The following is a 111,335-nucleotide window of genomic DNA, read 5'->3' as shown; positions in this document are numbered from 1 at the left end:
AGCGAGTCGGTACCAACCACCTTGGCCCCGGTTACCGGCAGACCTATGGGCCTGCCACACATCCAGCAGATGCCCTCGACCAGTACTTGTCCGCCTCCACCTTCTCCAAGTTCTCCACGACGACCTTCGAGCAGCCCCTGGAATTCACGGTGGACGACCTGGTAGGCATGCAATTCTCCTTCTCCTACACCAGCCCTGCCGTCCTCGGCGCCCGGAGGGGCGCGTACGAGAAGGATTTGCGGGCGGCCCTGGCCGAGTTCGAACCGTCCGGGGTCTTCCGCGAGGTCCGGCACATCGAGTGCACCACCGCCATCCGGGCGTGACCTCCACGGCCTTGGCCGTCAGCTGATGCCCGAGGGAACCTTCTGGGTGGGTCAGGGTGGGGGTGTGGCGGGTCGGCACCGACAACCCCGGACATCCGCGGGAGCTGACCGAGGCCCTCGCGTACGAAGTCGGCGACCAGGTGGTCCGGGAATACCGCGACGTCCTGCGGACGCGTCAGGCCGCCTGAAGCTCGGCCACCAGCCGCGCGGCTTCCTTCCTCGCCGGCACCAGCAGGGGATCGTCCTCGTAGGCGTGAGGGCCGACGATCTTCGACAGGAAGAACAGCGCCATCAGCTTGCCGTCCCGGCTCTCCAGATCCGCCCGCCGCTCGCGGTGGACCCGGTCCGCGAGTTCCGGGACGGCAAGGGCGTTGCCCCACAACGTTGCTGCGTCCAGACCGCACGGGGCCATGCCCCAGTCCTCCCAGTCGATGATGGAGAACTCCGGGCCCATCACGTTCGCCCACGTCAGATCCGCGTGCGCCGCAGCCCACTGCCCGACCAGGGTGTCCTCGACCTCGGGGAAGACCTCGCCCAGCTTCGCCGTCACCAGTCCCTGCGTCATCAGCTCGGTATCCGGGGTGGCGACGCGCGGGGTGCGGTGGGCGGCGAGCGCGTCGAGGGAGGTGTTCAGCGCGGCCCACCACCTCTCGGGCAACTCAGGGTCCCTGGGGACGAGGGCACCCTTCCCGATAGGCGGGGCGCTGATCAGCTCCAGCTCATCCGCCCGCCACATCGCCGGCTCACTCTCGTCCCGCCAGGCCAGCCCCCGGTACCACTGCGGCATCACCACACCGTCAAGGACAGCGGCGGCCTCAGCCCCGTTCCACCCCTGGACGCCGATCCGCTCGAACCCCCGCCGCTCGATCCGCACCCACGTACCCCGATCGGTCCGGCCGCCCAGCGACCGGCGTTTACGGATCACCGTGGCCCGGTCCAGGCGCAGCCCCAGCCCCTGCTCCACCCGGTCCAGCACCACATCGACCGGTTCCATACGCAGATCCACTACGCGAGCCGCAGCCAGAGTCATAGAGGCGAGGGTAGCGAGCCATCCCTGTCTCAGGCAGACGATCCGGACACACCCCACCGTTCGACCCGCCAGGAGGGCGGGGCGGTATCGCTCCCCGGTTCGGGTGACGACCCGGGGTACGCAACCCGGACCGGCCAGTCGCGTTGAGCAGGCCATGAAGATCCGAAGCCTTGCCCACGGTGGCATGGCTGGAAGCCAAGCACCACCCCGACAACGCTGCTTCCGGCCGCGTCCTCGCCAAAGTGGGCTTCACCCGCATCGGCGTTGTCGACCTCCACGCTGGCGACGTGGCTGGCGGGCTGCCGCCGTCTGCACCGCCGCTATGAGCGCAAAGCCCCGCACTTCCTGGCTTTCGCCGGCATCGCCGCCGCTCTCATCTGCTACCGCCGTCTTGCCAGGTAGGCGGTTGTGAGCGATCACGAAATTCGGTTCTGTCGCTGATCTTGTGACGGGGCGGGTGGTGTCAGTGGCGGCTGTGATCATGAGCCAGGTGTACTTCACGGAGTTTCGGGGTGTTGTTCCCTCATCTGGCCGGTGTTGTGGTCGAGGTGGTCGAGCGGTCGTTGTCCGGTGTGGTCTCGATGCATGCGCGTGCTCGGTCGTCGGGCGGGGTGTGTCCGCACTGCGGTAGCGCGTCGGGCCGGGTGCACGGACGGTACGTACGGCGGCTCGCGGACGCGGCGGCCAGCGGCGCCGGGGTGGTGATCGAGTTGCTGGTGCGGCGGTTCAAGTGCCTGAACCCCGGGTGCCGGGCGGTGACGTTCGCTGAGCAGATCGCGGGGCTGACCAGCCCGCATGCCCGCTATACGCCGCTGCTGCGCGGCCAGTTGACCTCGATCGCTCTCGCGCTGGCCGGCCGCGCGGGGGCCCGCCTGGCCGGGGTATTGGGCTTGGACGTCGCCAAGGACACTCTGTTACGTCTGGTCCGTGCGGTGCCGGAAGAGCCTGTCGGAGAGATCCGTGTGCTCGGTGTCGACGATTTCGCGCTCCGCAGGGGTGCGACGTACGCCACGATCTTGGTGGACCTGGAGACCCGGCGCCCGGTCGACGTGCTGCCCGGCCGTGAGGCCGAGCCACTGGCCGCATGGCTGAGCAACCACCCGGAAATAGAGATCGTGTGCCGGGACAGGGCCGGAGCGTATGCCGAGGGCACCCGCAGCGGCGCCCCGCAGGCGGTCCAGGTCGCAGACGCCTGGCATTTGTGGCACAACCTCGGCGAGGCGGTGGAGAAGACCGTATCCGCCCACCACGCCTGCGCCCGGGCCGCGTTCGAGAACACCGTACCGGCCAAGCCGCCGCCCAGCGACGACATCTGGCAGACGCCGCCCCCGGTTGACGCGATGCTCGATGTCTGCGGACGCGAACGCCGTCTGGTGACCCGGACCAGGGAACGCTACACCGCAGTGCGGGAACTCCTGGACGGCGGCAGCACGCTGGAGGGGATCTGCCGGACACTGCGGCTGAGCCGCAAAACCGTGCGCCGCTTCGCCCGGGCCACCAGCATCGACGAACTGCTGGTCAAGGCGACAAACCGGTCCACCCTCCTGGACGAGCACACGCCCTACCTCCACCAGCGATGGAACGAGGGCTGTCGCGACAGTGCCCAGCTCCACCAGGAAATCGTCGCCCGGGGGTTCACCGGAAGCATCCAGACCGTCCGCCGCTACCTCCGCCCGTTCAAGACCTCCACCACCGCGCCGCCAGTGCCCCGTCCAGCTCCGCGGCCCCGCCGCATCGTCCGCTGGATCATGACCGCCCCCGGAAACCTGGCAGCCGTGGACGCCGCCGACCTCAAAGAGATCCGGGCCGACTGCCCCGAACTCGACGCCGTCACCGACCATGTCCGCGACTTCGCCGCCATGATGAGCGACTTGCGCGGCGACCAGCTGCCAGCCTGGATGGAACGCGTCCTCGCCGACAACCTGCCCGCCCTGCACTCCCTGGTCAACGGCCTGCGCCGGGACCAGGACGCCGTCACCGCCGGCCTGTCCACCCCCTGGAGCTCAGGCCAGGTCGAAGGCCAGGTCACACGAGTGAAATTCCTCAAAAGGCAAGGATACGGACGAGCCAACCTCGACTTCCTCCGCAAGCGGGTGCTCCTCACACCCTGACCCACCCCGTCACAAGATCAGCGACAGAGCCGAATTACGTGATCGTCCACAGCGGTATACCGGTGCTCCGATATCTCATTGCGGTGCATCGCTCCGCGAGACAATAATGGCCGCTATGGAGCGGCCGAGGCAGACCATCGAGTGCGGAGACTTCACCCTGCGGCGCTGGAGGGGACAGAGCGACTTCGATCCGGCGTTCAAGCTGATCGAGGAGTCTCTGGACCACCTGCGACCGTGGATGCCGTGGGTCGCCCGTCACAGCGAGGAGAGCACTCGCAACTTCCTCGCGATGTCCGACTCGAAGTGGGAAAGCGGTGACGCGTACAACTACGCCATCACCAGGGGCGGCACGCTGATCGGCATGTGCTCGACCTACCGCGGCGCCGAACCGCAGGGCCGGATCATGGGGTACTGGCTGCACCCCGACGCCACCGGCCAGGGCATCGCCACAAGAGCGGCGGCGGCGATGGTGACCGAGGCATTCGCCCTGCCGGACGTGGAGTACCTGGAAATCACGCACGACCTGGCCAACATCTCCAGCGGCGCCATACCGCCCCGGCTGGGCTTCACCGAAGTCCGACGTGAGCAGGTAACACCGCCCGCAGCCCCCTCAGACAGCGGGACCGACGTGGTCTGGCGGTTGAACCGCCCACAGCGTCACTGAACGGCGCTGTCCGCCCCTGAATACCTGAAACCGACCGAGCTCATCTCCAGTCGCTTCAGCACCAACGAGACGACTTCTAAGGCCGAGGGCAGCTCAGCCCCGGGAGCACCACTGGCATCGCGCCTACCGTGCACCTGACCTTTCATAACTCCCGACGGCCAGGGACAAGCGCAACGCAGCCCGGATCCGCTCGGCTGCCTGCCACCAGCCGCGGGACTCCCCCCCGATCGTCCTGCCGCGCTCCCAGTACGGGCCGTCAGCTCGAGCGTCGGGATGGCGGGTTCCAGTGTGCCGCGCATGAGTACGTCTTGCGACGCTGTCCACAACGTCGAGGGCAGCCGTTCGGACCCGGTCCCACAGCAGTCGGTCATCGGGGTGAGACGAGAGAGCGTGTCGGATCAGCAGCGCGCGCGAGGAACCCCCTTGGTCTTCAAGTTCAGGGCTGAGATCGAGCGCGTTGTACGCCGAGCGGCGCAGCGTGCCGGTTACGCCTTCTTCCTGCGGAGCGGCAAGCGGCACGAACATCGCATCGGTGAACGACAATTCCAGCCGCACGATCCGCTTGTGTAGGGCCGCCGCGATCACGAAGGACACCAGGGGTCGGTCCAGGCCGACGGACAGGGCGGTCTCCTCCTCGGAGAACTTGAAGAGTTGGCCCTGGCGGGACTGCTCTAGCGCCTCCACATGAAGGCCGATCAGCAGGTCCGCCCAGACCAGGCAGCATTCCACACGGCCTGGGGCGACGTCTCCGCCGTCGGAGACTCAGGGGGTGTCATGGGGGCAACCTCTCTCGCGTCCAGGACGTGGACAAGGCGTCGTCCACGGGCTGGTCCAGCCTATGAAGCCGCCCACGAAGGCGGAGAAGGAACAGGAAGATCCAGCGGGCGACCTGTGCGGCCGGTGCCGGTCCGCCGGCATCGGCGCCCGCCGCGTTCAGCCGCCCACCTTCGGCTCGGGGGACGCCCCGTCGTGATCAGACGCCCGGACGAAGCTGGCGATGTCCGGCAACTCTGGCTGGTATCCGTCCGAAGTGTCGACGGTCAGGGTGGGAACGTCCAAGGAGATCGGCACGAAGGATGCGAGGGAGTGCTCTCCGGCGGCGATGGCTTCGAGCAGGTCCTGGTCGCCGTGGGCGGCTCGGTGTGCGTTGTCTTTGGCGCGCTGGACGATGCGGTCGTGGGCGACGTCGGCCGCGGTGGTGCAGCGGATGACATGGAGGTGTGCGAGGCCGGTGAGCGGCTCCAGGTTCGGCCGCCAGAGCCGGTCCTGGAAGGCGGCTTCGGCGACCACCGTGACTCCGGCCTGCAGGAGCACCTTCAGCACGCCGAAGAAGGCGTCGAGGATCGGGTAGTTGAGGGGGTCGTCGCCGCCGCTCTGATAGCCCGGATGGGACATGACCATGCCCTGCTTGATCTCGTCGCGGATGATCGCGGGACATCCGAGCGCGCCGGCGAGCTCGTGCGCGAGAGTGGTCTTGCCCGTTCCGGGACCGCCGCTCACGACCACCAGGGTCGGCGTACTCATCGCGTGTTCTCACAGGTCAGCATGGAGTTCCCCTTCGTGGCGTCGTCCCATGAGGACGGGGACGGATCGGGCACGGCGTTCTTCGCGAGCCGGAGGGCGATGAATCCGGGCTCGCGGGACAGTTTGGCGTATTCGCGGGGGTGGTGTTGGGCCATTGCCGGGGTGGGTCGGTGTTCCATCAGGCGTTCGATGATGAACCCTGCCTCGGTGATCTCTCCTACCCATCGTTCCAGGGGCCGGCGCCAGTAGCGGTGCAGCATCCCGCCGGTCCAGGTCTCTTCGACATGGCGGGCGTCGAAGTAGCTGCCGCCGTCGGCGAGCCAGTCGGCAGTCGGGTGGCTGGTGGACAACACGAGGCGCCCCTCGGGACGCAGGATCCGGTGGAGCTCGCGCAGAGCGGTGACGCGGTCGCGGACATAGTGGATGACCAGGGTGGCGAGGACGAGGTCCACTGCCTCGTCGGGAATCCAGTCGAGCGGGTCGTCGAGGTCGTGCTGACGCACGTCGATGCCGGAGCCGAGACGAGTACGGGCGTGGCGGACCATGTCCGCGCTCTGGTCGAACCCGCTCACCTGGGCGCCGTGTGCGATCAGCTCGGCCAGGTAGAGGCCTGGCCCGCAGCCGGCGTCCAGGACGCGCTGGTCGCGCACGTCGCCGAGGAGGCTGAGGATGGTGGGCCGGTCGTAGTGGGCGTTGTAGGCGCTGTCGGCCGCTTCGGCGGCGAAGGTGTCCGCGAAGCCGTCGTAGGCCGCCGGGCGGTCATCCGGCCGCATGGGCCGCCTCCAGGAGCGGTCCGCCGGATGCGCCGGTGGTGTGCAGAAGGCTGTCGAGAAGCGCGGGGGCAGGCCGAGCGGCCGCTATGAAGCCGGGGTGGAGACCGCGCACCGCGTGCTCGTAGATGTGCGCCGGGATCGGTCGGCCGTGCCGGATGCGGGCGTCGAGCCGGGCGTCGAAGCGCCGGAACCAGTCCCGGTAGGTACGCACGAGCGGATCGGAGGACGGCCACGTCTCGTACAGACAGGCGCGGGCCCGGGTGAAGGGGGTGGGGCTGGCCAGGTACGCCGAGGAGACGGCGCTGGGGTGCGGAACCTGGTGGTAGACGGAGGTGATCTCGCCAAGGAAGGCGAACCGGTACCCGAGGGTGTGGCGGAGTGCCAGCCACAGGGCCCAGTCCTCGCAGTGGTTCATCTGCTCGTCGAACCGCACGGTCGTGGCCGCGAAGTTGCGGGCGACGACGGATCCGGTGTGGATGTAGTTGGCGGCCAGGAGGAACGCGTCGTCGAAGGGGTAGTCCTTGCGCGGGAGGTCGTGCGGGGTGCGGGGGACGGCCTCGATCCAGCGGGAGCTGACGAGCGCTCCGCCGTACACCACGTCGGCGTGCCCGGCCTCCAGGGCGCGGTGGGCTGTGGCCAGGTGCTCGGGGAGGTACACGTCGTCATCGTCGAGGAAGGCGACGTACTCGCCGCGGGCGGCGGCCAGAGCGGTGTTGCGGGCGTGGCTGACGCCGCGTCGCGGGTCGGTGTCGATCAGGGTGATGGGCAGATGGTTCTTCCAGCTGTCGACGACCGTTCGTACCGGTGGGCCGCCGTCGCGGACGACGATGACCTCGAAGTCGCGGAACGTCTGGCGCGCCAGGCTGCGCAGGGCCCGGTGCAGTGGCCCGGGGCGGTCGGCGGTGGGGATGATCACGCTGATCACAGGGTGCTCCGAAGGGTGAGCGGGAGATCTTTGCGCAGTTCGCACCGCACCCGGGAGCAGGCCATGTCCCGGGCCGCGCTGTCGCCGTCGCCCAGGAGCGCGGCGGTGGCGGCCGGGACGGGGGCCATGCGGTAGAACTCGGCGCGGGAGGTGCGTGCGGTGGGCGACTTCAGCGTGCTGATGCGCACGGCCCAGGTGGTGCGGCCGTCGCGGGTGATCTCGATGCCGCGCCCGCCCTGGGCGTCGCTGATCAGGATGGTGCCGCCGGGCAGTTCCTCGCAGCCGCCGGCCATCGCGCAGAACAGGCTCTGGGGCGGGTTCGCCGTGTACTGCCAGACGACCTGGTCGGTGGTCGGGTCGATCTCCAGGAGGCGGGAGCGTCCGTGGGCCTGGCCGTTGTCGAAGACGAGCACGGTGCCATCGGGTCGGGCGGAGGGCTGGTGCTGGCCGGACAGCTCACCCGGCCCCCAGAACCAGCGCACAGCGTGTGCGGTCAGGTCCAGCACCGCGATCAGGTCGAGGTTGCGCAGGGAGACCAGGACGTCGCCCTCGCCCCACAGGCCCTTCGGGTGGGCGCGGAGGATCTCGACGGTGTTGGCGTGCAGGACGTCGCAGGGCGAACCCGGCAGATCCCGCAGCAGCCGCGAGACCTTGCGTCCGCGCCGGCCGTCCAGGCGGTATGCGGCGGGGTCGGGCGGGTCGGCCTCGGCGGCGCGGCGGTCGGCTTCATTGCTGATCAGGGTGTTCAGGGCCGGGTGGGTGGTGAGGAGGGCGTAGAGCGAGTGCGTGGCGCGGATGTCGCCGTGGCTGCTGAGGATGGTGATGGTGTTGTCCAGCAGGACGCGGGGGCCGCCCGGCCCAGGGAAGGTGCGGGGTTCTTCGGTGAGGACGTAGATATCGCCGCTGGGGTGGATGTCGAGGTCGTGGTGGACGGGCAGCTCGGCCCGCCATTCGAGGCTGGAGTCCGGGCGGAGCTTGAGCAACGCATGCAGCGGCACCGTGGCGTAGAGGCTGCCGTCCGGGCCGAGTTCGACGTGGTTCCAGCCGCGCAGGTAGGTCGGCGGTTCGGTCTCCGGCGCGGGCTGGTCGATCGCGCTGGACCAGGCGTGGGTGACGTGGCCGCGGCGGTCGATCAGGCAGGCGAAGGGCTGGGGGTAGGAGGCCGACGGGGAGAGCAGGAAGTACGTGTCTGACTCCCCGATCCTGTCGACGTGGGGCGCTTGTGCCACTTACTGACTCCTTGTCCGCTTGCGGGGCGCGTGCCGGACGGCGTCGGGCACGGTGCTGCTGGTGGTGTGGGAGGCGGTGCTACTGGCCGCGGGGGTCGTTGAACTCCAGGCGGATCGCGTCCTCGAGTTGGCGGGCAACTTGGTCGGCGACCCGCTCGCCCAGGTGGGCGCTGGCCTGCTCGGCGGTGTAGACGATGCCCGTCTCGGTCGTGGCCTCCGGCGGCAGCGGGTAGACGTGGTAGCGCATCCGGCGCGGCTGGCTGGCGGCCCCGGTCTCGCCAGCGAGTTTGTCGGGCTGGACGGCGCCGGGGGCGATGTGCATGACCAGGCTGGACTCGACCATGGCCGCGTGGTGGTCGTCCCGGCGGGCGACGCCGGTCTCGGTGGCGAGGTCATCGCGGAACTGCTCGCCGACGACGTCCCACCAGGCCACGATCACGACGCGGGCGTCCGGAACACGCTCGGTGAGCATGCGGGCCGCCTCGCACAGGAAGCCGGTGTTGTCGATGGCGGAGTTGACGACGACGAATCTGCGTACGCCGTGGTCGGCGAGCGAGGTGAGGACGTCACCGACGAGGTTCATGAACGTGGTGCCGGACACGCTTATGACGCCAGGGAAGGTGCCGCCGAGGCGGTAGGGCTCGGTCGCGATCCCGTAGCCGATGGACGGGGTGATGAAGCCGCCGATGTCGTGGGCGAGACGGGCGGCGAAGTGCTCGCTGATCATCGTGTCCGAGGCGAGCGGCAGGTGCGGGCCGTGCGGCTCCACCGCGCCGATGGGCACGATGGCGTAGTCGGTGTGCGCTCGGCGCTGGAAGTCGGGCCAGGTCATGTCGCCCAGCAGCATCAAAGCCTCCGTGGGTGGTGTCGGGTGGGCGGTCACGCGTTCGTCCAGCCGAGGCTGGGCACGTCCCGGGGGCGCAGGGGCGCGGCGAGTTGCAGGTTGAGGAAGTCCTCCTTGTTGCAGCAGCCGCTTGCCGCCTCGCACGGCGCCCAGGGCTCGGGCCGCAGCGGCACTTCGAAGCCGGTGTCGAGGATGCTGCCGAGCAGGGCGCGCTCGAGGGCCGCGTAGCGCGAGCACCGGTAGACCTGGCCGTGGATGTCGATGAACAGGTAGTCGTGCCCGGCCCGGCAGGCCCGCCCCAGGGGCGCGGACAGCGCGGTCAGGGCGGCCTGGGTGAGCGCGGCGTCTCCGCCGCACTCGGTCACTGTGCTCAGCACGTCCCCGTCGCGCATGGCCGGCACCGCGCGGGCCGGGTCGCCGGTGTGGTCGAAGGACTCCGACGGGGCGGTGGGGTCGTAGCCGAGGTCGACGTTGAAGCGCAGGCCGGCCGCCGCGGCAGCAGCGCGGGCGCGCTGGATGCCGGTGGTGTCGTGGCTGTCGAACAGCAGCGCGTTGACGACGACGAAGCAGCCGTACTCCTCCTGTGCGAGCACAGCGCCCTCGATGAACTTCTCCAACGGGAGCTGGCCCTCGTGCCAGGTCAGCCACAACGACAGCTTGCCCAGGTTCGTCTGGGGCGCCATCCGTGGCAGCCGCTGCTTGAGCAGGGAGCCGTTGGACAGCAGCTCCACGTACCGCACGCCGGGCTGCTGGGTGAGCCAGCCGGCCTTCTGGAGGAAGAACGGCGAGGCAAAGGGCTCGCCCAGGCTGCCCAGGCGCACCTCGACCGGGCGGGGCGTGGAGGCGATCCAGTCCACGACGGCGGCGAAGGTGTTCCGGTCGGCGGGGTTCTTCCAGTCGTACCGGTTGCTCTTGGCCCACTCCCCGGTGGACACGCAGTACGGGCACTTCAGGTTGCACAGCCGCTGCCCGGCGACGTACCAGATCTTGAGCGGATCCTGCAGCATGATCCCTCCCTATCCGAAGGTCGCGATCGGCCTAAAGTCCCGGCCGGGGAAGTCGAGCGTCTGGTTGTGGCAGCGCCGGCACACGAAGTCCTCCGGCGCATCGGTCACGCCGAACACGCGCCGGCGCAGGCTCACCGCGGCGTCGCTGGTCATGAGCTCGTCGATGGAGCCGTCGCGGATGCTGCCGAACACCTCGCGCTGGTAGTAGTCGTTGCAGCACAGGAACAGGTCCCCGGCGACGCTGATATTGGCGTGCTGGACGGGCCAGCCGCAGCCGGTCAGCCGTCCTTCGATCCGCACGTCCTGCGCGTACGCACCGCCCACGTCGCCGGCCCGGTCGCAGGTCAGGCTGGGGAAGACTTCGACGCCCAGCGGCTGGTAGCGGCGGGTGATGCCGTTCAGGTTGCGGGCCAGGTCCTCGCCGGTGCCGTTGACGACGATCTGGACGCGCAGCTCGGCGTCGATGGCCGCCTTGAGGTTGCGCACCGTGTGCGGGTAACTGCGTGACCCGGTGAGCCGGGCGAACTCGGCCGGGTCTGTGCTGGGCATGTTGACGATCAGGTGCCGCAGGACGCCGTACCGCTGCAGCGCGGCGATCTTGTCCTGGGTCAGTGCCGAGGCGTTGCTGTAGAGGGCTAGCTGCATGTCGTGCTCGGCCAGCACCTTCACGCGATCGGTGAAGTGCCTGTCCAACGTTGGCTCGTTGAAGAACTGGAACGTGACGTAGTCGATCGTCCCGACGGCTTTCAGCTTGCCGATGATCTCCTCGAACAGGTCCATCGGCATGGTCCGGCGCGGCTTCGGATCGGTGGCCACGGGGCAGAACGGGCAGCCCCAGTTGCAGTGAGCGGTGACCTCGATCTCCCCGGACACCAGCCGGTAGGCCCGGCATAACTCCTCCGGTGCCTGCAGCCAGTCCTGCGCCACCGCCGCGGCGACCCTGCCGGCCCCGAAGTGTGCCGCGAGTTCGTCCACGGCCCGGGGCTCACCCGCGCAGGCTCGGAGCAGTTCGAGGACCTGGGTGTCGGTCTGCCAGACGATCTGCCGGTCCAGACCGACGATCCCGAACGCCGCGCCGGCCGACGGCGGCTCGCCCTGGGGGTAGGCGGGACCGAAGGTGTCAGTCAGGTAGACGACCGGCGGATCAGCGCCCGGGGTAACGCGGGTGAGGTAGGGCGAGGTCTGGAGCAGGTCCGTCGCCGAGGTGCTCGCGGAGCGGAGCATCAGGGCCTCCTTCGATCGGTGGCGCGGGATGGGCGGGCATGTTCAGGGCTCGGGTGTGGTGCCCGCCCAGGAGACAGAGGGGTCCTCCCGGGCGGGCAGGAGCTCGTGACCGCGGGGGTCAGCCGGACGCCGTCGGCCGGCCCGCCGGGCCGGGCGGTGAGCCGTGCAGCAGCGTGCCGAGCGGCACGTTGCTCGTGGGATCGGACAGCGCCCGCACCGCGGTCTCCAGCCGGGTGGGGTCCGCACCCAGGTGCGTCACAGCAGCCTGGGCGAGCGCACTCGCCAGACGGCTCTGCAGGAACGCCTCGTGGCGGTTCAGGCGACCGCGATGGCCAGGGCCTCCAGGGAGGCGATCGTCTTGCGCCGGGCGGTCTGCTTGGGCCCGCTGCCGTAGGTCATCCACACCACCAGCTCGCGGGCCCTCTCGTCGTACTCGACCCGGAAGGGCAGCTGCTGCGCGGGGGTGTCAGGCACGCTCTTCTCCTTCGCCGCAGGGCAGGCGGCAGACGATCTGCTTGCCGACCGGCGTCGTACACACCCACCAGCCGGGAGCGAGGAGGTCCACCAGGCCCAGCCCCCGCCCGTCTTCGGCATCCGCGTCGTCGAGCGCGACCAGGCGGCGACGGGGCAGCCGGTCCGGCTCGGGATCGTGCACTTTGACCGACACGCCGCTGACCCCGGCGTCCACCTCGACCACCACGGGCACGTGGGCCCCGCAGGCCCGCACCGCGTTCCCGGTCAGCTCGGACGCCACCAACTGGGCCGACTCGGCAACCTCCTCGCCTATCCCCGCCCCGACCACCGTCTTGAACACCTCCTGCCGCATCTCGAACAGATGCTCCTGACTCGCGCTCATGTACAAGGTGAACCCGGCGTCCCGGCGCACCAGGTAGAAGCCGCAGGACGCCTGCGGCGATACGGGCGGCAGGCCCGTCAGGACTTCGGCTGCGTGCAACCGAACTCCCTGAATGATCCTCGGCCGCATCTGGCGGGCCGTCTGCTGCTGGGCCATATCATGCCCCCCGGCCGGGAAGCTGGAAGAAGCCCGCCGGCGTCCGGCGCAGTGCCGTCACCTGCGGCGGGAGCGAGGGCCGGAACATGTCCAGCCCGTCCGCCGACGGCGGCTCCGTCCCGTACACGCCCGGTCTGGCGCCCGGGTCCCGCTGCGGCGGGCTCACCGGCCCGCCGACGCGGCCACCACCGGCACCACGCCCGCCACCGTGACCGTGACCATCAGCGCCTGAAACACCCACTGCCTCCACCCCCACCCCTGCCCGTCCATCCAGACGGCCGCCTTGGCCGCCCGGGCCCGTAACTTCACGCCTGCGTCTCCGGCCGGGCCAGCAGTACCAGCGCGCACCTCTCGCCCAGGTCGCGGATCTCCCGCTCGTACTCGTCGGGCTCGGCGCTGATGTCACACATCGCCCGCACGACCAGGCCTTCCGCGTATCCCCCCATCACCAAGCGGCGCGCTTCCAGGTAGCCCGGCCGCCGGCACGGGTCCAGCGGGCCCGTCGCGTCGGCGACCTCCCGCACCATCTGGTGGCCTTCCCGCTCGGCGTACCGGCGCGCGGACGCCAGCGCCACCACCGGGGACTCCCCCGGGGCGACGAGCGCGTACGCCACCAGGCGCCGTGAGACCTCCCCGAGCCGCACCCGGGCCGTCGCCTCCGCGTTGAAGTCCTCACGGAGCTCCCCGAGGACCTGCTCACGCTGCCGCACCAGGTCCTCGGCTGCCGGCTGCTCCTGGGGCCGTTCGCGCTCTGTGCGGCGCGTGGGCCGGGACCTGCTGATCGTTTCCATCGATGCCCTCTCCGTTCGGTCGGGGGCGGTGTGGGGCCGGGAGACGGCGGAGTCAAGGACTCACATCCCGGCCCCACACCCAGGGGGGCCGCCGCGGAGCAGCCGACATCTACGTTGCTCCTCATCCAAGTTGAATTTCAATCCGGATCCACGAACGATTGCGCCTTGAATGCGAAGTGGTATATGACAGACCCGAACCGCCGCCAACTCGCCGCGAACCGCGGAGTGTTCGAGGGAAACCGAGAGCGTTCACAGCGCACCCGGCGCCCCGGAGACGAACCGGCACGATGCGGCGGCGAACCGAACGGGGGGTGACCAGGTGGCAGCGAACGTTGGCAAGACGTTCCTCCGGATCGTGCTGGGACAGGAACTCACACGCCTACGGGACCAAGCCGGACTGACGCTCGCGCAGGCCGCGAAAGACGCCGGCTGCGCGACGTCGACCGTGCACAATGTCGAGAGTGGAACCAGCGGCTTCCGGCGCGTAGAGCAGCTCGCCGCGCTCCTGGGCGCCTACAAGCTGAACAAGGCGGACCAGGCAATGCTCATGGCCTGGCACCGCCAGGCCAAAGGCGATGACTGGTGGACCACCAGCGTCGCCCACCTCCCCTCCGGCATGAACCTCTACCTCGCCATGGAGTCAGGGGCGAGCGCCGCGGAGTGGTGGTGCCACGGCGTCATCAACGGCCTGTTCCAGACCCAGGAGTACGCACACGAGCTGATCCTGTCCGCGAAGGCGGCCAACGACACGACGGACGAGTTCATCGAACAAGCCGTCGACGTCCGCATCAAACGGCAGAAGCGGATCACGGAAGAAGGGATGAAGCTCACCTGCATCATGGACGAGGCCGCGCTCACCAACATGGTCGGCAGCTCCGCACTAATGCGCCGGCAACTCCAGGGCCTCATCGAGCTCACCGACCTGCCCAACGTGATCATCCTGATCATCCCGAGACGGGCCCCCACCTATCGGGCCGTCGGGGGCGACTTCGGGATCTTCAGCTTCGACCCCGCGCAGCGTCTGGAGCCCGCGGTCGCCAGCGCAACGGTCGACGGCACCACGCGGGTCTCCTCGAAGGAGCGACAGACCAAGCAGTTCAAACGGCGCTTCGAAGTCCTGACCCAGGGCGCACTGCCCCGCTACGACACAGTCAAGTTCCTCGAACAACTCTCACGAGAGGTCTGATCAACATGAGCACCACCCCCAACGACGGCTGGTTCAAGTCCTCGTACAGCGGAGACCCCAACGGCAACTGCGTGGAAGCCCACCCGCAGCCCGGCGCGGTCCACATCCGCGACTCCAAGCGCGTGGGCGAGCCCCAGCACGACGTTCTCGGCTTCTCCACGAAGGCCTGGGCGGCGTTCACCGGCACGCTCTGACCACAAGGTCCGCGGAGGGCCGTACCGGACGAGTGCAGACCGATGTTGGACAACGGAGAGGCGGACTCGATGCCCCCTCGTTCCCACCGGCCGTGCCGCCGGCCCCCGCCGCGCACACCAACAGCTGCTGGTATCTGGCCGTGCCCTCCCCGCAGGCATCGGGGAGGACACGCCAGACGACCAGCCTGCCCCACGGCACCGACATCCAGCAGTCTCGGCCCGCACCGGCGCCCCGCAGGCCCGCAGCTCGACCGCACGGGATCATCCCCCGACTGGTCCCCGCCATGCACTGCTACACACGGGCCCCGGCCTCTCCTCCACGCGCCAGGCAGCCAGAACATCCGTCTCCAGGGATGCACTTGAGGGGCGGCCAGGAATCGTGCTCCGTATCCGGTGCAATCGACCGCTCGCGGTTTCGTGGACCGCATCAGCGATAGAGCCGATTGCTCGGCCAAGTAGCCCTAGAAACTAGAAGTTCCGCAGATCACTCTCACAGTCGCACCCCACCACAGAGCCTGAAGTCCCGTCGCGCGACGGGAGAGTCCGCAAAATCCCCGCTAGGGGATGTGAGCATGTCGCCTTCACCTCAGGCGACAGTCCGGGCAACTTCACGAACGGGTTGGAATCTCCAACATACCCATGGCACGCACAGGGGTTATCTCGACCAGCACGCGCTCAGGGTCTGGGGCGGGGCGGCGACCGTACCGATCCGCATATCGGTCGACAGCGTTCGAGACTTCATCGCCCGCGGTTCGAACTTCTGCAACACCTTCGATGGTCAGCCACCTTGGGCCCGCCACCTGCGATACCGCGACTCGCGCCTCGCCCGGGAGAGCGGCAAGGATGTTGGCAATTTTCACGCTGCCTTTTCGCGTGATGACACGCGCGACGCCCGCCTCATGGTCGTAGGTCACGCCAACAGGCACCACATGCGGAGTTCCATCGGGACGCAACGTGGTCAGCGTCGCCAAGTGGTATTCGGACCAGAAGCCCACGAAGGCTTCAGTTTCGGTGATCGCGGTAGCCATGGCGCCAGGTTAATTCACTTCTTCATTTACTTGGATGCGACCTATGTCACGCAAATCAAGATCACCAAGAGATGATTCCGATATGCCCGAAACGCACCACTCCGACAACTAGCACTCAGCGCGCCTCATTTCAGATTGATAACAGATCTACCCGCGAGTACTTTCCGCGAACCTGTCAACTATGCCACCGCATAACGGCAGGTCAGATGGTATCCATGGCAATGCATGCCGCGACGGGTGTTGATCGAATAGAAGATTTCGATCTTGAATTGCTTTTCACGCCCTATTGCCGCGTCCGAGACTGGTGATCAATCCGTCCCAGGGATGACGTACGGTTCGATCAAGCAGGCGGAATCGTTGGTTCAGCAGGGCCAGCCTTCACAACCCTTCCGCCCGCTAGGCCATGCGGGGGATGCGTCCCCTGCAGAGCCCCGAGCGTTAGCCCTGCGGAGTCGCCGGGCGAAGAGCGCTCGCACGGTGCAGGGGCGCAGTTAGACCGACCGCGAACCCCGCCCGTCAAGCAATAGGAGCAAAGCCGAGCCGCATCCCCACTGTTGTGGCATCCGCCTCGGATATCGAACATACGAACGATGGCGCCAGTGTCTTCGTCGCCTCCCACGGGGCGTGGCGGAGGGACACAGGCTGACGAGGGACCTATGTGGTGGCGAACCGGGGACACGCGTCCCCACAGCAACACCGAGCGCCGGGTACGTCCCTGGCCTCTCCGCCGACCGGGAGCCTTCACCCCTGCAGGGCGGGCGGACCGAGTGGCGGACCGGCAGCTACGTAGGCGTATACGCCTGGAGCTCCAAGAGCTGGGCGTCCAGCCGCCGCTGCGCATCGACGAGCTTCGGCTCGCGTTGGCGGCCCAGCGCGGTCGGCCCATTCTGATTCGACGCGCGCCGCTACCCATGCCGGGACCGGTGGGACTCTGGCTCGACCTCCCGGACGCCGACGTCATCGTCGTCCAGGAGCGCACGACCCAGCTCCACCAGGACCACATCATCCTGCACGAGCTATGCCACCTGAAGGCCGACGGGCCGCAGGGCCACCGCTGGGAAGACCTCGCGTCGGGAGTTGGAACGGAGGGCGGGCAGCGATGCTCGTACCTCGACAAGGAGGAGTGTCAGGTGGAGAAGGCCGCCACGATCATCATGGAGTGGGCGTCCGTCCTGGAGCAGGTCGGCCCTCCGCCGGCCACCGATCCGGCCGTGCGCAGCGTGAATCTGGCCCTGGGCGACCGGCAGGGGTGGCTGTGATGACGATCCTGTTCCTCCTCATCCTGGCTGCCGCCGTAGCGTGGAAGGTCTACCAGCTCACGAAGGCGCCCAGGGACGGCGCCCTGCGCTCCGTCACCCTGTGCCTCGTGTGTGCGGCCCTGTCCTATCCGGTAGCCATGCCGGGCGGCGCCAGCGGCGTGGACACGGTTGCCGGCCACGGCGCGGCCAAGCTCATACAGAACATCCTGTTGCTCGGCACGGTGTACTTCCTGATGTGCTTCTACCTCTATTCATCTGCCGACCGGGCAACGAGTAGGCGGCGAGCACGTCGCGAGGCCATCCTCGTGCTCGGCATCGCAGCCGTTCTCGTCGTCTCGGCCACGACGGTGCCGCACGAGGTGTTCGCCGGATCCTTCTCGTCGGCGGACATGACGATCACGCAGCTCGCCGCGTTCTACGGCGTCGCCGGCCTGTATCTGACCTACACCCTGGGTGCCGCTGGCATCTGGACGGTCCGCTACGCCCGGCTTTCGCCGCGCCCGCACTCCACCGGTCTCTGGATCACGGCGGTCGGGCTGCTGGCCATGGCCGCTGCCTGTGCGGTCCGGGCAGTCTTCGTGGCCACGCGTTGGCAGGGCGGCACCGTTCCGAAGGGCCTGATGGCCTCCGTCGCGATGCTGCTGGTCCTCTCCATCCTCCTCTTCGTCGTCGGCGTCTCCTACTCCGGCGCCCGCAGCCGCCTGTCGGCTCTGCGGGTGTGGCGGCAGCACCGCCGCGGATACCGCCGCCTCGAGCCCCTCTGGGGTCTGCTGTCCGACCGGTTCCCCGAGACCGTTCTCGCTTCTCGGCCGACGGTGCTCGAAGCATGGGGTGTGCGTGGCGTGCACCGTCTCTACCACCGCCGCGTGGTCGAGTGTCGGGACGGGCTGGTCCGCATCAGCCCGCTCATGGGCGACCTGACCACGGAGGAACTGCTGTCCATGGACACGGCCATCCTGGCCAACCGACTCCGTTCAGCAGCCGCCGCAGACGTGCACGCGCCCGAGGAGGCCCAGCCGGTCATTCCCCTGGCCGTACCCAAGATCGACACCGCGGGCGCTGACGCCGCCCACCTGATTGCCCTCTCCGACGCCCTCCGCGCCGCCTGACCACCCTTCACGGAAAGAGAACCCTGATGCTGATCACAGCTGGCCGCATCCTCACCGGAGACGCCGACGTAACCGACGGCGCCGTACTCGTACGGGACGGCATCATCACGGCCGTCGGCCCGCGCGCCGACATCGAAGCCCAGGCAGGCAGCGGCGAACCCCGCCAGGACTTCCCGGACTCCACCCTGCTGCCCGGCCTGATCGACGCCCACGTCCACCTTGTCTTCGACGCTGGCGCCGACCCCGTGGCCACCATGCAGGAAGCCAGCGACGAGGACCTGCTGGAGGGGATGCGCAAGCGTGCCGACCAGCTGCTGGCCACCGGCGTCACCACCGCCCGCGACCTCGGCGACCGAGGCGGCCTCGCGCTGCGCCTCGCCCAGGAAATCGCCGCCGGCTCCGCGACGGGCCCGCGCATCATCGGAGCCGGGGCCCCCGTCACTCCGCCGGGCGGACACTGCTGGTTCCTCGGGGGCGAGGTCTCCAATGCCGACGAGGCCCGCGCCCTCGTACGCCGCAACACGGCCGACGGCGCCAAGGTCGTCAAGGTCATGGCCGGCGGCGGCGGGCTCACCAAGGGCGGAGCACCCAGCTGGAAGAGCCAGTTCGGCGCGGAGGAGCTCACCGTCGTCGTCGAGGAGGCTCACCGGGCCGGCCTGAAGGTGGCCGCGCACGCGCACGGCACCGACGCCATCACCGACGCCGTGGCCGCCGGGGTCGACACCATCGAGCACTGCACGTGGATGACCGAGGACGGCTTCGATCTCCGCGAGGACGTCCTGGCGCAGATCGTCGAGAAGGGCATCTACGTCTGCCCGGCCGTCAGCCCGCACTGGCGGATGCTCCCCCGCTTCTTCGGCGAGGAGAAGGCCGCCGCCATGTTCGCACTCGTGCAGCGGATGGCCGAGTCCGGAGCCCGCCTGATCGCCGGCACCGACGCCGGTGTCCAGCGCGCCGGGTTCGACGGGATCGTCGGCGCCCTCGGCTTCTACGAGCACCTGGGGATCTCCCGAGACCGGATCCTGGCCATGGCCACCATCGAAGCGGCATCAGCCCTCGGCGTAGGCGACCAGACCGGCCGCATCGCCCCCGGCTACAGCGCCGACCTGCTCCTGGTCGACGGCAACCCGCTCGAAGACCTGTCCGCCCTGAGCGCGGTACGCGCCGTCTTCACCAACGGCCGCCAGCACCAGGCCGCGTAGACACCGGAACGACCAAGCGGGGCTTCGCCCGGCGCCGTCAGGCGCTGGGCAGGCCCCGCTCTTCGATTTCCGCGACGATGTTGTTGATCAGGGCCATGACCTCGGTGGGCAGCCCCTCGGGTCCCATCTGCCGGCCCTTCAGTCCGCGGATCTTGCCGGCCTGCACGTTCGCGAGCAGAGTCAGCCCCTCGGCGACCTGCCTCTTGACCACGTCGCGGCTCCGGAAGAAGAGGGCGCTGACGCCCAAGGCAGCCGACAACCCCTCCAGTACCGGTGGGGACGCCTCGGTCACCTCGCCGTTCCGCAGGTCCGCGACACCGGCCGCAGAGATCACCTGGGCGCCGACGTAGGCGTTCACCGCACGGGCGATCTCCGCATCCGAGGGTGGCACGCTGTCGTCGTCCGGGTTCTCCAGGAGATACCGCATCTTGTCGGCGAGGCTCGTGGGCACCTCGGGGTGGGGCTCGGGAACCTCTACTCCGAAGGACCGTTCCTGTGCTGCCATCAGCTGCTCGACGCTCACGCCGTACGCCTTGGCCAGCGGCTCGACGTAGACGCCCGAGAGCCGCCGCTTGGCCCGCTCCGCGTTCGCCACCGGCCCGGCAGACTTGGTGCCCAGGAGCCCCGGGACCTCGTTCTGGAAGAACCCGGCATCGGCCCGTAGGTCTGCCAGAGTGGGCAAACCATCACGCGGGAACATGCCATCGAGGGGCTGCCCCAGCGCACGGGCGAGAGCGGGAAGCCGCTCCGGATCCGGGTGACTGCTGCCCTTCTCCCACGCGGTCACGCTGGTCGCGTGGACTCCCACGGCGGTAGCCACGGCCTCCTGCGTCAGCTCGGCGGAGCGACGGAGCGCGCGTACACGCTGTCCATCGAAGATACGTGCCGGCATGCCCCTCCTCCCTTCCGCCCCGTCCCAGGTTCACTGTATTCAGGAAACCTAGTTTTAGCCACTTGTGCGGTTCGCCGAACGCAGATAACTTCGACTCGACGAACGGTACCGGCCGCCGACCAGGTCGCCTAGCCCTCGTGACTGTCTTGTCACCCGAGGGATCGGCACAGGTCAGGATGCATGTCGTGACCTGTGAGGAGTTCTAGAGCGAAGTCTAGGTATTCCAGCAGGTTCTACGTATGTTCGTCGTCGCCCGCCGGTCACCAGGCCCGGCGGAGGCCTCGGAGGGGGGACTGGATGCGCAGCGGATGGACCTTACGGACTGGCTGAGCCAGGAAACAGCGACGGCGCCCGAGAGCGGGAACTCTCAGACGCCGGACGCTTCTGGCAGCACGACCGCCCACGAATGAGCGGACAGCCACCCAACATCGCCGAACCGGACCTTCTCACGGGCACACCGGTACGGCGGGTCACACCAGAGGAGAGTGTCGCATGGCGACCGCCCCGCGCAAAAGACCGGAGCATACGGCCGACCCCGCAACCCGCGATCAGGGGGGTGTCGCCTGATGGCCCGCATCCGCACGATCAAGCCCGAGATGTTCTGGTCGGAGGACCTCGCTGCGTGCGACGTCACCGCGATGGTGACCTTCCAGGGACTGCTCACGCAGGCCGATGACAGCGGACGGTTCCTCGCCCACCCCGCGATCATCGCCGGACTCGTGTGGCCGCTGCGTATCGAGCACACTCCTGCCCATGTGGCCAGGGACCTCGACCAACTGGCCGCCGTCGGCATCATCTGCCGCTACACCGGGTGCGACGACAAGGACTACTTGCACGTCGTGAAGTGGGAGAAGCACCAGAAGATCGACCGGCCCTCCGCGTCGCGCATGCCGCGGTGCCCCGTACACCAGGCTCAGCGCATGTGCAGCGAGTGCGGTAGCGCGGCCTGCCCCGCCTCCCCCGCCCCCGCCAAGGCGTCGGCGCCGACCACCGCAGCCAGGCTTGCCGGTAGCGCCTCGAAGGATTCGACGAATACTCGTCGAGTACTCGATCAGCCGGTTTCGCCCGATTCCGCGCCGGCGCCGAAGCCGGACCCCGCACCCGTCGGCTTCGGTACGGCCCCGCGATCCTCTCCGAAGGCCCTCCAGGAACCACTTTCCGACCTGCCTGGAGAAACCGCAGGTCAGAAGGCATTCGATGAGGGCTCGACACAAATGCGCGAGGGCTCGTCGTCTGGATCTAGGATCTTGGATCCTGGATCAGTACCTACGGGGCGCGAGGCGCCAGCGTCTGGCAGCGTCTCGGAGAAGGTGTCCGCCAAGGACCTGGTGGCCGAGTACGTGAAGGGCTGCAGGCAGAAGCCTCCGAGCGACACGCGTGGGCTGCTGGGCCGGAAGATCAAGATGCTCCTCGACGAGGACTTCGCGCCCAGCGACATCCGCGCCGCCATGGATCTGCTGCGGGACAAGGGCCTGCATCCGAGCGTCCTGCCCAGCCTGGTGAACCAGGTCGTCAACGCCTCACCGCAGCACGCAGGCGGTCCGCCGTCCTCCGCCTCCGGCGCGGGGCCATGGGCCAGCACTGGATCTGCCTACACGCCCTACTTCAACCCGGCGCCCGCGCCCACCACGTTCGGAGGAAGCCTGTGACCCGCGCCCGTCTCGCCGACCCGCAGCCCGCCGTCTCCGACCGCCTGCAGGCCCGCCTCGCCGCCCGCCTCGCCGCCCGCGGCATCAACCCGGCCGCCCCGGTCCTGGCGGACACTCCGGAGCCAATCCCGGCCCTGGAGGCAGCCCAGCGGCGCATCCCGTACGACTACCGGGACGCGTTCGCCGACCATCCGGCGGTCATGGCCTGGGTGCGGACCATCGCCGAGGCGGCGACCGCGCCGCACACCGATGACCACAACCCCCAATGGGGCAGCGGCGGGCGCCGGGTGATCGCCCGCGGGCCCTCGCTCCTGCTGTGGGGCAACACCGGAGCGGGCAAGACCCGCCAGGCGTACGGGGCGATCCGCTCGCTCACCGCCGCCGGGTGCGCGGTCCGCTGGCACGCCATCAAGGCCGTCGACCTCTTCGGGCAGATGCGCCAGCGCAGCGGCGTGGACGTCGAGTGGCTGCTGCGCGATATCGCCCGGGTGCCGCTGCTGCTCCTGGACGACCTCGGCGCCGGCAAGTCCAGCGAGTGGAACGAGGAGATCACCTTCCGGCTGCTGGCCTGGCGCGGTGAGCACCACCTCCCGACGCTGGTCACCACCAACCTGGCACCGGTGCGCACCGAAGGCATGGACTCGCGCCAGCCGGTGCTGCGCGACAAGGTGGGCGACCGGATCCTCTCCCGGCTGTCCGGGATGTGCACCGGGGTCGAGTTCGACGGCCCGGACCGCCGCTTCCTGCGCGACTGACCGGCCCTCCCTTCCCTCTCCCCTTCGGGGCGGCCCCGTCGCCGCTCCCCCTGCCCTGCCTCGCCGCCGGGACGCACCCACACCGCCTTACCGCCGGTGTGCCGCGCTGCCCGCCCCGCCGGCCCATGAGGCGTACCCGGAGAAACATCCCCATGCGCTACATCACCGCCAACGTCCCTCCCACCGGCCTCCACGGCGTCGCCGATATCAGCTGGCACGCCCGGGCCGCCTGCAACGGGGTCGACCCGTCCACCGCGGACGAGCTGTACTTCCACACGCCCAACGATGACTACGCCATCGCGGAGGCGAAGGAGATCTGCAGCTGGTGCCCGGTCCGCCGCGAATGCTTCAACTACGCGCTGGACAACGAGGTCAAGGAGGGCGTCTGGGGCGGCCTGACCGAGTCCGAGCGCCTGACCTGGCACGACCAGGTCGAGAACCGGCTGGACTACAGCCGGGTGAAGGCGGTGATCGAGGGCCGGGACGTCCAGCTGAGCCGACTGGAGCGCAGGACCCTCACCCGCTACGCAAGCGCCCAGGGCTGGAGCCCGACCCGCCTGGCCCACACCCTCCAAATCGGTGTCGAGTGGGCCCGTGACCTGCTCCGGGTGGAGGCCCGCGCCATCGAGAACCGCGACAACCACAACCTCGCCTCGGATCCCAATCCGGTCGAGACCGCCCGGCAGGCTGCCCTCGACGGGCAGCAGCCGCCGCTCTCCGGCCAGGCTCAGGACGGTGACGGACCCGAACGCGACCGCAGCATTCCCCGTAAGGACAGGCGAGGCAAGGTCGTGGCGCGGAAGTCGAGGCCGGTGGCTCGTCACGTGCAGACCCAGGCCCTGATCAACAATCTCCGGGAGGCGGTATGAGCACCCCGGGAACGGGCCCCAGGGCCACGGGGAGCACTGCGTCCGCCGAGCGGTTCACGCTCGCCGCCGCCGGAGCCGTCATCGCGGCGCTCACCGCCGCCGCGTTCTGGCTGTCCTACGCGCACCTGGCCGAGGTCGCCGGGCAGCACGGCCTGGCCAAGTCGCCCGCGCGGCAGTGGGCCTGGCCGGGCACCTTGGATGCCTTCATCGTCATCGGCGAACTGCTGATGCTGCGGGCGGGGCTGCGCAAGGTCACCGACTGGTGGGCTGTGGCCCTCACCGCCATCGGATCGGTCGGCTCGATTGCGCTCAACGTCGCCGGCGTCGGAGGGGCCGGCACCGACCCGGTCCCCGTGCTGGACTACGTGGTCGCCGCCGTCCCTCCCACCGCTGCCCTGTTGGCCTTCGGGGTGCTGATGCGTCAGATTCACCAGCACGTCGCCGCGCCCGCCGGCCCAGCTCCGCTCTCCACGGAAGGCGTCCCCGTGGGCGAGATGGCCGTCCGGACAACCAGTGGGGACCGGCCCTCCGCGCAGTCAGGGGACGGCAACGGGACCGTGGTCCCCGCCTGCGGGGACCACCATGCGGGAGCAGGTCCGCTCGGGGACCGGGCGAGCACGGTTCCCGAGCGGACATACGGTCCCCAACCGGTCCCCGACCCGCCGGTCCCCACCGGCACCGACATACCGACGACATCGGGGACCGTCCCCGCCCTGGGGACCGGGGACCGCCACAACGGGGACCGTCCCAACACGGTCCCCGCGCCGATTCCCGGTCCCCACACGGTCCCCAACCCGCCCGGGGACCGTCCCGAGGGGACCGACGGTCCCGAACACGGGGACCGTCCCAAGGGGACCGACGGTCCCCAGCACGGGGACCGTCCGGGGACCGCCACTCCTTCGGGGACCGGCAACGAGTCCCGCACGGTCCCCAACTCGGTCCCCCACATCAAGGCCACCAGCGGGGACCGGGCGGGGCATGCGCCCGCAATGGTGCGGAACAACGGCGTCAGCGGGGACCGTCCCCGACACGACCGCACCTCCTCGGTCCCTGGGACCGGGGACCGTCAGGGGACGGTCCCCGGGACCGAGACGGACGGTCCCCGTCCCCACCCCGCACCGGACAGGGACCAGGACAACGCCGGGGACCGTGACGGGGACCGGGGCAGCACCGACCCCGAGGACCCGCCGGCGAACCCGCGCCGGGGACCGGTCCCCAAACCGAAGCGGGGGACGGGGAACCGTATTCCGGAGCGGTCCCGCACCGGACGGGGACCGCGGCCTGGTCCCCGCTTCACCGAGGACGAGATCGTCGACCGGCTGCGTCCCCACGTGCGGAGCGCACTTGAACGGGACGGCAACGAGTCGGTCACCCGAGTGCAGCTGCGCGCGATCATGCGGGCCCAGCAGATCCCCATCCGCAACGACCGCCTCACGCCAGTCCTCGCCCGACTGCGCGATGACCACACCAAGACGAGGAGCCCCCGATGAGGACCTGCCCCCGCTTCACCCGCATCCGCGCCGACTTCGAGCGGGACATCCGCTACCTCGGCAACCACGCCACCCGCCACCCGGGCACCGCTCCGGCGAAGACCAGCGCCCGAACCGCGCTCGGCACCAAGCAGCGCATGGCCGAAGCCCTCACACGGCACTACGCGCACTGCCCCGAATGCGGATGACCCACCCGTAACGGCAGACGGATCGCCACCTGAGGCGCTCCACAGGGCGGCCCGGGCTCCTTGCCGGGCCCCCTGCCGTTCCGGGCAGCAGGCTCCCGAACGCCCCCGCCACACTCCCGACCGCACCAGCATCACGAGGACCCGGACCCGATGACGAACCCCCCGAACAGCGCAACCACCGCCCCAGATCAGCCGGACGACAACTCGGTCTGGCGGCGAGCAAGCTGGTGCAAGAGCATTGCTCCCGTTGGGAGCAATGCTCTTGCGTCTCCCGCCCCTGGGGTGGCAGGAGCGGACCAGCACCGGGGGGCGCTGGACCGTGGGGAAGCGGCCGAGGGCGGACCGCGTCCCGAGGAGGAGAATCACCACGCCTGCCACGCCCCGACGTGTGCGCACGCCGCGCCGCCGAAGCCGCACGCACAGCAGCGTGAGCGCCTGCGCGACAAGAACAAGCGCATGCGACAGCCCAGTTGCCGTATGAACGAAGACGAGTACCTACTCCTCACCCGCGCCGCCACTGTGTGCCACATGAGCGTCGCAAATTTCCTTGCCCACGCCGCACTCCGCGCCGCCCGCGACCTTGATCGCACTGCCGCCGAGGTAGCCGGTGAGCGCGAGATGCTCGCCGAGCTGTTCGCGCTGCGCCGTCACCTCGGCCAGATCGGCAACAACATCAACCAGGTGGCCAAGGCCCTCAACTCCGGTGCCGAGGTCCCCTACGTCCAGTCGGTGCTCGAAGCGGTCCAGCGCTCAGCACGCCGGATCGACTCCTTCACCCAGCGCCACCTCGACTCTGGAACCCGAGCCTGATGGTCCCCGACGTCCACGACATGGGCACGCGCACCATCGGCCTGCTCTATTACCTCTACGGCCCCGGCAGGGCTGAGGAACACATCGACCCGCACCTCGTCGCAGCCTGGGACGATCTGGCCCCCGACCCCGGCCGCGACCCCGACACCACCTACGGAGACCTGCAGCGCCTCCTTGATCAGCCAGTCGAGGCCCTACCGAAGGGCGCCCGACCCGCCAAACACGTATGGCATCTGTCCGTACGCGCCGCCCCGGAGGACCCCATCCTCAGCGACGAGCAGTGGGCAGACATCGCGCGCCGTATGGTCGCCGCCACCGGAATCGCCCCGGCCGGCGATACTGCCGGCTGCCGCTGGGCCGCCGTACGGCACGCGGACGACCACATCCACATCATCGCCACCACCGTCCGCGAGGACGGGCGCCAGGCCCGACTGCGCCAGGACGGCAAACGCGCCCAGACCGAGGCACGCCAGATCGAGATCGACTACGGCTTGCGGCGCCTGAACACCGGTGACGGCACCGCCGCCCAGCGCCCCACCAGCGCCGAACGCCACAAGGCCGAACGCCAGGGCCGCGAGCGCACCGCCCGGGAAGAACTGCGCGAGACCGTGCGCCGTGCGGTCTCCGGCACCCAGAGCGAGGGAGAGTTCTTCGACCGCCTGGCCTCCGCCGGCCTGCTCGTCCACAAGAGGGTCGCACCGTCCGGCGATCTCCTCGGGTACAAGGTCGCGCTGCCCGACGACCGCAACAAGGACGGTGAGCCGGTGTTCTACCCCGGTGCGCGGCTCGCTCCGGACCTGTCCCTGCCCCGGATCCGCGAGCGCTGGACGGCCACGGTGTCCCCCGGCCAGGACGGCGAGGGCGTCACCGCGGATGCTCCGCTGCGCTCGGTGCCCGGGCCCGCTTCCGCACGGCGGGCCGCGACGACCGCCGCGTGGCAGGCGGTGCTGGTGTTCGACGACGGCGACGACGGCGTGATCTCCGCGTCCATCGCGGCGGCCGGCGAGGTCCTCGACGCGCTCGCCAAGACCTCCGCTGCCCACACCCGCAAGCAACTCGGTGACGCGGCAGTGGCGTTCGAGCGGGCTTCCCGTTCTCACGTCCGGGCCGTCCGCGGGCACGACCGCGCCCTGCGCCAGGCCGCCCGCGACCTCGTCCACGGCGGACCGGCGCTCGGCCGCGGGGAGGACGGGGCGAGCACCGCGATGCTGATCGACATGGCGTTCTTCCTCGTCACCGCCGCGGCGGCCTGGCACGGAAAGAAGGAGCACACCCAGCAGGCCGCTGCTGCCCTCCAGGCCGCCGAACACCTGCGCGCCGCCTACCAGGCAGCAGCCGGACATCCCATGGCCGTACTGCACCAGCGGGGCCGTCTCCTGCCCCCCGCGCTGCAGCGGCGGCATGCCGCCGTCCTGCGCGAGGCGGTGCCGGAGCTCGCCGAGCAGGTGCTGGCCGAGGCCGGGTGGCCGGCGCTCGCCTCCACCCTCGCCGACGCCGAAGCGGCCGGCCACGATCCGGCCGGACTCCTCGTGCGGGCCACTGGGCGAAGGGAGTTGGACACCGCGTCCTCCGTCAGTGACGTCCTGGTGTGGCGGCTGCGCCGTCTGGCCGGGCTCCCCGCCGACGCGTCCGCGATGCCGCTCCACCACAGTTCCACCGGCCAGCCGTCGCTTTCGCACACGAACGGCCCCGCAGACACCCGCCAGGACAGTCGTAACCGGGCCCGTGGACATTGAGAGATTTTAGAGTGGAACGACGACAGGGGCATGGTGCACGATCTATGGTGCCCGGCAGGACAAGGACGAGGGGGGACCTCATGTTCGGACGCAATCGCGAACAACGAGAACGGCTCGAAGCCCAGCAGCGGTGGGAGGCGTGGAGTGCGGGGCACGTCGAGCCGGCGCTGGGACCGGCCCACCGGGAGCCGGCGGCCGTGCCAGTCGTGCCGGTCGTGCCGGTCGTGCCGGTCGTGGACGACTTCCTGCCGCCCGACCTGCGCCTGCCGACGCGCGAGGAGCTGGCCGGGATGCTGATGGCCCACGACTTTCCGCTCGTCCTCGACGGCGAGGTCCGCGCCTGCTCCGAGTGCGGCGCGTACCGGAAGTGGATCGTCGCCAGCACTCCCGACGGAGTGTGGCTGCGGTGCCCTGCCGGCCACGAGCAGGTCGAGCCCCGGCTGGACGCGGCCTGGTACAACCGCAACAGCGGGCCCATCAGCGAACAGCACGCCACGTACGAGGAATGCCTGCGCTTCCTCGGCCACTGATTCCGACCCCTGCCACCCGTAACGCCGGAGGAGAGCCCCATGGGGGTCCGGCCGTCAGACCCGTACGACGACCACACCAGGGGTTCACATGCGTATGCGCACCATCGCCACCGGCTTGACCGTTGCCGTCTCCCTCGCTATATCCGGGTGCTCCGGCAGCACCCCCGCAGGCTCCGCCTCCCCCCTCGGGAAGCCGTCGGGGCAGACCAATTCCGGTGCCTCGGCGTCCAGCGCTCCCTTGTCCTCTTCCGTGCTCGCCGGACGGCTCCTCGCCGAGGCCGATCTCGGCCAGGACTACACCCGCAAGCCCGAGAACACCGCCCGTCACGACGACGTGACGGTAATCGGCTGCCCCGCGCTGGAACAGCTCGGCGGTGACGCCGCCACCGGCGGGAGCCTGGACTTCCCGAACAAGGCGAAGGCCACGTTCCTCTACAGCGGGAGCACCGGCTCCGAGATCTCCGAGGAGCTCTACAGCGATAACGCGCAGAAGCTGACCGACGGTACGAAGCGGATCTTCGACGCGATGACCGGCTGCCCCGTCTACCAGGTGGTAGTCGGCAGCAAGCCCATCAAGATCACCACGCAGAAACTCGCCGCCCCCGCTCTGGGCGACCAGTCCTGGAGCCAGCTCCTCACCTTCACCGCCGGTGGGCAGGACAGCATCGTCAAGCAGACCGCCATCCGCACCGGAGCCATCCTGCTGATCGTCTCCGGATCACCGGCCCTGGTCGACTCCCACGTGGAGAAGGCCCTCGCCAAGGCCCACCCCGCCAGCTGACCGCACCGCTGCCTGGCCCCGCCGCTCCTCCAGGACCGGCGGGGCCGACCTGCATGTCGTGGGCCGCCAACCCAGTCGCTCAAGAACACGGGCCCGGCCGCGCCGGTTTACAGCTGCGGCAGCGCCGCGGCGTCCCGGACAGTGATGTGGAGAGCGTGCAGCGGCTGGGTACGTGTGGGGCGGATGACCTCGAAGGTCTGCGCACCCCGGTGCAGCCGGAAGAGAAGCTGGCTGAAGTCGTACCAGCCGAGGTTGATCCACACCGTGCCAGGCAGGTCGAAGCTCTGCCCGCGCTGGAGCGGATCGCCCTGTACCCACACGGCTTCGGTGACCGCCGCCAGGTCCTCGGTGTAGCGAAGGGCGGCGCCGGCGGCGCGGCGCAGCGGGCTGTCGGCCTTCCACCGCCGGGCCAGCAGGGCGATGGCGTCGGGGCGGGTGGGCTGGGCGTCAGGCAGTTCGACCCGGTGGATGTCGATCGCTCCCGCGGTCACCATCTCCACCAACTGGGCTCGCACCGGGAGGGGGATCCAGCGGTCCAGCCCTTCGAACTGCTCGATCATCTCGTCGCGGGGAGCGCGGCCCGCATCCGGGTCGGGCTCGATGGCCGCCAGACGCGCCTGGGCGTCGGAGAGGGCATCACCGCGCTTCCACAGCAGCACCGGCTCTGCCCCCGCCGGCAGGTCGCTGTTCTGGTTGAACTGGAACTGGATTCCGCGCTTGTTGCCCTTGAGGGCCCGCTTCATCCCGGCCATGGGGTCCCGCCCGGACATCATGGCGCCGACGAGCTCTGCCGCGAACTCCCTGTCGGTGCGGTGTACCACCGCCACATCCAGGTCTCCCGGGTCGAGCGCACCCCGGGCGTATGAGCCGAAGACGTACACCTCGTCCACGAGGTCCAACGGGCGCTCGCCGGCATCGAGCCGGTCGAGCATCTCCCGGAGCAGCTCGGTGGCTCGCTCGCGTTTCATTCCGAAGCTCCCGTCCCCGTACCGGCCTCTGCTCGACTCTACGGGTACGGGAGGAACGTACGAGATCCCTCAGACGGGTGAACACCAGGGCCACAGGCCCACATCGCCCTGGCCTGCCGGACACCACGAAGGCCGTGGACAGCCAGAGCAGGGAGGGGCAGCGCACGGGGTTACGCGACAGGCCCGGTTCCCATCTCCTGGTGGAGTGGGAACCGGGCCTGACGGGCTGCCGACGCTTCCTGGAAGTTGGCCACCCCGTGCTCACGGTGGCCCAGACCTACTCGGTGGATCTCTCCAGGCCCCGCGCGGCTCGATACGCCTCGCGCTGCGGGGCGGGCAGCGCGGTCGCGCTGCCGTCGGCGAAGGGGCGCTGGATGCCCAGGAGCCGGTCGCAGTGGACTCGGGCATCGGTGACGCGGTCCTCGCCCGCAAGGTAGACGACGAGATCGACGTGGCTGTCGTACCGGCGTCGGGAGCGGGCGATGACGTGATGGGGTTCGTCGCAGCCGGAGAGCGTGTACCGGTCTCCGGGTTCCAGCAGCCACGCACGGTCCGCGAAGTCGCCATGCCCGCCCATGTCCCAGGCCCTCGCGTGGGCGCGCTGGGCGGGGAGGGTGTACATCTGGCGGAAGGTCTCCTCCTCCGCCCACAGCCGCAGGCAGGCAGGGCACTCTTGAACCCCGGGGCTGGGGACGTCGAGTCGGGCCTCGCCGCAGTACGTCTGGCCGGTGGCGCTGTTGCGGCGGTGCCCGAAGGCGAGGCTTCCGGCGCCCCGCGGAGTCCACAGCAAGCTGTCGTCGCCATGGCACGGCTCGGCCGCAGGCAGGACGAGCGCACCCGCTCGATGGCGCAACGCATCCAGGGTGCGGGTGAGGTGGGCGCAGTTGGCACAGGCGCGTTTCCCCGTGGTGCCGCGAGGGTCGAGGGTCTTGCCGCAGTAGCCGAGAAGGTGTCCGGGGATCGGACGATGGGCGGCTGCGGCTTTGCCTGCCCCTGCTGCGGACCGGGTCTCAGGGTCACCGGGGCGCGGCGGGGTCGTAAGCACCAGGAGTGCCCGCGTACAGCTCTGGCAGGTCTGGTGGGCTGTGTGGTTGCCGATCGGAGCGAGGCCGGGCGGGTGCGTGGCGCACGCCGTCAGTGGATCGGTGTTGTGGAGCATCACGCCGTAGTGGGCGACGCCGTTGGTGCGGCCAATGGAGAGGCGGATCAAGGGGTGCGACAAAAGGCCTCCTGGCGGCGAGAGGTGTGGGCATGCCGAAGGGGCGGCCACGATCCTGGAAGAGCGACGGGCCGCAGTCCGAATCGGGTGAGGCCGGCGGTTGGTCAGCCGGGGAGGCTGAAGGTAAGACGTCCTGCGGCCAGTTCCGGCAGGATCCGGCGCCGGACGGGTACCGGTGAGGCGATCGATGAGGCGAAACTCGCGACCAGGTCGTGCGGGGTGCTGGCACTGAAAGTCGCGCACCACAGGTAGGGGGCGCCGAGGACCGGCTCGGCCCAGGCCTGCCAGCCCATAAGGTCCGGGCGCGGGTCCCCGTCCTGGATGCCTGGCGGCAGCGGCCCCCGGGTGAAGCCCGCCGACAGGCCGGCATCCCAGGCGGTGGTCTCCGGTTGGTCGAAGTCGCGGGGCCAGCCCATGGCCGTCAACGCCGACATGACCACCTCGGGACCGCAGTAGTTGACTGCGGGATCAGTACGGGCCTGGACTGCGAGGAGAAAATCAGCGACGGCCTCGTACGGGGTGCCCGGGGTGAAGTACGCGTTCCACTCCGCCAGGGCGCTGTCGCGGTGGGAGCGGGCAGAGATCTGCCAGGCCACCGGGAGCTCGCCGAGCAGGAAGGCATTGTCAGTACGGATCCACTCGGCGCCGCACAGCCCGTTCGCGCTCAGGAGGAGCAGCGTGCTGCGGGCGGTCGTCCAGCTCGTCCAGCCCGCCTCGGCGAGCGTGTCGCAGATCCGGTCGGCGAGGACGCCGTCATCGCCGGCGAGGTGGCGGGGGGTGACCCAATAGAACGGGTCGGGGGTAGGGGCGGACGGGTAGCGGGAAGAGGGGGAGTTCAGGGGCGCCTCCAAGGCAGTACGGAACGAGTCACTGGTTGCCGGTGGCGCTTCGACGCCGGCGGGACGGCGCTTCGACCGACTCGTGCCACGTCAGGTCCACAGCCACGGCCTGGGGCAGAGGGCCGAGCTGCTCGCCACGTTCGGCGAGGTAGACGACGTGCCGACCGTGCATGTCCACGGTGCCGACGATGCCGCCCACCGTGTGCTCCATAGGGAAGAGCGGGTTGATGGCCAGCCGCAGTGGGGCGCCGCGGTCGAAGGCGGAGAGCCGGTCGATGATCTCGCCGACGGTGAGTTCCGGGTCCAAGGTGTTCTCCTTCATCGTCATAAGGTCTGGCGCGCGGCGCTTATGCCGCAGCAGCGTACGAGGGGTAGTTCAGGGCGAGCGTACGGGCGCGGAGGTAGCGATGACCTCGGCCACAGCTGCGGCTACGACCTGTGCGGGGGTTTCGGTATCGAAGGTGATGCGATACCCGGGGACGGTGGCCGTGCCCGTGACCGCAAGAACCCAGCCGTCGCCCTCGGTGCCGGGGCGGCCTGTGGGGAACCAGCCGAGGTAGAAGCGGCCGTCACGGGAGTTGATGTGCACATCGGCCCGGTCGTCCACGACGAGCTTGAAGTCCTCGTCGGTGAACTGGTCGATCACCATGGCCGGCTGCCCTGGGCCGAGCCTCCAGGTCCGCAGCCTCAGGGCCTCGATCGTGGTGGAGAATCCGGGGTTCGCTGTGTCTACGGTCAACGGCAGACACCTCTCTGACCTGGGGTTTCTTGGGAAGGTGTCTACGTTGACATCCGTTGCGGCGTTGCACCAGTCCTTTGGGAATCTTTCCTGTCTGCCGGAGGCGAACTGCTGTCCGTTGCCCTTGAAGGCAGTCGGCTTGTCAGCCAAGCAAGCCCGACTCCCACTCCCCAGGGCGCTCGGCCGGCTCACCGCCACGGGTGAACCCGGCCGGGGTTCCAGATCAGTCGAGGGCGCTGCCGAGCCCAGTCAGCAGAACACGCTCACACACTCCCGGTCCGTCGACCTGGTCCACGAAGTCGGCGATGAGCGCGAGTGCGCACGTCATCGCTCGCGGTTCACTTTCTGGGACCGGCCCGGCCTGGTCTCGCCAGGCAACCGGGTCACGCCCTTCGAAAACGACCATCACGACTTGGCGCACCATCGGCAGGTCGGATAGCTCCACGACCTCGGCCCACTGGACGACCTTGCCCATTAGCGTCTTGGTGAACCGCTCAGCGATCCGCTGGCCGTCGGGACGGCCAGCGCCGATCTGTACCAGCGCACCGCCGATCAGGAACACCGTCCCCCGCAGGAGCTCTCCCGTCCCGTAGATAGCCGTGGCCGCCGCAATGCGCTCGCTCAGGGCGGGCCACGCACTCTGGTTGTCTGCCGAGCGCAGGATGCTCGCCTGGTCCCACGCCGCCTGAACTGCGCCAACCTTGACCTGCGCACCGTTCATCGTCATGACTGCCGAGCGTAGCCACGCGCACCGGCCCGACGGATGACGTTCGCGAATCAGACCTGAAAGGAGGTCTCCCCACTCAAGGGGGTTTCAACACAGCTTCCAACAGCAGCCGGCTGCGTTTGGTAGCGCACGGACAACCTTCGTTGGCAAAGCGACTGCCTTCCTTGGCAGCGGACAACTGCCCGGTGGCCGCGTGTGTGGGATCTCAATGTCCCGTCTCAGCCGACCTGGGGGGTCTGTACGGTCTCCGGTGTAATTGATGATCAAGGAAGAGACATCAAGTGACTGACACCGTGACCGAGTGTGTGGCCGCCGGCGACCAGGCGGAGCCGTCGTTGGAGACCCCGACGGTCGAGCAGAAGCTCATTGACCAGCTCGTCGAGCAGGCCCGGAGCAAGGGGCTGCGGCTGACTGGCGAGGGCGGGCTGCTGCAGCAGTTGACCAAGACGGTTCTGGAGTCCGCCCTGGAGGGCGAGATCACCGACCATCTCGGCTACGACAAGCACGACCCGGCGGGCAAGGACGGTGGCAACAGCCGCAATGGCACCCGTTCCAAGACCGTGCTGACCGACATCGGCCCGGTCGAGATCGACGTTCCCCGCGACCGCGAGGGGTCCTTCGAGCCGGCCATCGTCAAGAAGCGGCAGCGCCGGCTGACCGGCGTCGACGAGATGGTGCTCTCGCTGTCCGCGAAGGGCCTCACACACGGGGAGATCTCCGCGCACCTGGCCGAGGTCTACGGCGCCAACGTGTCCAAGACGACCATCACCACGATCACCGACAAGGTGATGGACGGCATGGCGGAATGGCAGAACAGGCCGCTTGACCGCGTCTACCCCGTCGTCTTCATTGACGCTATCAACGTGAAGATTCGGGTTCTGTCGACGATCTTGTGATCCGGTGGGGCGGGGTCATCGTGCGAGCAGGACGCGTTTGCGAAGGAGATCGAGGCTGGCCCGGCCGAACATCTGGCGCTTCAGCATCTTCAGCCGGTTGATGTTGCCCTCGACGGCTCCGGAACTGTGCGGCAGGGACATTCCGTTGCGGACGGCGGCGAAGTCGCGGCGGAGGTTGCGGGCAAAGGATGCGAGCGGGGCCAAGGTGTCGTGTTCGGCTCCGGTGATCCAGTCCTCGAGGCGGTCGCCGTGGCGGCCGGTCATCATCGCGGCGAACTTCCTGACATGACCGGTGAGCCGGTCGAGTTCGGAATCACGCTCGCGCAGCCGGTGCAGCTTGTCGGCGTCCTCGTCCCGAAGGTGTTCGGGGTGAGTCATGATCCAGGAGGTGACCTCGCGGACCGACAGAGGTTTTGGACCCGGGTTGGGTGCGTGTCCCCGCTCGGTCCGGTAGCGGCGCAAGTGACGCTGGACGGCCAACTCGCCTCCGGGATAGCCGAGTTTCTGGATCTCGCGGTAGAGCTGTGCGGCGTTTCGGGCGCCTTCGTTCCAACGCCGGTGCAGGTAGCCGACGTACGGGTCGACGACGTGCGCCCGCTGCAGGCTCTTGGCGACGACATCGTCGGCGGAGCGGGCGTTGACCAGCTTGCGGACGGTGGCCTGGTGCAGTCCGAGTTTCCGGCCGATCGCCGCCTTCGACATCCCCTGCTCCCACAGTTCATGGACGGCGGCATGCTGCTCGCGCAGTCGGGTCACGATCTTCAGCTCGTTCAGTGGCTGGACCACCTCGGGCTCTGCTTCCTGGGCCTCGGATGTGTCGGCAGGCCCAGGAGGCGGTTCGGCCAGGCGGGAGCGGTGGGCGTTCACCGTCTTCTCGACGGCCTGGCCGAGGTTGGCCCACAGGTGATAGCGGTCGGCAACCTGTTCGGCCTGCGGCGCCCCGAGCCGTGCGCCCTCCGCGTAACCGCTGGAACGGTCACGGCAGATCACCTTCACCTCAGGGTGGCGGCGGAGCCAGGTAGCCAGGTCCCCGCCCTCCCGGCCGTCGTAGAGGTGAACCGGCCGGTGGGTGGCCATGTCGATCAGCACTGTGCCGTAATGGCGACCCTTGCGGAAGGCGAAGTCATCGACGCCCAGCACCTCCACCTCACCGACCTCCGGCTCGGGCAAGGCCCTGACCAGCCGCAACAGCGTGTCCTTGCCCACGGTGACGCCCACCGCGGCTGCCAGGCGTGCCCCTGCCCGGCCGGCCAGGGCCAGCCCGATCTGATTCAGCACCCCACGCAACAGCGGGGTGTAGCGGCTGTGCGGTGTGGTCAGTCCCGCGATCTGTTCGGCGAACGTCACCGCCGTGCAGACGCGGTTCTCGCAGCGGAAGCGGCGTATGGACAACTCGATCACGACACTGAGCCCGCCCACGGCGACGTCACGCAGCGTGCGTACATACCGGCCGTGCACCCGGGCCGAGCTCTGGCCGCACCGGCAGGACCCGGTCGCATCCCGCACCCGCGTCCTCAGCACTACCCTGTCCGGTCTCCGTTCGACCTCCTCGATCAGTAGCGCGGATAAGTACGGAAACAGCTCCAAGAACACATCACGTGAGCACGCGATGCATGATCGCGAACAGTCGGTGTGGTCCGCTCAACCGTCCGGATCACAAGATCGTCGACAGAACCAAGATTCGCGATGGCCAAGTAGCGAACAGGCCGATCTACGTGGCTCTGGCGGTCACTGCCGAAGGGCACCGGGACATCCTCGGGCTGTGGGCCGGCGACGGCGGCGAAGGCGCGAAACACTGGCTGCGGGTGCTGTCGGAACTGAAGAACAGAGGCGTCGAAGACGTCCTCATGCTGGTCTGCGACGGACTGAAGGGGCTGCCCAACGCGGTCGGCGAAGTCTGGCCCCGTACCGTTGTGCAAACGTGTGTGGTTCACCTCTTGCGGGCGTCGTTCAGGTACGCGGCCCGCCAGGACTGGGACAAAATCGCGAAGGCGTTGAAGCCGGTCTATACCGCGCCGAGCGAGGACGCGGCCACGACGCAGTTCCTGGAGTTCGCCGAGGTCTGGGGGAAGAAGTATCCGGCGATCGTCCGTCTCTGGGAGTCGAGTTGGGCAGAGTTCACGCCTTTCCTCCAGTTTGATGCGGAAATACGTCGCATTGTGTGCACGACCAACAGCATCGAGAGCGTCAACGCCCGCATCCGCAAGGCCGTCCGCTCCCGCGGGCACTTCCCCACGGAGCAGGCCGCCCTCAAATGCGTCTACATGGCCGTCATGAGCCTCGACCCCACCGGCGCCGGCCGCAAACGCTGGACTATGCGCTGGAAGGGTGCGATGAACGCCTTCGACATTGCCTTCGACGGCCGCCTCACTGCAGGTCAACTCTAGCCACACCAAACCCAGTTACACCTTTGACTGGACAGACCCCCCCAGGAACCCATGTTGCTCGGGTTCCTGGGGCCTGCTGGCGTTGGTATTCGGCTATAGGTGGTCCGGTCAGCTGGTGGGCTGGTCGTCCTCGGCCGTGTTGCGGCGCCGGCGTACGGCGAACAGTGCGCCGCCGCCCGCGGCGAGCAGTACTCCTGCTCCGGCCAGCAGCCATCCGGTGGCGTCCGCGCCGGTCTGGGCGAGGGAGCCCGTGGGAGCGGACGAGGATGTGCTGGAGGTGGTCTGCTCCGGGGTCGGGGCCGCGGAGCTGGTGGGCGGCTGGGAGGTGGCCGACGTGCTCGGGGTCGGCTTGCCCGACGGCGTGGACGGCGTGGTGGGGGTCGTCGGGTTCGGTGTCGGGGTGGTGGTGGGCGGCTGGGTCGGCTGTTCCTTCTTGATGTTGGTGAAAGCGGCGGTGGCCGGGGCACCGGGCTTGGCGGTGATCTTTGCCGGGGTGGAGTTCAGCTGGTAGCCGTCGGGGGCCTTGGTCTCCGTGGCGGTGTAGACGGTGCCGGCGCGGGCCGCGACGGGGAGCTTGGTGCTGGCGGTGCCGTCCTTGCCGGTGGTCAGGGTGACGGGCTTGCCGTCGCCGGCGGCGGGGGTGATGTTGATGACGGCGCCGGCGAGCGGCTTGCCGCTGGTCTTGTCGGTCTTGGTGACCGTGAGGTCGGCGGGCTTGAAGTGGTCGATGATCGTGAGCTTCGCGCTCTGGCCGGGGGTGACGATGACGTCCTGGTCCGGTGCGAGGTCGTGGATCGGGCTGCCGGTGGCGGTCTCCTTGAGCCGCCAGACGCCGGGGGTGACGCCTTCGAAGCGAAGGATGCCGTCCGCGTTGGTCTTGCCGGTCAGGGCCTTGGTTCCGTTGAGGGTGTCGAGCAGGGAGAACTCGGCGCCCGCGAGGAGGGCTCCGTCGGGGTCCTTCTTAAGGATCTCGACGGTACCGGGCTGCGGTTCAGGGGCTTCCGCCCAGGCGGCCGGGGCGCTGAGCATGATGCATGCCACGAGGGCCGCCACGGTTGCGGTGATTACGGTCGGGAAGCAGTCGGTGGCACTGGAGTGCATGGAGGGAGTGATCTCCTTGATCGTTATGGCGGTGTGCCAGGGGTGGCGTCACAGGTCGGACGTCAGCGCGAGCGGCCGGCGGTGGGGTGCGCGGAGGGCAGGGTGGGCAGACTCGGGCGGGAGTGTTCGGGCGCCTGGGCGGGAACCCAGACCTGGGTGTAGTGCGTGATGGCGTAGCGGAGACCGGTCAGGTCTGCTCCGTTCCAGGGCGGGGGCCCGTTCTCGTGCCAGTCGCGGATGCGGGCGTAGCCGTCCCATCCGGGGCCGATACCGCGTTCGGCGTCGCGCCGGGCGAAGGTCTGGTGGTCGGCGAAGGAGAGGGAAACCGTGTCCAGGACTCCGCGGTCGGGGTGGAGTACCGCCAGGCGCAGGCCGTCGTATTCCCGGTGCCGGATCGTGCTCTGGAAGTCGATTCGGATGCGCACCGGGGAGTCGGCTGCGGGGGTGCCGTAGTAGGTGTTCCCGACGACCGCGCCGATGGGGAAGGGTGGCTGGAGTTCGGCGAAGAACTCCGTTGCGTGCAGGGACAGGTTGGCTCCAGATCGTGGTCAGCGGCGAGCGGGGGCCGGGCTGGTGCTGGTGCTCCAGCGCGGCACGCTGGTCGTGGCGAGCACCGGCCGGGGTCTGGCTGCTGTGCGGCGGTGCACGTCCAGCGGAGTGGGTGCCGGCGGCGGGGGCGGGACGATCGGCGTGAGCTGGATGTGCGGGCGCAGGGAGGGGAGGATGCCGCTCTGCCAGCGAGGAACGGGTGCCGGGTCGGCTAGGGCGGTGGTAATCGCGGTGACCAGGTGGACCGGGGTGCCGGTGGAGGCGGTGGCGTACCAGCGGGGTCCCTTCGGGCCGCCCCACATGTACCAGCGAGCCTCCAGCGTGGTCAGCTCCTTGGTCTCGTCGAGCCGGCCGGTGACGTACTCCAGGCCGGCCAGGCCGTCGGCGCTCTGGAGTTCCATGACGCCCCAGCGGGGGTGCTGGAGTTCCCAGCCGCCTTTCAGGAGCAGGGCAACGGCGTCGAAGCGGTCGCGCGGCTCCTTGTCGAGGTAGGCGTCGGGGCCCTGGGTGTACGCGGCGGCGAGGGCGGTGGTGAAGGCGGTGACCAGCTCCGTGGGGGTCATGTCGTTGAAGCACACGCCCCAGGCGGGGGCGGCGAAGGCGTCACGGTAGGCCGTGATGCGCCACAGGCCGTCATCGTCGCCTTCGGGGAGGAAGCCGAGTCGGATCTTTCGGTCCGGGGAGGCGACGTACAGGTTGCCAACCTCGTCGTGGTGGCGGTCCCAGCCGAGCTCGAACAGTGGCTGGAGGGCGTCATCGGCGATCCAGGCGCTGCCGGCCAGGTATCGGGGGGTGACGTAGACGTCACCCTCGATCGGTTCAGGTGCGATGTCGGTCAAGGAGCAGTCCAGAAGGAAGGGGTGGGCGGCGGCTACGCGGTCGGCGTGACGGTCATCGTGATGTGGTCGCGGGCGGCCTGGATACGGGCTTCGGCCTGGTCAGCGTCGGGGGCTGTGACCACGAGGAGGCCGACGCGGGCGACATCGACGTCGCCCTCGGGCGGCAGCGTGACCTGCTCACCCGGGGAGAGGATCCAGCTGGCCTGCTCCAGCCAGTCGGTGGCCTCGGCGAACTCCGGGTCGATGCCTCGCTCGACGACGGTGCCGGAGACCTCGGGGTAGAGGAGGGCGACGGCCGCGGCCTGCTGTCGGGTGGGGGTGAGGTCGGGCTGGAGGCCGAGGGCGAGGTCGGCGGCGGCGCGCGGCAGGTCGATGCCGGTGGCGAGCCATACGAGGCGGCCGATCAGGTCGCCGCCGATTCGTCCGTTCACTTCGATGATCCGCGGGCCCGTGGCCGTGAGGCGCATCTCCACGTGCTGGATGCCGGTGGTCAGGCCGAGGGCGGCGACGGCGGCCTGCGCGACCGGTCCGACGCGGCGGAGCAGGGGGTCGGCGGCGTCCACGGTGTGGCCGACTTCTTCGAAGTAGGGGGCGAAGGCGAGCTGCTTACGGGTGACCGCGACCGGCGTGGTGACTCCGCGGTGGGTGACACACTCGACGGATATCTCTTCACCGTCGAGGTACTCCTCGACCAGGACGTCGGTGGACTTACCGCCCCACAGGCTCGCGCCTTCGGTCGCGAACTCGAAGCCGGCGGGCAGTTCTTCGGCGCGGTCGACGCGGATGACGCCGACGCTGCCGGCCTGACCTGCCGGTTTGACGACGACGGGGTAGCCGATGAAGACGGCGGCGAGGGCCGCCTCCAGGAGGTTTGCGGCCTTCATCGACCGGGCGGACGGGACTCGGTGGCGGTCGAAGAGTTCGCGGCTGGTGGCCTTGTCGCGGCATCCGTGGAGGATGTCCGGGCTATCGGTGGCTACCTGCAGGCGCTGGGCGAGGACCGCGGTGTTGACCAGGAGCAACTCGTTCCAGGTGAGCACGGCGGAGATGGGCTGTCGTGCGGCCAGCGCCTCCCCCGCTGCCAGCAGCGCCTCGATGTCGTACGGGTCGGCGACCTCGTGGTCGACGACGAGGGCCTTCTCCCAGGTGAGGGCGGCCGGGGTGATGACGGCGGTGTCGTAAGCGGCGGCGACGGATTCGAGGCAGTAGCCGCGGTACAGCTCATCGTTCGGCGCAACGACCAGGACAACAGGGCGGGACGTGGCAGCGTGAAGGGGCTTGGACGGAGTCAAGAGTTGGGGAGCCTTTCGAAACAGACAGGGAGCGGGGGCTAACGGGGGCGGGGGAAGTTCAGCGGCGCCGGGCGGGGCCTTCGGTGCAGGCGGGAGCGGCAATGCGGGGCGCGGGTGTCACAGCTGTGGGTGGTGGTTGCCTGCGGGACAGGGTCAGGGGGAACACCGTCTCCTTGGCAAGGAGCGACAGCGGTTCCAGCTGGTCTGCTGCCTGGCCCAGTGCGTCTTGGACTTCGAAGGGGAGCGGTCCCTCGTAGAGGGATGGGCCGGTGGTTCCCGCCCAGAGGGATACGGCGCGGAGCAGGTGCTGGATGTCGGCGACGAGGCCGTCGTCGGCCAGCAGGGTCTGGGCCAGGGCGTTGGTCTCGGCGGTGGGCAGGGTGTCGAAGCGGTCGGTGAGCAGGCGTACGAGGCTTCCCGCCGCCGCTGCTTGGTCGGCGTTGAGCGAAGAGATGGCCGAAAGGTGCGGGGGCATAGGTCTCCCAGGTCAGGTGAGCGGGGCTGGGTAGGTCAGGGCTTGTTGGGCGCGGGACTACGGCGGTTGCGCATGGCGGGTTCGTGGCGCAGACGCCAGAAGGCGGCGAGGAGGCCGACGGCCTGGAGGGCGGCGCAGCCGGTCAGGACGTGCCCGAGTGCCGCCGCGGGGGTGAGGGCGACGAGAACTCCGGCGAGCGGGAACGGCAGGAGCATGATCAGGATGGTGATGCTGAGGGTGGCGCCGAAGACCCGCTCGGGGATGAGGTGGGAGCGCAAGGTACGCAGGACAACGGTCATGCCGCCTTCGCCGGCCATCAGTACGGCGGTCAGGACGAGGAACTGGTTGTACGTGCCTGCCTGTGAGACGGCGAGGCCAGCCAGCGCGGCCAGCAGCGCGCTGGCGGTCCCGGCGGGCCACAGGCCGACGCGGTCGATGGCGTAGCGGCAGCAGGCGACCGCGACGAGGGAGGCTGCTGCGGCGGCCGACCAGATCACGCCGACGGCGGCGCTGGAGTAGCCCAGGTGCTGCACGACGATGATCGGGGCGGCGGCCTGGAGCATGCCGGTGGCGATGTTGGAGACGGTGAGTCCGGCGATCAGCCACGCGAGGGCTGGCAGCGAGGCGAGGGTCTTCCATCCGGTGCGCAGTCCGGTGAACGCGGACGCGGCGGCGGGGACGAGGCGGGTTTCTCGGTGCCAGGGGGCTAGGGCGGCGCCCAGGAGGGAAGAGGCGGCGATGGTGATCAGGGTGCCGGTGACTCCGGCCCAGTACAGGAGGAATCCGGCGGCGGCGGGGCCGGCGAGGGTGGCGGTCTGGTCGATGCCCAGGAGGGCCGACTGCACCCGGTGGGCCCGCTCCCCCGCGTCCCTGCTGGCCGCCGCCCCGGCGGTCTCGGCCGCGATGTAGGAGAACTCGGTGGCCACGCCGGTGATGGCGGCGAGCGCCATCACCGTGATCGTCGCTCCCAGACCACCGGCCTGGGTGGGCAGGATGACCGCCGCGGCCAGGACCACCAAGGCGCGCAGCACGGAGGCGATACGGAAGACCCGCTTGGTGCCGTGCCGGTCGACCATCGCTCCGGCCAGGGAGAACGCCGCGAGGCGGGGGATCCACTCCAGCGCGAACGCCAGCCCGGTGAGGGTGGCGGAACGGGTGGTGGCGAGCACGATCAGCGGGATGCCGTACGTGGTCATCGCGAACGCGCCGGCATCGGCAGTACGGGGGAGGTAGATGCGACGCAGCAGGGACAGCTGCGGGAGGAGGGCATGCCGGGGGCCGGCGATCACGAGATCGGAGGTCATCGTCGCTTTCACGCAAGAAGGCGCCCGCCGCGGCGAGCAGAACAGGAAGGGGTCAGCGGCGCGGCGTGCGCGCCTTCGGCGGGGTGTGCGCCGGGTGCGTCGGGCCGAGGGCCTTCGACGGTGTGACCGGGGGGCTCGGCTCGGCTGCGGCTTGGCGGTAGATGGCCAGGTGTGTGTCGAGCTGGCGGAGGAGGTAGCCGCGCTTGATCGTCAGGTGTTCGATGCGGGTGCCGCGGTTGCCGAGGAGGCCCTCGGTCCAGCGGTGGCCGACGGTGTCCTTGCCGGTCAGGGTCTTGGACAGTTCCTTGATGGCACGGGCCACTTCGTCGAGGAGCTGCCGCTGCACGTCATCGACGTTCAGTTCCGTGTTCATCACGGCCGCAACCGTCTCCTGCATGTGGCCGGGCGCATCCTGCATCGCCGTGAAGGCCCAGACGTTGGGATCCATGCCGACCGCGCGGGCCACCTCGCTGGTCCCCAGCGCGGTCACAGCGCCCTCGTACAGTGCGTCGCTCACGCGGCGAGCTCCACCTCGTCCTGGGAGGCTCCGGCCAGCTGGGCGGCCAGGGTCGCCCCGTGGTCGCGGACCCATGACACGAGCGCGGTCCGGAGCCCGTGAAGGGATTCGTAGTCCATCTCGGGGGCGTGCCCGCTGGAACCAGCCGGGGCCGAGCCGAGGAGGGTGAGCGTGGCCTGGACCCGCGTGACGAAGTCGCTGACGTCGCTGGGGTGATGGTGGGTTCGGGCCCAGCGGGCCGCCGTGTCGTAGACCTCGGCCAGCGCCTCTCCCGCCGGCGTGAGGACCAGGCTCGGGATTCCTCCGACGGTAGAGGCCTTCAGCAGGCCCAGCGCGCGCCCGACCGCGGAGGCCTGGCGCAGCTGCCAGCGGGAGAGGCCGGTGAGGGTCCGGCTCAGGAGGTGCCGCTGGAGAGGCCCGTTGTCGTCGATGTCGCTGACGATCCGGATGAGGCCCGGGTGGGACAGGGCGGCCGTGGCCGGTACCAGGGCGGCATCGTGCGTGTCGGCGTTCATCGGGTGCGACCTCCAGTCGCCGCCGCGCCCGCGGGGCGGATCACGGTGGTGGTGTCGGAGAAGAACGGATCACCCGGCTTCCACGTCGCACGGGTCTGGGTCGTCGGCACCGCCGGGATACGCGGCTGAGTGGTGGCCCACATGGCCGGGCGGTCCCGGAGCTGCTCGGGTTCCGGCGCCCACACCGGGTGGCTCGCAGCCTCGGTCAGGGGAGCGCCGGCGGCCCAGGCGGACAGTGCCCGGTAGACCGGAGCAAGATCCCGCCCGGCGGCCGTCAGTTCGACGCGGCTCTCACGGTCCTTGGCTACCAGGAAGTCCTCGGCCAGGCGGTTCAACGGCTCGTAGACGTTGGTCAGGTGCCGGTCGGGCATGGCGGTGGCGGCCAGGGCCTTGGCGCTGGATGTTCCGCGGATGCGCAGCGCCCACAGGATCGGGGTGGCCTGTCGCGGGGCGATCAGCGCGATGGTGTCCTCGACGTCCTGCGCGCGGGGCACCGCCTTGGGCACCTTGTGACCAGTCGCCGGATCCAGCACCGTCTCCTTCTCCAGGTGCCGGCCACCCCAGGTAGCGATCACTCCGAGGACCGGCAGCAGTTCGCGGCCTCGGACGGACAGGCCGTACAGCACGTCGTGGGACTCGAACTCGGTTCGTTCGAGGAGTCCGGAGTCGACGAGCTTGCCGAGCCTGGGGTGGAGCTGGCCGTCGGGGAGCCAGGGCAGTGCGCTCTTGATCTCCCGGTAGCGCAGCGGCTTCTCGGACATGGTCAGCAGCACCCAGATGTTCCACCGCGGGGCCAGCATCTGCAGGCTCTGGGTGACGCGGGACAGGTCGGACGATATGGATTCGGGCAGGCCGGTGGTAGCCAAAAGGGTGCTCCTGGAACGTGGTTAAAGGGGTTCAGCGGGCGCGGGAGGCCGGGACAGCGGCCGGGACCGGTGGTGTGACCGGGGCGGCCGGTGTGGTCTCCGGCGCGGGGGTGCGGTGCAGGCTCTGGAGCACAGCGGTGACGTGCTGGGCCTGGGTGTCGCGGACGGCGACGGCTTCACCGATACGGCGGGCGCAGTCGTGGATGTGCCCGGCGGTGTAGCGGCTGGTCTCACGCTCGGGTTGCGTCAGCTGCCGCAATCGCTCGAGCTGGAAGTCGAGGTCGCGTTCCGCGAACTCCACGGCGGCGTGCGCGGACAGGAGCGCGGAGAGCATGTTCGGGTGGCTGGTGGAATCGGCGTGGGCCTTGAGTTCCGCGCGCGGGCGGCCGTAGAGGGCTTCGATGTGCTCGGCGATCAACCGGGAAGTGTCGTGGGGCAATCAGTGGCCTCTCGCACCGTGGGCCGCAGGGTCCGCCGCGAGCGGCGGCACCCTGGGTGCGGCACTGGTGGTGATCTTGTGATGGTTGAACCGCACCCGGCTCTCCGGCCGTGGCGAACCCGGCGGGGGCATGCTCCGAAGGAGTTGGTCCAGGGCGGTGACGTACTGGGTGCGGGCGGACAGGGCAGCGTCCATCCATTGCGAGTCGAAGCGCAGTTCGGAGGCAGACAGCGTGCTCATGTCCGCGCCAGGGGCCGTGTATTGGTGCACGCGGTCACGGACGCGGGCGACCTGTTCCTCGGCGAGGGCCAGGAACGATCGCAGCTCCAGCGCGCGCTGCTCGGCCGGCGTGGCCGATCCGGCTGCCGCGCCGGCGTAGAGCTGGGCCAGGGGGGCACCGAAGACCTCTTCGAGGTGCGTATCCTGGCTGGGCGGCTTGGTCGAGGTGCTCATCGTATGCCTCCCCTGACCGGGACGGAGGGCAGTGTGGCCGGGCGGGCGACGGGCGTGGTCTCGATGGCGGGTCCCGTGCGGACGGTCCCGCGCCAGGGTCCCGGCGTACGTCGGCCCGGGGCGTTGTCGTCGAGGAGGTGGCGGACGACCATGGCGCGGCCGTCCCGTACGGCGACCAGCGTGTTCACGCGGTCGGCGAGGGCCATCACCGGGTCATCGAGCTCACCGACGGGCGCTTGGTGGAGGGCGAGCACGAGGTCGTCCTCGGCCCGGGACAGCAGCCCTTGGGCTTCTTCGAGGTGTCCGTACCAGCGGACCACGGTCGTCGCATCGGGATTCGCCTCAGGGGCGGTCGTTACGGCAGCGCGCAGCTGGTGGAGAGGTATCTGGAAGCGGGCTTCGATCTGCTGGGTGAAGGCGGCCAGCACGTCGTCAAGTTCTTCGGGCATGGCGAACTCCTCTCCATGAGGGCATGGGGCGACAAGGTGAAAGGTGGGAGACGGCCCGAAGTTGTGCGGTGGGCCCAGTTCCTAGGGTCCGGAGAATCCCCGGTTTGGCTGACCGGGGATGTGCTGCTATGTTCCGGCGCGCCCAGCCTCAACGCGCCCGGCCGCGGACTTGCGGCGGAGCGATCGGTGGGGCGGTGATGCTGGTGGTTCGGGTGGACGGCGCGGCCGGCGGAAGGGGGCTGGAACGGTCTTCCATCCAGCCCACGGCGGCCTCGTAGGTCTCGAAGGCACCCTCGCGCAGCGTGTGGGTGTAGGTATCGAGGTCGGCTTGCTCCAGCAGAACCCGGAACGGCTTCTCCACCCGCTCGTCCAGCGCACGCAGGAGCACGGTGGTCTCGGGCTTGGCCGAGGTGTCGTCGGTGTAGCTGTGGAGCAGGGCGAAGCGGTCACCGTCGCCCGCGAGCCGCTGCTGCAGGGCCACGGTGGTGGTGTCGGCGGGCTGGGTGCCCATGCCCGGCGGCAAGGCGATGGCCTCCGCCGGGCAGCCGCGCTTGATGAGCCAGGACTGGGCCATCGCCGGAAGAGGCAGCCTGGCGTACTCGAAGCTGTACGACTTGGCTGCGATGTCACGTTCGAGGCGTAGTGCGATGAGCTGCGGTTCCCCGGGGATTCCCCACGTGACGGCGCCGTTGTGGATCACGTAGAAGCTTCGTCGGCCGTCGGTACTGTGGTGGGAGGCAAGCGTGGTCATCGAGTCGCTCTCCGAGTCGATGTGATCCCAGAAGGCCTCCTCCACGGTGTCGTTGACAGGCTCGAAGCCGACAAGGCGGAAGTCAGGCCGGTAGTCGGTTCGCGGCATTCAACTCAATTCGTGAGGCAGGGGGATGAGGAGGCACGGCAGGTCAGCGGGACCGGGGCGAGGGCGCCGGCCAGGACCCCACCCGAGGCGCGGGCGCGGCCGTTGCCGAAGGACGGGCGGTGCCGGTGACCGTTGTCCGTCCGCTCTCGGTGAGCGAGACGGGCTGTCCGGCGTGGAGTGGGCGGGAGGTGTCGCGCACCACCAGTCCGGCCTCTTCCAGCCGTTGGAAGACCGGGTGCGCGATCCGCACTCCGGAGGCCGTCACGACGGACATGCGGCCGGTCTGCAGGTGCTGATGGAGTTTGGCTCCCTGGCTGATGGCGAGGAGCGCGGCGAACTCGTGGGCGATCAGGTCCGCACCTGCCGTCACGGAGGCTGCCGGGTGGGCGGCTTCCAGCGGCTCCAGTACGGCGACCGCCTGGTCCTGGCGGGTGTCCCGTTCCGCGGTGGCGTCCTTGAGCTGGGCGACGGTCCGGTCGATGCGCGTGAACAGATCTTGATCGAAGGGCAGTTCGCCGGAGGCCAGGCGCTGGAGTAGGACCCGGTAGAAGGTGATGCCTCGCTCGGCGTCGGACAGGGAGCGGTGGGCTTCGGCGAGACGGCTGAGTGGCTCGTCGAGCAGGCCTCGGTCGTGGTACGTCCACAGGTCGTCGATGGTGTGACCGGTGGCCGCCTCGACGCGGTGGTCAAGGCTGGTCAGGGCCTTCGCCTGCGGCGTGATGGGCGGCAGGGAGATCACCTCCTAGGAGAGGGCCGGGGAACGGTCGGGGGCGGTGCCGGACAGCGGCACGCGGACGTCGAGGTACGCGCCCTCTCGGATCTCGGTGGGGTGGCCGAGGTGTCGGACCAGGCCGAGCATCGGCAGGTTCGACACCTCGGCGTACACGGAGAGGGTGTGCGCACCTTGGGAGCGGGCATGGGCGGCGGCGTGCCGGGCGAGGGCGAGACCGATGCCTCGGCGCCGGTGGGCGTCGGCGACTTGCAGGCCGAGGTCGAAGACGCCGGGGTGTCGGCTGACGGGTCCGGCCGAGCCCAGGGCGATGACCTCGTCGGTGGCGTGCAGGGCGATCCAGCAGCTGGAGTGGTGCAGCAGTCGCTCGATGTCGCGGCGGGTGATCTGGGTTCTGCCCCAGCGGCGGTGCATGGCCTGCTCTGAGCAGCTGCGGTGGAACGTCTCGATGAGCGGCCAGTCCGCGATGGTCGCCGTCCGGATGCGGGTGGCCGTGGTGGTGTTCAGCAGCTGGTGCACACGCCCATGGCGGTGAGGAGGGCGTCGCGCTGATAGGACTTACGGCGCCGGCCGTCCGGCAGGGTGATGTCGCGGGTCCGCATGCCGTGCGGGGCCAGGAGCTCGGCGAGACGGGCCTGGGTGAGATCGCTGTAGCGGCGCTGGTTTCCGGCGATGCCCGGCAGGTGCCGAAGCGCTTCCACGAGGTCGGCGGAGGCCACTGCGTACGGGTCGCCGAGCTCGGTGAAGACGTTGAGGCAGGCTTCGAGCAGGTTGGCAGCCGGTTCCGCCGGTTCCTGGCAGCAGTTCTCGTCCTCCTCCAGGCACTGCCTGAACACGTCATCCGCGGCGGCCACCTCTGCCGCGGAGAGGCAGGGGGTGGACAGGAGTAGGGACAGCTCGTGTCCGGCGGCGAGTCGTTCGATGAGGAGGTCGGTGCACACCTCCAGCTGCTCGGCAGCTCCCGCACCGGGCTGCGGCGGGGCGGTCATTGCGGCCAGCAGGCGCTGTTCGAGGTCCTGGACCTCCGTGAATACGTTCAAGAGGTCCCGGTGGCGGGGGTTCTCCTCCCACGGCTTGCTCCCCAGGAGGGTAGTGGCGAAGTTGTCGAGGAAGTTGGGGAAGATCGTCAACGGGTGGGGCCTTTCGGGGTGAGCGGAAGAGCGGGCTGAGGAAGTCCGGGGACCGCGTAGGGCGGCGGTCCGGGCTTGGGGAGGGTGCGGGTGGTGTCGCGCTGAGGGGAGCGGCCTCGGGCGGCGTGGGTGAGGGCGTCGATGGGCCGGCGCTTGATGCCCAGGCGGGCGGCGGCAGTCCTGTACACGTCGCTCTGTTCCCGGGGCCGGACCGCGACAACGTGGATCTCGGTGCGGAACGCTGCCCCTTCGGGGGCCCGGCGCGTGGCATAGACGATGCGCCAAGCCGAGCGGGAGTCGACGTAGACCTTGCGGAGCCCGTCGAGTTCATGGGTGAGTTTCCCGCCGAACAGGTTCGCGTTGACGACATCCTGGAGTTTGGCGAGCGCGAGGTCGCGGATGCCGCTGGGCGCTTGGAGGAGGTCGGTCAGGGCGCGAGGGTCGAAGGTCAGACCGAACGCGGGTTGGTCGTTGTCGCTCACGAGGCCGCCTCGAAGGCGTGTTCCGTTTCGTCGGCCGCGGTGGTCGCCGGGCGGGTGGATCGGCCGGGGCCTCGCAGCAGGCGGTGGGCGGGGCGGTCGGGGTCGGTCTGGCAGGCCGAGAGCGGCCCGCCGGCCGCCCGGGTGGCGGCCATCGCGTGGGTGAGGAAGTCCCGGTGCCACACGAACATCCCGGACGGTCCGGCTTCGGGGTCCTTGTGCTGCTGGTAGGCCATCCATAGGGCGTGCAGCCAGGCGACGACGTCGAGGTGGTCTTGCCATTCCTCACACCACGGCGCGGATGTGGTGATCTCCGCGCCGTAGACCGGCATGAGGAAGTCCTCCACCCAGTCGGTGAGGGAGTCGAGTTCGTTCTCCCGCTCTTCGCCGTCCAGCTCGAGGATCGGCTTCGGCTCGGGTGGCAGCACGGGGGCGGGCATGCCGGGAAGGCCCGGCATCGTGAAGCCGGCGAAGGGCATCGGGATCGGGTCGGGTGCGGCGGCCAGGCTATCGAGCTGCCGGGCCTGCTCGGCCGACTGATCCAGAAGCTTGCGGACGCTGGCCTCGATGCTCTCCAGGTCGGCTTCGGGAACGCGGATCGGATCCATCTCCTGGCCCTCGGGGCCATCTATGGGTTCGAGCACGAAAGGTCTCTCCTCGCAGCCGGAGGCGGCCGTTGGAAATAAGGGATTGCAGTTCAATGATCCGCACATTCCCCGGTTTGGCTGACCGGGGATGTCGTGCTACAAAGCCCGGCGCACGGCGGGGACACGAATACGAAAGGCCGTTTCCCCTGCCCCCGCCGCATGCTGGAGGGTCAGGCGGAGAGGACGAAGTCGTCCTGGGAATAGGTCTGCTGGAGGGCTTCGGTGAGCCGGTCGGACGCGATCTCGGCGTAGTGCCTGGTCTTCTCGACGCCGATGAAGTCCCGGCCCTCCAGCAGAGCTGCGACACCGGTGGAGCCCGATCCGGCGCAGAAATCGAGGACGGTGCCGCCCGGCGGGCTGATCTTTACGAGCTCGCGCATCACCTCGACCGGCTTCTGCGTGATGTGCTGCCGCTTCTTACCGGACGGCTGCGAGCCGGAGTACAGGCCCGGGAGGTAGACCTCGTTCCGGGAGCCGTCCATGTCGCCGTTGGACCCCCAGACAATGAACTCGCAGTTCTGGGTGAACCTCCCGCGCTGTGGGCGGGCCGCAGGCTTGTGCCAGGCCAGCACCCCGCGCCACACCCAGCCGGCGGCCTGGATCGCATCCGTGGTGATGGGCAGCTGGCGCCAGTCGGTGAAAAGCAGCGCCGTGCCGCCGGGGCGGGTTGCCCGCTGGGCTTCGGTCATGATCTGCGTCAGCCAGAAGCCATAAGACCTCTGGTCCATGTTCTCGCCGGTGAAGTCCGGCAGGGCGTGGCCGGCGTCCGCGGAGGTGTACTTCTGCCGGGCCGTGCGGCCCGTGCGCTCCTTCGCCGTCCGCCCACCCGAGTTGTACGGCGGGTCGGTAATGACGGAGTCGACGCAGTTGTCCGGGAGGGTGGACAGGACGCTGAGGGCGTCGCCCTGGTGCAGGGAGAAAGGCAAAGAGGTACCCCAATATCGGTGCGGGAAAGGCGAGAGTGGGCTCCCACTCGCGACCATGACACCGCCTGCCCGGATACGGACATAGATGTGCCATAGGGCCATAAGGCGGTTGCGCGAGGGGAGTTCCAAAACTGTAGGGCACGATCCCCGGTTGACCACGGTCGCCGCCAAAACCCTTGAAATAGAGCCTTGATCATCTTTTTCTTGGTCAACCGGGGATCCGCACTTACTGTTTTGGAACTGCCCGGTGCACACAGCGCCGATGGTCGTATTCCCCCGTCATGCCCACACGGAGGCACCCCCTTGTCCCGGCACACCTGATCCGCCTGGACGTCGTCGCGAGCGGCAACTCGCAGCGACGTCCCGAGGCACAGCTCACCCATCACCCGGCCTACCGCGCCCCTTCTCACATCTCCACGGCACCGCGCGGCCGGGTCTTCACGCACGCAAAGGACACCGCTATGACATCCCTGCGCCCTCCCCTGCCTGAAACCCGGCCGCCGGCCCTGACCGGCGAGCGCGGAGGCACCCCGGATTGAAGGCCGTAGCCGCCGCTATCGGCGTCCTCTGCCTCTCCCCCCTCGTCCTCGCCACCACCGCCACCATGGCCGCAGCAGGAAGCGGCGCAGCCTCCAAAGGCGCCGCCTGCACTCCCGGCGGAAGCAGCATCGATGCTGCCGCGGTCGCCAAGCAGGTCGCGGCGATCCTCGGCGGCCAGGGCGGCGACAGCTCGGTCCGCGTCGAGGGCCTGGAACTGCCCGACGAACAGATCCCCCACGCCGAGACCATCGTCGCCACCGGCATCGCCCTGAAGGTCCCCGAGCGCGGACAGGTCGTCGCGCTCGCCACCGCCATCCAGGAATCCCGGCTCCGCAACCTCACCTACGGCGACCGGGATTCGCTGGGGCTGTTCCAGCAGCGGCCCAGCCAGGGCTGGGGCACCCCCGAGCAGATCCGCGACCCCGTCTACTCCTCCACGCGCTTCTACAAGGGACTGCTGGAGGTGAAGGGGTGGCAGCAGATGACCATCACCCAGGCCGCCCAGGCGGTGCAGCTCTCCGGTTTCCCGGAGGCGTACGCGCAGTGGGGGCCGCTGGCCCGGGCGCTGCAGCAGGCCATCGTCAAGACGCTGCCGAACGGCGGCACAGGTCAGACCGGCCAGGAGACGGGTACCACGCCGGGCGGAGCCGGCGGCTGCAAGCCGGGCGAGGACGGAGCCGGCTGGGGCTCCATCCCCGAAGGGACCGTCCCCGCCGGATACAAGATCCCCGCCGACGCCTCACCGAAGGCCCGCATCGCCATCGACTGGGCGATGCACCAGCTCGGCACCCTCTACCAGTGGGGTGGCACCTGCACCGCGCCGCGCGGCCCCGACCCCATGGGCCGCTGCGACTGCTCCAGCCTCATGCAGCAGGCCTACGCCAAGGCCGGTATCCAGCTCACCCGCACCACGTACACGCAGGTCAAGGAGGGTGACGCCGTACCGGCGAACACCCTGATCCCCGGTGACCTGCTCTTCACCCGCGGCACCGCCGCCGTCCCCGAACACGTCGGCATGTACCTCGGCGCCGGCCTGGTGATCAACGCACCGCGCACAACGAAGCCGGTGCGGATCGAGAAAGTCGGCGACTGGCAGATCCTCGCCGTCCGCCGCATCCCCACGCTCAACAGCTAGACCGCCGCCCGCCAATGCGGGCCTGCGCCGGGCCCCACTTCGCGCCCCGAGCGCCCCTCTCCCTTCCCCGCACAGCCGCAGGGCCTCTCCGGCCTGCGCCCGCAAGGAGCTTCGCCATACCCATTTCACTCGCAGACCGCGTCCTCTACCTCGCCTACGACCCCGGAATCACTCCAAAGGAGGGCGGCCTTCCCGGGCTCGACGTCCTGAAGAAGGTCGTCAGCTCGATCAACATGTTCGGCATCATCGCCGTCGTCGGCGCGCTCGCCATCTCCCTCGGTGTGTGGGCCTGGGGCCACCACAGTGGTGGCCACCAGGCCGAGGCCAACGGCAAGAAGGGCGCCGTCGTCTCGGCGGGCGCGGCCCTGGGCCTGGGCGCCGCCAATGGCATCGTCGCGTTCTTCTCGGCACTCGGGACGCAGGTCAAGTAGTGCCGAAACGTTCCCTCTCCCCCTTGCACCGGGCCACGACGCACTGGACGATCGGGCGACGGATCCTCGTCGCCGCCGTGGTCATCACCGCGCTCCTCGGGGCCGCCGGACTGACTGCCTGGTTCACCTCCCGCGGCGGCCAGACCAAGACCGGCGTATCCCCCGCAGCCCCTGGAGCGAGCTCGCCCGCCGGGACGGCCCCGAAGCCGTCCGTCGGCACCGGCTCGGTCCCGGCTCCGCCCAAAATCACCGACCCGCTCGCCTACGCCAGGGCGGCCGCGGTGCTGCTCTGGTCGTACGACACCCGCACCACCAGCCGTGACCAGCACCTCGCCGGCATGAACGCGTGGATGACCCGCGAGACGAAGTACACCGACTGGACGGCGATCTCCGGACAGATCCCGGACCCGGTGCTGTGGTCGCGGATGGCCGACAACGCCCAGTACGCCACCGCCGCCGTGGGCGAGGCCCACTTCCCCTCGGCGTTCAAGCAGGCCCTCGCCGAGAACCCCTCCGCGATCACCGAGGCGTACATCTACGCGGTCACCGTCACCGGCAAGCAGACCATCGCCTGGCAGAACGGCGGAGGCGGCGCCGAGGACCGCGCCGTCACCCTCGCCGTCCAGTGCCGCCCCAGCTCCGACTGCGCCCTGGTCTCCCTCGCCCCGAGCGTCGCCCCGTAACACGCCACTGAAGACAAGGAGGTATCCCTCCAGTGGACTTCTGTTCCATCCCCCTCGCCAGCAAACTGTGCAGCGCCGCCGACGCCATCGACTTCGTCAACGACCCGGGCAAGGCCATCACCGAGGGCATCGGCAACTGGATCGCGAAATCAGCCGGTGAGTTCGCCGCCGCATCCGCCGATCTCGCCGCCGAGGCCGTCAACGCCACCACCAAGGTCGACCTGCGGGCCGGCTGGTTCGTCGACAACTACGAGCTGCTGCTGCCGATCGGCCTGACCATCCTGGTCGCCACGTTCTGCGCCCAGCTCATCCGGGCCGCCTTCAAGCGTGACGGCCAGGCCCTGGCCCAGGCCTTCACGGGCACCGCTAGCGGCGTGATCTTCTGCTTCGTCGCCATCGCCGGCACCACCGTCGCCATCGAAGTCGTCGACGCCCTGAGTGATGGCCTGTTCGCGGCGGCGGGCACCTCGATCGAGGAGGCGGTGCGTCGCATGGTCAAGGCCAGCTCCGTCGCCTCCATGGTGCCGCTGGGGTGGATGATCCCCGGCATCGTCGGCCTTGGGGCCGGCACCGGGGCCATCCTCTACTGGTGCGTGATGATGGTCCGCAAGGTCGGCATCCTCGTCCTCGTCACCCTCGCGGTGTTCGCCGGGGCCGGCGGCGGCTGGGAGGCCGCACGGCGCTGGCGCCGGGGCTGGATCGAAGCCACCGCCACGCTCGTGGTCAGTAAGTTGCTGATGACGATCGTGTTCCTCCTGGGCATCTCCGCCCTCGGCCAGACCCAGGCCAAGGACGGACTCGGCGCCCTCGCCGACTGCCTCGCCGGAGTCGTGATCATGATGATGGTCCTGCTCTGCCCGTACGCCACGTTCAAGTTCGTCCACTGGGCGGCGGAGGGCACCGACGGCGAGTCGATCCACCGAGCCGGCGGCACCGGCGCGCAGATGGCCAAGCAGCACACCGAGCAGGCAGCCCGCAAGGCCGCCGCGATGGCCGCCACGGGCGGAGCCGGTGCAGCGGCCGGAGCCGGAGCCGGGGCATCCCCCCAGGGCCCGGCCAGTTTCCCCGGCGACATCGCCGCCAACCCCACCGGCGGCTCCGGGGGCGAGCAGAACAGCTCCCCGATGCCGTCCTCCGGCGGAGGTGCGGTCACCGACGCGCTGTCCAAGGCAGTCCAGCCTCCGCCGACCAGCGCGAGCCAGGACACCAGCGGCCACCTCGGCGGAAGCACCGGCCCCAGCTCCGGCTCCCCGTCCGAGCCCCCCGGGCCGTCCGGTTCCGGCGGCACGGGTGCCGTTCCGCGCAGCACCCAGGGCCCGCCGCAGGGCGCGCCCGCCCAGGGCCCGGCCGTCGCGAGCAGTCCCTTCGCGAGCGGACCCTCGCCCACCGGTTCCTGACCCGTCCACGCCACCCGGGCGGGACACGCCGCACCACGATGCCGTGTCCCGCCCGGGTTCCAACCCCCGTGCTCCGAAGGCGGCTTCTGCCTTGTCTGACCTTGTCCTCCCCCTCACGATCAAATTCCCCCACCGGTCGCGGCGCGGCATCCTGCTCGGCCTGTCCCTCCCGCAGCTCGTCCTCACCTCCGCGGCCCTCGCCCTTCTCCTGGCCACGGTGGTGTCCACCGGCCTGGTCGGTGCCCTCGCCCTGACCCCGCTCTGGGCCGGCGTCGGAGCCCTCGTCGTCATCCGCCACCACGGCCGTTCCCTCATCGACTGGGCGCCGATCGTCCTGCGCTACGCCCAGCGCCAGCGCACCGGGCAGACCCTGTGGCTGGCCCGCGCGGTCTCCCGGCCCCGCACCGACGGCATGCTCCACCTGCCCGGCACCGCCGCCTCGCTCCGTGTCGTCACCCCGTCCGGATCGCAGGCCGCCGCCGTCCACGACCCCCACGCCCAGACCCTGACCGCCATCGCCCGCGTCTCCAGCCGGGCCTTCGCCCTCCTCGACCCCGCCACCCAGAACTCCAACGTCACCTCGTGGGGCCGGGCACTGGCCGGCATCGCCCGATCCGGGCACATCGCCACCGTGCAGGTCCTGGAGCGCACCGTCCCCGACTCCGGCGACACCCTTACCCGCCACTGGACCACCCGCGGCCGCCCCCAGGCCCCGGTCGCCGGGCAGGTGTACTCCGAACTCGTCTCCTCCGCAGGGCCCGCCGCCGCCCCGCACGAGAGCTACCTGGCGATCTCCCTGGACATGAAGGCCGCCAAGCGGCTCATCTCCCAGGCCGGCGGCGGACTGCCCGGCGCCTTCACCGTGCTGGGTCAGACCACCGCATCCGTCGCCCAAGCCGCGCGCGGCGCCGGACTGATGGTCACCGGCTGGCTCACCGCCCGCGAGATCGCCGCGGTCGTGCGCACCGCGTACGACCCCAAGGCCCTGGCCGGCCTGCAGCAGTGGTCCGAGCACGGCAGGGCCGAGGCCGACCCGGCCGCCGCGGGTCCCGTGGTCCAGGTCGAGGAGTACGACCGGGTCATCACGGACACGGCCCGCCACGCGACGTACTGGGTGGAGAACTGGCCGCGGACCGAGACGACGTCGGGGTTCCTGCACGGGCTGATGTTCACCGCCGGAGTGCGCCGCTCCTTCTCCCTTATATACGTGCCCCAGGGGCTCGAGTCCGCGCTGCGCGACGTGCAGCGCACCAAGGCCACGATCATCGCGGACGCCGCCGAGCGCCAGCGTCGCGGACAGGTCGACTCCGAGGCCGACTCCGTCGAGTACGGCGACGTCAAGGAACGCGAACGCCAGCTCATCGCCGGGCACGCCGACGTCGCCCTCACCGGCCTGCTGACCGTCTCCGCCGAGACCGACGCCCAGCTCGACGCCGCGTGCGCGCAGATCGAGACCGCCGCCGTCAGCGCCCAGGTCGACCTCCGGCGCCTGATCTATCAGCAGCCCGAGGCCCTCACCCTCGGCGCACTCCCCCTGGCCCGCACCGCCCTGTAGCCCACCGGCACGGATCGACCCCACCCCCCGGGAGTTTCCACACTCATGCACACCCTCGACCATGGCCGTCTGGCCATCGAACTCCAGGCCCTCATTGATGAGGCCCGCACGCTCAGGGCCGAGCACCAGGCGCAGCTTGCTCCGTACCTGACCGCCGACGGTGACGTGAACGAGGACTACCTGCGCGAGTACGGCGACGCCCGCATCACCACGGCCATTGAGGCCGCCGACCGGCTCGGCACCCTCCTCAACCAGCTCGACCTGCTCACCGGCCCGCCCGCGCGCCTGCCCTTCACCGTGACCATCGCTGGCCGCGAACGGCGCGACGGCGAGCGGCCGTACAGCTTCGCCGTGTACGCAGCCGGCCTCGACGACGCTCTCCACACGCTCCCCGAGCTGCCGACCTTCCAGCGCTGGCTGCGCGACGTCGGCGGACTCGGCACCGAGCCCGACGTGATGCTGGTGCCCGAGCAGTGCCATCCCGGGCTTCGCGCACCGGGCGAGTTCATCGACCTCCGCGCCGAGCAGGCCGCCCGTACCAACACACCCTCCAGCACCGCCCCTTCCCAGCCGGCCGTCCCGGGCGCTGCCCACCGCCCCGCGCACCGCCGCCGCTGACCTACAGAAAGGCCCCGCCTCTTGGCTCCCTACCCCACCGAGGTGAGCGACGCGCACCCCTACCTGCGGGCCGCCACCGCCGGCATCCGCCACCACACCCGCCAGAGCGCAACCACCGGCGCTCCCGCCGACCGCACACACCTCGACGTCCTGCACGGCCACCTCACTGGGCTGCACCTGCTTCTGGACCGGCTCGCTGAGACCACCCGGCCGCAGCACCCGGCCGCCGGACGGCACCTCGCCTTGGCGCACCTGCGGCTTTGGCAGGCCGCGACCAACGTCCACGACGCCTTCCACACCCTGCCCGCCACACCGCGCACCGGCGCGGACCCGGTCTGCCGCCCTGACCAACTGCCCGAGGGACCGCCGGTCCTCACCATCTGCCAGCGCCAGCTCGCCTCCGGCCACGCCATCCGCCGCAAGACCACCCCCGCCGACCACGGCCCCCGCCCGGCACGCACCGCCTGAGGGCAGCCCCCGCAGAAACGATCCGCCCCCATGTCCCAGCACCGTCCCGGCCGCCGCGCCCGCCGCGCCTCCGCCAGCCCCCTGTTCACCCCCCACGGCACCGACCGCAGCACCCGCAAGGCCGCCCGCCGCCAGCTCGCCGAAGCCCAGGCCAAGGCCCGCGCCGAATCCACCTCGCCCTCCGGCGAACACGAACCGGCCGAGCAGGAGATGCCTCTCTCCCCCTACCCGGCCGCCGGGCGACCCGGCAGCGCCTCCGCCCGCGGCAACCGGCTGCGCCTGCCCGCCCACCGCATGACCACCGCCGTCGCCGCCGGCGCGTATCCGTTCCTCGCCGAAGGCGGCCTCGGAGCCGACGGCATCTACATCGGCCGCGACGTCCACGCCGAAGCCGCCTTCGTCTTCGACCCGTTCACCCTGTACGGCAAGATCGACGGGTTCACCAACCCGAATGTGTTGCTCGCCGGAGTGATCGGCCAGGGCAAGAGCGCCCTCGCGAAGTCCTTCGCCCTGCGGTCGGTGGCCTTCGGGTACCGCGTGTACGTCCCCTGCGACCCCAAGGGCGAATGGACCCCCGTCGCCCAAGCCCTCGGCGGCACCTCGATTGCACTCGGCCCCGGACTCCCTGGCCGCCTCAACCCCTTGGACGCCGCCCCCAGGCCGCCGTCCGTCGCGGAGGCGGACTGGGCCGGTGAGGTACGCAAGCGCCGCCTGCTCCTGCTCGGCTCCCTCGCCCGCACCGTCCTGGGCCGCGACCTAATGCCGATGGAGCACACCGCCCTCGACATCACCCTCAACGGCGTCGTCAAGGCAGCCGCCGCCGCAGGACGGACCCCGCTGCTCGGCGACATCGCCCACACCCTCGCCCAGCCCGCCCTCCTCGACCAGGCCGCCGGCACCGTCTCAGGCCACCTCGGAGAAGCAGCCCGCGACCTCGCCCACGCCATGCGCCGCCTCGTCCACGGCGACCTCGCCGGAATGTTCGACGCCCCCTCCACCGTCGCCTTCGACCCGGCCACCCCGATGCTGTCCATCGACCTGTCCCGCCTCGGCGGATCCGGCGACGACACCGCTCTCGTCCTCGCCATGACCTGCGCCTCGGCCTGGATGGAGTCCGCCCTCACCGACCCGCGCGGCGGCCGGCGGTGGATCGTCTACGACGAGGCATGGCGATTGATGCGCCACGGCCCCCTGCTGCAGCGCATGCAGGCCCAGTGGAAGCTCTCCCGCGGCCTCGGCATCGCCAACTTGATGGTCATCCACCGGCTCTCCGACCTGCTCACCGCGGGTGACGCCGGATCCCAGGGCCGTGCCCTGGCCGAAGGACTCCTCGCGGACTGCTCCACCCGCATCATCTACCGCCAGGAAACCGACCAGCTCCACGCGGCGGCTTCCCTGCTCGGCCTGACCTCGGTGGAGACCGAAGCGATATCCCACCTCAGCCGCGGACGCGGCCTCTGGAAGGTCGCCGGCCGGTCCTTCATCGTCCAACACCTGCTCCACCCAGCCGAACAGACCCTGTTCGATACCGATTCCCGTATGCACTGAAAAGATAGGAAACACACCATTTCTGACATCACCAGCCCTGACTACTTCCTCCAGCTCGCGAGGAGTGTGGACCGGGTCTTCGACGACGTTCCGAAGGCCGAGGAACTACGTCGAGGCGACGACGTCACCCCGGACCTCCACACCGTGGTCGGCGACATCGGCGTCATCCTGGCCGAAATCTGCGAGGAACTGACCACCAGCAGCCGCCACGAGTTCGAGAACCTCACCGGCTACAGCCACGCCGAACGCTTCGGCACCGCGGCCCTCGCTCAGTGCGCTCCCCCGCTCGGCACCGCCCTCGCCCACCTCAGCCAGGTAGTTGACCGTCTCGGCTTCCTTCACGAGAACATCCGGCACTCCTCCACCGAGCGCACGCCCCCGCCGGGGGATGTGCGGGTCGTTATCCAGGATCATCTCGACCAGGCCAGTACCGCCCTGCGCACCGCCGCCCAGCAACTGCGCGGCAAGGCAACAGAAATCACTCGCGTGTTCCCTACCCGGACAGCCGCCATGCTGGCCCGTTACGCACCTGCCGCGGTGCCCCCGGCCGTCATACCCACGCCTGGCCGGAACCGATGACCTTGCGGCAAGAGCCGGGGGCGGACGGTCCGTCGACCCGCCTCCTGGCGCCGTTGCCGGATCACCGCAACGTCCTCGACCCCAGCTGGCAGCGAGCGTGGGCCCGCTTCGCCCACGTGACCACCCCGCTACGCGAACGCGGCCTGGTCTGCGACGTCCAGTACGGGATGGACGACTGGCTCGTCTACGCCTGGCCACCCGGACACGACTCCGTCGTCCTCATCGGGGCGCAAGGCGGATGGCTGGCCACACACGAGGCTCCCGCCGAGGACCGGACCTCGATGACGGTCCTCTACGACTCCACCGATTCCGTCGGCCCCCACGATGTCGGCCCGCTGCTCTCCGCGATCGACGCCCTCCTCGCACGACTCCCCCGCATCCCGTCGACACCGGTAGCCGCCCGCGTGCACGCGGCTGGGGTCCATGCCCCTCCGCCGGCCACGCGCGGCACCCGCAGCCGCTGACCCTCACCCCCCAACCTCGTCCTTCAGGAAGGCTTCCCGTGTACCACCCCGTCAGCATCCACATAGGACTGCATGTCGCCGGGCCGATATCCCTCCCGCTTTCCGACCCGGTCCAACGGGTCTTGTGGTCAAGGGGGTTCACCTACTGCTCGCGGCTCGGCGCATACACCGCGCCGGCCTCCCTACCTGCTGAACAGCAGGAGCACCTCGTGCACCAGGCCGTGCACGCGCTGCAGCCGCTAGGCCTGCCCGTCGCCCACCTCCACCACCAGGCGCCCTCGGCATGACCCAAGAAGATTCCCTGCTTCCCTTCGAGCAGGAGACGCTGAGACGTTCCAGAGCCGTCACCGCCGGCCTGGAGCAGTTCACCGCCGAGCTGGCACCGCGCCTGGGCCTGGCGTGGAGCCACAGAGTCCTGCCGACTCCGTATCGGTGGAGCCATGCCGACGACCGGCTCTGGGAGAGGGAGGAGGGAGTGCTGTGGCGTGCACTGCGCCGGGACGGCGACCATCAGCGTGCGCGAGCCTTCCTCACCCATGCCCACGGCTTCCAGCTCTGCGTCATCCAGCGGCCGCACCAGCCGGGCGAGTTCCTGGTCGGCACGCTGCTACCGGCAGGGGTCTACGAGTACGACACGACGCCGCACCCGCAGGCCGTCTCGGTTCCGGGTGACCCTGCCCGCGCTGCCGCCGCGGTACAGCGCCGTCTCCTTCCGTACTACCGGCTGGCGTCGATGCGCATCGCGAGCGGCACCAGGTTCAAGCAGGCCCAGCAGATCACCATCGGCCGGTCTACGGACGGGCGGCCGATCGCCGACGTGCTCATGCCTCGCGCCGTGAGGGCCCTGCTCCACGAGGACGGCCGCTGGCACCTGGACCCCGGCACCGGTCTGTGCGTGACCGCCACCAACTCGCCGTTCACTCCCGAGGTCCTCGTCCAGGATGCCGCCGACCGGCTCCGCGGACTCGGCTTCGAGGTCGTCCTCAGCGACCGCCATCCGCTGGAGACGTACTTCCGCTCGCAGTACCCCACGAGCCCGGCACCGGTGACCGGCCTGCCGTCTACGCCGCCCGGCAACCCGGGCCGGGCCCGCTGACCTGGAACGGCTAGCGGCAACGAGCAACGCCGCCGACCTGCGGCACGCACCCGCACCCACCGCACTCCAAGGAGACTCCCCTGGCAACCCGCTCCTTCATCGCCCGCCCCACCGAGGCCGGAGGATACGAAGGCATCTACGTCCACTGGGACGGATTCCCCAGCAATCATCTTCCCCTTCTGCTGGCTGCCCACCAGCACAAGTTCGCCGGCGATCTCGACGCTATGAACCGGCACCTGATCGATGCCGTGCCCGTCGCCTGGTCCGGGCTGGGCACCGACCTCCTCGACGGCACTCCCGAAGCACTGGTCAACGAGCTCACCGGAGGCCAGCACTACCCGAGCAAGCAGATGGACGACCTGATCACGCCGGATGGCTCTCCCGCTTTCCGGATGTCCGTCCACGAGGGAGGTACCGGCGGCCTGGACTGGGGCTACGTACTCCACGAGCACGGCATCGAGGTAATCAGTCTTCGTGAGGAACTGCGCGGCCCCGTCGTCGGGTGGGCGACCGATCCCCGTACCCGGTTCAGCGACCATCCGGCGCTATGGCAGCCCACCGGGCCAGTCCCCGGCTGACCGCCTCAGGCTGCGCCAAAGCTGGGCACCACCGCGGTCGTTGCCTCTGCACCCGCCCCGTCCACCGCCGCACCCGCCACGCGCCGCTGATCCGCAAGGAGCCGCCCCCTGCCCGGCCAGTTCGTCGTCGGCACGCACCCGCAGTACGGGTACGTCGCCGCCGCCCAAGGAATCCCCCACCACATCAGCCAGTGGTACCTGACCCGTCTCGGCTTCCAGCCGCTGCACGGCCTGCACGGCGTGTACCTCCTGCCGGCACCCACCCACGAAGGGCCCCGGCGCACCCGCCAGGCCATCGAGAGCCTGCGCCGCAGCGGATACAAGGTCCACGCCGACTACTCCCTCGACCCCGCCAACACCGAGCCGGCGCAGACCACCCCGGTTCGGGACCCGCGCGAGTGGTACCGGACCGGAATCTCGCAGGCCGCAACCACCACCTCGCCCCAGTACGCGACCACACGGGCCTGGGGCTCCAGGCCGCCGCAGACCACGCCGGTATCTCCCGCACCGAGCGCGACCACTCACGCCAGCCGCACCCGCTGATTCGACAAGGACCCGTTCCGCCCATGACCCACACCGTCCACCACCGTCCCGGCAGCAACGAGCTGCGTCTGCGGGCCCGCCGGGAGGCCGCGGGATTCCTGCGCAGCCTCCCAGTGCCCGCAGACCCTGCCGCCGCGCTGCGCGCGTGCACGCAGGCGATGTCCCAGGCTTCGACGCCCGCCGAAGTCCACGCTTTGACCGAGCTGGCGGCCGGTGGCGAGGAAGCCGGGCTGATCGCGCTGCGGAACCTGCTGCGCGCCGCCGGCACCCGCTGCCGGGAGCAGGGCGAGCTCCAGCTCGCCACCCGCTACGAGCGCACGGGCGATCTCCTCGACATCGCCGACCGGGCGCTCTTCCAGCTCGGTGTCGACCTGCTGACCACCGCCTACGACACCGAACCGGATACCTCCGAGCCGTCTCTGATCTCCGTCGGCCACGACGAGGGAGCGTCCACCTGACGCCGTCCGAGATCACCCTGTTCACGAGCCGGCACCACGGCATCGTTGCCCTGGTCACCGGTGACACCTGGCGCTGGGCCCGGACCGCCCTTCAGCTCGCCGGATTCGAGAAGGACGATGACGGCAACTACGTCATGCCCCTGATCGACGCCGACCGTGCCCGTCGGTCCCTGGCCGCCCTCGGGGAGACCTCGCGGGCCTGCCAGAGCACGGTCACCACCACCGACCAGCGCTACATCGGCGACTTCGCGCGAGAGGTCAGCGAGCACCTGCCCGGCCAGTGGAACGTACGGGTCGAGAACTACGCACTCCCGGTGTGGCAGGGCGACCTCACCGCAGGCCTGTGGGCTACCGGCCCCATTCTCCGCCACCTCCAGCACAGCCGCGTGCCCTCTGCCGCGATCCTGCAGAGCGATGGAGGGGCCGAACTCGCCATCGTCTACAACCCCTTCAGCCGGGTGTACCACGTCGGGATGCTCGCCCCGAAGGACATGTATCTAGATGAGACGGTCACGCCGCCGCCCAGCATCAGCGTGCATCCGGCGGCCGTCCCCGCCGCCCGGAAGATCACCTCCAGCCTGCTGGCCGACTACCACCGGGTCGTATTCGAGATGCAGTTGAACCACCTGGGCGATGAGCTCGCGTGGGCGCAGGAGGAGTTCGAGCCCGGAACCGTCCAGGACCCTCCCCAGCAGGACCTGGGCAAGGCGTTCGACCGTTTCACCGCCATCGCACCGCACATCATCGCCTCCCTGCGCGCCAACGACGCCCACGCCTTCGACACGTACGAGAAGGCGTTCCTGGAACGCATGGACGCCGCGTTCGGTCTACCGGGCCCGGGCCGCGAAGACGCGGGAACCGCTGGGGAGAACCCGAGCCTCGATCTGCTGGCGCTGTGGATGGCGGAAGGCGAAGGTCTGGTCGGGCTTGCCCGGGCTGCCGCCCGCACCGGACCCGCCCAGACCGCCCTCGGGCTGGTCCGTGCCGCGGAGGCACCCCGCGCTCTCCCCTCCCCGCCCACGCAGGCCGGCACCGCCCCGAGCCGCAGATAGACCACTGGAGCCTCCATCCCCCGCCCCTCGACCCCGCCTCCTCACCAGGCGGTCAACGCTCTGACCGGCTGGGCCGTCCAGTTTTCGGTTATCCAGCTCCGCTGCGAGACAGTCCTGGATCACCTCCGTAACCGTCTCGGAGACATCACCGACGCCGCGGCCGCCCTGGCCGCCGAAGCCGAGCGCAACCGGCAGCTCGCCGAACTCTTCGTCGATCTCCGCCCCCACCTCAACACCCTGATCGTCCACGCCAGCGCCGGCGTGCAGGCCATGCCCCCAGCCCGGCACCACGCCCGCTGGCACCTGCTGATCTCCGACCTCGCCCACGCCGCAGACCAGGCCGTACGCATCCTGGACGAGCACCCCGACGGCCAGGACACCACCAGCCGCGACGCACTGCTGTGGCCCTACCTGCAGACCTGGGGCGAGCACGACATCCTTCTGCGCGACCTTGCCCTCCAGCCCGCCCATCCACCGGAGCCGAACCCCGGGTTCCGTACGGAAGAGCAGGAGGCATGGACCGCCTGGGCCCGCTCGGCCCGCAGCCGTGGCCTGCTCCAGCCCCGCGAGTCTCTCTACGACGCCACCGGCCGCCAGCTCACCCTCGTCTTCGTCCCGCACCCGGTCGACGACGAGGAGGAGATGGTTCTGATCCTCGCTGGGGACATCGATGGCCCCGAGATGCGCGTGATCGGGCGGTACGACACCGACGACGACGCGATCCGTGACCTCCCACCCGCGGTCCCGGCCGGCGTGCTCTACCCCAACGGCCCTCCACCGGACAGCGCGTCACCACCCGGGGTGCCACTGGAACAGCTGACCCGCGACGTCATCGACGCGCAGCACAGCGCCTCCGTCGCCGAGGCGATCTCCTACGTCACCGACCTGCCGCCCCACGCCCCCGCCGGACACATCGCGCAGCTCACGGCCTTCCTCGATACCTGCGCCACCTGGGCAACCGCCATGGACACCCGGGCCGGCCAGGAGATCGCCGTGCGGCTGCGGATGCTCGCCGCCCAGACCAGCCACCTGGTCCAGAACCTCGCGCAGATCGGCGAACAGCTGGAGGAAGCGGTGGCGGTCCTGCCGCCGCACCGCGCCCCCGCACCCCGCCACCTGCCCGTACCGCGCCCGCCCGCGGTGGGCACCACACCGGTCATGCCGGCCACGCCGGTCTCCGCCGCTTCCGCACCCCGCCGGTAGCGCGCCCCGCCCGGCCCCACTCCGCCTCGCCCGCTCTCTGACGGAAAGCCCTGCCCTGTTGACCCTGGCCGATCACCCGACCACGACCCCGCCACCCGCCACGTACGGCGCCGTACTGGGAGGCCGGCATGTAGTCCGTCTCCTCGGCGGCACCCTGACCGGGCGCCTGCCCAACGGCATGGTCCCCGTCTCCGTGGTCCTGTGGATCACCAGCGCGGGCGGCCCCCTGGCCTTCGCCGGTCTCCTCGCCGCGCTGTACGGGCTCGCGTCGGGGCTGTCCCAGCCGGTCAAGGGCAGGCTGATGGACCGCTACGGGCAAACACGCGTGTCGGCACCGGCGGCCCTGCTGAACTCCGGCTGCCTGCTCGCCCTGCCGGTCATCGGGGCGGGCGGGCATCCGGTGGCGGTGACGGCGGTGGTGGGGTTCGCGGGTCTGTTCACACCGCCGCTGGAGGCAGGGCTCCGCGCGCTGTGGCCGGCAGTCCTTCCTGATCTGGGCCGGAGACGAGTTGTCCAGGCCCTCGACACCGGCTCCCAGGGCCTGCTCTACATCGTGGGCCCCCTCCTCGCCTCCTGGCTCGCCACCGCGTACGGGCCCGACATCGCCTTGACCGCGACCGCCGCTCTCGGGCTCGTGGGCACGGCGGTGGTCCTGACCGCCGCCCCGTCACGGACCTGGCGTCCAGTACCCGCCAGCGGGGCGACGGGAGGCGGGCGCTTGATGAACAGCGGCTTGGTCCTGCTGTTCACCGCGTTGTCGGGGACGGGGTTCGCCCTCGGTGCGATGAACGTGTGGGCCGCGGGCATGGCCACCACGCACGGGATGGCCATGCTCTCCGGGATGCTTCCCGCCGCGTTCTCCTCCGGCAGCTTCCTCGGCGGTCTGATCTATGCCCGCAGGGCATGGCCCGGCACGACCACCAGCCAGCTCATCACGACCGCCGGCCTGTTCGTCCTCGGCTGGATACCCCTGCTGGCCCAGCCAGGGGCCCACGCCGCCATCGCCCTGACCGTGGTCCCGGGACTGTTCCTCACCCTGATCATCACCAACGGCTTCCACACCGTGGACACCCTCGCCCCCGCCTCCCGCACCACCGAGGCGTACGCCTGGCTGATCCTGTCGGTCGGCACCGGCCAGGCCGCCGGGACCGCGCTCGCCGGAGCCCTCGCCGAGCGCCCGTACGTACTCGCCGCGCTCCCCGCCGCCGGAGCCGCCACCTCGCTGGCCATCCTCGTCCTCGCCCGCCGCAAGCTCGGCCCCGGCCGTCGCCTCGGCCGCCACCGACGCTCCCGACACCACCAGCCCCATCACAGCAACTTGCCCGCATTTGAAGGAGATTCCCTTATGGCAATACGAACCGAATGGCAGATCGTCCACAGCTGTGGACACGAGGTCACGCGCGACCTGTCCGACCGTCCCGCCGACAAGCGGGCCGGCTTCGCACGCTGGCTCGGCGGCCGGGACTGTACCGACTGCTGGAAGGCCTCCCGGGACTCCGACAGCGCCGCGAAGGAAGTGTGGCTGGGTCTATCAGGATTCAGGTGTGGTTCGTCTGTTTGGCCTACAGGTTTTTCGGTGGGCTGTTCGGTCTACACCCGTCCGGCGGTGAGGCGGCCGTCGAAGAGGACGTCGAACTCGTTCAACGCCGACTTCCAGCGGTTGTTCCAGCGCTGGCGGCCGCGGCCGGTGGGGTCCAGGGCGAGGGTGGCGAGGTAGAGGCGCTTGAGGGCGGCGGTCTCGTTGGGGAAGTGTCCGCAGGCCTGGGCCGCGCGCCGGTAGCGGGCGTTGAGGGACTCGATCGCGTTGGTGGTGTAGACGACCTGCCGGATGGCGTCGGGAAGGCCGAGGAAGGGCACGAACTCGCTCCAGGCCCGCTCCCAGGTCCCGGCGATCGAGGGGTAGCGCTTGCCCCACTTGTCGTCGAAGTCCGTCAGCCGTGTCCGGGCCTCGTCCTCGTTGACGGCGGTGTAGACGGGCTTGAGGTCGCGGGCGACTTCGGCCCAGTCGCGGCGCGAGGCATAACGCAGGCTGGCACGCAGGAGGTGCACCACGCAGGTCTGGACCACGGTCTGGGGCCAGACTGCGTTCACTGCGTCAGGCAGGGCGCTGAGCCCGTCGCAGACCAGCATCAGCACGTCACGGACGCCTCTGTTCTTGATCTCGGTCAGCACCGTCTGCCAGTATTTGGCGCCCTCGCCGCCGTCCCCGGCCCACAGCCCGAGGATCTCGCGATAGCCGTCGGCGGTGACCGCGACGGCCACGTAGATGGGCCGGTTGGCGACAGAGCCGTCCCGGATCTTCACGTGCACGGCGTCGATGAAGATGACCGGGTAGACCGAGTCCAGCGGCCTCGTGCGCCACTCTGCCATCGATTCCAGGGCCTTGTCGGTGATCGTGGAGATGGTCTCCTTTGTCGTCGTCATCCCGTACGTCTGGGCGAGATGGGAGACGATTTCACCGGAGGTCAGTCCCTTCGCGGTCAGCGAGAGCACCAGGTCGTCCAACGCGCCGGTGCGGCGGGCGTACTTGGGCAGCATCCGGGGCTGGAAGGTACCCAGCCGGTCTCTGGGGACCTGCACCGTGACAGCACCGACCTCCGTCATCACCTTCTTGGCCCGGTACCCGTTACGGGTGTTGCCACCCGAGCGCGACCCGCGTCCACCGACCCGGCCGGCCTCCACGGCCAGATGCTCGTCCATCTCGGCTTCCAGAGCGGACTGCATCAGGTGCTGGGCCAGCTCCGGCAACAGGCCGCCCTCGCCCATCAGCCGCAGTCCCCCGCCGCGGACCTTCTCGGCCGCGAGCGCGGCCAGCTCCTCCAGCAGCTCGCTGGACAGACCGTTGTGCGATACCGGCATCGACTTCACGTCGGCACCCTGAGCGCCATCGCCGACCTCGGCAAGTGACACGCCGTCGACGCCCTCGATCAGGTGATCAGTCGTCGTACTCATCAGGCTCACTCCTTCGGGGAGACCCACACCTGATTCATGACACTCCCGTGTGGCTGGCGGCGAAGCGTGCCGAGGAACAGCAGGCCGCGCTGGAATGGGCGACGCAGTTCGATATGCCGCCGCTGGAGGGTCCCGAGCGGGCTCTGGCGTGGGGTGAGCGTTCCCGGTTCCAGCTGGTGACGGCCGCGTACACCGCGCTGGTCACCGAGGGCGGTACCTGGGACGAGGCGGACTGGGCCGCGCTGGAGGAGAAGATCCGCACGGTCACCCGGGCCGGGTGGTGGATCGACCAGCGCGATGCGGAGGGAACGGACCTTCCCGAGCTGCTGGACGCGGCGACGGCGGAGGACCGGGGGACGGAGAACCCGTTCCGGTAGCCGTGGGCGGACATATATAGCCGACGATCCCCGGTCAGCCAAACCGGGGATTCTCCAGACCATTGAAGTACTTCACCCGCCGCGACCTGCGGCACTCTCGTGGAAGGACTTCTGCCGTGCCCGACGCCAGCCGCGCCGCGTTCATACCCGCCGATGCGATCACCCCCGGACGGGACATCACCCACGAGCACTTCGCCCCCGGCGACCGGATCGTGGTCATCAAGGGAGTGGACGACGGCATCCTGTGGGGCGACGCCATGACGGTGGTCACCCCGTCCTGGCACACCCCGACCAACGAGGACGGGTGGCGCCTGCGCAACGCAGAAGGCGGTACCCGCAGTTTCATCACCGGACACCCCCGCTACCTCGTCCACCTCTCCCGGCACTGCCCCGACTGCCTGATCTACCAGCGGGCCCTGCAGGACTACCTCGTGCCGAAGTTCACCGACAGTGAGCCCGTCGATGTCGGCTGGTATTCGATCACCGAGCTGAACCAGCTCGTGCACGTCGCCGACGGCCGGGCTGGCAGCCGATGATCCCCGCACTGCAGGGGCTGCACATATCGTCCACCTACGCGCTCGCCGAGGCGCTGGGCCGGCCCGTCAGCGACCAGGAGGGTCTGGCCACCGACGGCACGGTCGTCGCGCACTGGTCGCTGCTCGACTACTTCACCGACGAGGACCGGATATGGAGCTCGGTGGAGTGGGCCCAGCACCTCGACGACGCCAACAGGGAGCACCCCTTCGCTGCCACATACCGAGGTGATCCCCACGTCATCCTCCATGTCAGCGTCCGTCTGCATCCCAAGGACCGGGTGCTCACCCCGGCCGAATGGTCCGAGGTCGGCCATCGGCTCGCCCGCGTCTCGGGAATCGCTCCGCCCGGTGACCCGGCGCCGTGCAGGTGGATCGCCATTCGAGACCAGTCCTACCGCCTCGACCTGGTCGCGAATCTGATCCGCGAGGACGGCGTCCGGGCGGCCGTGCTCGGGCAACTCCTCCACGTCCTGGCCGCGGAATGCCGACGCATCGAAGCCGACCTCGGTCTTCTCTCCCCGCTAGACCACCATGTCAGCCCCTTCAAAGCGGACATGCTGTCTGCGACGCGGCCCACCACCGAGACGCTCGGCTCCAGCGTCGTGGCGCATTTGTCCGACGAGGCGCACCGTCACCTTGACGCCGCGCGCCGCCTCGTGGAGAAGGCGGCCCAGCAGCTGGGCACCCCGTCCTCGAACGAGCCGGGCCTCGCCCATCAGCTGGAGTGGATCGCCCGCCGCACCCAGGGTCTCGATTCCGACCTCTCCGAGATCATCCCCGGTCGGCCCCGCACCCCTGCCACAGGCCCCGTAGTACCTCTCACCGCTGACCTCCCGGCAGACCGTTTCTCCCGGATTCGCTGACCGGCCACCCGTCTGCAGAAAGCATTCTCTTCTTGGCCCTCGCCCACCGTGTCCTGACTATCCGGCGCGATCCCCACTCCGGTGAAATCCTCGCCCATGGAGGTGACCCGGAAGCCCACAGCGTCCTGGAGCGCACCGGATTCGTCCCTGTCGTCCGCCGCCACGAGGCCTACCACCGTCTTCCTACCGGCCTCGACCAGGATGACGAGATCCGCCTGGCCACCCGCGCCGTGGCCCGCCTGCAAGCCGTCGGCTACGACCTGACCGCGGACACCGCCTTCGCCACCGAGCAACACGAACCGCACTACCTCTCCCTCGGCGCCCAGGTCGCACATCTCGCGACCCGGATCCGGGAAGCGGAGACCACCGAAGAGGTCAGCGACGCCCTGACGGAGCTGACCGCCACCCACGACGGTGTCCTCGCGGCCCTCGCCGAAGTCCTCGCCGCCACAGCCGACTTCCTGCAGGACCTCGGGCAGCCCGTCGACCCGCACACCGCCGCACGGCTGCACTACCTGGCCGACGAACGACTCAACGTCATCACCTCCGACCTGCGACAGGTCCGCAACGGGCTAGCCGACCGGCAGGCAGCACATCCCCACCGCGCGCCGTGCCCCCAGGAAGTCGCCAGCGACGAACGGGAGAAGTCGGCCTCCTGCCCCTGCCCCGCGCCTGCCCGCATCCCCACCACGCCCATCACACCGGCTGCCCTGCCACCCGCCCCGGCTGGCCGCCGCCGCTGACCCGCCCCGACACCCGCCCGAGGAACCCATGCCCGACGACCGCGACCCCGACGAACTCGGCTCCTTCGCCGCCATCCTCACCCAGAACCTGCCCGGCACCTGGACCCAGGAGCTCCGCCAGCATGCCGCCCACGACGACCGCCACGGCGTCACCGCCGACGTCTGGGACATGAACCACGTCGCCGAAGCCCTCGCCCAGCACCCGCTGAAGCACGACGTCATCCTGACCTGCGACGACGGTCGCCGCCTCTTCCTCCTCGACCATCCGCGCTACGAGGACGAGTTCCTCATAGCCGCCATGGCCCCCGTCGACACCCCCGCGGAAGCATTCCGAGGGGTGCGGGAGCCGGACGGCATCGCGATACCCGCCGACCCCGAGCAGGCCGCCGATGCCATCGTCACCAACCTCCTGCCCCGCTACGAGGCCGCTCTGGCCCAGGTCCAAAACAACGCCCTGCGCCTGAACCGTGCCTCCGCCCAGCCCGACACCCTGGTGATGAGCTGGACGGAATCCGGCGACCTCACCGCCAATACCGACCGCGCGGACGTGGCCGGCATCCTGACCGCCCACGGGTTCGTCCACGACCCCGGCCAGCAGACGTACGTCGCCTCCGGCGACGACACCACGCACCAGGCACAGTGCGTACGGGCGGCCGGCGCCGCGCTCGGCGCCCTCAACATCGGCGTGACCCTGCGCAACGCACCTCACCGGGGCACACCGGCAACGACGCCCCTGCCCGCACCGCGCCCGGCCGTGCCGAACACCGTCCGATCCCGGTGAAGGATGCGGGAGAGCCCGACTTCCTCATCCTCGACTACGTCACCATCACCCGTGACCCGCGCACCCAGCTGGTGGTGACCAGCAGCTGCACGCCGGAAGCCGCCGGCATCTTGGAGGTTGTCGGCCGCTTCCGCGAGGCCCCCGGACCGCGCGGCCCCTTCCACCGCCAGCCGCACGACCTGCCCGTCGAACAGCAGCGCCACTACGCGACCGCCGCGGCCCAGGCCCTCCTGCTCGCAGGGTTCAGCGTCTTCCTGGATCCCTCCCTGAACACGCTCGCCGCCCCCGAAGGCGACCGGGCAGCGGCCCACCGCTACCTGGACCACCTCACCGAGCGGGCCCGCGAGGCCACCGACGACAAGCAGGTCGCCGAGATCCTCGCCGAAGTAGCCGCGCCCACCGAAGGCCTGCTGTCCCACCTGGTGCAGACCCTGATCACGACCTGGGCCACCTGGAGCCAGCGCACGGACGGCACGCTGTCCAAGGAAAGCCTCTCGATGCGGCTGATGGGCACCACCAGCGGGCTCTCGCGCGGCGGCGACGAGATCCGGTACATCCGCAATCAGGCCGCCGCCGCCAAACCGGCCGCCCCGCAGCCGCCTGCACCTCCAGGCCCAGCGGCATCGCCACCCACCCGGGGACGCTGAACCCGCCGCACTCCACCTCCGAAACGGCCATGCCTCCACGACGCCACCGAAACGATCTCGCGGCCTTCGCAGAAGGCCTCGCCGCCCGCCTGCCCGATACCTGGACCAGCACCTACACCCGCCACGCCGCCTACCACGACCAAATCGCGACCACATCCAAGGTGTGGGACATCGGAGCCGTCGGCTACGCCACGTCGAACTTCGTCCTCGGCGATCAAGCCGTGCTCGTCCGCCCCGACGGAGCCCGCCTACTGGTCTTCGACCGGCCCCTGTACCGGGCCCAGTTCATGATCGGCGCGCTGGAGCCGGACGCCCATCACGACGCCTTCCACGGGGTCGCCGAGCCCTTCGGAATCGCGATCCCCTGCGACCCGGCCCGCGCCGCTTCCCAGGTCGGCCGCAGGCTGCTGCCCCGCTACGAGGATGCGCTGCGCCAGGTCCGGCACAACACCGCCCACCCCGTGCCCCGCCGGCCCGAACCTGCGCTGATCGCCGGGGCGGTGAGCATGGCCTGGCACCCGGACGGGGCCGTCGGCGCCGTCACGGGAGTACGCGAGGCAACCGCGGTCCTGTACAGCGCCGGATTCCAGTACCACCCGCACCACCGGCAGTTCCTGCTACCGGCGGCCTACGGCGACCGTGAGCAGATCGCCCGCGTCCAGACCGTCTCCCAGCAGCTGGCCCGTATCGGCGTCGGCGTCACCATGCACCCTGCCCGGCATTCACCAGCGCCCGTGCCGCTGCCCGCGCGCGCCCCGACCCCGGCCGCCGCTTCCCCTGCCCGCTGATCCACCCACCACCGCGAGGAGATCCCCGTGGGAAACCTGGCCGATGAATCCGGCACCGACGTCGAGATGTACCGCCGCGCCCGCAACCCCGACACCATCCACGTCATCAGCCGCAGCGACGCCCCCGAAGAGCTCCTGACGATCCTCGACAACGCCGGCCTGGAACGAAAGACCACCGAGACCACCGGCCCCGTCTACGTGTGGCACGAGACCCCTGAAGGTCTGAGCGAGAAGGCCCAGAAGCAGCTGGCAACCCGCGCGATGCTCCCGCTCCTCATCGCCGACTACGACGTCAACTACGACGACGGCGTGTACGACGTGACCGCGTGGGCTCAGGCGGTGGCCGAGCACCGAGCCCAGCAGGCCAAGGGCAAGATCACCCAGGCCCCGGCCGGAGCTCCACCAGGGCCGCCCAGCGCTCCCCCGCGCTCCCGCTGACCCCTCGCCGTTCCCGGCCCGTCCGGGCCGGGAACGGCTCCCTGACCAACCGGAGCACCACGATCCCGCACATTCCAACCCACCCGCCGCCGATCTCGCCCGCCCGTAGACCTCGCCTGGCCGTCTTCCTCCTGCGCCGCTACCTGCGCGCCGTGACCGCCGGATCCACCGGCCGGCACACCCCGCTCGCCCCCGGCCCCTCGGGCGTCCTGGTCACGTCCCGGTGTCAAGACGCTGGCCCCGACCACCCTGGAGGAGCATGACCGTCTACGACCCCGAAGCCCTGGCCCGTCAGATCGCGCGACAGATCGCACAGCTCAACGAGCACCTGAGCGTGGCCTCGCCCGAGGAAGCCGCCCGAATCCTGGGCCGGGTCCTCGACCCCGAAGAAGGCGTCCTCGGGTCCTTGACCACCTTGGTGGCCACCGGATCACGGTTCGCGCAGGACCGGGCGCGCGCTGGCGTTCTACCGCCTGAAGTCTGGCTCGCCCTCGGCCGCGCCGCGAACGAACTGCACGACATCGCCCTCGACCTCGACGACCACGCAGCGGACATCCACCGGCTCACCCAGCAACGCACGGCCGCCACACTCCCGCCGGCCCCGTCGGCGCTCGTCGCCAGGAGGCACCGGTGAAGAAGACCTGGACAGGCTGGGGACCGACCGCCGACCAGCCCCAGCAGCACTACCTAGTCGAGCCCCGCCACCTCGGCGGCGGAGGAGACCTCCGCTTCGTCGCCGAGTACCTGCGCGCCTCCGGCTGGAAGGACATCTCCCGCACGGGCGGCCCGATCGTCTTCGACAGCCCCGACCACACGGTACGGGTCGGCTTCGACCCGACGGCGATGCCCGGCGGCTGGACCATCTCCGGCCAGGCCGTCGGGCAGCAGCCGGCCTGGCACGCCACCTTCACCATGGCCGTGCCGATCGAGATCGTCGCCGGGTTCACCGACACCCTGACCAAACCGCGCTCCGCCCACGCCCCGAACGTGTGGGCTCCGCTGGAGGAGAACGGGTGGGAGACCGAACGCGGGCAGCATTTCACCGCCGTATCCCCGGACCGCAATGCCTGGCTGCAGTACCACCAGCAGAACGAACCCGGCCAGGCGCACTGGTGGGCCGGGGCACGCACCGAGCACGGCCGGACCTGGGACGCAGTCTTCACCCCCACGACGCCGATGCACCTCATCCAGGGGTTCTCGGCCGCGCTGTCGGACCCGACCCCGGTCATGCGCCCGCGCGGCGACGTCCCCGCCACGAAGTGGATCCGTACCACCTCGGTGTCGGTGCGCCCCTCCGAACTCGGGGGCTGGCAGCAGGCCCGGATCACCGCCGCCCGCGCCGCCACCTGGGCGCGCAACTCCTGGGCCGCCGCCCGCCCCCGCCAGCACACCCCCGCCGGTCCCTACACAGCCGCCGGCGGAAGCAAGGCCCGCCATTGAACCGCCCCGCCCACCTCACGACAACCGAGGAGCCCCATGACCGCACCCGTCACCGTCCCCACCCCGGAGCAGATCGAGCAGGCCACCGACACCCTGGCCCAGCTCGTGGACTACCTGCGGACCGAGCCGCCCACCGCCAACGTCCTGCCGCTGCTAGCACCGCTCCTCGACGAGGACGACGGCATCCCGATCCTGCTGTCCGACGCCCTGCGCGCCGCCGCCCGAGCCGTCGCCACCCACGCCGAGCCGTACAGCAGCGACGTCAACTCGGTGGTCACCACCCTGCGGGAAGCGGCCACCGAGATCATGCAGTGGCACTCCCTGCACTGGGAGGTCCGCCGCCTGGCCCGTGCCACCGCGCCGGAGGCGGCGTCCTGAGCCAGCGGCCCTTCATCTACACCCGCGCCGACGAACCGCACAACGGGATCTGGTTCGAGACCAGTCCCCGCCACCTCGCCGGCCGCGGCGACCCCCGCCACATCACCCAAGCACTGCGAGCAGCCGGCTGGTCCAACCACTCCGACCCGGACTACCCGCACGTGATCCTCTCCAGCCCCGACCAGCGCTATGCCCTGGCCCTGGAGCCGGAGAACGAGTCGTACTCCAAGTGGTGGCGGATCAGCTGCACCAGCGACGACGAGAACTGGTACGCCCAGTTCTGCGGCAACACCCCCGTCGAGATCCTCGCCGGATTCACCGACGCCCTCCTCACTCCCGTATTCGAGACTGCCCCCGACGTGTGGTCCATCCTCACCGCGGCGGGCTGGACCTACGTGCGGGACGAGCGCGGACACGAGCTTGCCGAACATCCCGACGGCATCGTGCAAGTACGCCGGTGGAACACCCCAAGCAACTGGAGCCCCGGCTGGACTGCCGCCGCGCTGCTCCCCGACGGCCTCGGCGGACAGGAATCGGTGTGGGAGGCCCACCTCGGCAACGCCCCGCATCTTGCCGCCGCGTTCGCCACCTCGCTGGTGGATCCCCGTCCCGTCGCACGGGCCGAGTTCGACGTCCCGCACAGCGGCCTCGTCACGCAGAAGCCGGGCGGCCGTCAAGCGAACGAGCTCGCGAAGGAACACGCCGCGCGCCTGGCGCGTATCCGGGCCACCGCCGCACGCCACCGGCGCACCGCCCTCACCACCCAGCCCGTCACCAGTTCGGCCCCGGCGGTGCCCGTCGCCGCCGGGCGCCGCCGGTGACTCCCGCCGGGCCCGACCAGTCCCTCAAGGAGCCGCGCTCTGTCCATCACTGACCGGCAACTTGCCGCCTTCGCCGCCGACCACGACAAGCTCGGCTCGGCAGTCAGCCCCCGCTACCTGGCCGGGCCCGGCGACCCCCGGTACATCACCCACGCCCTGCGTGCCGCCGGGTGGACGACCACGTCCGACCCGCTCCACCCCGCGATCACGATGACCAGCCCCGACCATGTCCACCACCTCGTCCTCGACCCAGCACGGCGCCACGACGATTGGAAGATCAGTACCGACTTCCTCCCCGGCTACTGGTCCGCAATGTTCAGCATCACCACCCCGGTGGAGCTCGTGGCCGGCCTGACCGACGCCCTAGTGCGGCCCGCATCGGACGAAGTAGCACCCACGGTCGTGGAGATCCTCACCGACCGCGGCTGGGCACACACCGCCGACGGCTCCGGCACCCAGACCCTGACCTCGCCGGACGGCATCGTCCAGGCAGAGCAGCGCGTCTCGCCCTTCCTCGGGGTCCGCGGATGGGAATTCGAGGCCGCGCGCCATCACGGCGAGTACGGCCCCGAGCAGCTGCTGTGGCGGGCCTACCTCGACAAGGACACCCCTGTTCACCTCCTGGCCTCCGTCGCCGACGCCGTCTCCACCGCGACACCCGTTCTGCGCAGCCGGTTCGCGATCGACGACAGCGTTCACCTCGCCCAGGGCCCGGAGTTCGCGATCGGCGCCGAGGTGCTCGGCGCACACAAGCAGCGTCTGGCCGAAGCGCGCCGCCTCCGTCCCAAGCCGCGGCTCACCACCACACCGGCTGCACCCGCTCTCCCACGTACCGCCTCGCCGGCCAGGCCCGCCCGGTAGCCGCCGGCCACGGACACCTCCACCCCGAAGGCCCCCGTGACGAATCCCGATCCCCACGCCCTGCACGAGCTCGGCCTGCGACAGCTCGCCCTCTACATCCGCGAAGCGGACCAGATCCTCGCCGCCTGGGACACCTACTCCGACGAGCACACCGGCCCCGACGGCTGGCCCCACGACGCGACAGCCTACGGATTTCGCCAGTCCCGGCGTGACGCCGACACCTGGCGGTCCTTCAACCGGATCCGCTCCAACGCCAAAGACCTCGTCGCCATAGCCGAGGCCCAGCTGCAGAAGCTGCCGGAACAGCACGTTCACCCCCGCTGGGCCTGGCAGATCTCCACCCTGTACAACGCCCTGGGCCGGCTCAGCACCCTGCAGGGCGAGTGGCTCGACCTGCGCGCCACTCTGCCGGCGTCCGCGCGGCCCGGGGTCGAGGAGTACGACGGGCCGCTCGCCGCGCGGAACGCCGAAGCGTGGCTTCACCTGGACGAATGGTCCCTCCACGGCCAGGCCGTCCTCGACATCGACACCGCCATCCGGCGCACCAAGCCCCGTCCTTCCGCCGCCGCCCACGCGGCAGTCCTCCCCGGCCCCGGCGCCACACCGGCGAAGCCCCGCCGGTGAGCGCCCTCCACCGCTGAGTCCACGACCTCTTCCCCTGGAACCGCCCTCTTGTCCAGCCCTTCCCCGAACTCCAACGACGGCTACGACATAGCCTTCAAGGCTCTCCTCGGCGCCTTCGTCATCGCCTTGCCCCTGTCCACCCTGGCCTGGCTGGGCGGCAACGCGACCGCCTGGGTCACCAGCAGCGGCCCCTGGGTCCCCTACCAGCCGGCCGAAGCCCTTCTCCACCCCGAACGCCTCTGGCCCGCGGCAGGAGGAACGTCCCTGCTGATCGGCACCCGCATCCTCCCCGCCGCGGTCCTCCTCGCCCTCACCGTCTTCGGATACCTGTGGTGGTCCCGGCGCAGGGGCACGAGCGGGAAGAGGAAGCGCGTCGCCGGGATGGCCAAGCAGCGAGATATCGAGCCGCTGCTCGCCAAGGCCATCACCGCCAAGGCCCGCTCCCTGAGGCCGAGTCTGAAGGACGCCAAGGCCATCGACGCCTCCGACACCGGCGTCCTGCTCGGCAACCTGCAGGGCAGCCGCTCCGAGGTCCGGATGGGCTTCGAGGACGTCGCGGTCGCGATCATGGCCCCCCGATCCGGCAAAACGACCTGCCTGGCCATCCCCGCGATCCTCGCCGCCCCCGGCCCCGTGCTTCTCACCTCGAACAAGGCCGCCGGCGACGCCTACACCGCGACGCTTGACGCCCGCGGAGAGGACGGCCGGACCTGGAGCATGGATCCGCAGCAGATCGCCCACGCGGCCCGCGAGATGTGGTGGAACCCGCTCGCCACCGCCAAGTCCCTCGACGGGGCCGGGCGGTTGGCCGGGCACTTCCTCGCCGCGAGCGTGGATGCCTCCCAGCAGGGCGACTTCTGGTCCAAGGCCGGATCCAACATCCTCTCGCAGTTGTTCCTGGCCGCAGCCCTGGACGAGCGTCCCATCACCGACGTCATGCAGTGGCTGGCCTTCCCCGCCGACCGCAGGCCCCTGGACATCCTCCGCGATCACGGGTTCTCGGCGGTCGCCGCCCAGCTCAAGGGAACCGTCGAGGGCCCGCCGGAGACCCGTGACGGCATCTACGAAACCGCGAGGCAGTACGCGTCGGCGCTCCTGAACAGCGAGATCGCCGCGTGGGTCACCCCGCAGAAGGGCGTCGCCGAGTTCAAGCCCGCCGACTTCGTGACCAGCAAGGACACCTTGTACCTGCTGTCGAAGGACGGAGGCGGCGGAGCCTCGGCGTTGATCGCGGCGTGCGCGGACTCCGTGATGCGGGCCGCGACCACCCAGGCCGAGCGCGCCGGCGGACGCCTGGACCCGCCCATGCTGGCGATCCTCGACGAGGCCGCCAACGTGTGCAAGATCAGCGACCTCCCCGACCTGTACTCCCACCTCGGGTCCCGCGGGATCATCCCGATCACCATCCTGCAGTCCTACCGCCAGGGCCAGAAGGTCTGGGGGGACGCCGGCATGGACGCCATGTGGTCTGCCAGCACCGTGAAGGTAATCGGCTCCGGCATCGACGACCCCGACTTCGCCGACAAGCTGTCCAGGCTGATCGGCGACCACGACGTCGAGACCAAGTCCACGTCCATCTCCGACTCCGGGAAGTCCACCAGCATCAGCATGCGGCAGGAACGGATCCTGCCCGCCGACGCGATCCGCGCCCTCCCCAAGGGAACCGCGTTGTGCTTCGCCACCGGCATGCGCGCCGCCATGCTCGACCTGCGGCCCTGGTACCTGGAGCCCGGCGCCGACACCCTGTCCTCCGCCTCCGCAGCCGCCTCAAATGGCATCACCGACCGCGCCGTCGCCAAGGCCGTCCCGAACAAGACCGACTTCGGAAAGGCGGCGTAAGCCGGCCCCGGCCTCGTTGCCGAAACCCATCGCAGTGCGCCACGCCCACCCCCCTGACCTTGCCTGGAGCTTTCGATCGAATCGAGTACCCCCACCGTCAAGGACATCACCCGAGCCCTGGCCAACTACATCGCAGCTGACGTCCCGGCCCGGGATGTGATCGTCTCCTTCCGTGTCCGCCCCCAGACCACCTCCCGCTACAAGGACCGCTCATCGGGCGGCCCGCTGCCGGCCATCGCCCGGTCGGTCCACGCCGAGCTGTACGGCTTGGCCAAGGAGCCCACCGGAGAACCGCCCACCCTCTCCGCTCTCCTCGACGCGGCCCACACGGCCAACAGCCACTGGGAGCGGTCCCACGTACTGCACGAACTGGCCGCCCAGCTCCCCCAGCTGGCCGAGATCCTCGATCTCACGGCCACCTGGGCCAGCCGGCGCCACGACGTCCCAGCCCACACCGCCCAGTGGCTCGCGGACACGGCAGCCCTCACCCACCTCTCGGCGGCAGGGCTCGAACAGATCCAGCACATCCACAACACCCCCATACCCCCGCCATCGCCCACGCCAGCAGGGCACAACCAACTACCGCCCAGCCCCCTCACCACGGCGCTCCCGTCGCGCCCCCTCCCAACCAGCACGGCTCCGGCACCCGCAACACGCTGACCCGAGCGACCACGACCTGTCGCGCGACCCCCTCGCCATCCGGCACCTCCGCCACCGGTCTCTCCCGCGAAACGCAACGCCGCCCGCCGGCCCACCGCCCAGACTGCGCCCGCCGGCCTCGCCACAGCCGAACTCGCCGCACTCCACGCAACCGCCCTCGGCCATGTCGTGGTCGCCCAGAGCGAAGCACGGGAGTACGTCCACAGCCGCAGCGGCCTCGTCCGGATCGGTACCCTGCGCTCTCTGGAGGGCAAAGGTCTCATCACACGCGAGCCTGCCTCCGCGCCGCCGGCCTTCGACGAGGGCCCGCCCCAGGACCGCATCCGCTCACCGCTGCCGGGGTGACCGCGGCCACCGGCTTCCTCGCTCTTTCCCCCGGTGCCGCAGCACCTATTGCTCCCGCCGTCCCGCACGCACCCACCGTGTCCTGGCCGGTCCGAGCCCGCTGACGAGGCCCTCTCCCACACTTCACCCGGCATCGTCCGCCGGACGCCGCGTACATGCCGACGCCGTGCCTCACTCCCCGCCTCGTGCCGTGGTCACCTCCGGTGCCCGAACCCCTCCTGGAACCCCTTCTTGGAAAGCCTCTCCTCCGAGGCGCCTCGCACGATCGAGCGCCTCCACGCCCTGTCCACCGACCTCGGCGCCTTCGGTGAACTCCTCACCGGAGCCCGCCCCGTCGCCGGATCCGGCGGCCTGCCGACGCTCGCCTCCTGGTACGCCACCGCCCAAGGCCTGTCCACCACCACCCTCGTGCTGCTCCTGCACACCGCCGAGCAGCCGTACGCGCACACCACGATGTCCGGGCACCTCACCGTGGAAGTCCTCGGTGAACTCGCCAAGACCTCCTCCGACATCACGGCCCACGTGATGGACGCGGTCGCGATGGCGGCCAAGTACCACCGCCTCGACAGCTACCCAGACTCTGCCAACGAGCCGACGTCCGCGCAGCCCGCCGTCCGCCGACTGGCCCTCGACGAAATCAAACCCGCCCGCGCCGCCTGCCACAACGCCGCCACATTCACCGAGACGGCCAGCCTGCGGCAGGCAACCCGCACCGCCGAATCCGCCCCGGTGCCCGAGCTGAACCTGGCCGAACGCCACGCCCTCCGCCTCATCGCGAACGACCCGGTCCTCCTGACAGCCGACCGGAGCACCCGCCAGATCTGGACCGGCAGCGGCGAGCGGATCTCCACCGAGACCGTGGACTCGCTGACGGACAAGCACCTGATCCGCCTGGACGCCAGCGGCAGCCCCGCCACAGGGCAACGGCTACGCGTAACGGACCAAGGACGCCGAGCCCTCGACACCCCCGGGAACCCGAGCACCCTAGCCAATCCCTCCCCAGCCGTCACGCAGCAGGCCGCTCCTGCACGGACCGCCCGCCCGCCCAAGCTGAATCCCACCCAGCACCGTGCCCTGCACCTCATCCACACGAGCACCGTCACGTACGCGCAGTGGCCCCGCAAGCGACCCACGGTGCACACCGGATCAACGGAGCGCATCAGCACCCGGACCGTGGACGCCCTGCAGGTCAGGCGCCTGATCGGGCGGGACGTCAGGACCGGCCTGCATGAGTGCCTGTTTCTGAACCCAGAAGCCGCAGGTCAGCCCGCCAGTGTCCGAAACGCGAAGTTCGTCGAAGCGTTCGCCGAACGGTCACCGTGACCGTTCGGCGAACGGAACTGCTGGGGCGAGTGGGACGGGCGGGGCGTTGTCCATGGAGAACAAGCCCCAGAGGGCCGGCGAGTCGGTCGGCGGACCGACCCTGCTTGATCATTCTCAAGGTGGTGGCCACCACCTCGGCCCAGAACCCACCTTGGAGTCAGGCTACCGAAGCCGCCAGCTCCGAGGTTCAGAAACAGGCACTGAGCTTGTTCTTTATCTTCCGCGCCCCGTCGCAACGGTCGTTGCCTCTTCTCTCGGGACTTGTGGAGTTCGCTGCCAGACTAGGTGTCGTCGCTCGCGGTGAGCATGGGACGGACTGCATCAACCGGCGTTGTCGTCTATCGGCTTCCGTGCTCCGGCAATCCGGGCCAGGTGCCGGTAGAGGGGCGACGCTGTCCCAGCGACGAAGAGCGCGAACAGGGTGAACGGCAGCAACCCGAGGGGCCGGAGCAGGTAGTCCGGGTGTTGTGAGATCTGCGGCCAGTTGACGTAGTAGTTGGCGGACACGTCCACGGTCATGACCGCGCACGCCACAATCACGGCGAATGGCCGAAGTCGTGCCAGCAGAACGGCCGCCAGAGGGTCGAGCAGGACCAGAGCGACGAAGTAGACCCGGATGGGAGCTGGTGCAGGAGAGGCATAGCTGTTGTGACCACCACTTGCCAGATCCACGAGGTGCATGGCGGTTCCCCAGAGGAAACAGATGAGGTACACCGTCACAACGAACAGCACCCGTCGCGGCAGGCGACTCGGTCGCCCTTCCCCGTCCTGGGCAAGCGGACCTGTCGATGCCTGCTGCTTCATGCCGCCCCCAGTTGGTTGGCGGCACCCTACTTCACCTGTCTCAGCGCCCTTCGGGAAAACCTGCCAGCCCGGCATGTCCACCACACATCGGACGAGACGGGCCGTTCCAGCTTCGAACGGCATCTCGAACTGGACCGCTCACCTGGGTATTCGCCGGACGTGGGGGCGGCCTTCGTCTGATCATGTGATCCGACCAAGGTGCACGTGACCATGACGAAGGCCGTGAGGGTGAGTCTGCTGGCTGATGCTGTCCGGAGGGAAGCGTTCGCAGAAGCGTCACGCTTCCGGGGTGAGTTCTACGAGTGTCTGACCGCCCGGCGCGACGCGTTGTTCGAGCTGGTGGACGCGGTGCTGTGTGCGGACGGTGCGGTGAAGTCCCCGGTGGACTTGACGTTGTTGCCCGAGCACCGTCGTGGGCACGGAGCGATGTACGGCGGCCTGAACCACGGCCGGATCGACACCGAACGGCTGCGGGCCGCGCTGGCCGGACTGCCGCTGCCGCGCTTCGACGGCGGGCGCCTGGTCCTAGCGGTCGATGTGTCACCGTGGCTCCGCTCGGACGCGCCGTGCTCGGCGGACCGTCTGTTCTGCCACGTCTACGGCCGCGCGAAGACGGCCTCGCAGTTCATTCCGGGCTGGCCCTACTCCTTCGTCGCCGTGCTGGAGCCGGGCGCCACGTCATGGACCGCGATCCTGGACGCAGTCCGGCTCGGACCAGCGGACGACGCGACAGCAATCACCGCCGCCCAGCTCCGAGGAGTGGTCGAGCAGCTCATCACCGCAGGCCAGTGGCGGGCCGGGGACCCGGCCATCGTGATCGTGAGTGATGCCGGCTACGACGTCACACGCCTGGCCTGGGCCCTGCGCGATCTGCCGGTCGAGCTGGTCGGCCGAGTCCGCTCCGACCGCGTGATGCGCCTGCCGAAACCACCGAGAATGCACGGCGTCAACGGTCGGCCGCCCAAGCACGGCCCGGAATTCCGCTTCACCAAGCCGGAGACCTGGCCCGAGCCCGCGATCACCACAGTCACGCACACCACCAACTACGGCAAGGCCGAAACCCAGGCCTGGGACCGGGTCCATCCCAGGCTCACCCACCGTTCCTCCTGGCTCGACCATGATGGCGAACTACCTTTGGTAGAGGGAACGTTGATGCGCTTGAAGGTCGAGCATCTATCGAAGGAACGGGATGCTCCGCCGGTGTGGTTATGGTCCTCCAAGACCGACGCCACCCCCGACGACGTGGACCGCTTCTGGCAGGTGTTTCTCCGCCGCTTCGACTTGGAGCACACCTTCCGCTTCGCGAAACAAACCCTCGGCTGGACCACGCCGAAACTCCGCACTCCCGAGGCCGCTGACCGCTGGACCTGGCTCCTGATCGTCGCTCACACCCAGCTCCGGCTCGCTCGCCCCCTCGCCGCGGACCTCCGCCGGCCCTGGGAGAAACCCGCCATCTCCGACCGGCTCACCCCGGCCCGGGTCCGCCGGGGGTTCAGGAACATCCGCGCTCACCTCGCCTGCCCGGCCCGTGTTCCCAAACCCCGAGGCGTCGGCCCCGGTCGGCCACCCGGCGCGAAGAACAAACACCGGGCACCCCGCTACGACGTCGGCAAGACCGTCAAACGCCCCGAGACCCTCAAGGCCATCGGCAAGCCTGGAAGATCTTGGTAGATAAAGACCAAGCTGAGCTTGAGATTTAACCTCGCCGATCGAACAGAACCTGCCGCCGGGTCAGACGGGCATTTTCGCCCGATTCGAACCTGTCTCGGGTGCGTTGATCACGCCTGAAACCGCCGGTCAGAGGTGTTCGAATTCGCTGGGTTAAATCTCAAGCTGAGGGACAGCGCCTGCTTCTCACCGCGGCCGGGCGCGAGGCTCTCCTGCGTCTCGGTCCCGCACCCGAGCCCGGAGTCCCCACGTCGCCGCGTCGCACAGGCCCCGCACTGACCCGCTGACCAGAACCGCCCTAGTGGCGGAAAGTCCCGCCTGGCGGTGCCCCTACGAAGGTCCCACCCGTTCATGACCGATGACGCCCTCTTCTCCCTGCCCCATCCACCCTCACCCGCCGTGCCCGGGCGTACCACCCAGACCGCACGCAGCCGTCCGGCGCCACCCGCCGCCGGCCCTCCTCCACCGTCCGCTCAGGGCGCCCGCGCACAGTCCATCCCCGACTTGCCCTCACCCGTGGTGCGTCTGCTCGCGCTCGCCGACCAGTTCACCCAGCACAACGACCAGCTCGCCCGGCTCCGGCCGGCCTACGGTGCCACTTGGGGTCACGCCTCGGCGCAGGTCCTCGTGAGCGCGTGCCTGGATGCCGTACAGGCCATCGTCGACCGGCCGATGTACGCGGGTGTGACGTTGACCGAGGCCACGGTCCGGATCAAGCAACTGGCCGTTCTCACCGGACAGGCGGTTCGGCACCTTGCCGAGGCCAAGGAACAGCTCGGCGCCCCGGCTTCGCCATCGGACCCGCCGTCCAGGGGCGGAGAAGTCGCACACCAGATACAGCTCGCACGGGAACTGACAGCTCTCGCTCCGGCCATGGCCCTGGAGTCGGCGAGCGCCGTAGCCTCCGAGATCCACCGCCGTCGGCCCGCGACGGCCACCGAGAACGATGCTCTGACCCCCGCCGAGCGGGCCGCCCTTCACGCCACCGCCCGAGGACACGTCGTGATCGGCCGGCGTGAGGGACGCGAGTACGTTCACAGCCGCGACAGCTCCGTGCACATCGACACACTGCGCGCTCTGGAACACGCCGGGCTCGTCGCGGTCGACCCCGGATCCGCGCCACCGGCCTTCGACGGAGGACCCCCGCACGACCGGGTCCGCCTCACCCTCAGCGGAGCAATGGCCGTGACGGCCTTCCTCGGACGCGGCCCCCGCACCCCACCCCTGTCGGCCCCCCGCGCTCTCGGTGCCCATACCACCGCGGCACCGGCAAGGGCCCGCTGACATCGGCCAGCGCCTCCACACCACCGCTGCCTGCCACCGCACCCTCACCGCCTCGGTTCAGTGGCATCGCCGCCGCCGTCTGCGCCGCTTCGCGGTCTCCCCCGCATCCGCTGACCCCCACTCCCCCACCCCCCTCGCGCCGTGACCGCCTTCGGCGCCCGTCCCATCCTGGACTCCCTCTCTTGGAAAACCCCCGCTACCGCATCCTTTCTTTGGGCGCCGGAGTGCAGTCGTCCTGCCTGCTCGCACTTTCCGCCGAAGGAATACTCCCGCGAATCGACTTCGCGGTCTTCGCAGACACAGGCTGGGAACCCCAGGCTGTTTATGATCACCTCGACCGACTTGAACGAGAGGTGGCCAAACCGGCCGGAATACCCATCCTTCGAGTTTCTTCAGGAAACATCAGAGATGACGCCCTGAACCCGGAACACCGATTCGCCTCCATGCCGCTTTATATTCTCAACCGAGATGGCCGCCCAGGAATGACCAGGCGCCAGTGTACAGGCGAATACAAAATTAAGCCGATTAAACGACAGGTGCGCGAACTGCTGGGATTCCCTTATCCATAGCGGGTCCCTAAGGGGCTTTACGTCGAGCAGTGGGTCGGCATATCCACGGACGAGTTCCATCGCGCCAAGGATTCCGACGTGAAGTACATGCGCAACCGTCACCCACTGATCAGCGATCTCGGCTGGTCGCGCGCCGACTGCATACGCTACCTTTCCAGCGCCGGCCTGGCGGATACACCCAAGTCGAGCTGCCTTGGGTGCCCGTTCCACGGAAATGCTCAGTGGCGAACCCTGAGGGACGCTTCCCCGACGGAATGGGATGACGTTGTCGCCTTCGACGCAGCCATCCGGAAGGGAAACGCGAGGGCCAACGCGTCGGGCAATCCGCTGCTGGGCGAGGCCTTTCTCCACCGCTCCCGCGTCCCGCTCAGTGTGGCTCCCATCGACCACGTCACCCGCTCGGAACGCGAGGCCGCCGAACTCGACGAGTTGGAAAACGGCGTGGTCAACGGGTGCTCGCCCTGGGCCTGCCGAGGCGAGGAAAGTGAGCCGGAGCAGGACGACTTCGGGCTTGCCTCGTGATGGACAGGCTCGTGGTGGACCTCTTCGCCGGTCCTGGGGGCTGGAGCCACGCCCTGCACGTCCTCGGCGGGCGCGACGTCGGTCTGGAGTGGGACGAGTGGGCCTGCAAAACCCGCGCCCGTGCGGGGCAGTTGACGATCCGCACCGATGTGGCGATGTACCCGGCGTGGCCACTGGTCGGCCGCACCCACGGGTTCATAGCGAGCCCGCCCTGCCAGGCATGGTCGATGGCGGGCAAGCGGCTCGGCCTGGTCGACCAGCCGCTCGTCCACCAGGCCGTCGCTGACCTCGCCGCAGGCCGGGACACCCGGGCGAAGCTGCTGACCGCCTGCAAGGACCCCCGGAGCCTGCTGGCCGCGGAGCCGATGCGCTACCTCCAGGCCATGCACATGGTGGGCGAGCCGGAGTGGATCGCCATGGAGGAGGTCCCGGACGTACTGCCGCTGTGGCGGCAGTACGCCGTGATCCTCCGGGGCTGGGGCTTCTCCGTCTGGACCGGGATCCTCAACGCCGCCGACTACGGCGTGCCGCAGACACGGCGGCGGGCGATCCTGCTCGCTTCCCGCACCCGCACCGCCGAGCCGCCGCCGCCGACGCACGCCCAGAGTGCCGAGCCCGAGTCGTTGTTCGGTCCGGGCCGCGAGCGGTGGGTGTCCATGGCGGAGGCCCTCGGCTGGGGCGCCACCGACCGGCCCACCCCGACCGTCTGCGCCGGTGGAGGTCCGGGCGGCGGGCCCGAACCGTTCCCCTCCGGGGCCCGCAAGACCCTCGCGGACGCCCGCGACCGTGGCACCTGGAAGCCGCCCGCACCCGGGCAGCGCGCCAGCCGCAGGACACGTCCCGGCCGCCTGCGCCCGCCGGACGCCGATGCGCCCATCTGCACCTGTGGGAAGCACCACTGGTCCTGGTCGCTGCGGAGCAGCAACCAGGCCAACGCCACCGTCCGGGGTGCGAACGAGCCCGCTGGGACGCTGTTCTTCGGACACCGCGCGAACGAATGCATGTGGGTCGCCGAACCTCACTCCCTCGAAGCCGACGAGGAGAGTCCGGCGCCGGAGTCGATCCGGATCACCGCCACCGAAGCAGGCGTCCTGCAGACCTTCCCCGCCGACTACCCCTGGGCCGGCAACAAGGGGCAGGCCTTCTCCCAGATCGGCAACGCCGTCCCGCCTCTGCTGGCGGCCCATCTGCTGGCCCCGCACCTCGGCAAGACCCTCACCCGCTCCGACTTCACCCTGGCCGCCTGATGCCCAACCCAGCCTCGAACCAAGGAGATTTGGCCCTGGACGACATACCTGCGGACCCGCCGGTCCGGTTTGCCGAGCAGGCTCTCCTCGGTGCCCTCCTCCTCGAGCCTCTCCGTATCAAGACGCTCGGCCCGCTCGGCCCCGAACACTTCAGCGTCGCGATGCACGGGGCTCTGTTCGCGGCAATGAGCGCGCTCACTCCGCCAGTCCCGGAAATCCACGCCCGGGAACCGGTTTGGATCACCGCCCTCCTCGACCGCGCCCGCCCCCACGCCCGCGGACTGACCGCTTCCTACCTCCACACCCTGACCGACGCCTGCCCCAACCCCAGTCACGCCCCCGCCTACGCACAGATGATCGTGGCCAACCGGGCCCGCCTCACCATCCGGGCCGCCGCCGAGCGCCTCGTCCAGGCGGCCACCGACCCCGTGCTGCCGGATCCCGCCGCGCACGTCCTGCGCTGTTCCGACGTGGTCGCCGCCGTCCTCGACGACCTCGCTGGGCTCTTCCCCTCGCACCCCGGCTCGCTGCCCCGCACCGTGCTGCCGCCCCCACCGACCCGGGACGCCGGAACCGGGACCGATGCCGCCGGCGAGGAGCATCTGCTGCTGTCAACGGTGGCCGCGCACCCCGCCTGCCTGCCCGAGATGAGGTGGCTGCGGCCCGAGGACTTCACCGTCCCGCTTCACGGCGTCCTGTACCGGTGCATGGCCTCCCTGGCCTACCGGGGCGATCCGATCGACGCGGTAACGGTGCTCTGGGAGGCCCAGCACCACGGCCTCCTCGCCTCCGGGACAACCGCCAGGGAGGTGCTGGATCTGCTCGCCACCCCGGCCGGATCCCCGGAGCACTGGGGCGAGCAGATCCTGCAGCGCTCCCTCCTCCACCACGCCCACACCACCGGCCTGCACATCCGCGCCTGCGCCGAGGACCCGACGAACACCCCGCACCAGCTGATCACCGGCAGCCGCCGCGCACTCGCCGACCTCGGCGCCGTCCGGGCCCGATGGCAGCACGCCACCCGCCCACCATCCGCCGTACACCCGCGCGCCAAGACCGCCCCAGCATCCCGGGCCGGGCCGCCCACCCCGCGCACCACCCCACCCGCCGTGTCTACGCGGGCCTCCCGATAGCCCCTTCCCCGCACCCCGACCGGGTCCGGCCAGCCACACGGCTGGCCGGGCCCGAGAAGCGAGCCTCATGTCTCAGACTGGTCCCGCCGACCCTCATGTCCGCTTTGCTCTTCATCCCGGCCACAGCAGCGCCGTCATCGCCACGCTCACCGACACCGGCCCAGGCCGCGACCTGTCTCACGAGTTGCTCGCCCTCCACCACTTCCGCCGGGTCGACGACCGAACAGCGGTCCTGGCACGCATCGACCACGATGAACCCCACTACGCCAACCAAGCCGCCCTGGTTCTGCGGGAGAAGGGCGCGCGGGTAGAAATCGACCCTGCCCTCCAGAGGGAGATCGACACCGAGTGGACTTACGGCGACTACCCGATGCCCTATCTGGACCGGGACGAGATCCGCGAGGTGAGCGCGGAGGCACAGCGGATCCACGACGACATCCGCTCCGGACACCTGGCCATCCATCTCCACGCGCGCCACGGACGGACGACCGTGGCCTGCGGCACCTACCGCGACGGCAGGAGCGTCCATCTCCACGGGGAGGACTACGTCCGCCAGGAGACGGAGGACTTTCCATCTGCCCCGCAGGCGATGGCCGACTTCTACCGGCAGTACGGCGACGCCGTCCGCCTGGGACCGGCCGCCCTCACCGACATCGAACAAGCCGCAGCCGACGCCATCAACACGCCTGCCCCCGCCACAGTTGCCGCACCATCGGCCCCGGCCCCACGGCATCGGTCTGCGCCACAGGAAGTACCCGTGTACGCCGCCGGCCCCGGCGACCATGAAGCCCTTCTGGACGGGTTCCTTGAATCACAGGGCGAGTGGGAGAAGGTGCGGACCTGGTCCGACGGCACCACCATCGCCAACCACGAATCGCTGGCCATGCGGGTGCAGTTCTTCCATGAGGTCTACCCCGGCGCCCCTGACGCTTGGACGATCGCTTCCTACGAATCTCCGGTCGGTGAACGTCTCTGGCACGCCACCGCAACCCGCACCACCCCGGTCGACATCGTGGGCGCCTTGCTCGACAGCCTCGCCGCCGGCAACGGCTGGGGTCCGGGACCAGCCACGGCCGTCACCGACGAGACGCTCGCCGAGGCCACCCGCCCCCTCGCCGAGACCGGCTGGCCGCTGACCGTCAACGCCCGAGTGGTGGAGTGGACCGCGCCCACCGAGGAACCCGCCGGCGTCCGCTTCGACACCTTCGCCGCCTCGCGGCCCAACTCCCCGCTCGACGCCTGGACCGTCTGGGGCGGCAACACACCCCACCAGCCGACTTGGTCCATACGGTTCTCGACGCACACACCCCCGGCCCTGCTCCAAGACATCACCTTCGAACTCGCCCACGGCTACGACCGCGGGCAGCAGCAGGCCAGCCATGCCAGTACGACGCCCCGATCACATCTACAGCCGGCCGTAGCCCCGCCAACAAGCCCACCGAGCCGACCGGCCGCCACACGCTGAACAGGTAGTTCCCGACCACCGTGCGCCCGTCACGGAACTGGCTACCTCATCGCCCGCCTACGGCGCATCGGCAGGGATAGGCCAGCCGCCGGGGCCGCGCCTCAGACGGTGTGCACCGCCTCAACGTCCGCGAGGGTCGGGTTCCGGCCATTCCATCGGGAACACCGGCATCGTGCGCCACTGCCGATAGATTTCCCGACAGGGAGTGCAGAGCACGAAGCAGTTGGAGGTCCCATGCGCCGGTTCACCCCCACGTTCCAGGGCGAGCCGTGGTCCGAGGGAATGGAAGTGCTCCACATCTACCTGCTGCCGCGGCCCGGCGTAGACGACGATCTGCTGGCCTTGGCGCACGTGTAGGCTCGCATTTCTGATGTCCCATTCTCATTGACGGTGGCCTTTTTCTGGCCCAAGGGACAAAGCAGTGAGACGAACCCGAAGGTTCCGTTCGAGCCGCGCGGCCCAAGCACGGACGGATGCGCGGGCCTATACAGGAGACGACGGAGCGGACCGGAGCGCCCCGTACGAGTGATCGTCGGTGTGTTTACGTGGAGGCGTGGGCCGTCGTCGCCAAGGATGCGCGCATGCGCCTTACCTCTTCCCTGCTGGGCCGTGCCCTCGTCCCCTTCGTGGCCTCCGTCGCACTGCTGACCACGACCGCCGCCGCTTCGTCTGCCGCGCTGGACCGGTGCGGTTCGGTCATCACCGCCCCGCTCGCACCGGCGGTTCCCGCCGACGATCCCTGCCCCAGCACCGACCCGGTCGTTTGCCGCATCCGCGTCCTGCCGATGGACGAGAAGGTGGAGGCGCAGCGGACCCGGATCCGCTACCACGGTCTCCTGGAGGACATGCACCGGACCGAGGCGAACATGCGCGAGTCGGGAGCCTCTGAGGAGGAGATCGCGAGGGAGATGGTCGACATGCGCAACCAGGCCAAGGAGATCACCCGCGCCGGCATGACCTCGGAGGAGGTCCGCATCCTGGAGGAGCGGAACATGGCCAAGTACGGCAACCCGCTTGGGCCCACCGCGGACCAGCTCTACGCCAAGTACGGCTCCTGGGAGAAGGTCACCGACGCGTCGATGCGGACCAGCTACGCCGTCGACCGCGAACTCAGCCTCGAATACCGCCCCTGCCCCGCGTGACAACCGTCCGTCCGAAGGTCACCCTCAGGTCACAGCACTAGCAGTTCTGGGTAGTGAAATTCGTTGCAGGCTCTGTGCCGGTACCCGTATCCGCCTCCGGCAGCGCCCAGCGGGCAATGTTGCCGTAGTGGTCCTCGATCAACAGCTTTCCACCCTTCACGGGCACGTTGAGGTCGGCGATGGCCTTGTACTCTTCATTGGCCTTGACCGTCGCGTAGGGGGTGAAGGCATCGGTGCAGCCGTGCCAAGGCGCATCCGTGTAGTCCCAGGCTTCGGTCATCTCCGGACCCCGCGCCCACTTGATGTGGTTGTCCCTCTGCTGACCGAGGGTCCCGCCCGTCACGGACTTCATGGTGAAGGCGACCGCCAGCGCGTACTTCCCGTTCAGGGGAAGCGTCTTGTCCTTGGCGAAGGCGTCCCGGTAGGCGATGCCAGTGAGTGTGACCTGCATGGGGCGGCCCTCATCGTCCTTGAGCGTGACGGTCTGGCCGATCAGCCGTAGCGCCGGGTCTGTGGCACCGCCCTCCCCCGGGACCTGGCTTACCGCCCCCGGTAGCCGGGAGTCGAGGTCGCCTCCGGCCTCTGCGCACCCCGCCACCGCAACGGACACCGCCAGCATCACGACCGCTGGTGCCTTTTTCATGGATGAAGCAACCCCCCTGTCCTCGTTGCCATCGAGACATCGGCCTCTGCGCGCTAGCCCTTGCTGCACGTCGCGTTCGTCTACCTCAGTCCCACAGGCATCTCGTGGCGTACGAACGCTATCGGGGAATCGATCACGGTGCGTTGAGTTGGTCGCCCTCACCAACGCCAACGAGAGGGCATCTGCTGCCTCCCGCAGATGTCAGGGCGCTGGTTGAGCCAGCGTTCAGCCCGATCCGGCCAAGTCGCCAGTCAAACGCCTGCTACGTGCATCAACTCGATAGGTTCACCAGGTCATCCACATGATCATAATTCAGGGGGAATCTTGCGTTTACGGGGAAAACTGCTCGCCGCTCTGTCAGCCGCGGTCACCCTCGTGCTGCCGATGGCTGCGGCGTCGCCCGCCGCCGCGAGTGCGCCGACGCAGAGCTGTAACGAGACCCATCAGGCCCGCATCTTCTTCTGGGCAGTGGCCTGCGTCCAAGCTGGCCAGCCGGTAATCGGCGCGTTCGGGACCTGGCGGAACGTGCCCATCACCTTCACCAGCGGAGGCAGCGCCGGGACCTCGGAGGCATCGAACTACCTGCGGATGGTCCCGAACACCGAAGGCGGCATGTTCGCCAACTCCATCGACGTCGGCCTCTACGCCGAGAAGACCGGCGCGACGACCCGCACGTACAGCCCGCGCTGGACCGAGCTGGGCAACAGCGGCGGGAAAACGAAGGCGATCACGGCCGGGGTCAACCCGACCGCCACGGACAACACGAACCACACCTATATGACGGTCCGGCAGGCCAGTGGCGCCCAGTGGGACGTGCTGTACGACTTCAACTGGGTCGGCAGTACCACGGACCAGCTCAAGGTCCCGCGGGGGAACTCCAACCGGATCGACATCGGGCTGGAGGTGAGGGGGCCGCAGTACGTCACGGTCCCGGTGATCGCGAGCAGGGTCCAGTTCATGGCGGAGAACAAGACCTGGTACCGGGCCGCCACCACGGACACCGCCTACGTCACAACTCTGGGGATCTGCGGGAAGTCGATGGGGATTCCCTCCGACCCGACGGCCGTGTACACCGCGCCGTACTGCTTCAAGGCGAAGCTGACTGACGGCACGAAGTTCACCCAGTGGAGCGCGAGCAAGCCCGGCCCTACCACCCTGGCCACGCTGCTTCCCGCACCGGTCCAGTCGGCTGGAACCTTTAACGGCGTCGACCAGGAGGCCTTGTCGCAGTGCATGGCCAACGACCCGGACTCCTGCCTGACCTCGGTCCCTGGCCTGTCCGCATGTGTACAGACGGCCAAGGTCTGCAACGCCGCCGCCCTCCAGGCCTCCCCGCAGACCGCTCCGCTCGCCGGCAGCGCCCCGGTGAGCGTTGACGACATCGGCGTCCGTGCCGCTGCGTCATTCGGGGTCGCCAAGGACAAGCTGCGTGTGACCACCGCGACCACGCTGCCCGCCCCCGCAGGCACCGCCGAGCGGGCCCTCCAGTCAGCTGACGCCGTGGTGACCGTGGAGTCCTCGGCGCCCACCCGCGGACTCGAGCAGCGCGGCCTGACCTTCAACGGATTCCGCGCTACCTACTCGGCGGCCACCGGCCAGCTCCTGGACGCCTGCTGGGGGCAGATGTGCCGCTCCTGACCACCACCCACATGTCCGCACCATCCTCAGAGCAGGAGATCGCTGTGCCCGACGCCCACCCGCCCCGGCCCAGGAGAGCCCCGCGGCGCCGGACGGCGACAGTGATCCTTTCCGCGCTGCTCGTGCTCGTCGCCGGCCTCACAACAGCGGGCCCGGCCGGCGCGGCGACACCTTCGCAGCGCGGTTCGACCGCCACGGCCGTGCTTGGCCCGGAGGAGGAGGATCTGCGTACCGAATGCGCTACCCGCCCGGAGGCGAAGACCCGCAAGGGGTGGATCAAGAACCGCTTCGAGGCATGCGTGCACCAGCCCGTCTACCTCAAGCTCATCGACGACAAGAAGCGTCTGCGAGGTGAGCTCTGGTTCGACCTGTGGATCCTCGGCTTCACCTATGACGGATCCCGGCGTGTCGACTACACGAGCAGCATCGAGAACATCAAGGCCAAGGCGGTCGCCGGCGAGAACCCGGCCACGTGGAAGATCGACCAGAACTTCAGCCACTCCATCAACGCCTCGGCCAGCGGCCCCAACCCCAAGATGACCAAGCCGGCTGTCACCAGCCGCAGCGAGACCATCGCCCAGTGGAAGGCCAAGCCCCTCTGGCAGCTCAAGTACACCTCACCCGACACCGGCAAGCTCGACGCGGCCAACACCCAGATCGTCTCCGGGATGGTCTCCCTGGAGATGCGGGTGTCGTCGCCCACCGCAGTGCCGTGGTCGGATCCCGTCATGGCCTACTCCAGCGTCCGATTCGACTACGCCGGACCTACCGCAGGCAAGTTCAAGGGCACCGTGTTCACCGAAGCCCGCGTCGAACTCGTGATGAGCCTGAAGGACCCGGCCGTCAACGAGAGCGCCCGGCACATCCTCGACGCCCAGACGCTCCCCGAACGCACCTTCCCGTCTTTCCCCGGCAAGTCCGTGCCCGGAGGCTCCACCCCGCTCCACCGCCTCATCGACAAGACCGCGCAGGACAAGAACCGCGACGCTGCGATCGCCACGTGCAAGGACGTGTGGGGTGACTACAGCGGAACGAAGCTCCAGTGCGACGAGTACCCCTTCGCCTCGACGAAGGAGGGAGCCGCGGCTCCTGGCAAGCGCTTCTCCGCCCGCCTCATCGACGGAGGCGACAACGAGACCGGCGGCCGACGCCTCAATGAGATGTACACCCTGAACCGTATCCTCAACGGAGACGCGTTCTACGTGAAAATCACGCCCTGATCACTGACGGAGCTCCCGTGCCCCTCATCGCCGAGTACAGCACCACAGCCCGCCCGGACCGCGGCATCGTGCAGGTCTACGACGCCGACGCCTACCTCGGCGACGACGAAACACTGGCACGGTCGAGGACCGAGGTGGTCGCCGGAAACGGATACCACCTCTACCTGCACAGCCTCCAAGCCGACGTCGAAGTCCAGGTCACCATCAAGATCTGGGACAGCCCTCAAAAGCCCCCGGAAGACACCGAGGGCACCGTCGCCCTCACCCTGGAATCAGAAACCGGGCAACTCGTCGTCAACCAGCTCACCTACGGGCCGGCAGGCATCATGGAACTTCCCAGGCCCGGCGTGTACGACGGGCACGCGACCTGGAGCGGACGAGCCGCCACGGCCGCCTACAGCGACACAAGCCACCGGCGCTCCGTCGAAGAGGAATGGAGCACGGAACAGCTCCGCGCCGCGTGGGAACAGTGCCCCGCAACTGAGCAGTACACCCTCGACCTCTGGTTCGTAAGGGAACCCGAAGACGAGGAATAGTCCTCGGTAACTCCTTGAAATCCTGCGACGAGCATCCCGCCGCAAGCTCCCACGAGGGGCTCACTGCCAGAGCAACCCGTCGCACCCAGACCGCAACCGGCCGTACGAAGCATCACTGCCGCTCCAGCCCCGACCCGGTGAACGCCCGGTCACACGAGCGCGCCCTTCTCGCCGGCCTCAACCCAGCGCGAAGGGCGCGTGCTTCTTCGACCAGCTTCGGTGCGGACCACGCTGTACTGCACGACCGAGGGACTGTCCGTGGCCACTGAGAAATCCAGGTACATGGCCACCAGGCGAGCCCCTTCAGATCGGGCACGGAGCGTCACTGAATCAGTCACCGGTCCCGGCCGCCGCTCAGGGGCCCTCGGACCGCACACGAGCCCCTGAGCGGCTGCCGACAGCCCTCCAGGGAGCCCGGCAGCGTCGCCCCATCACGCGAGCGGCATCGGGTAGAGGGGTCGCCACCTGGGACAACGAGCGGACCGCACGTTGTGACGTCGCTCGCCGACCGACTCGGTGGCCGGCCCCGCCCATCTGCGAGGGCACGCGCGCCCTCGCCAACACCGTGGCGCTCTCCGCCTGGCTGAGCCCGGGGAAACGACTGCACTCGGTGATGGGTTGGCCGTCCACCGGGAGCCGCCATGGCCACGGATCGAGACCCACTCGGCCACGCACCTGGACTTTCCGGTGGCCACCCACAACCCATGAAGGCTGAGCCGTAGACGGCAGGAGCAGGCCAACAGCCAACCTTAGGGAACACGTCCGGCGGGAAGCGGGTCACAGGCGAGCCTTTCGTCACCACGGGCGTGACCCGCAGTCTGCCAGCCACCCTCGAACGGGGCACCCAGATCTACGACAACCGCACGACGGAGGCCAAGGTCGGTAGCGTCCACATCCCCCGATTCCGGGACGGACCGAAGGCCCTGTCCGCAGCCGCACGAGCCAACGCCATGGCCCCACCTGATCGTAGAAACCAGTGAGGCCCCGCGTCGGGGGGGATGACGCGGGGCCTCACTCCAGACCATAACGCCCGAACCACCGCGTGAGAGGCAAACCAGCCCGCGCCACCCACCGGGCGCGGCGGAACGTACCAGCAGATCCCCGGTCAGCCAAACCGGGGATTCGCCGGATCATTGGAAATCCACCGCCACCCACGCCTGAACCATCGAGAGGCAACCACACGAACCCAGTCGACCATCCCGCACCGAAGCCTCCCGCGACCTGCGGCCCGGCTCCGGACACCGGCCCATCACGCCAGCGCGTAGCTCTGCCGGAAGTAGTCGGCGGCGCGCTCCAGGTCCCGCTCGGACTGGAGCGTCAGCTCCAGGTCGCCGGTGCCGTGGTGGCCGAGCCCCGTCACGTCCCGTGCGAAGCCGGGTACGAGGTCGACCGTCGCCGGGTCGGCCTTCAGGTAGACCAGCAGCTTGGCCTTCTTCGGCGGGACCAGGCAGGCGTAGTTCTGCATGCGCCGGTAGGCGGTGTAGGTCTGGTTCGAGACCTTGGTGAGGTCCTCGCCGAGCCCGAGCAGTGCCTCGTCGACCGCTGCGGCCAGCTCCGCCATGACCCCGGACTCCGTCGCGGTCCGCTGCGCCTTCGCCGTGCCCCGGATCCGGCTCCCAGCTTTCGGCGCCACAGCGCGGCCGGCGAAGGAGGCCACCGTCTCAAGGCCCACGTGCTCGCTGCCGAAGTACCGGTAGCGGACCAGGTCGATGGCGTGCCGGTGCTCACGCACGGCGTGGATGTCGTAGCGGGTGAAGTCGCCGGCCACGCAGATCAGCCGCGGTGCGCTCCACAGCACCTGGGACGCAGCCTGAACCCCGAGCCGGTCGCGGACCAGATGTCGGAAGGCATCCCGGTGGTCCATCAGCCAGGCCATATAGAACAGGCCCTGGTTGATCACACCCGCGTCAGTCGAACGCTTGTACTCGACGATCACGGGTGCGCCGTTTTCGTCGATGCCCAGCGAGTCGATGCGCCCGCCGTGAAATCCCCGCGAGTTCACGATTTCTGAAGGTATCGAAATCTGAACTGTAGGTGCTGTTGGGGGATTTGGAGGCTCTCTGACCGTGGGTTCGCAGGTTACCCGGTCGTCGTTTCGGTGCCTGCCGGGCTGGCCGCGCGGGTGTAGCGCAAGCTGGCCTGGGCGCTGAGGTCGAACATGGTGGAGATGCGGAGGGGATCGGGTCCGGCGGCGATCGCTTCTTCGAGGACCCGGTCCTGGCGGAGGCTGTCGACCGTGGCGGGCAGCCCCTTGAACAGGCGCTTGAGCCAGAAGTCGCTGACTGGACTCTTCCTCTTGGCTGTCTGCTGGGTGAGGAGGAGATGAGGGTTTGCCGAGTCCGGCCAGCGGGCGTCACGGTAGCGCCGGTACTTGCGGATGGCTTCGGCGGTGAAGTCGTCGAGGGGCCGGCTGACCTCGCCCCGCCGGAGGCGCCCGGTGCTCAGCTCGATGTCGGAGTCTTGGAGCATTCTGATCTCGTGCGGGAAGAGGGCGTGGATGCCGGCAAGGGCGACGACGGCCAGGAGGGCCGGGCTCTCAGCCGCGGCTCTGGCCACTTGTTTGAGTTGGTCTCCCGCGACCGGTGTGGGCGAGTTGACGAGGGTGTTGCCGGGCCTGATGCGTCGGGCTGGGTCGGCGAAGATCAGCCGCTGTGACTTGAGCGTCTTGAACATGTCCCGGAGCGCGACGATTTCGCGCTGGACGTTGTTCCGTTTGGCCAGCCAGTCAGTGATGTCCTCGGGGGTGACCTGCCTCAATGTCGAGTATCGGGGGGCACAGTACTCGGCAGTGAACGGGACGATCAGCCGCAGGTGGATGTCAACTGTGTGAGGCGACCTGGGGCGACGGCGAGGGGCTCCGTTGCGGAGGACGTCGAAGTAGGCGGTCACCTCGACGCGTATCTGCTCGGGAAGCCTTGCGAGGTGAGCTCTGACCAGTTGTTCGAGGGGGTCGGGTGCGTCGTCGAGCAGGATGTCGAGATCGTTGAGCATGTCGATGAGATGGACTGCGGGAACATCGATGTCCCGGGAGAGTGCGTGCACCGTGGTGGCTTTGATCCTTTCGAAAGGCTGGTGCAGGGCCGAGAGGATCATCAAGCCGCACTTCACGCGCTTGATGGTGCAGCGGTTCCAGCCCCGTACCACCGCGACGTCCCTGGCCCGATCGACAAGGAAGTCCGCATATCCGGGATCTGCCGGGGTGAATCCTGTCCAGGAGCGCCCCTTCGAGCCGTTCGGGTTCCGATAGCGCCGGAAGTCCCGGACCGGCTCGAAGAGCGTGAGCTGGATGCTCTCGGGCGGCTTCAGCAGCAGGGGGTGTCTGTGCGTCGTCTCGCTCGGCAACTCAGGAACCTGTGCTGTTCTTGCGGTGAGGTGGTGGCGCCGATTCCATTTGATCAGGTCAGCGAGAAACGTCTGGTGCCCGGTTTCAGCTGCGACCGTGAGGTCCAACCGGGCCCCGTGGCCGGCTGACGGGACCTTGATACGGCCGGCGACGAATGCGGCCTGGTGACGGCAGGCCCGGCAGACTCCGTCACGCAGGGGGACGGTCGCGCCACACGTGCCGCACGAGTCGGCAGGGTACTTGTACCACCATGCCCTGCACGCATAGCAGAGGATCTTCGCGCCGCCCGGGTTAGGGTGCAGGCCCCAGGCCATGCAGACCTCGCAACTCTCAGGCGTCCCAAGCCCCTTGGCCTTCGCTTCCTTCGTCACAACGGCGGCATCAAGTTGCGGGAGGCCGGGCCGCCGCCGCTCCGACGACGGTTCTCACCAACAGCGGGACGGATGGCCGCCCTGCTCTCATCCTGCTCCGGTCGTTTCGCGCGGGCCTCCTCGGGCTCACGGACAAGCAGATCGCTGGGCTCGCATTGCAGCACCTCGCAGATCACGTCGAGATCGTCCAGGCGGATCGTCACCGGCTGGCCGGCCCACAGGTTGGACATCTTGCCAGCACTGATCACCAAGCCCGCGTCGGCCAGCATGCGCTGGAGTTCGGAGGACTTCCAGATGTCCCGCTTGGCCGCGGTCATCCGCAGGTTCCACTTCATGACGCTCCTCCGAATCGCGCCCGTCCACGCTCACCCGCACGGACCCACGCGTCCTCGACATGAGTCTGGTTGACGTGTACGTAGATCATGGTGGTGTTGATCCACTTGTGGCCAAGCAGCTCTTGGATCGCCACCACATCCATGCCCTGACGGTAGAGCTCCGAGGCAGCGAAGTGCCGAAGCGTGTGCGGCGTCAGCTTGCCTGCCTGCGAAGGAAGGTGCTGGGCGACCATCTTCTTCAGATGCAGGCGGAGCGTGTCGGTATCCACCCGCAGGCTCGAGCCGTCCGCGGCCCGCCGCTCCGAGGGGAACAACGGCGCCTCTGGCTCATCCACCCGATCGTCGTACTGCCAGCGGGGGCCGTCGACCCACCACTCCAGCAGCGAACGGCTCCCGTTGATCAGCGGGACGAGCCGTTCCTTCTTCTTGCCGCGCCTCCCCTTGCCCCGCAGAAGAATCTTTCCGAACTGGCCGAGCTCCCAGTGGATGTCGTCGACGTTCGCCAGGCACAGCTCCGAGACCCGGGGACCTATCAGACTCGCCAGCCTCATCGCGGTGTAACTCCGGACGATCGACAACGGTTTACGCGCCTGCGGCACCTCGTCACGCCAAGCCGAGAACAGATGCTCGACCTCCCCGAGCGGCGGCGGAACCCGCAACCGGGACAGGGTCGATCCACGGGGCCGGTTGATCTCATCCAACGGCGACTCGACGACATAGCCGGTTGCCCTGTGGATGGCGGGCTTGTGCCGTAGTTCAAGGAACTCGAAGTACACGCTGAGAGAGTGCGCCTTGTGGACCTTCGTGCCATGAGCCAAGCCCTGTTGATGTCGACCGAAGAACCGGTCCAGATCGCGAGGTTCCATCTCCCACAGCGGGCGCGTGAACCATGAGCGCACTTCGACGATCACGCCGACATCGCCGGCGACCGTCCCGTCACTGACACCGGCCGAAGCCCGGGCGAGCACGAACTCGGACAACAGGTCCTGCTCGAAGGCCGCGAGCTCCTCCGGCGTCGTCAAGCGCAGTTCCGGACGCAGGTCTCGCACGATCGCCAGGGACACGAAACCTCCAGCTCGACCATTTGGCCAACTGATCGGACTGGACGATACTATCTCAAGAATCGTGAGATTCCATCGGGATGGACAACCTCTCGCGTGGGACGGATAGACCCCCAGGTCAGGCGCACGCTGCGGCGAGACCACGCTTCGGTGCGCTTGAGGAACCCTCGGGAGGAGAGTCAACCGGTCCGGTGCTGTACTCGCTCGCCAGGAAACGCACGCCGAGCATCGTCTGCATGTGCGCCTCGACGAGGTCCTGCACATCCGCCTCAACCTCGGCCAGACGCGGCATGACCTCGGTCACGCCGCTTTTCGTGTTGAACAGTTTCAGGCCCGACACCCCCACCTCGATCTTGCCGTGCCGGGGTGGAACGTCAGGGCCAGGCGAGATTATTTCCGGCGCTGGACCGTGGGACGCGCGGGACGGGACCATCGAAGCGAAACGGTCATTTGGCCTATTTCCTTTTCGTGGGACATGCGTGGGACCGCGCGTGTGACGCCCGGTCAGATAGGCCGCTGACCTGCGAAAACAGCTGGGACGTCGACGGCCTCCGGAGCCGGGTGCGCAGGTTCGAATCCTGCCGGGGGCACTTCGCTTCACAGCAAGTGCCAAGCACGAAGGCCCGGACTCAGTTCGCTGAGTCCGGGCCTTCGTCGTGTGTCCCGGGGTTACGCGGACGTCCGCTTCCTGGGCGCCGTCGTCTTCTTGGCCGCCGAGGACTTCTGGGTGGCCTTCTGCGTGGACCTGGTCGCCGAAGCCGTCTTCGATATTGCCTTGGACGTCGACTTGGTGGCCTTCTTCGCCGTGGTTTTCTTCGCCGTCGACGTCGACTTCTTCGCGCCGGTCTGCTTGGGCGCCGCCGCTGCGGATTTGCGGGCCTTGCGGGCCGGGAGCGAGGTGACCTCGGCGTGTTCGCCGCTCTCGGTGGCACCGCCCGCCCCGCCGCCGCGGGCTTCCTTCGCGGCCCGGACGCTGTTCTCCAGCGCGGCCATCAGGTCGATGACCTTGCCGCCGCCGCCCGCGGGCGCGGACTGGGGGGCGAGCTCCTCGCCGGAGACCTTCGAGGCGATCATGGCCTCGACCGCCTCCCGGTAATCGTCGTGCAGCGAGTCCATGTCGACCTCGCCGAGGGTGTCCATCAGGGCGTCGGCCAGGTCGAGTTCGGCCTCGCGGACGGTCACCTTCGTGTCCGGCGCCACGGAGTCGGGGGCGCGGATCTCATCGGGCCAGAGCAGGCCGTGCATGGCGATGACGTCGTCGACGACCCGCAGCATGCCGAGACGCTCACGGCCGCGCAGCGCGTATTTGGCGACGGCCACCTTCTCGCTGCGCTTGAGGGCCTCGCGCAGCAGGGTGTACGGCTTGGCGGCGGGCACGCCGTTCGCGGAGAGGTAGTAGGCCGCGTCCATCTGGAGGGGGTCGATCGAGGCCTCGGGCACGAAGGCGACGATCTCGATCGTCTTCGCGGTGGGCAGCGGGAGTGCGGCCAGGTCGGCGTCGGTGATCGGGATGATCGACCCGTCTGCGTCCTCGTACCCCTTGCCGATCTCGTGGGTCGGGATCTCCTCGCCCTCCAGCTCGCAGACCTTGCGGTAGCGGACCCGGCCGCCATCGGTGGTGTGGATCTGGCGGAAGGAGATCGAGTGGTTCTCGGTGGCGTTCACCAGTTTGATGGGGATGCTGACCAGGCCGAAGGATATGGCGCCGTTCCAGATGGATCTCACGATTCATACCCTTCGATCCGATTTCGTGGGATTCTCATCGTATGTCGCCAATCACCGAGGTGGAGGGGCGGCGCCTGGCGCTCAGCAATCTGGACAAGGTCCTGTACCCGGCCACCGGGACCACCAAGGGCGAGGTGCTGCATTACTACGCCACCACCGCGGGCGCCCTCCTGGCCCATTTGCGCAATCGGCCGCTGTCCTTCCTCCGTTATCCGGACGGGCCCGACGGGCAGCTGTTCTTCACCAAGAATCCGCCGCCGGGCACACCCTCCTGGGTGACGACGGTGGAGGTGCCGCGCTCCGACGACCGAGCGGCGCGCCAGGTGGTCGTACAGGATCTTTCGACGCTAATGTGGGCGGCCAACCTGGTGGTGGAATTTCATACCCCGCAGTGGCAGGCGGACGATCCCGGCCGCGCCGACCGGCTGGTCATCGACCTGGACCCGGGGGCTCCCGCGACCGTCGCCGAGTGCTGCGAGGTGGCGCTGTGGCTGCGTGACCGGCTCGCGGCGGACGGGCTGGGGGCGTATCCGAAGACCTCGGGGTCCAAGGGGCTGCATCTCCTGGCGCCGCTGGAGCCGACGCCTTCCGACGAGGTCACGGCGTACGCGAAGGCGCTCGCCGTCGAGGCGGAGAGCGTGCTGCCGCACCTGGTCGTGCACCGGATGACCCGGGCGCTTCGGCCCGGCAAGGTCTTTGTCGACTTCAGCCAGAACTCCGCTTCGAAGACGACCGCCGCGCCCTACACACTGAGGGCCAGGGAAGAGCCGACCGTGTCGACGCCGGTGACCTGGGAGGAGATCGAGGCCGGGAGGGCGGATCCCGGGCTGCTCGTCTTCCGCGCCGGGGACATCGGCGCGCGGCTCGGGCGGTACGGGGATCTGCTCGGCCCGCTCATCAACCGGAACCGCGCCCGGCCGCTGCCGCGGAGGTAGGCGGGTGGCGCCTCAGGCGGGGTGGCGCCTCAGGCGGGGTGGCGCTTCAGACGCGCAGCCAATTGCGGCGGTCGCGGGCCGACGCGTACAGCGCCTCGATGTCCGCGGGCTTGAGTACGCCGCCGGCGCCTGCCAGCTCCGGGACCTCGTGCTCGCGCAGAATCCGTACGTCGCGGAGCAACGGCGCGGGGTCCACCCGGCCCGCCCCGACCAGGGCCAGCACCGGCCGCACGGCCGCGGCCAGCGCGAGCGAGGCGCGCTCGGCCTCGCGGCGGGCCCAGCGCAGCTGCGGGAGGGGTTCGGCCCGGCCGACCCGGACCAGCGGGTCGGTGATCGTGACCCGCCGTCTGCCGTTTCCGGCGCTCACCGTGCGGACGTTCAGGACGCCGCCGGGGCCGATCAGCAAGTGGCTCAGGTACGCCGCGCCGGGAAGCGGAACCGAGTGCAGGACGCGCCATCCGGCGCCCTCCAGGCGGTCCAGCTCGTCGCCCATCAGCTGCTGGGCGGCGAGGGCGGCCCGGCGCGGGTCGCCCCGGAAGCGGTGCGGGGCGCCGGGGTCCGCCGCCAGCTCGGCGTGCAGGGCCTCGCCGGGGCGGTTGGGGGCCAGGTCGTCGTCCGGCGGCAGGGCCAGACCGGCCAGGTCCGCGGCGGTGGGGGCGGGGGGCGGGCCGACGGTGACGGAGCCGCTGACGAACGGGGCGAGGGCGGCCAGTACGTCGTGCTCGCCCCCGGCGGTGAGCAGGCTGACGCGGCCGGTCTCCCGGTCGTACCAGGCGACGCTTCTGCCGTCGGGCAGGTTCACATAGAGCCGCTCCTGCCCTCGGTGCCTCGCCGGTACCACCCGCAGTCCCCTCATCCCCATCACCCCACCGCCCATAGGACCAGTCCGGCATCGCGGGGGCAATATCCCGGCCGGGACCGGCGGGGAACGCGGTGACCTCGTCAGCCGTTCCTACGAGAGACTGTCGGTCCTGCGCAGGTGAGTGGCCGCGCAGACCGAGAGGGATCGTGGAGGGGACCACAGCATGATCATCTTTGGCACCAAGGGCTATCTGTATCAACTGGCGATACTCACGCTCGTGTGCGGCCAGTGCGGGAATCCGTCGGCGCACACGCTCCGCAAGCGCGTCAGCAAGTTCACGCTGTTCTTCGTCCCGGTGTTCCCCTACTCGACGAAGTACTCCACGCAGTGCACGTTCTGCGGCGCCGAGCAGCAGGTGACGAAGGAGCAGGCGGAGGAGCTGCAGATCCAGGGCGGCAGCGGCCAGGACGGCCAGGCGCAGGGCCAGGCGCAGGGATACGGGCACGGGCAGACGCACCAGCAGCCCGGGCAGAACCCTTACCAGCGCTGACCACAGCGGCGCCGGACGGACCATGGCGGCCCGCTGTTGCCCGGCGGCGCAAGGGCGGAGCAGTGACGCCGTTGCCGTGGGTGCGCCCGGCACACCCGCCTTGGGCCGGACGGCCGGGGCCGTGGCCCCCCTGTGCCCCCTCGCGCTCGTCCGGCCCCGGCTCCGCCGCCGCCGTCACCGTGCGGAGCCCTTCCCCCGCCCAGTCCCGCCAGAGTCTCCGCATGAAGAAAAGCGGCTTGTCTCCGCATAAAGTTTATGGTGCGACGAATCGCCCGGAACTCCGCCTCGTCACCCGAGGCGGGGCGGCGCAACACAGACATGGACGGCACAGCCCGGACAGAGCGGAGAGGGGAGCCTTGAGCACGCATCGCACGGGGCGTGGCGCCCTGCTGTCCCTGGCCACGGCCGCCGCGCTGCTCGCGCTGTCCTCCTGCGGCGACGCCGGTGAGCTCACCAGCGCGGGCGCCACCCCCACCGCCGTCGGCCCCACCCGCCTCTGGCCGAAGCTGCCGCCCGCCACCTCGGACCCGTACGGCCTCGACGAGGGGAACAGAGCATCCGTCCCCGAGATCGAGGTGCCGGACGGTGACGTCCACCGGGTGAAGCCGGTCGCCGTCGTCCAGGCCGAGGTCAGGGCGCATCCGGGCAAGTACAGCGGCACCGACGGGATGTATGACGAGACCGTGCGGCAGCTGGGCAGGTGCGACGAGAAGCCCACGTCGTGCCCGGTGCTCACGTCGTACTACCGCGATCTGACGGGCGAGGGCTCGGACGAGCTGATCGTCGGCATCAGGATGCCGAAGAACCAGCTGGTCGTACGCGTCTACATGGCGGAAAAGGGCAGGCTGACCCGGATCATGTCCAGCTCCGACTCGGTGATCAGTGTGGAGCTGGCCGGCCGGGACGTGCTCATCCGGGCCACCTCCGGCATCCCCGGATACGAGTACCGGACGGCCTGGTCGTGGGACGACCGGCAGCGCGCGATGTTCCCCACCCGTGACGAGTTCCTGCGCGTCGCCCAGGACAAGCACAACCGGCCCGGTGGACCGAAGACGCCGACCGGGCCGGGCGAGCCGTCCCCGGGTCCGTCATCCGCGTCCGTCCCGGAATCGTCGAAGGCCTCGCCCCCGGCGCCCTCGGCGAGCGGTTCATGACGGCGCGCAGGCTCCGGGTGCCCGCCTGGACCGCCCGGCTCACCTGGAAGGCGGCGGCCTTCATCGCGGTGATGGCCTGCGCCCTCGCGGCGCTGCTCGGCGCGCTGGTGCACGTCTCGGTGACACACCAGACGGTCGGTCAGGCCCGCGAGAAGGCACTGAACAAGCTGGAGGACGCGACGGAGGCGTACGAGGCGGGCGATCCACTGCCGCGGGGCTCCGGCACCGACTTGGCGGGACTGCCGCCCTCGCTGCGGGACCTCGCGCTGACCGGCCGGCGCGGCACGGTGGTCACCGACCACTACGGCCGGCCCACCATGTGGGCGGCGGGCCCCGCCGACGACCGGGCCATCGCGGTCACGATCGACTACAGCCAGAGCGTCAGGACCATCACGGGCCTGGACCGGGCCATCGTCGGCTCCTCCGTCCTCGCCATCGCGGTCACCCTGCTCATCGGGGTCTTCGGCGTCACCCGCATCACGCGCCGTCTGCACCAGACCGCCAGGGTGGCCCGCAGGATCAGCGCGGGCGATCTCGACGCCCGGGTCAACGACCCGCGCACAAAGGGGCCTTCACGCCCTCAGGACGAGGTGGCCACGGTCTCCGGGGCGCTGGACACCATGGCCTCCACCCTCCAGGGCAAGCTGCTGAGCGAGCAGCGCTTCACCGCCGACGTGGCGCACGAGCTGCGCACGCCACTGACCGGTCTGCACGCGGCGGCCGAGCTGCTGCCGCCGGGCCGTCCCACCCACCTCGTCCAGGACCGGGTGCGCGCGATGCGGCTGCTGACGGAGGATCTGCTGGAGATCTCCCGGCTCGACGCGGGCAGCGAGAAGATCCAGCCGGACCTGCACCAGTTGGGGCCGTTGGCGGAGCGCGTGGTGCGCATGGTGCGCGGCTCGGGGGCGGCGGAGGCGTCGGCTTCCGGCGCGGGAGAGGCGCGGCCCCCGGAGCTACGGACGGAGTTGCTGATCGTGCGGGACGCGTATGTGGAGACCGACCGGCGGCGGCTGGAGCGGGTGCTGGGCAATCTGCTCGTCAACGCCCACAAGCACGGCCGCGCGCCGGTCGTGGTGACCGTCGAAGGCCCGGTGGTGACGGTGCGGGACCATGGCGCGGGCTATCCGGAATACCTGCTGGCCCACGGGCCGCAGCGGTTCAGGACCGAGCCGCGCGCCGGGGCCAAGGGGCACGGGCTGGGGCTGACGATCGCCGTGGGGCAGGCGGGCGCGATCCACGCCCGGCTGACCTTCAGCAACGCGCCGGACGGCGGGGCCCTCGCGACGCTGACCCTGCCGGAGGCCGCAGAGCCCGACAGTCCGGGCGGTATCGACGCAGGGTGACTCATTTCTCACTTTGCGCACCATTAGTCGCGAACCTAATGTGAAGCGGGCGAGCCGAGAGCCGGTCATACGGACGGTGATTCTCCGCCCGTCCTTCGCCCCGGCGAAGGCCCCCCGCCCTCCCCAGGAGGCAGCATGCCAGTGCAGACCCGCCCGACGACGCTCCGCAGGATCGGCCTGTGCGCCGCCACCGGCGCCGTCGCCGTCCTCACCGCAGCGGGCCCCGCGCTCGCCGTCGCGGAGGACCCCGCCCGGCCGCAGACCGAGAACGCCGCGTCGCACCAGTCGTACAAGGGGCGGGTGACCGCGAAGTCCGGGCTGCTCCTGAGGGACAAGCCCACCCGCAGCAGCAGGATCATCGGCAAGAAGCCGCACGGCGCGATAGTCCACATCTTCTGCAAGACCACCGGCCAGCACGTGAACGGCAACAGCCGCTGGTACCTGCTCACCGACGGCACCTGGGCCTGGGCCTCGGCCGAGTACATCGCGAACATCGGCCCGGCCCCACGCTGGTGCTGAACAGCCCGTAGCGGGCGCGCACTTCCGCGCGCCCCCACGCCCCGAGAGGTCCGGCCCGCAGCGCGGCGGGCCTCTCGGGGCTCCGGGTCACCACTACGCGGCGCTCGGCACCGGGCGACATATACGGCCATACACCCCGGCCGCTTGCTACGTTGCCGGGCATGACCGCAACGACGGCGGATGCTCCCCCGCCCGACGTACGCCTCCCCAGGCGTCGCGGCGTCGAGCTGTCGCTCCTCGTCGCCGCCGTCCTCATCTCCGTGTACGGCTACCTCCACGTCGGCCTCGCCAAGAACAACGCGGTACCGCCCGACGCGGTCGGCTACGGCGCGGGCCTGGGCGTCCTCGCCCTCCTCGCCCATTTGGCCGTACGCTTCCGCGCCCCGTACGCGGACCCGCTGCTCCTGCCCATCGCGGTCCTCCTCAACGGCCTCGGGCTGGTGCTGATCTACCGCCTCGACCTGGAGACCCCGCAGGACAACGCCGCGCCCACCCAGCTCGTCTGGTCCACCATTGGCGTCGCGCTCTTCATCGGTGCGGTGATCGCGCTGCGCGACCACCGCATCCTCCAGCGGTACGCGTATCTGTCCGTCGCCGCGGCCCTGGTCCTGATGATCGTGCCGATCTTCTTCCCCGCCGTGAACGGCGCGAAGATCTGGATCCGGGTGGGCGGATTCTCCTTCCAGCCAGGCGAGTTCGCGAAGATCCTGCTCGCGGTCTTCTTCGCCGCCTACCTCGCCGCGAACCGCAACGCCCTCGCGTACACCGGTCGCAAGATCTGGAAGCTCCAGCTGCCCACCGGCCGTGTGCTGGGCCCGATCGTGGCGATCTGGCTGATCAGCGTCTGCGTACTCGTCCTGGAACGCGACCTCGGCACCTCGCTGCTGTTCTTCGGACTCTTCGTGATCATGCTGTACGTCGCGACCGGCCGCACCGGCTGGATCGCGGTGGGCCTGATCCTCGCGGCCGTCGGCGCCTTCGTCGTCGGCTCGCTGGAACCGCATGTCAACAGCCGCGTCGAGGACTGGCTGCATCCCTTCGCCTCCATCGACGCGGGCCAGGGCCCCGGCCAGCTCGCCCAGTCGCTCTTCGCGTTCGCCGCCGGCGGCATGCTGGGCGCCGGGCTCGGGGTCGGCCGCTCCATCCTCATCGGCTTCGCGGCCAAGTCCGACTTCATCCTGGCGACGGCGGGCGAGGAGCTGGGGCTCGTCGGGCTCACCGCGATCTTCATGCTGTACGCACTCCTGGTGGCCCGCGGCTACCGCGCGGGCCTGGCCCTGCGCGACCCCTTCGGCCGACTGCTCGCGATCGGCCTCGCCTCGATCCTGGCGCTCCAGGTGTTCGTCATCGCCGGCGGGGTGATGGGGCTGATCCCGCTCACCGGCATGGCCATGCCGTTCCTCGCGCAGGGGGGTTCGTCCGTGGTCACCAACTGGGTCATCGTGGCGCTGCTGATCCGGGTCAGCGACTCGGCCCGCAGCCCGCACCCTTCGACCGTGGAGACCGGAGTGATCGCGCCGATCGTGGAGGACGACCAGTGATCCGCTATATCCGGCGGGCGGCCGGTTTCTGTCTGGTGCTGCTCGTGGCGCTGCTGCTGAACGCCGCCCGCATCCAGGTGTTCGAGGCCGAATCGCTCGACCACAACTCGGCCAACCGCCGTCAGACCATTGCCCGTTACGAGGAGAAGCGCGGCAACATCCTGGTCGACGGCAAACCGGTCACCGGCTCCCGGGACACCGGCGAGCAGCTGCGGTTCGAGCGGACCTATCGGCACGGCCCGCTGTACGCGCCGGTCACCGGCTACGCCTCCCAGACGTACGGCACGACCTTCATCGAGAACGCCGAGGACGACATCCTCTCCGGCACCGACTCGATGCTCGCCCCGCTGCCCTTCTGGAACGAGATCACCCGCTCCCAGCAGCCCGGCGGCAACGCCGTCACCACCATCAAGGGCGCCGTCCAGCGGGCCGCGTACGAGGGGCTCGGCGGCAAGAAGGGCGCGGTCGCCGCGATCGAGCCGTCGACCGGCAAGATCCTCGGCCTGGTCAGCAGCCCCTCGTACGATCCGCAGCAGCTCGCCGGGACCGGGCCGCCGGTCACGGACGCCTGGGCGCGGCTGACCGGCGCGTCGAGTCAGCCGATGCTCAACCGGGCCATCAGGCAGACCTACCCGCCGGGCTCCACCTTCAAGATCGTGACGGCGGCGGCCGCGCTGGACTCGGGTGTCGTGAAGGATCCTGACGCCGCCACGAAGACACCCGATCCGTATGTCCTGCCCGGCACCAGCACCACGCTCCCCAACGAGGCGAGCGGCTGCGGCAACGCGTCGCTCGCCTACGCGATCCGGGTCTCCTGCAACACGGTGATGGCGAGTCTGGGGGTACGGGTGGGGCTGGCGGGGATGCTTGACACCGTGCGGAAGTTCGGCTTCAACAGCACAGGCCTCAAAATCCCCTCGGGGGTGGCCGCCAGCAACTTCGACACCCGCATGAGCGACGACCAGCTCGCACAGTCATCCATCGGCCAGTACGACACCACGGCCACTCCGCTCCAGATGGCCATGGTGGCGGCGGCGGTCGCCAACGACGGTGACCTCAACTCCCCCTACCTGGTCGACAAAACGACAACGTCGGACGGTGATGTCGTCTCGCAGCCCGGTACGGACTCCCTGCACCAGGCCATGGAGCCGGCCACCGCCATGGCGCTGCAGCGCATGATGGTCGACGTCGTGGAGAGCGGCACGGGCAGCAACGCGGCGATCCCCGGTGTCACGGTCGGCGGCAAGACCGGCACCTCGCAGCACGGCATCGACAACTCCGGTACGCCGTACGCCTGGTTCATCTCCTGGGCGCAGCAGGACGGCGACGGCCGGCCGGCGGTCGCGGTCGCGGTGGTTGTCGAGGACGCGTCGGCGGACCGCGCCGACATCAGCGGCGGCGGCAGCGCGGCGCCGATCGCGCGGGCGGTGATGGAGGCGGCGCTGAAGGACTGACCGCCTCCCGGGGCGTGATCAGCCGATCGGCTTCCGTACCTCGTCGCGCACCTTGACGGTGGTCTCTGCGACCTTGGCGAGGTCGACGGACGCGGGGTCCTGCTTGGAGACCTCGGGGGTGACCTCGGCGACGGACGCGCCCGTGTTCCCGTCGGCCCAGGCGCACATGGGGAGGGTGACGGTGACGCCGTTCTGCGTCGTGGTCAGCACCTGGCAGCTCAGGATCACGTCGGAGCCGGCCGGTGTGATCTCCTTGGCCGGTACGACCACGGTCGCGCCGTTGCCCTTCGCGGCGCCGTCCAGCATCTTGTCGCGTGCCTCGTCGGGCGCCTTGAACTGCCCGTACATGCCGGAGACGACCAGCACGCTCGGCGCGAGCGGCGAGCCGGCGCTGTACTGGGCGACCGCGGCCTTCGGGTCGCGGATGTCCGGGTCGTAGCTGCCCTCGACGACCTTCTTGCCCTCGGTCTGCGACATGTCCTGGGCGAGCTTGTACCGGCCGTCGAGCAGCGTCGCCGGCACGGTGAGCCTGTACTCGGCGGCGGGGAAGCTGCCCCCGCTGCCGCTGCCGACCAGCTTGTACACGGCGAATACAAGCCCGCCCACGACCACCACCAGCGAGAGCGCGATGATGCCGAGCACCTTGCCGGTCCGGCTCCTGCCCGGGGGCGGGCCCATCGGCGGCTGCTGCCAGGGGCCCTGGCCCGGGTAGGGCTGCCCCGGGTGTCCCGGATACGGCTGCTGCTGGGGGAACCGCTGGGGCGGGTAGGGCTGCTGCGCGTACGGGTTCGGGTTCGGCGGCTGTGAAGGTCCGTAAGGGCCGGAGGGCTGCTGAGGCGGCGGCATGGTCATGACCCGAAACTTACTTCACCTTTATGCCCCGCCCGTCACACGAGCGGCTCACGCCGCTCCAGCCACGACTCGGGCATGGCCCCGACTCCCGTACGGGCAGCGACGATCCCGCCCGTGATCGCGCAGGTGGTGTCCACGTCCCCCAGCCCCTCCGCCGTGGACCACAGCGCCGCCTCCAGGTCGTCCGGGTGCCGCGTCGCCGTCCACAGCGCGAACGGCACCGTGTCGTCGGCCC

At 69.7% G+C, this 111,335-nt stretch carries 120 protein-coding genes and 8 pseudogenes (2 of these 128 cut by a window edge); 74 read left to right on the top strand and 54 right to left on the bottom strand.

Going from position 1 to position 111,335, the window contains the following annotated elements; genetic code table 11:
- Positions 1-323: the final stretch of a class I SAM-dependent methyltransferase gene (locus ACLLJJ_RS28295; RefSeq protein WP_434596577.1), read on the top strand. Its footprint begins 454 nt before the window's first position; 323 of the gene's 777 nt are visible here — the last part of the coding sequence; its start codon lies beyond the left edge, outside the window; it ends in the stop codon at positions 321-323.
- A gap of 56 nt (positions 324-379) precedes the next feature.
- On the top strand, positions 380-511 hold the full coding sequence (locus ACLLJJ_RS28290; protein ID WP_267838882.1) for a hypothetical protein: 132 nt from the start codon (positions 380-382) through the stop codon (positions 509-511).
- On the opposite strand, the gene ACLLJJ_RS28285 is transcribed toward ACLLJJ_RS28290, so the two are convergent.
- Positions 499-1,353, bottom strand: a complete 855-nt coding sequence (locus tag ACLLJJ_RS28285; RefSeq protein ID WP_324290102.1) for a hypothetical protein — start codon at positions 1,351-1,353, stop codon at positions 499-501. The genes ACLLJJ_RS28290 and ACLLJJ_RS28285 overlap by 13 nt on opposite strands.
- A gap of 285 nt (positions 1,354-1,638) precedes the next feature.
- On the opposite strand from ACLLJJ_RS28285, the pseudogene ACLLJJ_RS28280 reads away from it, so the two are divergent.
- The 3 genes and pseudogenes from ACLLJJ_RS28280 to ACLLJJ_RS28270 form a co-directional block, all read left to right on the top strand.
- Positions 1,639-1,755: pseudogene (locus ACLLJJ_RS28280) on the top strand (IS5/IS1182 family transposase); the annotation flags it as partial.
- 110 nt (positions 1,756-1,865) lie between these two features.
- A complete protein-coding gene (locus ACLLJJ_RS28275) occupies positions 1,866-3,464 on the top strand; it encodes an ISL3 family transposase (RefSeq protein ID WP_434588078.1) in 1,599 nt (532 codons plus the stop codon).
- Between the two features lie 115 nt (positions 3,465-3,579).
- Positions 3,580-4,128 (top strand): GNAT family N-acetyltransferase, encoded by a 549-nt coding sequence (locus ACLLJJ_RS28270; RefSeq protein ID WP_267839007.1) that lies wholly within the window; start codon positions 3,580-3,582, stop codon positions 4,126-4,128.
- Positions 4,129-4,251: 123 nt separating this feature from the next.
- Here ACLLJJ_RS28270 and ACLLJJ_RS28265 read toward each other — a convergent pair whose 3' ends face one another.
- From ACLLJJ_RS28265 to ACLLJJ_RS28205, 13 genes are all read right to left on the bottom strand, one after another.
- Entirely contained in the window at positions 4,252-4,857 is a 606-nt protein-coding gene (locus ACLLJJ_RS28265) for a hypothetical protein (RefSeq protein WP_434596573.1), read from the bottom strand.
- A gap of 204 nt (positions 4,858-5,061) precedes the next feature.
- Positions 5,062-5,652: an AAA family ATPase gene (locus tag ACLLJJ_RS28260; protein ID WP_434596572.1), complete on the bottom strand. Its 591-nt coding sequence runs from the start codon at positions 5,650-5,652 to the stop codon at positions 5,062-5,064.
- Entirely contained in the window at positions 5,649-6,425 is a 777-nt protein-coding gene (locus ACLLJJ_RS28255; protein ID WP_434596571.1) for a class I SAM-dependent methyltransferase, read from the bottom strand. The genes ACLLJJ_RS28260 and ACLLJJ_RS28255 overlap by 4 nt, the downstream gene beginning before the upstream one ends.
- Positions 6,412-7,350 carry a glycosyltransferase family 2 protein gene (locus ACLLJJ_RS28250; RefSeq protein ID WP_267838887.1) on the bottom strand — a complete coding sequence of 313 codons (939 nt, stop codon included), beginning with the start codon at positions 7,348-7,350 and terminating at the stop codon, positions 6,412-6,414. Before ACLLJJ_RS28250 ends, ACLLJJ_RS28255 begins: the two co-directional genes overlap by 14 nt.
- Positions 7,347-8,579, bottom strand: a complete 1,233-nt coding sequence (locus ACLLJJ_RS28245) for an arylsulfotransferase family protein (protein WP_434596569.1) — start codon at positions 8,577-8,579, stop codon at positions 7,347-7,349. Before ACLLJJ_RS28245 ends, ACLLJJ_RS28250 begins: the two co-directional genes overlap by 4 nt.
- 79 nt (positions 8,580-8,658) lie before the next feature.
- Positions 8,659-9,462 (bottom strand): creatininase family protein, encoded by an 804-nt coding sequence (locus ACLLJJ_RS28240; protein ID WP_434596567.1) that lies wholly within the window; start codon positions 9,460-9,462, stop codon positions 8,659-8,661.
- Complete coding sequence (locus ACLLJJ_RS28235) at positions 9,459-10,430, bottom strand: hypothetical protein (protein ID WP_267838891.1); 972 nt, start codon at positions 10,428-10,430, stop codon at positions 9,459-9,461. Before ACLLJJ_RS28235 ends, ACLLJJ_RS28240 begins: the two co-directional genes overlap by 4 nt.
- Before the next feature lie 9 nt (positions 10,431-10,439).
- The gene (locus ACLLJJ_RS28230) at positions 10,440-11,654 is read right to left on the bottom strand and encodes a radical SAM/SPASM domain-containing protein (protein WP_434596564.1); all 1,215 of its coding nucleotides are present in this window, start codon (positions 11,652-11,654) and stop codon (positions 10,440-10,442) included.
- Between the two features lie 118 nt (positions 11,655-11,772).
- On the bottom strand, positions 11,773-11,913 hold the full coding sequence (locus ACLLJJ_RS28225) for a hypothetical protein (RefSeq protein ID WP_267838893.1): 141 nt from the start codon (positions 11,911-11,913) through the stop codon (positions 11,773-11,775).
- A gap of 56 nt (positions 11,914-11,969) precedes the next feature.
- Entirely contained in the window at positions 11,970-12,128 is a 159-nt protein-coding gene (locus ACLLJJ_RS28220) for a hypothetical protein (RefSeq protein WP_267838894.1), read from the bottom strand.
- Positions 12,121-12,609, bottom strand: a complete 489-nt coding sequence (locus ACLLJJ_RS28215; RefSeq protein ID WP_267838895.1) for an ATP-binding protein — start codon at positions 12,607-12,609, stop codon at positions 12,121-12,123. The genes ACLLJJ_RS28220 and ACLLJJ_RS28215 overlap by 8 nt, the downstream gene beginning before the upstream one ends.
- A 219-nt stretch (positions 12,610-12,828) precedes the next feature.
- Complete coding sequence (locus ACLLJJ_RS28210; RefSeq protein ID WP_267838896.1) at positions 12,829-12,975, bottom strand: hypothetical protein; 147 nt, start codon at positions 12,973-12,975, stop codon at positions 12,829-12,831.
- Positions 12,972-13,457: a hypothetical protein gene (locus ACLLJJ_RS28205; protein ID WP_267838897.1), complete on the bottom strand. Its 486-nt coding sequence runs from the start codon at positions 13,455-13,457 to the stop codon at positions 12,972-12,974. The genes ACLLJJ_RS28210 and ACLLJJ_RS28205 overlap by 4 nt, the downstream gene beginning before the upstream one ends.
- Before the next feature lie 319 nt (positions 13,458-13,776).
- Between ACLLJJ_RS28205 and ACLLJJ_RS28200 the strand changes: the two genes are divergently transcribed.
- Together ACLLJJ_RS28200 and ACLLJJ_RS28195 are read left to right on the top strand one after the other, a co-directional pair.
- A complete protein-coding gene (locus ACLLJJ_RS28200; protein WP_267838898.1) occupies positions 13,777-14,643 on the top strand; it encodes a helix-turn-helix domain-containing protein in 867 nt (288 codons plus the stop codon).
- A 5-nt stretch (positions 14,644-14,648) separates the two neighbouring features.
- Complete coding sequence (locus ACLLJJ_RS28195; protein ID WP_267838899.1) at positions 14,649-14,837, top strand: DUF397 domain-containing protein; 189 nt, start codon at positions 14,649-14,651, stop codon at positions 14,835-14,837.
- Between the two features lie 608 nt (positions 14,838-15,445).
- Here ACLLJJ_RS28195 and ACLLJJ_RS28190 read toward each other — a convergent pair.
- Positions 15,446-15,865 (bottom strand): TIGR03618 family F420-dependent PPOX class oxidoreductase, encoded by a 420-nt coding sequence (locus tag ACLLJJ_RS28190; protein ID WP_267838900.1) that lies wholly within the window; start codon positions 15,863-15,865, stop codon positions 15,446-15,448.
- Between the two features lie 767 nt (positions 15,866-16,632).
- Between ACLLJJ_RS28190 and ACLLJJ_RS28185 the strand changes: the two genes are divergently transcribed.
- Genes ACLLJJ_RS28185 through ACLLJJ_RS28175 form a run of 3 tightly spaced genes read left to right on the top strand, consistent with a single transcriptional unit; the run spans position 16,633 to position 19,435 of the window.
- Positions 16,633-17,124 (top strand): hypothetical protein, encoded by a 492-nt coding sequence (locus tag ACLLJJ_RS28185; protein ID WP_434596560.1) that lies wholly within the window; start codon positions 16,633-16,635, stop codon positions 17,122-17,124.
- Entirely contained in the window at positions 17,124-18,233 is a 1,110-nt protein-coding gene (locus ACLLJJ_RS28180) for an MAB_1171c family putative transporter (protein WP_434596557.1), read from the top strand. Before ACLLJJ_RS28185 ends, ACLLJJ_RS28180 begins: the two co-directional genes overlap by 1 nt.
- Before the next feature lie 26 nt (positions 18,234-18,259).
- Entirely contained in the window at positions 18,260-19,435 is a 1,176-nt protein-coding gene (locus ACLLJJ_RS28175; protein WP_267838903.1) for an amidohydrolase family protein, read from the top strand.
- A 37-nt stretch (positions 19,436-19,472) separates the two neighbouring features.
- On the opposite strand, the gene ACLLJJ_RS28170 is transcribed toward ACLLJJ_RS28175, so the two are convergent.
- Positions 19,473-20,327, bottom strand: coding sequence for a helix-turn-helix domain-containing protein (locus ACLLJJ_RS28170; RefSeq protein WP_267838904.1), 855 nt, complete (start codon positions 20,325-20,327; stop codon positions 19,473-19,475).
- A gap of 566 nt (positions 20,328-20,893) precedes the next feature.
- Between ACLLJJ_RS28170 and ACLLJJ_RS28165 the strand changes: the two genes are divergently transcribed.
- The 9 genes and pseudogenes from ACLLJJ_RS28165 (at position 20,894) to ACLLJJ_RS28125 (ending at position 29,135) form a co-directional block, all read left to right on the top strand.
- Positions 20,894-21,976 carry a hypothetical protein gene (locus ACLLJJ_RS28165; RefSeq protein ID WP_267838905.1) on the top strand — a complete coding sequence of 361 codons (1,083 nt, stop codon included), beginning with the start codon at positions 20,894-20,896 and terminating at the stop codon, positions 21,974-21,976.
- Positions 21,973-22,731, top strand: a complete 759-nt coding sequence (locus ACLLJJ_RS28160) for an ATP-binding protein (RefSeq protein ID WP_267838906.1) — start codon at positions 21,973-21,975, stop codon at positions 22,729-22,731. The genes ACLLJJ_RS28165 and ACLLJJ_RS28160 overlap by 4 nt, the downstream gene beginning before the upstream one ends.
- A 152-nt stretch (positions 22,732-22,883) precedes the next feature.
- On the top strand, positions 22,884-23,600 hold the full coding sequence (locus ACLLJJ_RS28155) for a WhiB family transcriptional regulator (RefSeq protein ID WP_269285796.1): 717 nt from the start codon (positions 22,884-22,886) through the stop codon (positions 23,598-23,600).
- Positions 23,597-24,058, top strand: a pseudogene (locus ACLLJJ_RS28150) (DUF2637 domain-containing protein); the annotation flags it as partial. The gene ACLLJJ_RS28155 and the pseudogene ACLLJJ_RS28150, both read left to right, overlap by 4 nt.
- 1,028 nt (positions 24,059-25,086) lie before the next feature.
- Positions 25,087-25,278 carry a hypothetical protein gene (locus ACLLJJ_RS28145; protein ID WP_267838907.1) on the top strand — a complete coding sequence of 64 codons (192 nt, stop codon included), beginning with the start codon at positions 25,087-25,089 and terminating at the stop codon, positions 25,276-25,278.
- Positions 25,279-25,560: 282 nt separating this feature from the next.
- Positions 25,561-26,088 carry a plasmid mobilization protein gene (locus tag ACLLJJ_RS28140; RefSeq protein ID WP_434596551.1) on the top strand — a complete coding sequence of 176 codons (528 nt, stop codon included), beginning with the start codon at positions 25,561-25,563 and terminating at the stop codon, positions 26,086-26,088.
- The gene (locus tag ACLLJJ_RS28135) at positions 26,088-27,824 is read left to right on the top strand and encodes a relaxase/mobilization nuclease domain-containing protein (protein WP_267838909.1); all 1,737 of its coding nucleotides are present in this window, start codon (positions 26,088-26,090) and stop codon (positions 27,822-27,824) included. Before ACLLJJ_RS28140 ends, ACLLJJ_RS28135 begins: the two co-directional genes overlap by 1 nt.
- A gap of 80 nt (positions 27,825-27,904) precedes the next feature.
- Entirely contained in the window at positions 27,905-28,354 is a 450-nt protein-coding gene (locus ACLLJJ_RS28130; RefSeq protein WP_422464768.1) for a hypothetical protein, read from the top strand.
- 238 nt (positions 28,355-28,592) lie between these two features.
- Complete coding sequence (locus ACLLJJ_RS28125) at positions 28,593-29,135, top strand: hypothetical protein (protein ID WP_324290103.1); 543 nt, start codon at positions 28,593-28,595, stop codon at positions 29,133-29,135.
- Between the two features lie 107 nt (positions 29,136-29,242).
- On the opposite strand, the gene ACLLJJ_RS28120 is transcribed toward ACLLJJ_RS28125, so the two are convergent.
- The 6 genes from ACLLJJ_RS28120 to ACLLJJ_RS28095 all read right to left on the bottom strand — a co-directional run bounded on the left by ACLLJJ_RS28120 (position 29,243) and on the right by ACLLJJ_RS28095 (position 33,627).
- Positions 29,243-30,103, bottom strand: coding sequence for a nucleotidyltransferase domain-containing protein (locus ACLLJJ_RS28120; protein ID WP_434596547.1), 861 nt, complete (start codon positions 30,101-30,103; stop codon positions 29,243-29,245).
- Between the two features lie 277 nt (positions 30,104-30,380).
- A complete protein-coding gene (locus tag ACLLJJ_RS28115) occupies positions 30,381-31,325 on the bottom strand; it encodes a hypothetical protein (RefSeq protein WP_267838913.1) in 945 nt (314 codons plus the stop codon).
- A gap of 101 nt (positions 31,326-31,426) precedes the next feature.
- A complete protein-coding gene (locus ACLLJJ_RS28110; protein WP_434596544.1) occupies positions 31,427-32,173 on the bottom strand; it encodes a DUF317 domain-containing protein in 747 nt (248 codons plus the stop codon).
- Between the two features lie 16 nt (positions 32,174-32,189).
- Positions 32,190-32,483 carry a hypothetical protein gene (locus tag ACLLJJ_RS28105; RefSeq protein WP_267838915.1) on the bottom strand — a complete coding sequence of 98 codons (294 nt, stop codon included), beginning with the start codon at positions 32,481-32,483 and terminating at the stop codon, positions 32,190-32,192.
- Positions 32,484-32,537: 54 nt separating this feature from the next.
- Entirely contained in the window at positions 32,538-32,900 is a 363-nt protein-coding gene (locus ACLLJJ_RS28100) for a DUF317 domain-containing protein (protein WP_267838916.1), read from the bottom strand.
- A 223-nt stretch (positions 32,901-33,123) separates the two neighbouring features.
- Positions 33,124-33,627: a hypothetical protein gene (locus ACLLJJ_RS28095; protein ID WP_267838917.1), complete on the bottom strand. Its 504-nt coding sequence runs from the start codon at positions 33,625-33,627 to the stop codon at positions 33,124-33,126.
- 335 nt (positions 33,628-33,962) lie between these two features.
- Between ACLLJJ_RS28095 and ACLLJJ_RS28090 the strand changes: the two are divergent.
- Positions 33,963-34,502, top strand: a pseudogene (locus ACLLJJ_RS28090) (transposase); the annotation flags it as partial.
- Between the two features lie 36 nt (positions 34,503-34,538).
- Here the strand turns inward: ACLLJJ_RS28090 and ACLLJJ_RS28085 are convergent.
- Positions 34,539-36,029 carry an ISL3 family transposase gene (locus ACLLJJ_RS28085; protein WP_434596543.1) on the bottom strand — a complete coding sequence of 497 codons (1,491 nt, stop codon included), beginning with the start codon at positions 36,027-36,029 and terminating at the stop codon, positions 34,539-34,541.
- A 170-nt stretch (positions 36,030-36,199) separates the two neighbouring features.
- Between ACLLJJ_RS28085 and ACLLJJ_RS28080 the strand changes: the two are divergent.
- Positions 36,200-36,910, top strand: a pseudogene (locus ACLLJJ_RS28080) (IS256 family transposase); the annotation flags it as partial.
- Positions 36,911-37,018: 108 nt separating this feature from the next.
- On the opposite strand, the gene ACLLJJ_RS28075 reads toward ACLLJJ_RS28080, so the two are convergent.
- The 19 genes from ACLLJJ_RS28075 to ACLLJJ_RS27985 all read right to left on the bottom strand — a co-directional run bounded on the left by ACLLJJ_RS28075 (position 37,019) and on the right by ACLLJJ_RS27985 (position 50,480).
- Positions 37,019-38,011, bottom strand: coding sequence for a SpaA isopeptide-forming pilin-related protein (locus ACLLJJ_RS28075; protein ID WP_434596540.1), 993 nt, complete (start codon positions 38,009-38,011; stop codon positions 37,019-37,021).
- A 62-nt stretch (positions 38,012-38,073) separates the two neighbouring features.
- Positions 38,074-38,436: a hypothetical protein gene (locus tag ACLLJJ_RS28070; RefSeq protein WP_267838926.1), complete on the bottom strand. Its 363-nt coding sequence runs from the start codon at positions 38,434-38,436 to the stop codon at positions 38,074-38,076.
- 123 nt (positions 38,437-38,559) lie between these two features.
- Entirely contained in the window at positions 38,560-39,399 is an 840-nt protein-coding gene (locus ACLLJJ_RS28065) for a DUF317 domain-containing protein (RefSeq protein ID WP_434596538.1), read from the bottom strand.
- A 32-nt stretch (positions 39,400-39,431) separates the two neighbouring features.
- Positions 39,432-40,691, bottom strand: coding sequence for an ATP-grasp domain-containing protein (locus ACLLJJ_RS28060; RefSeq protein WP_434596536.1), 1,260 nt, complete (start codon positions 40,689-40,691; stop codon positions 39,432-39,434).
- 58 nt (positions 40,692-40,749) lie between these two features.
- Positions 40,750-41,166 carry a hypothetical protein gene (locus ACLLJJ_RS28055; protein ID WP_267838929.1) on the bottom strand — a complete coding sequence of 139 codons (417 nt, stop codon included), beginning with the start codon at positions 41,164-41,166 and terminating at the stop codon, positions 40,750-40,752.
- Between the two features lie 35 nt (positions 41,167-41,201).
- Entirely contained in the window at positions 41,202-42,470 is a 1,269-nt protein-coding gene (locus ACLLJJ_RS28050; protein ID WP_434596534.1) for an MFS transporter, read from the bottom strand.
- Positions 42,471-42,522: 52 nt separating this feature from the next.
- Positions 42,523-42,987 (bottom strand): hypothetical protein, encoded by a 465-nt coding sequence (locus ACLLJJ_RS28045; protein ID WP_434596532.1) that lies wholly within the window; start codon positions 42,985-42,987, stop codon positions 42,523-42,525.
- A complete protein-coding gene (locus ACLLJJ_RS28040) occupies positions 42,984-43,502 on the bottom strand; it encodes a hypothetical protein (protein WP_434596529.1) in 519 nt (172 codons plus the stop codon). Before ACLLJJ_RS28040 ends, ACLLJJ_RS28045 begins: the two co-directional genes overlap by 4 nt.
- Positions 43,499-44,368, bottom strand: coding sequence for a winged helix-turn-helix transcriptional regulator (locus ACLLJJ_RS28035; RefSeq protein ID WP_434596527.1), 870 nt, complete (start codon positions 44,366-44,368; stop codon positions 43,499-43,501). Before ACLLJJ_RS28035 ends, ACLLJJ_RS28040 begins: the two co-directional genes overlap by 4 nt.
- A gap of 31 nt (positions 44,369-44,399) precedes the next feature.
- Positions 44,400-44,786: a hypothetical protein gene (locus ACLLJJ_RS28030; RefSeq protein WP_434596524.1), complete on the bottom strand. Its 387-nt coding sequence runs from the start codon at positions 44,784-44,786 to the stop codon at positions 44,400-44,402.
- A 21-nt stretch (positions 44,787-44,807) separates the two neighbouring features.
- Complete coding sequence (locus ACLLJJ_RS28025) at positions 44,808-45,260, bottom strand: hypothetical protein (RefSeq protein WP_434596522.1); 453 nt, start codon at positions 45,258-45,260, stop codon at positions 44,808-44,810.
- The gene (locus ACLLJJ_RS28020) at positions 45,257-45,709 is read right to left on the bottom strand and encodes a hypothetical protein (RefSeq protein ID WP_434596520.1); all 453 of its coding nucleotides are present in this window, start codon (positions 45,707-45,709) and stop codon (positions 45,257-45,259) included. The genes ACLLJJ_RS28025 and ACLLJJ_RS28020 overlap by 4 nt, the downstream gene beginning before the upstream one ends.
- 148 nt (positions 45,710-45,857) lie before the next feature.
- The gene (locus ACLLJJ_RS28015) at positions 45,858-46,568 is read right to left on the bottom strand and encodes a hypothetical protein (protein WP_434596518.1); all 711 of its coding nucleotides are present in this window, start codon (positions 46,566-46,568) and stop codon (positions 45,858-45,860) included.
- Positions 46,569-46,611: 43 nt separating this feature from the next.
- Complete coding sequence (locus tag ACLLJJ_RS28010; protein ID WP_434596517.1) at positions 46,612-47,307, bottom strand: hypothetical protein; 696 nt, start codon at positions 47,305-47,307, stop codon at positions 46,612-46,614.
- A gap of 3 nt (positions 47,308-47,310) precedes the next feature.
- Entirely contained in the window at positions 47,311-47,817 is a 507-nt protein-coding gene (locus ACLLJJ_RS28005; protein ID WP_434596515.1) for a GNAT family N-acetyltransferase, read from the bottom strand.
- The gene (locus tag ACLLJJ_RS28000) at positions 47,802-48,428 is read right to left on the bottom strand and encodes a DUF3631 domain-containing protein (protein ID WP_434596513.1); all 627 of its coding nucleotides are present in this window, start codon (positions 48,426-48,428) and stop codon (positions 47,802-47,804) included. The genes ACLLJJ_RS28005 and ACLLJJ_RS28000 overlap by 16 nt, the downstream gene beginning before the upstream one ends.
- Positions 48,425-48,910, bottom strand: a complete 486-nt coding sequence (locus ACLLJJ_RS27995; protein ID WP_434596510.1) for a type II toxin-antitoxin system RelE family toxin — start codon at positions 48,908-48,910, stop codon at positions 48,425-48,427. Before ACLLJJ_RS27995 ends, ACLLJJ_RS28000 begins: the two co-directional genes overlap by 4 nt.
- Positions 48,907-49,515, bottom strand: a complete 609-nt coding sequence (locus tag ACLLJJ_RS27990; RefSeq protein WP_434600541.1) for a DUF4913 domain-containing protein — start codon at positions 49,513-49,515, stop codon at positions 48,907-48,909. The genes ACLLJJ_RS27995 and ACLLJJ_RS27990 overlap by 4 nt, the downstream gene beginning before the upstream one ends.
- 209 nt (positions 49,516-49,724) lie before the next feature.
- Positions 49,725-50,480, bottom strand: coding sequence for a DNA-methyltransferase (locus tag ACLLJJ_RS27985; protein ID WP_434596508.1), 756 nt, complete (start codon positions 50,478-50,480; stop codon positions 49,725-49,727).
- Positions 50,481-50,761: 281 nt separating this feature from the next.
- On the opposite strand from ACLLJJ_RS27985, the gene ACLLJJ_RS27980 reads away from it, so the two are divergent.
- The 18 genes and pseudogenes from ACLLJJ_RS27980 to ACLLJJ_RS27895 form a co-directional block, all read left to right on the top strand.
- Positions 50,762-51,019, top strand: coding sequence for a hypothetical protein (locus tag ACLLJJ_RS27980; RefSeq protein ID WP_434596506.1), 258 nt, complete (start codon positions 50,762-50,764; stop codon positions 51,017-51,019).
- The gene (locus ACLLJJ_RS27975) at positions 51,016-52,155 is read left to right on the top strand and encodes a C40 family peptidase (protein ID WP_434596504.1); all 1,140 of its coding nucleotides are present in this window, start codon (positions 51,016-51,018) and stop codon (positions 52,153-52,155) included. The genes ACLLJJ_RS27980 and ACLLJJ_RS27975 overlap by 4 nt, the downstream gene beginning before the upstream one ends.
- Before the next feature lie 116 nt (positions 52,156-52,271).
- Complete coding sequence (locus ACLLJJ_RS27970; protein ID WP_267839009.1) at positions 52,272-52,586, top strand: DUF6112 family protein; 315 nt, start codon at positions 52,272-52,274, stop codon at positions 52,584-52,586.
- A 23-nt stretch (positions 52,587-52,609) separates the two neighbouring features.
- The gene (locus ACLLJJ_RS27965; RefSeq protein ID WP_434596502.1) at positions 52,610-53,269 is read left to right on the top strand and encodes a hypothetical protein; all 660 of its coding nucleotides are present in this window, start codon (positions 52,610-52,612) and stop codon (positions 53,267-53,269) included.
- 32 nt (positions 53,270-53,301) lie between these two features.
- Positions 53,302-54,666: an SCO6881 family protein gene (locus tag ACLLJJ_RS27960; RefSeq protein ID WP_267838945.1), complete on the top strand. Its 1,365-nt coding sequence runs from the start codon at positions 53,302-53,304 to the stop codon at positions 54,664-54,666.
- A gap of 91 nt (positions 54,667-54,757) precedes the next feature.
- On the top strand, positions 54,758-56,221 hold the full coding sequence (locus ACLLJJ_RS27955; RefSeq protein ID WP_267838946.1) for an SCO6880 family protein: 1,464 nt from the start codon (positions 54,758-54,760) through the stop codon (positions 56,219-56,221).
- A 45-nt stretch (positions 56,222-56,266) separates the two neighbouring features.
- A complete protein-coding gene (locus ACLLJJ_RS27950; protein WP_267838947.1) occupies positions 56,267-56,839 on the top strand; it encodes a hypothetical protein in 573 nt (190 codons plus the stop codon).
- A gap of 21 nt (positions 56,840-56,860) precedes the next feature.
- Entirely contained in the window at positions 56,861-57,307 is a 447-nt protein-coding gene (locus ACLLJJ_RS27945; RefSeq protein WP_434596499.1) for a DUF6238 family protein, read from the top strand.
- Between the two features lie 30 nt (positions 57,308-57,337).
- Entirely contained in the window at positions 57,338-58,855 is a 1,518-nt protein-coding gene (locus ACLLJJ_RS27940; protein WP_267838949.1) for a VirB4 family type IV secretion system protein, read from the top strand.
- 66 nt (positions 58,856-58,921) lie between these two features.
- A complete protein-coding gene (locus ACLLJJ_RS27935) occupies positions 58,922-59,434 on the top strand; it encodes a hypothetical protein (protein WP_267838950.1) in 513 nt (170 codons plus the stop codon).
- Positions 59,431-59,898, top strand: coding sequence for a hypothetical protein (locus ACLLJJ_RS27930; RefSeq protein ID WP_434596496.1), 468 nt, complete (start codon positions 59,431-59,433; stop codon positions 59,896-59,898). The genes ACLLJJ_RS27935 and ACLLJJ_RS27930 overlap by 4 nt, the downstream gene beginning before the upstream one ends.
- A 283-nt stretch (positions 59,899-60,181) precedes the next feature.
- On the top strand, positions 60,182-60,994 hold the full coding sequence (locus tag ACLLJJ_RS27925; RefSeq protein ID WP_267838952.1) for a hypothetical protein: 813 nt from the start codon (positions 60,182-60,184) through the stop codon (positions 60,992-60,994).
- A 224-nt stretch (positions 60,995-61,218) separates the two neighbouring features.
- Entirely contained in the window at positions 61,219-61,572 is a 354-nt protein-coding gene (locus ACLLJJ_RS27920; protein ID WP_434596494.1) for a hypothetical protein, read from the top strand.
- 240 nt (positions 61,573-61,812) lie between these two features.
- Complete coding sequence (locus ACLLJJ_RS27915; protein ID WP_267838953.1) at positions 61,813-62,115, top strand: hypothetical protein; 303 nt, start codon at positions 61,813-61,815, stop codon at positions 62,113-62,115.
- A 23-nt stretch (positions 62,116-62,138) separates the two neighbouring features.
- Positions 62,139-62,573: a hypothetical protein gene (locus tag ACLLJJ_RS27910; RefSeq protein WP_434596492.1), complete on the top strand. Its 435-nt coding sequence runs from the start codon at positions 62,139-62,141 to the stop codon at positions 62,571-62,573.
- Positions 62,574-62,707: 134 nt separating this feature from the next.
- Positions 62,708-63,625: a hypothetical protein gene (locus tag ACLLJJ_RS27905; protein WP_434596490.1), complete on the top strand. Its 918-nt coding sequence runs from the start codon at positions 62,708-62,710 to the stop codon at positions 63,623-63,625.
- Positions 63,626-63,895: 270 nt separating this feature from the next.
- A complete protein-coding gene (locus ACLLJJ_RS27900; RefSeq protein WP_434596488.1) occupies positions 63,896-64,828 on the top strand; it encodes a hypothetical protein in 933 nt (310 codons plus the stop codon).
- 178 nt (positions 64,829-65,006) lie between these two features.
- Positions 65,007-65,807: pseudogene (locus ACLLJJ_RS27895) on the top strand (MFS transporter); the annotation flags it as partial.
- A gap of 611 nt (positions 65,808-66,418) precedes the next feature.
- On the opposite strand, the gene ACLLJJ_RS27890 reads toward ACLLJJ_RS27895, so the two are convergent.
- Positions 66,419-67,687 carry an IS256 family transposase gene (locus ACLLJJ_RS27890; protein WP_434600248.1) on the bottom strand — a complete coding sequence of 423 codons (1,269 nt, stop codon included), beginning with the start codon at positions 67,685-67,687 and terminating at the stop codon, positions 66,419-66,421.
- 143 nt (positions 67,688-67,830) lie between these two features.
- Between ACLLJJ_RS27890 and ACLLJJ_RS27885 the strand changes: the two are divergent.
- From ACLLJJ_RS27885 to ACLLJJ_RS27805, 17 genes and pseudogenes are all read left to right on the top strand, one after another.
- A pseudogene (locus tag ACLLJJ_RS27885) lies at positions 67,831-68,157 on the top strand (hypothetical protein); the annotation flags it as partial.
- Positions 68,158-68,273: 116 nt separating this feature from the next.
- Positions 68,274-68,693 (top strand): hypothetical protein, encoded by a 420-nt coding sequence (locus ACLLJJ_RS27880; RefSeq protein ID WP_267838958.1) that lies wholly within the window; start codon positions 68,274-68,276, stop codon positions 68,691-68,693.
- A complete protein-coding gene (locus tag ACLLJJ_RS27875; RefSeq protein ID WP_267838959.1) occupies positions 68,690-69,556 on the top strand; it encodes a relaxase/mobilization nuclease in 867 nt (288 codons plus the stop codon). Before ACLLJJ_RS27880 ends, ACLLJJ_RS27875 begins: the two co-directional genes overlap by 4 nt.
- A 32-nt stretch (positions 69,557-69,588) precedes the next feature.
- Positions 69,589-70,299, top strand: coding sequence for a hypothetical protein (locus tag ACLLJJ_RS27870; protein ID WP_267838960.1), 711 nt, complete (start codon positions 69,589-69,591; stop codon positions 70,297-70,299).
- A 28-nt stretch (positions 70,300-70,327) separates the two neighbouring features.
- Positions 70,328-71,080 carry a hypothetical protein gene (locus ACLLJJ_RS27865; protein ID WP_267838961.1) on the top strand — a complete coding sequence of 251 codons (753 nt, stop codon included), beginning with the start codon at positions 70,328-70,330 and terminating at the stop codon, positions 71,078-71,080.
- Positions 71,077-71,727 (top strand): hypothetical protein, encoded by a 651-nt coding sequence (locus ACLLJJ_RS27860; RefSeq protein WP_267838962.1) that lies wholly within the window; start codon positions 71,077-71,079, stop codon positions 71,725-71,727. The genes ACLLJJ_RS27865 and ACLLJJ_RS27860 overlap by 4 nt, the downstream gene beginning before the upstream one ends.
- Positions 71,728-71,756: 29 nt before the next feature.
- Complete coding sequence (locus tag ACLLJJ_RS27855) at positions 71,757-72,515, top strand: hypothetical protein (protein ID WP_267838963.1); 759 nt, start codon at positions 71,757-71,759, stop codon at positions 72,513-72,515.
- A 27-nt stretch (positions 72,516-72,542) separates the two neighbouring features.
- Positions 72,543-72,953, top strand: a complete 411-nt coding sequence (locus ACLLJJ_RS27850) for a hypothetical protein (protein WP_267838964.1) — start codon at positions 72,543-72,545, stop codon at positions 72,951-72,953.
- Between the two features lie 259 nt (positions 72,954-73,212).
- Positions 73,213-73,587 carry a hypothetical protein gene (locus tag ACLLJJ_RS27845; protein WP_267838965.1) on the top strand — a complete coding sequence of 125 codons (375 nt, stop codon included), beginning with the start codon at positions 73,213-73,215 and terminating at the stop codon, positions 73,585-73,587.
- Positions 73,584-74,393 (top strand): DUF317 domain-containing protein, encoded by an 810-nt coding sequence (locus tag ACLLJJ_RS27840; RefSeq protein ID WP_267838966.1) that lies wholly within the window; start codon positions 73,584-73,586, stop codon positions 74,391-74,393. Before ACLLJJ_RS27845 ends, ACLLJJ_RS27840 begins: the two co-directional genes overlap by 4 nt.
- A 36-nt stretch (positions 74,394-74,429) precedes the next feature.
- On the top strand, positions 74,430-74,771 hold the full coding sequence (locus ACLLJJ_RS27835; RefSeq protein ID WP_434596484.1) for a hypothetical protein: 342 nt from the start codon (positions 74,430-74,432) through the stop codon (positions 74,769-74,771).
- Positions 74,705-75,592: a DUF317 domain-containing protein gene (locus ACLLJJ_RS27830; RefSeq protein ID WP_434596481.1), complete on the top strand. Its 888-nt coding sequence runs from the start codon at positions 74,705-74,707 to the stop codon at positions 75,590-75,592. The genes ACLLJJ_RS27835 and ACLLJJ_RS27830 overlap by 67 nt, the downstream gene beginning before the upstream one ends.
- A 210-nt stretch (positions 75,593-75,802) precedes the next feature.
- Positions 75,803-76,453 carry a DUF317 domain-containing protein gene (locus ACLLJJ_RS27825; protein WP_267838969.1) on the top strand — a complete coding sequence of 217 codons (651 nt, stop codon included), beginning with the start codon at positions 75,803-75,805 and terminating at the stop codon, positions 76,451-76,453.
- A 36-nt stretch (positions 76,454-76,489) separates the two neighbouring features.
- On the top strand, positions 76,490-77,077 hold the full coding sequence (locus tag ACLLJJ_RS27820; RefSeq protein ID WP_267838970.1) for a hypothetical protein: 588 nt from the start codon (positions 76,490-76,492) through the stop codon (positions 77,075-77,077).
- A 48-nt stretch (positions 77,078-77,125) separates the two neighbouring features.
- A complete protein-coding gene (locus ACLLJJ_RS27815) occupies positions 77,126-78,916 on the top strand; it encodes a type IV secretory system conjugative DNA transfer family protein (protein ID WP_434596478.1) in 1,791 nt (596 codons plus the stop codon).
- A gap of 156 nt (positions 78,917-79,072) precedes the next feature.
- Positions 79,073-79,576 carry a hypothetical protein gene (locus tag ACLLJJ_RS27810; RefSeq protein ID WP_434596476.1) on the top strand — a complete coding sequence of 168 codons (504 nt, stop codon included), beginning with the start codon at positions 79,073-79,075 and terminating at the stop codon, positions 79,574-79,576.
- A 576-nt stretch (positions 79,577-80,152) separates the two neighbouring features.
- Positions 80,153-81,244 carry a hypothetical protein gene (locus ACLLJJ_RS27805; protein WP_434596474.1) on the top strand — a complete coding sequence of 364 codons (1,092 nt, stop codon included), beginning with the start codon at positions 80,153-80,155 and terminating at the stop codon, positions 81,242-81,244.
- A gap of 321 nt (positions 81,245-81,565) precedes the next feature.
- On the opposite strand, the gene ACLLJJ_RS27800 is transcribed toward ACLLJJ_RS27805, so the two are convergent.
- On the bottom strand, positions 81,566-82,048 hold the full coding sequence (locus tag ACLLJJ_RS27800) for a hypothetical protein (RefSeq protein WP_434587132.1): 483 nt from the start codon (positions 82,046-82,048) through the stop codon (positions 81,566-81,568).
- 210 nt (positions 82,049-82,258) lie between these two features.
- Here ACLLJJ_RS27800 and ACLLJJ_RS27795 point away from each other — a divergent pair, with 210 nt between their 5' ends.
- The 8 genes and pseudogenes from ACLLJJ_RS27795 to ACLLJJ_RS27760 all read left to right on the top strand — a co-directional run bounded on the left by ACLLJJ_RS27795 (position 82,259) and on the right by ACLLJJ_RS27760 (position 91,078).
- On the top strand, positions 82,259-83,719 hold the full coding sequence (locus ACLLJJ_RS27795) for an NF041680 family putative transposase (protein ID WP_434587130.1): 1,461 nt from the start codon (positions 82,259-82,261) through the stop codon (positions 83,717-83,719).
- 348 nt (positions 83,720-84,067) lie between these two features.
- Positions 84,068-85,000: a hypothetical protein gene (locus tag ACLLJJ_RS27790; protein WP_267838974.1), complete on the top strand. Its 933-nt coding sequence runs from the start codon at positions 84,068-84,070 to the stop codon at positions 84,998-85,000.
- Positions 85,001-85,239: 239 nt separating this feature from the next.
- Positions 85,240-86,091, top strand: a pseudogene (locus ACLLJJ_RS27785) (hypothetical protein).
- On the top strand, positions 86,091-87,338 hold the full coding sequence (locus ACLLJJ_RS27780; RefSeq protein ID WP_434600540.1) for a DNA cytosine methyltransferase: 1,248 nt from the start codon (positions 86,091-86,093) through the stop codon (positions 87,336-87,338). Before ACLLJJ_RS27785 ends, ACLLJJ_RS27780 begins: the two are co-directional and overlap by 1 nt.
- Positions 87,338-88,471 (top strand): DnaB-like helicase N-terminal domain-containing protein, encoded by a 1,134-nt coding sequence (locus ACLLJJ_RS27775; protein ID WP_267838975.1) that lies wholly within the window; start codon positions 87,338-87,340, stop codon positions 88,469-88,471. The genes ACLLJJ_RS27780 and ACLLJJ_RS27775 overlap by 1 nt, the downstream gene beginning before the upstream one ends.
- 67 nt (positions 88,472-88,538) lie before the next feature.
- A complete protein-coding gene (locus ACLLJJ_RS27770) occupies positions 88,539-89,936 on the top strand; it encodes a DUF317 domain-containing protein (protein ID WP_267838976.1) in 1,398 nt (465 codons plus the stop codon).
- 234 nt (positions 89,937-90,170) lie between these two features.
- Positions 90,171-90,293 (top strand): hypothetical protein, encoded by a 123-nt coding sequence (locus ACLLJJ_RS27765; protein ID WP_267838977.1) that lies wholly within the window; start codon positions 90,171-90,173, stop codon positions 90,291-90,293.
- Between the two features lie 224 nt (positions 90,294-90,517).
- On the top strand, positions 90,518-91,078 hold the full coding sequence (locus ACLLJJ_RS27760) for a hypothetical protein (RefSeq protein WP_267838978.1): 561 nt from the start codon (positions 90,518-90,520) through the stop codon (positions 91,076-91,078).
- A gap of 37 nt (positions 91,079-91,115) precedes the next feature.
- Here ACLLJJ_RS27760 and ACLLJJ_RS27755 read toward each other — a convergent pair whose 3' ends face one another.
- Positions 91,116-91,721, bottom strand: coding sequence for a hypothetical protein (locus tag ACLLJJ_RS27755; protein ID WP_267838979.1), 606 nt, complete (start codon positions 91,719-91,721; stop codon positions 91,116-91,118).
- 324 nt (positions 91,722-92,045) lie between these two features.
- On the opposite strand from ACLLJJ_RS27755, the gene ACLLJJ_RS27750 reads away from it, so the two are divergent.
- The 3 genes from ACLLJJ_RS27750 to ACLLJJ_RS27740 are packed head-to-tail and all read left to right on the top strand — an operon-like array spanning position 92,046 to position 95,115.
- Entirely contained in the window at positions 92,046-93,359 is a 1,314-nt protein-coding gene (locus ACLLJJ_RS27750; RefSeq protein WP_434596468.1) for a hypothetical protein, read from the top strand.
- Positions 93,360-93,370: 11 nt separating this feature from the next.
- Complete coding sequence (locus tag ACLLJJ_RS27745) at positions 93,371-94,579, top strand: NucA/NucB deoxyribonuclease domain-containing protein (protein WP_434596466.1); 1,209 nt, start codon at positions 93,371-93,373, stop codon at positions 94,577-94,579.
- Between the two features lie 17 nt (positions 94,580-94,596).
- Positions 94,597-95,115, top strand: coding sequence for a hypothetical protein (locus ACLLJJ_RS27740; RefSeq protein WP_267838982.1), 519 nt, complete (start codon positions 94,597-94,599; stop codon positions 95,113-95,115).
- A 1,249-nt stretch (positions 95,116-96,364) separates the two neighbouring features.
- Here ACLLJJ_RS27740 and ACLLJJ_RS27735 read toward each other — a convergent pair.
- The 6 genes and pseudogenes from ACLLJJ_RS27735 to ACLLJJ_RS27710 all read right to left on the bottom strand — a co-directional run bounded on the left by ACLLJJ_RS27735 (position 96,365) and on the right by ACLLJJ_RS27710 (position 101,950).
- Positions 96,365-97,117 carry a DUF5655 domain-containing protein gene (locus ACLLJJ_RS27735; RefSeq protein WP_434596462.1) on the bottom strand — a complete coding sequence of 251 codons (753 nt, stop codon included), beginning with the start codon at positions 97,115-97,117 and terminating at the stop codon, positions 96,365-96,367.
- Between the two features lie 77 nt (positions 97,118-97,194).
- Complete coding sequence (locus ACLLJJ_RS27730) at positions 97,195-98,457, bottom strand: hypothetical protein (protein ID WP_434595798.1); 1,263 nt, start codon at positions 98,455-98,457, stop codon at positions 97,195-97,197.
- 368 nt (positions 98,458-98,825) lie between these two features.
- A complete protein-coding gene (locus tag ACLLJJ_RS27725; RefSeq protein ID WP_434595796.1) occupies positions 98,826-99,164 on the bottom strand; it encodes a helix-turn-helix domain-containing protein in 339 nt (112 codons plus the stop codon).
- Positions 99,161-100,228 (bottom strand): tyrosine-type recombinase/integrase, encoded by a 1,068-nt coding sequence (locus ACLLJJ_RS27720; RefSeq protein ID WP_434595794.1) that lies wholly within the window; start codon positions 100,226-100,228, stop codon positions 99,161-99,163. The genes ACLLJJ_RS27725 and ACLLJJ_RS27720 overlap by 4 nt, the downstream gene beginning before the upstream one ends.
- 178 nt (positions 100,229-100,406) lie before the next feature.
- A pseudogene (locus tag ACLLJJ_RS27715) lies at positions 100,407-100,565 on the bottom strand (transporter); the annotation flags it as partial.
- 329 nt (positions 100,566-100,894) lie between these two features.
- Positions 100,895-101,950, bottom strand: a complete 1,056-nt coding sequence (locus ACLLJJ_RS27710; RefSeq protein WP_434596459.1) for a Ku protein — start codon at positions 101,948-101,950, stop codon at positions 100,895-100,897.
- A gap of 41 nt (positions 101,951-101,991) precedes the next feature.
- On the opposite strand from ACLLJJ_RS27710, the gene ligD reads away from it, so the two are divergent.
- Positions 101,992-102,885 (top strand): non-homologous end-joining DNA ligase, encoded by an 894-nt coding sequence (gene ligD / locus ACLLJJ_RS27705; RefSeq protein ID WP_434596457.1) that lies wholly within the window; start codon positions 101,992-101,994, stop codon positions 102,883-102,885.
- A gap of 46 nt (positions 102,886-102,931) precedes the next feature.
- Here ligD and ACLLJJ_RS27700 read toward each other — a convergent pair whose 3' ends face one another.
- Positions 102,932-103,741, bottom strand: a complete 810-nt coding sequence (locus tag ACLLJJ_RS27700) for an NERD domain-containing protein (RefSeq protein WP_434596455.1) — start codon at positions 103,739-103,741, stop codon at positions 102,932-102,934.
- Positions 103,742-103,910: 169 nt separating this feature from the next.
- Here ACLLJJ_RS27700 and ACLLJJ_RS27695 point away from each other — a divergent pair, with 169 nt between their 5' ends.
- The 6 genes from ACLLJJ_RS27695 (at position 103,911) to ACLLJJ_RS27670 (ending at position 110,248) form a co-directional block, all read left to right on the top strand.
- Positions 103,911-104,237, top strand: a complete 327-nt coding sequence (locus ACLLJJ_RS27695; RefSeq protein WP_434596454.1) for a zinc-ribbon domain-containing protein — start codon at positions 103,911-103,913, stop codon at positions 104,235-104,237.
- Between the two features lie 356 nt (positions 104,238-104,593).
- On the top strand, positions 104,594-105,391 hold the full coding sequence (locus ACLLJJ_RS27690; protein WP_434596452.1) for a hypothetical protein: 798 nt from the start codon (positions 104,594-104,596) through the stop codon (positions 105,389-105,391).
- Positions 105,388-106,734: an ATP-binding protein gene (locus ACLLJJ_RS27685; RefSeq protein WP_434596450.1), complete on the top strand. Its 1,347-nt coding sequence runs from the start codon at positions 105,388-105,390 to the stop codon at positions 106,732-106,734. The genes ACLLJJ_RS27690 and ACLLJJ_RS27685 overlap by 4 nt, the downstream gene beginning before the upstream one ends.
- Positions 106,735-106,869: 135 nt before the next feature.
- The gene (locus ACLLJJ_RS27680) at positions 106,870-107,253 is read left to right on the top strand and encodes an SH3 domain-containing protein (protein WP_434596447.1); all 384 of its coding nucleotides are present in this window, start codon (positions 106,870-106,872) and stop codon (positions 107,251-107,253) included.
- A gap of 161 nt (positions 107,254-107,414) precedes the next feature.
- On the top strand, positions 107,415-108,794 hold the full coding sequence (locus ACLLJJ_RS27675) for an FtsW/RodA/SpoVE family cell cycle protein (protein WP_434596445.1): 1,380 nt from the start codon (positions 107,415-107,417) through the stop codon (positions 108,792-108,794).
- The gene (locus ACLLJJ_RS27670; RefSeq protein ID WP_434596443.1) at positions 108,791-110,248 is read left to right on the top strand and encodes a penicillin-binding transpeptidase domain-containing protein; all 1,458 of its coding nucleotides are present in this window, start codon (positions 108,791-108,793) and stop codon (positions 110,246-110,248) included. The genes ACLLJJ_RS27675 and ACLLJJ_RS27670 overlap by 4 nt, the downstream gene beginning before the upstream one ends.
- An 18-nt stretch (positions 110,249-110,266) precedes the next feature.
- On the opposite strand, the gene ACLLJJ_RS27665 is transcribed toward ACLLJJ_RS27670, so the two are convergent.
- Positions 110,267-111,100: a hypothetical protein gene (locus ACLLJJ_RS27665; RefSeq protein ID WP_434596441.1), complete on the bottom strand. Its 834-nt coding sequence runs from the start codon at positions 111,098-111,100 to the stop codon at positions 110,267-110,269.
- Between the two features lie 35 nt (positions 111,101-111,135).
- Positions 111,136-111,335 carry the 3' portion of an ADP-ribosylglycohydrolase family protein gene (locus tag ACLLJJ_RS27660; protein ID WP_434596439.1) on the bottom strand. It continues 685 nt past the right edge of the window, so 200 of the gene's 885 nt are visible here — the last part of the coding sequence; the start codon falls outside the window, past its right edge; the stop codon is at positions 111,136-111,138.

This window comes from Streptomyces sp. A5-4 (genome assembly GCF_051131715.1).
In the GTDB taxonomy this organism is placed as follows: Bacteria; Actinomycetota; Actinomycetes; order Streptomycetales; family Streptomycetaceae; genus Streptomyces.
Note: the sequence above shows the minus strand (reverse complement) of the source record. Positions and strands in the feature narration are given on the sequence as shown.

Bases quoted from the DNA above. Each gene is read 5' to 3' on its own strand.
- ACLLJJ_RS28285 (WP_324290102.1), bottom strand. From the start codon at position 1,353: ATGACTCTGGCTGCGGCTCGCGTAGTGGATCTGCGTATGGAACCGGTC.
- ACLLJJ_RS28270 (WP_267839007.1), top strand. From the start codon at position 3,580: ATGGAGCGGCCGAGGCAGACCATCGAGTGCGGAGACTTCACCCTGCGG.
- ACLLJJ_RS28260 (WP_434596572.1), bottom strand. From the start codon at position 5,652: ATGAGTACGCCGACCCTGGTGGTCGTGAGCGGCGGTCCCGGAACGGGC.
- ACLLJJ_RS28255 (WP_434596571.1), bottom strand. From the start codon at position 6,425: ATGCGGCCGGATGACCGCCCGGCGGCCTACGACGGCTTCGCGGACACC.
- ACLLJJ_RS28235 (WP_267838891.1), bottom strand. From the start codon at position 10,430: ATGCTGCAGGATCCGCTCAAGATCTGGTACGTCGCCGGGCAGCGGCTG.
- ACLLJJ_RS28230 (WP_434596564.1), bottom strand. From the start codon at position 11,654: ATGCTCCGCTCCGCGAGCACCTCGGCGACGGACCTGCTCCAGACCTCG.
- ACLLJJ_RS28205 (WP_267838897.1), bottom strand. From the start codon at position 13,457: ATGGAAACGATCAGCAGGTCCCGGCCCACGCGCCGCACAGAGCGCGAA.
- ACLLJJ_RS28195 (WP_267838899.1), top strand. From the start codon at position 14,649: ATGAGCACCACCCCCAACGACGGCTGGTTCAAGTCCTCGTACAGCGGA.
- ACLLJJ_RS28190 (WP_267838900.1), bottom strand. From the start codon at position 15,865: ATGGCTACCGCGATCACCGAAACTGAAGCCTTCGTGGGCTTCTGGTCC.
- ACLLJJ_RS28180 (WP_434596557.1), top strand. From the start codon at position 17,124: ATGACGATCCTGTTCCTCCTCATCCTGGCTGCCGCCGTAGCGTGGAAG.
- ACLLJJ_RS28175 (WP_267838903.1), top strand. From the start codon at position 18,260: ATGCTGATCACAGCTGGCCGCATCCTCACCGGAGACGCCGACGTAACC.
- ACLLJJ_RS28170 (WP_267838904.1), bottom strand. From the start codon at position 20,327: ATGCCGGCACGTATCTTCGATGGACAGCGTGTACGCGCGCTCCGTCGC.
- ACLLJJ_RS28165 (WP_267838905.1), top strand. From the start codon at position 20,894: ATGGCCCGCATCCGCACGATCAAGCCCGAGATGTTCTGGTCGGAGGAC.
- ACLLJJ_RS28155 (WP_269285796.1), top strand. From the start codon at position 22,884: ATGCGCTACATCACCGCCAACGTCCCTCCCACCGGCCTCCACGGCGTC.
- ACLLJJ_RS28145 (WP_267838907.1), top strand. From the start codon at position 25,087: ATGAGGACCTGCCCCCGCTTCACCCGCATCCGCGCCGACTTCGAGCGG.
- ACLLJJ_RS28135 (WP_267838909.1), top strand. From the start codon at position 26,088: ATGGTCCCCGACGTCCACGACATGGGCACGCGCACCATCGGCCTGCTC.
- ACLLJJ_RS28130 (WP_422464768.1), top strand. From the start codon at position 27,905: ATGTTCGGACGCAATCGCGAACAACGAGAACGGCTCGAAGCCCAGCAG.
- ACLLJJ_RS28120 (WP_434596547.1), bottom strand. From the start codon at position 30,103: ATGAAACGCGAGCGAGCCACCGAGCTGCTCCGGGAGATGCTCGACCGG.
- ACLLJJ_RS28105 (WP_267838915.1), bottom strand. From the start codon at position 32,483: ATGAAGGAGAACACCTTGGACCCGGAACTCACCGTCGGCGAGATCATC.
- ACLLJJ_RS28095 (WP_267838917.1), bottom strand. From the start codon at position 33,627: ATGACGATGAACGGTGCGCAGGTCAAGGTTGGCGCAGTTCAGGCGGCG.
- ACLLJJ_RS28075 (WP_434596540.1), bottom strand. From the start codon at position 38,011: ATGCACTCCAGTGCCACCGACTGCTTCCCGACCGTAATCACCGCAACC.
- ACLLJJ_RS28055 (WP_267838929.1), bottom strand. From the start codon at position 41,166: ATGCCCCCGCACCTTTCGGCCATCTCTTCGCTCAACGCCGACCAAGCA.
- ACLLJJ_RS28050 (WP_434596534.1), bottom strand. From the start codon at position 42,470: ATGACCTCCGATCTCGTGATCGCCGGCCCCCGGCATGCCCTCCTCCCG.
- ACLLJJ_RS28040 (WP_434596529.1), bottom strand. From the start codon at position 43,502: ATGAACGCCGACACGCACGATGCCGCCCTGGTACCGGCCACGGCCGCC.
- ACLLJJ_RS28025 (WP_434596522.1), bottom strand. From the start codon at position 45,260: ATGAGCACCTCGACCAAGCCGCCCAGCCAGGATACGCACCTCGAAGAG.
- ACLLJJ_RS28020 (WP_434596520.1), bottom strand. From the start codon at position 45,709: ATGCCCGAAGAACTTGACGACGTGCTGGCCGCCTTCACCCAGCAGATC.
- ACLLJJ_RS28015 (WP_434596518.1), bottom strand. From the start codon at position 46,568: ATGCCGCGAACCGACTACCGGCCTGACTTCCGCCTTGTCGGCTTCGAG.
- ACLLJJ_RS27990 (WP_434600541.1), bottom strand. From the start codon at position 49,515: ATGGATCCGATCCGCGTTCCCGAAGCCGACCTGGAGAGCATCGAGGCC.
- ACLLJJ_RS27980 (WP_434596506.1), top strand. From the start codon at position 50,762: ATGCCCACACGGAGGCACCCCCTTGTCCCGGCACACCTGATCCGCCTG.
- ACLLJJ_RS27950 (WP_267838947.1), top strand. From the start codon at position 56,267: ATGCACACCCTCGACCATGGCCGTCTGGCCATCGAACTCCAGGCCCTC.
- ACLLJJ_RS27940 (WP_267838949.1), top strand. From the start codon at position 57,338: ATGTCCCAGCACCGTCCCGGCCGCCGCGCCCGCCGCGCCTCCGCCAGC.
- ACLLJJ_RS27930 (WP_434596496.1), top strand. From the start codon at position 59,431: ATGACCTTGCGGCAAGAGCCGGGGGCGGACGGTCCGTCGACCCGCCTC.
- ACLLJJ_RS27925 (WP_267838952.1), top strand. From the start codon at position 60,182: ATGACCCAAGAAGATTCCCTGCTTCCCTTCGAGCAGGAGACGCTGAGA.
- ACLLJJ_RS27920 (WP_434596494.1), top strand. From the start codon at position 61,219: ATGAACCGGCACCTGATCGATGCCGTGCCCGTCGCCTGGTCCGGGCTG.
- ACLLJJ_RS27910 (WP_434596492.1), top strand. From the start codon at position 62,139: ATGACCCACACCGTCCACCACCGTCCCGGCAGCAACGAGCTGCGTCTG.
- ACLLJJ_RS27905 (WP_434596490.1), top strand. From the start codon at position 62,708: ATGCCCCTGATCGACGCCGACCGTGCCCGTCGGTCCCTGGCCGCCCTC.
- ACLLJJ_RS27900 (WP_434596488.1), top strand. From the start codon at position 63,896: ATGCCCCCAGCCCGGCACCACGCCCGCTGGCACCTGCTGATCTCCGAC.
- ACLLJJ_RS27890 (WP_434600248.1), bottom strand. From the start codon at position 67,687: ATGCCGGTATCGCACAACGGTCTGTCCAGCGAGCTGCTGGAGGAGCTG.
- ACLLJJ_RS27875 (WP_267838959.1), top strand. From the start codon at position 68,690: ATGATCCCCGCACTGCAGGGGCTGCACATATCGTCCACCTACGCGCTC.
- ACLLJJ_RS27865 (WP_267838961.1), top strand. From the start codon at position 70,328: ATGCCCGACGACCGCGACCCCGACGAACTCGGCTCCTTCGCCGCCATC.
- ACLLJJ_RS27855 (WP_267838963.1), top strand. From the start codon at position 71,757: ATGCCTCCACGACGCCACCGAAACGATCTCGCGGCCTTCGCAGAAGGC.
- ACLLJJ_RS27845 (WP_267838965.1), top strand. From the start codon at position 73,213: ATGACCGTCTACGACCCCGAAGCCCTGGCCCGTCAGATCGCGCGACAG.
- ACLLJJ_RS27835 (WP_434596484.1), top strand. From the start codon at position 74,430: ATGACCGCACCCGTCACCGTCCCCACCCCGGAGCAGATCGAGCAGGCC.
- ACLLJJ_RS27825 (WP_267838969.1), top strand. From the start codon at position 75,803: ATGACCAGCCCCGACCATGTCCACCACCTCGTCCTCGACCCAGCACGG.
- ACLLJJ_RS27800 (WP_434587132.1), bottom strand. From the start codon at position 82,048: ATGAAGCAGCAGGCATCGACAGGTCCGCTTGCCCAGGACGGGGAAGGG.
- ACLLJJ_RS27795 (WP_434587130.1), top strand. From the start codon at position 82,259: ATGACGAAGGCCGTGAGGGTGAGTCTGCTGGCTGATGCTGTCCGGAGG.
- ACLLJJ_RS27790 (WP_267838974.1), top strand. From the start codon at position 84,068: ATGACCGATGACGCCCTCTTCTCCCTGCCCCATCCACCCTCACCCGCC.
- ACLLJJ_RS27780 (WP_434600540.1), top strand. From the start codon at position 86,091: ATGGACAGGCTCGTGGTGGACCTCTTCGCCGGTCCTGGGGGCTGGAGC.
- ACLLJJ_RS27775 (WP_267838975.1), top strand. From the start codon at position 87,338: ATGCCCAACCCAGCCTCGAACCAAGGAGATTTGGCCCTGGACGACATA.
- ACLLJJ_RS27770 (WP_267838976.1), top strand. From the start codon at position 88,539: ATGTCTCAGACTGGTCCCGCCGACCCTCATGTCCGCTTTGCTCTTCAT.
- ACLLJJ_RS27765 (WP_267838977.1), top strand. From the start codon at position 90,171: ATGCGCCGGTTCACCCCCACGTTCCAGGGCGAGCCGTGGTCCGAGGGA.
- ACLLJJ_RS27760 (WP_267838978.1), top strand. From the start codon at position 90,518: ATGCGCCTTACCTCTTCCCTGCTGGGCCGTGCCCTCGTCCCCTTCGTG.
- ACLLJJ_RS27755 (WP_267838979.1), bottom strand. From the start codon at position 91,721: ATGAAAAAGGCACCAGCGGTCGTGATGCTGGCGGTGTCCGTTGCGGTG.
- ACLLJJ_RS27745 (WP_434596466.1), top strand. From the start codon at position 93,371: ATGTCCGCACCATCCTCAGAGCAGGAGATCGCTGTGCCCGACGCCCAC.
- ACLLJJ_RS27725 (WP_434595796.1), bottom strand. From the start codon at position 99,164: ATGAAGTGGAACCTGCGGATGACCGCGGCCAAGCGGGACATCTGGAAG.
- ligD (WP_434596457.1), top strand. From the start codon at position 101,992: ATGTCGCCAATCACCGAGGTGGAGGGGCGGCGCCTGGCGCTCAGCAAT.
- ACLLJJ_RS27700 (WP_434596455.1), bottom strand. From the start codon at position 103,741: ATGAGGGGACTGCGGGTGGTACCGGCGAGGCACCGAGGGCAGGAGCGG.
- ACLLJJ_RS27695 (WP_434596454.1), top strand. From the start codon at position 103,911: ATGATCATCTTTGGCACCAAGGGCTATCTGTATCAACTGGCGATACTC.
- ACLLJJ_RS27685 (WP_434596450.1), top strand. From the start codon at position 105,388: ATGACGGCGCGCAGGCTCCGGGTGCCCGCCTGGACCGCCCGGCTCACC.
- ACLLJJ_RS27680 (WP_434596447.1), top strand. From the start codon at position 106,870: ATGCCAGTGCAGACCCGCCCGACGACGCTCCGCAGGATCGGCCTGTGC.
- ACLLJJ_RS27675 (WP_434596445.1), top strand. From the start codon at position 107,415: ATGACCGCAACGACGGCGGATGCTCCCCCGCCCGACGTACGCCTCCCC.
- ACLLJJ_RS27665 (WP_434596441.1), bottom strand. From the start codon at position 111,100: ATGACCATGCCGCCGCCTCAGCAGCCCTCCGGCCCTTACGGACCTTCA.